Source organism: Bacillus sp. AL-1R (assembly GCF_052180195.1).
In the GTDB taxonomy this organism is placed as follows: Bacteria; Bacillota; Bacilli; order Bacillales; family Bacillaceae_G; genus Gottfriedia.
Window position 1 is genome coordinate 1,903,155 of sequence record NZ_CP197469.1, and the last position, 115,343, is coordinate 2,018,497.

105 protein-coding genes, 2 pseudogenes and 3 other annotated features (1 of these 110 only partly in view) are annotated in these 115,343 nt (G+C 32.7%); of the genes and pseudogenes, 91 read left to right on the forward strand and 16 right to left on the reverse strand.

From position 1 onward, the window contains the following. Positions 1-107 precede the first annotated feature (107 nt). The gene (locus ACSBO6_RS09000) at positions 108-530 is read left to right on the forward strand and encodes an acyl-CoA thioesterase (RefSeq protein WP_098847995.1); all 423 of its coding nucleotides are present in this window, start codon (positions 108-110) and stop codon (positions 528-530) included. 85 nt (positions 531-615) lie between these two features. On the opposite strand, the gene plsY is transcribed toward ACSBO6_RS09000, so the two are convergent. Then, positions 616-1,218: a glycerol-3-phosphate 1-O-acyltransferase PlsY gene (gene plsY, locus ACSBO6_RS09005; RefSeq protein ID WP_098847997.1), complete on the reverse strand. Its 603-nt coding sequence runs from the start codon at positions 1,216-1,218 to the stop codon at positions 616-618. Between the two features lie 169 nt (positions 1,219-1,387). Here plsY and ACSBO6_RS09010 point away from each other — a divergent pair, with 169 nt between their 5' ends. From ACSBO6_RS09010 to ACSBO6_RS09060, 11 genes are all read left to right on the forward strand, one after another. Continuing rightward, on the forward strand, positions 1,388-2,062 hold the full coding sequence (locus ACSBO6_RS09010; protein WP_098847999.1) for a response regulator transcription factor: 675 nt from the start codon (positions 1,388-1,390) through the stop codon (positions 2,060-2,062). Positions 2,063-2,065: 3 nt separating this feature from the next. Beyond that, complete coding sequence (locus ACSBO6_RS09015; RefSeq protein ID WP_098848001.1) at positions 2,066-3,856, forward strand: sensor histidine kinase; 1,791 nt, start codon at positions 2,066-2,068, stop codon at positions 3,854-3,856. Positions 3,857-3,937: 81 nt separating this feature from the next. Continuing rightward, positions 3,938-5,131, forward strand: a complete 1,194-nt coding sequence (locus tag ACSBO6_RS09020) for a S1C family serine protease (protein ID WP_098848003.1) — start codon at positions 3,938-3,940, stop codon at positions 5,129-5,131. A gap of 98 nt (positions 5,132-5,229) precedes the next feature. Then, positions 5,230-5,640 (forward strand): CoA-binding protein, encoded by a 411-nt coding sequence (locus ACSBO6_RS09025; protein WP_098848005.1) that lies wholly within the window; start codon positions 5,230-5,232, stop codon positions 5,638-5,640. Positions 5,641-6,169: 529 nt separating this feature from the next. Continuing rightward, positions 6,170-8,143 carry a DNA topoisomerase IV subunit B gene (gene parE, locus ACSBO6_RS09030; RefSeq protein ID WP_098848007.1) on the forward strand — a complete coding sequence of 658 codons (1,974 nt, stop codon included), beginning with the start codon at positions 6,170-6,172 and terminating at the stop codon, positions 8,141-8,143. Beyond that, the gene (parC, locus tag ACSBO6_RS09035; RefSeq protein WP_498844511.1) at positions 8,143-10,575 is read left to right on the forward strand and encodes a DNA topoisomerase IV subunit A; all 2,433 of its coding nucleotides are present in this window, start codon (positions 8,143-8,145) and stop codon (positions 10,573-10,575) included. Before parE ends, parC begins: the two co-directional genes overlap by 1 nt. A 317-nt stretch (positions 10,576-10,892) precedes the next feature. After that, positions 10,893-12,074, forward strand: a complete 1,182-nt coding sequence (locus ACSBO6_RS09040) for a branched-chain amino acid ABC transporter substrate-binding protein (protein ID WP_098848011.1) — start codon at positions 10,893-10,895, stop codon at positions 12,072-12,074. Between the two features lie 136 nt (positions 12,075-12,210). After that, positions 12,211-13,194: a branched-chain amino acid ABC transporter permease gene (locus ACSBO6_RS09045; RefSeq protein ID WP_098848013.1), complete on the forward strand. Its 984-nt coding sequence runs from the start codon at positions 12,211-12,213 to the stop codon at positions 13,192-13,194. A gap of 9 nt (positions 13,195-13,203) precedes the next feature. Then, complete coding sequence (locus tag ACSBO6_RS09050) at positions 13,204-14,472, forward strand: ABC transporter permease subunit (protein ID WP_098848015.1); 1,269 nt, start codon at positions 13,204-13,206, stop codon at positions 14,470-14,472. 15 nt (positions 14,473-14,487) lie between these two features. Further along, a complete protein-coding gene (locus ACSBO6_RS09055; RefSeq protein WP_098848017.1) occupies positions 14,488-15,258 on the forward strand; it encodes an ABC transporter ATP-binding protein in 771 nt (256 codons plus the stop codon). An 18-nt stretch (positions 15,259-15,276) separates the two neighbouring features. Then, a complete protein-coding gene (locus tag ACSBO6_RS09060; protein ID WP_098848019.1) occupies positions 15,277-15,984 on the forward strand; it encodes an ABC transporter ATP-binding protein in 708 nt (235 codons plus the stop codon). 142 nt (positions 15,985-16,126) lie between these two features. Here the strand turns inward: ACSBO6_RS09060 and ACSBO6_RS09065 are convergent, their stop codons facing one another. Next, entirely contained in the window at positions 16,127-16,555 is a 429-nt protein-coding gene (locus tag ACSBO6_RS09065; RefSeq protein WP_098848022.1) for a hypothetical protein, read from the reverse strand. A 211-nt stretch (positions 16,556-16,766) separates the two neighbouring features. Further along, positions 16,767-16,947: a binding site (T-box leader), on the forward strand. Between the two features lie 82 nt (positions 16,948-17,029). On the opposite strand from ACSBO6_RS09065, the gene ACSBO6_RS09070 reads away from it, so the two are divergent. The 6 genes from ACSBO6_RS09070 (at position 17,030) to ACSBO6_RS09095 (ending at position 24,905) form a co-directional block, all read left to right on the forward strand. Beyond that, on the forward strand, positions 17,030-18,415 hold the full coding sequence (locus ACSBO6_RS09070; RefSeq protein WP_098848024.1) for a glycine--tRNA ligase: 1,386 nt from the start codon (positions 17,030-17,032) through the stop codon (positions 18,413-18,415). 127 nt (positions 18,416-18,542) lie between these two features. Beyond that, positions 18,543-19,265 carry a Bax inhibitor-1/YccA family protein gene (locus tag ACSBO6_RS09075; protein WP_098848026.1) on the forward strand — a complete coding sequence of 241 codons (723 nt, stop codon included), beginning with the start codon at positions 18,543-18,545 and terminating at the stop codon, positions 19,263-19,265. A gap of 116 nt (positions 19,266-19,381) precedes the next feature. Then, positions 19,382-19,576, forward strand: a complete 195-nt coding sequence (locus tag ACSBO6_RS09080) for an NETI motif-containing protein (RefSeq protein WP_098848029.1) — start codon at positions 19,382-19,384, stop codon at positions 19,574-19,576. A gap of 62 nt (positions 19,577-19,638) precedes the next feature. After that, a complete protein-coding gene (locus ACSBO6_RS09085; protein WP_098848031.1) occupies positions 19,639-19,887 on the forward strand; it encodes a DNA alkylation repair protein in 249 nt (82 codons plus the stop codon). A 144-nt stretch (positions 19,888-20,031) separates the two neighbouring features. Beyond that, positions 20,032-20,277, forward strand: a binding site (T-box leader). A gap of 51 nt (positions 20,278-20,328) precedes the next feature. Then, complete coding sequence (gene ileS, locus ACSBO6_RS09090) at positions 20,329-23,424, forward strand: isoleucine--tRNA ligase (RefSeq protein WP_498844512.1); 3,096 nt, start codon at positions 20,329-20,331, stop codon at positions 23,422-23,424. Between the two features lie 818 nt (positions 23,425-24,242). Beyond that, entirely contained in the window at positions 24,243-24,905 is a 663-nt protein-coding gene (locus ACSBO6_RS09095) for a hypothetical protein (RefSeq protein ID WP_498844513.1), read from the forward strand. A 413-nt stretch (positions 24,906-25,318) separates the two neighbouring features. Here the strand turns inward: ACSBO6_RS09095 and ACSBO6_RS09100 are convergent, their stop codons facing one another. After that, entirely contained in the window at positions 25,319-25,921 is a 603-nt protein-coding gene (locus ACSBO6_RS09100; RefSeq protein WP_098848039.1) for a LysE/ArgO family amino acid transporter, read from the reverse strand. 98 nt (positions 25,922-26,019) lie between these two features. On the opposite strand from ACSBO6_RS09100, the gene ACSBO6_RS09105 reads away from it, so the two are divergent. After that, positions 26,020-27,441, forward strand: a complete 1,422-nt coding sequence (locus ACSBO6_RS09105) for an aminotransferase-like domain-containing protein (RefSeq protein WP_098848042.1) — start codon at positions 26,020-26,022, stop codon at positions 27,439-27,441. A 162-nt stretch (positions 27,442-27,603) separates the two neighbouring features. Here the strand turns inward: ACSBO6_RS09105 and ACSBO6_RS09110 are convergent, their stop codons facing one another. Continuing rightward, the gene (locus ACSBO6_RS09110; protein ID WP_098848045.1) at positions 27,604-28,809 is read right to left on the reverse strand and encodes a cytochrome P450; all 1,206 of its coding nucleotides are present in this window, start codon (positions 28,807-28,809) and stop codon (positions 27,604-27,606) included. Positions 28,810-29,069: 260 nt separating this feature from the next. On the opposite strand from ACSBO6_RS09110, the gene ACSBO6_RS09115 reads away from it, so the two are divergent. Both ACSBO6_RS09115 and ACSBO6_RS09120 read left to right on the forward strand, forming a co-directional pair. After that, positions 29,070-29,624, forward strand: coding sequence for a GNAT family N-acetyltransferase (locus ACSBO6_RS09115; RefSeq protein ID WP_098848048.1), 555 nt, complete (start codon positions 29,070-29,072; stop codon positions 29,622-29,624). Positions 29,625-29,682: 58 nt separating this feature from the next. Then, on the forward strand, positions 29,683-30,339 hold the full coding sequence (locus ACSBO6_RS09120) for an HAD family hydrolase (RefSeq protein WP_098848051.1): 657 nt from the start codon (positions 29,683-29,685) through the stop codon (positions 30,337-30,339). Positions 30,340-30,386: 47 nt separating this feature from the next. On the opposite strand, the gene ACSBO6_RS09125 is transcribed toward ACSBO6_RS09120, so the two are convergent. Further along, the gene (locus tag ACSBO6_RS09125) at positions 30,387-31,901 is read right to left on the reverse strand and encodes an MDR family MFS transporter (protein ID WP_498844514.1); all 1,515 of its coding nucleotides are present in this window, start codon (positions 31,899-31,901) and stop codon (positions 30,387-30,389) included. Between the two features lie 369 nt (positions 31,902-32,270). On the opposite strand from ACSBO6_RS09125, the gene ACSBO6_RS09130 reads away from it, so the two are divergent. From ACSBO6_RS09130 to ACSBO6_RS09140, 3 genes are all read left to right on the forward strand, one after another. Continuing rightward, positions 32,271-32,492, forward strand: coding sequence for an AbrB/MazE/SpoVT family DNA-binding domain-containing protein (locus tag ACSBO6_RS09130; RefSeq protein WP_098848056.1), 222 nt, complete (start codon positions 32,271-32,273; stop codon positions 32,490-32,492). Positions 32,493-32,569: 77 nt separating this feature from the next. Further along, positions 32,570-32,764: a DUF6199 family natural product biosynthesis protein gene (locus tag ACSBO6_RS09135; protein ID WP_098848058.1), complete on the forward strand. Its 195-nt coding sequence runs from the start codon at positions 32,570-32,572 to the stop codon at positions 32,762-32,764. Positions 32,765-33,007: 243 nt separating this feature from the next. Continuing rightward, positions 33,008-33,184: a hypothetical protein gene (locus tag ACSBO6_RS09140; protein WP_180233008.1), complete on the forward strand. Its 177-nt coding sequence runs from the start codon at positions 33,008-33,010 to the stop codon at positions 33,182-33,184. 178 nt (positions 33,185-33,362) lie between these two features. Here the strand turns inward: ACSBO6_RS09140 and ACSBO6_RS09145 are convergent, their stop codons facing one another. Both ACSBO6_RS09145 and ACSBO6_RS09150 read right to left on the reverse strand, forming a co-directional pair. After that, complete coding sequence (locus ACSBO6_RS09145; protein WP_098848060.1) at positions 33,363-33,530, reverse strand: DUF3934 domain-containing protein; 168 nt, start codon at positions 33,528-33,530, stop codon at positions 33,363-33,365. Positions 33,531-33,750: 220 nt separating this feature from the next. Beyond that, positions 33,751-34,671: a DMT family transporter gene (locus tag ACSBO6_RS09150; protein ID WP_498844515.1), complete on the reverse strand. Its 921-nt coding sequence runs from the start codon at positions 34,669-34,671 to the stop codon at positions 33,751-33,753. A 229-nt stretch (positions 34,672-34,900) separates the two neighbouring features. Between ACSBO6_RS09150 and ACSBO6_RS09155 the strand changes: the two genes are divergently transcribed. From ACSBO6_RS09155 to ACSBO6_RS09240, 18 genes and pseudogenes are all read left to right on the forward strand, one after another. Beyond that, entirely contained in the window at positions 34,901-35,383 is a 483-nt protein-coding gene (locus tag ACSBO6_RS09155; protein ID WP_098848063.1) for an Lrp/AsnC family transcriptional regulator, read from the forward strand. A gap of 91 nt (positions 35,384-35,474) precedes the next feature. Further along, a complete protein-coding gene (locus ACSBO6_RS09160; protein ID WP_098848065.1) occupies positions 35,475-35,795 on the forward strand; it encodes a helix-turn-helix domain-containing protein in 321 nt (106 codons plus the stop codon). Positions 35,796-36,093: 298 nt separating this feature from the next. Then, positions 36,094-37,359, forward strand: a complete 1,266-nt coding sequence (locus ACSBO6_RS09165; protein WP_498844516.1) for a S1C family serine protease — start codon at positions 36,094-36,096, stop codon at positions 37,357-37,359. Positions 37,360-37,691: 332 nt separating this feature from the next. Then, on the forward strand, positions 37,692-38,465 hold the full coding sequence (locus ACSBO6_RS09170) for an SDR family oxidoreductase (RefSeq protein ID WP_098848069.1): 774 nt from the start codon (positions 37,692-37,694) through the stop codon (positions 38,463-38,465). Positions 38,466-38,484: 19 nt separating this feature from the next. After that, positions 38,485-39,234, forward strand: a complete 750-nt coding sequence (locus ACSBO6_RS09175; protein WP_498844517.1) for a 2-phosphosulfolactate phosphatase — start codon at positions 38,485-38,487, stop codon at positions 39,232-39,234. Positions 39,235-39,297: 63 nt separating this feature from the next. Next, a complete protein-coding gene (locus ACSBO6_RS09180) occupies positions 39,298-40,536 on the forward strand; it encodes an acyl-CoA dehydrogenase (protein ID WP_098848073.1) in 1,239 nt (412 codons plus the stop codon). A gap of 92 nt (positions 40,537-40,628) precedes the next feature. Further along, positions 40,629-41,198 carry a TetR-type transcription factor C-terminal domain-containing protein gene (locus tag ACSBO6_RS09185; protein ID WP_498844518.1) on the forward strand — a complete coding sequence of 190 codons (570 nt, stop codon included), beginning with the start codon at positions 40,629-40,631 and terminating at the stop codon, positions 41,196-41,198. A gap of 79 nt (positions 41,199-41,277) precedes the next feature. Further along, entirely contained in the window at positions 41,278-41,679 is a 402-nt protein-coding gene (locus ACSBO6_RS09190) for an acyl-CoA thioesterase (RefSeq protein WP_498844519.1), read from the forward strand. Positions 41,680-41,710: 31 nt separating this feature from the next. Then, entirely contained in the window at positions 41,711-42,778 is a 1,068-nt protein-coding gene (locus ACSBO6_RS09195) for a phosphotransferase family protein (RefSeq protein WP_098848079.1), read from the forward strand. A gap of 54 nt (positions 42,779-42,832) precedes the next feature. Beyond that, positions 42,833-43,813 (forward strand): annotated as a pseudogene (locus ACSBO6_RS09200) (quinone oxidoreductase family protein). 51 nt (positions 43,814-43,864) lie between these two features. Then, positions 43,865-45,043, forward strand: a complete 1,179-nt coding sequence (locus ACSBO6_RS09205; protein ID WP_498844520.1) for an acyl-CoA dehydrogenase family protein — start codon at positions 43,865-43,867, stop codon at positions 45,041-45,043. A gap of 18 nt (positions 45,044-45,061) precedes the next feature. Next, complete coding sequence (fabG, locus tag ACSBO6_RS09210) at positions 45,062-45,820, forward strand: 3-oxoacyl-ACP reductase FabG (RefSeq protein ID WP_498844521.1); 759 nt, start codon at positions 45,062-45,064, stop codon at positions 45,818-45,820. A 17-nt stretch (positions 45,821-45,837) separates the two neighbouring features. Beyond that, entirely contained in the window at positions 45,838-46,287 is a 450-nt protein-coding gene (locus ACSBO6_RS09215; RefSeq protein WP_498844522.1) for a MaoC family dehydratase N-terminal domain-containing protein, read from the forward strand. Further along, entirely contained in the window at positions 46,284-46,688 is a 405-nt protein-coding gene (locus ACSBO6_RS09220) for a MaoC/PaaZ C-terminal domain-containing protein (protein WP_498844523.1), read from the forward strand. The genes ACSBO6_RS09215 and ACSBO6_RS09220 overlap by 4 nt, the downstream gene beginning before the upstream one ends. Before the next feature lie 135 nt (positions 46,689-46,823). Further along, positions 46,824-47,645 carry a hypothetical protein gene (locus tag ACSBO6_RS09225; RefSeq protein ID WP_498844524.1) on the forward strand — a complete coding sequence of 274 codons (822 nt, stop codon included), beginning with the start codon at positions 46,824-46,826 and terminating at the stop codon, positions 47,643-47,645. A gap of 354 nt (positions 47,646-47,999) precedes the next feature. After that, positions 48,000-49,064: an undecaprenyldiphospho-muramoylpentapeptide beta-N-acetylglucosaminyltransferase gene (gene murG, locus ACSBO6_RS09230; protein ID WP_098848092.1), complete on the forward strand. Its 1,065-nt coding sequence runs from the start codon at positions 48,000-48,002 to the stop codon at positions 49,062-49,064. Between the two features lie 101 nt (positions 49,065-49,165). After that, the gene (locus ACSBO6_RS09235; RefSeq protein WP_098848094.1) at positions 49,166-49,987 is read left to right on the forward strand and encodes a GNAT family N-acetyltransferase; all 822 of its coding nucleotides are present in this window, start codon (positions 49,166-49,168) and stop codon (positions 49,985-49,987) included. A gap of 96 nt (positions 49,988-50,083) precedes the next feature. Next, on the forward strand, positions 50,084-50,533 hold the full coding sequence (locus ACSBO6_RS09240; RefSeq protein WP_387365873.1) for a dCTP deaminase domain-containing protein: 450 nt from the start codon (positions 50,084-50,086) through the stop codon (positions 50,531-50,533). 50 nt (positions 50,534-50,583) lie between these two features. On the opposite strand, the gene ACSBO6_RS09245 is transcribed toward ACSBO6_RS09240, so the two are convergent. After that, positions 50,584-51,978 (reverse strand): peptide MFS transporter, encoded by a 1,395-nt coding sequence (locus ACSBO6_RS09245; protein ID WP_098848096.1) that lies wholly within the window; start codon positions 51,976-51,978, stop codon positions 50,584-50,586. A gap of 688 nt (positions 51,979-52,666) precedes the next feature. Here ACSBO6_RS09245 and rsgA point away from each other — a divergent pair. The 9 genes from rsgA to ACSBO6_RS09290 all read left to right on the forward strand — a co-directional run bounded on the left by rsgA (position 52,667) and on the right by ACSBO6_RS09290 (position 64,242). Next, entirely contained in the window at positions 52,667-53,713 is a 1,047-nt protein-coding gene (gene rsgA, locus ACSBO6_RS09250; RefSeq protein ID WP_498844525.1) for a ribosome small subunit-dependent GTPase A, read from the forward strand. A 337-nt stretch (positions 53,714-54,050) separates the two neighbouring features. Continuing rightward, complete coding sequence (gene liaF, locus ACSBO6_RS09255) at positions 54,051-54,788, forward strand: cell wall-active antibiotics response protein LiaF (RefSeq protein WP_498844526.1); 738 nt, start codon at positions 54,051-54,053, stop codon at positions 54,786-54,788. Then, complete coding sequence (locus ACSBO6_RS09260; RefSeq protein WP_098848101.1) at positions 54,785-55,801, forward strand: sensor histidine kinase; 1,017 nt, start codon at positions 54,785-54,787, stop codon at positions 55,799-55,801. The genes liaF and ACSBO6_RS09260 overlap by 4 nt, the downstream gene beginning before the upstream one ends. Positions 55,802-55,813: 12 nt before the next feature. After that, positions 55,814-56,452 (forward strand): response regulator transcription factor, encoded by a 639-nt coding sequence (locus ACSBO6_RS09265; RefSeq protein WP_056476946.1) that lies wholly within the window; start codon positions 55,814-55,816, stop codon positions 56,450-56,452. Between the two features lie 139 nt (positions 56,453-56,591). Continuing rightward, positions 56,592-59,789 (forward strand): DEAD/DEAH box helicase, encoded by a 3,198-nt coding sequence (locus tag ACSBO6_RS09270; protein ID WP_098848103.1) that lies wholly within the window; start codon positions 56,592-56,594, stop codon positions 59,787-59,789. Between the two features lie 153 nt (positions 59,790-59,942). Then, on the forward strand, positions 59,943-61,307 hold the full coding sequence (gene gabT, locus ACSBO6_RS09275) for a 4-aminobutyrate--2-oxoglutarate transaminase (protein WP_098848104.1): 1,365 nt from the start codon (positions 59,943-59,945) through the stop codon (positions 61,305-61,307). Position 61,308: 1 nt separating this feature from the next. Beyond that, complete coding sequence (locus ACSBO6_RS09280; RefSeq protein WP_098848105.1) at positions 61,309-62,742, forward strand: aldehyde dehydrogenase family protein; 1,434 nt, start codon at positions 61,309-61,311, stop codon at positions 62,740-62,742. A 154-nt stretch (positions 62,743-62,896) separates the two neighbouring features. Then, on the forward strand, positions 62,897-63,400 hold the full coding sequence (locus ACSBO6_RS09285; protein ID WP_098848107.1) for a GNAT family N-acetyltransferase: 504 nt from the start codon (positions 62,897-62,899) through the stop codon (positions 63,398-63,400). A gap of 143 nt (positions 63,401-63,543) precedes the next feature. Beyond that, a complete protein-coding gene (locus ACSBO6_RS09290) occupies positions 63,544-64,242 on the forward strand; it encodes a YoaK family protein (RefSeq protein WP_498844527.1) in 699 nt (232 codons plus the stop codon). A 61-nt stretch (positions 64,243-64,303) separates the two neighbouring features. Here ACSBO6_RS09290 and ACSBO6_RS09295 read toward each other — a convergent pair whose 3' ends face one another. Together ACSBO6_RS09295 and ACSBO6_RS09300 are read right to left on the reverse strand one after the other, a co-directional pair. Then, positions 64,304-65,008 (reverse strand): DUF554 domain-containing protein, encoded by a 705-nt coding sequence (locus tag ACSBO6_RS09295; RefSeq protein ID WP_098848110.1) that lies wholly within the window; start codon positions 65,006-65,008, stop codon positions 64,304-64,306. Positions 65,009-65,034: 26 nt separating this feature from the next. Continuing rightward, on the reverse strand, positions 65,035-66,009 hold the full coding sequence (locus ACSBO6_RS09300) for an NAD(P)H-quinone oxidoreductase (protein WP_098848112.1): 975 nt from the start codon (positions 66,007-66,009) through the stop codon (positions 65,035-65,037). Positions 66,010-66,219: 210 nt separating this feature from the next. Here ACSBO6_RS09300 and ACSBO6_RS09305 point away from each other — a divergent pair, with 210 nt between their 5' ends. From ACSBO6_RS09305 to ACSBO6_RS09315, 3 genes are read left to right on the forward strand one after another with little or no spacing between them, the layout of a single operon-like run. Further along, positions 66,220-66,786, forward strand: a complete 567-nt coding sequence (locus tag ACSBO6_RS09305) for an RNA polymerase sigma factor (protein WP_098848114.1) — start codon at positions 66,220-66,222, stop codon at positions 66,784-66,786. Next, positions 66,761-67,279: a hypothetical protein gene (locus ACSBO6_RS09310; RefSeq protein ID WP_498844528.1), complete on the forward strand. Its 519-nt coding sequence runs from the start codon at positions 66,761-66,763 to the stop codon at positions 67,277-67,279. The genes ACSBO6_RS09305 and ACSBO6_RS09310 overlap by 26 nt, the downstream gene beginning before the upstream one ends. A gap of 42 nt (positions 67,280-67,321) precedes the next feature. Beyond that, positions 67,322-67,789, forward strand: coding sequence for a hypothetical protein (locus ACSBO6_RS09315; protein ID WP_498844529.1), 468 nt, complete (start codon positions 67,322-67,324; stop codon positions 67,787-67,789). Positions 67,790-67,845: 56 nt separating this feature from the next. Here ACSBO6_RS09315 and ACSBO6_RS09320 read toward each other — a convergent pair whose 3' ends face one another. Then, positions 67,846-68,358, reverse strand: a complete 513-nt coding sequence (locus tag ACSBO6_RS09320) for a GNAT family N-acetyltransferase (RefSeq protein WP_098848120.1) — start codon at positions 68,356-68,358, stop codon at positions 67,846-67,848. A 389-nt stretch (positions 68,359-68,747) separates the two neighbouring features. Here ACSBO6_RS09320 and ACSBO6_RS09325 point away from each other — a divergent pair, with 389 nt between their 5' ends. From ACSBO6_RS09325 to ACSBO6_RS09400, 16 genes are all read left to right on the forward strand, one after another. Next, positions 68,748-69,578, forward strand: coding sequence for an alpha/beta hydrolase (locus ACSBO6_RS09325; RefSeq protein ID WP_098848122.1), 831 nt, complete (start codon positions 68,748-68,750; stop codon positions 69,576-69,578). A gap of 117 nt (positions 69,579-69,695) precedes the next feature. Beyond that, complete coding sequence (locus ACSBO6_RS09330) at positions 69,696-70,883, forward strand: ATP-grasp domain-containing protein (protein ID WP_098848124.1); 1,188 nt, start codon at positions 69,696-69,698, stop codon at positions 70,881-70,883. Positions 70,884-70,900: 17 nt separating this feature from the next. Further along, complete coding sequence (locus tag ACSBO6_RS09335; protein WP_098848126.1) at positions 70,901-71,641, forward strand: esterase family protein; 741 nt, start codon at positions 70,901-70,903, stop codon at positions 71,639-71,641. Between the two features lie 128 nt (positions 71,642-71,769). Beyond that, entirely contained in the window at positions 71,770-72,162 is a 393-nt protein-coding gene (locus ACSBO6_RS09340; protein WP_498844530.1) for a hypothetical protein, read from the forward strand. Between the two features lie 351 nt (positions 72,163-72,513). After that, a complete protein-coding gene (locus tag ACSBO6_RS09345; RefSeq protein ID WP_498844531.1) occupies positions 72,514-74,787 on the forward strand; it encodes an AAA domain-containing protein in 2,274 nt (757 codons plus the stop codon). A gap of 98 nt (positions 74,788-74,885) precedes the next feature. Beyond that, positions 74,886-76,061: an amino acid deaminase/aldolase gene (locus tag ACSBO6_RS09350; protein WP_098848133.1), complete on the forward strand. Its 1,176-nt coding sequence runs from the start codon at positions 74,886-74,888 to the stop codon at positions 76,059-76,061. Further along, positions 76,049-77,356, forward strand: a complete 1,308-nt coding sequence (locus ACSBO6_RS09355; protein WP_498844532.1) for a D-arabinono-1,4-lactone oxidase — start codon at positions 76,049-76,051, stop codon at positions 77,354-77,356. The genes ACSBO6_RS09350 and ACSBO6_RS09355 overlap by 13 nt, the downstream gene beginning before the upstream one ends. Before the next feature lie 271 nt (positions 77,357-77,627). Next, complete coding sequence (gene efeO, locus ACSBO6_RS09360) at positions 77,628-78,476, forward strand: iron uptake system protein EfeO (protein WP_098848137.1); 849 nt, start codon at positions 77,628-77,630, stop codon at positions 78,474-78,476. Position 78,477: 1 nt separating this feature from the next. Then, on the forward strand, positions 78,478-79,728 hold the full coding sequence (gene efeB, locus ACSBO6_RS09365; protein WP_498844533.1) for an iron uptake transporter deferrochelatase/peroxidase subunit: 1,251 nt from the start codon (positions 78,478-78,480) through the stop codon (positions 79,726-79,728). Positions 79,729-79,737: 9 nt separating this feature from the next. Continuing rightward, a complete protein-coding gene (locus tag ACSBO6_RS09370) occupies positions 79,738-81,450 on the forward strand; it encodes an FTR1 family iron permease (protein WP_498844534.1) in 1,713 nt (570 codons plus the stop codon). Positions 81,451-81,693: 243 nt separating this feature from the next. Beyond that, on the forward strand, positions 81,694-82,212 hold the full coding sequence (msrA, locus tag ACSBO6_RS09375; RefSeq protein ID WP_098848199.1) for a peptide-methionine (S)-S-oxide reductase MsrA: 519 nt from the start codon (positions 81,694-81,696) through the stop codon (positions 82,210-82,212). A 117-nt stretch (positions 82,213-82,329) separates the two neighbouring features. Then, positions 82,330-83,769, forward strand: coding sequence for an MDR family MFS transporter (locus tag ACSBO6_RS09380; protein ID WP_498844535.1), 1,440 nt, complete (start codon positions 82,330-82,332; stop codon positions 83,767-83,769). Between the two features lie 25 nt (positions 83,770-83,794). Continuing rightward, positions 83,795-84,730: an EamA family transporter RarD gene (gene rarD, locus ACSBO6_RS09385; protein WP_098848145.1), complete on the forward strand. Its 936-nt coding sequence runs from the start codon at positions 83,795-83,797 to the stop codon at positions 84,728-84,730. Between the two features lie 36 nt (positions 84,731-84,766). After that, positions 84,767-85,243: a Cys-tRNA(Pro) deacylase gene (gene ybaK / locus ACSBO6_RS09390; protein WP_098848147.1), complete on the forward strand. Its 477-nt coding sequence runs from the start codon at positions 84,767-84,769 to the stop codon at positions 85,241-85,243. Positions 85,244-85,265: 22 nt separating this feature from the next. Beyond that, positions 85,266-85,526 (forward strand): DUF1294 domain-containing protein, encoded by a 261-nt coding sequence (locus tag ACSBO6_RS09395; protein WP_098848149.1) that lies wholly within the window; start codon positions 85,266-85,268, stop codon positions 85,524-85,526. Between the two features lie 188 nt (positions 85,527-85,714). Beyond that, a complete protein-coding gene (locus ACSBO6_RS09400; RefSeq protein ID WP_286138472.1) occupies positions 85,715-86,056 on the forward strand; it encodes an SMI1/KNR4 family protein in 342 nt (113 codons plus the stop codon). A gap of 101 nt (positions 86,057-86,157) precedes the next feature. Here the strand turns inward: ACSBO6_RS09400 and ACSBO6_RS09405 are convergent, their stop codons facing one another. After that, on the reverse strand, positions 86,158-87,378 hold the full coding sequence (locus tag ACSBO6_RS09405; protein WP_498844536.1) for an MFS transporter: 1,221 nt from the start codon (positions 87,376-87,378) through the stop codon (positions 86,158-86,160). Between the two features lie 354 nt (positions 87,379-87,732). Here ACSBO6_RS09405 and ACSBO6_RS09410 point away from each other — a divergent pair, with 354 nt between their 5' ends. Further along, positions 87,733-88,227, forward strand: coding sequence for a GNAT family N-acetyltransferase (locus ACSBO6_RS09410; RefSeq protein ID WP_098848154.1), 495 nt, complete (start codon positions 87,733-87,735; stop codon positions 88,225-88,227). 78 nt (positions 88,228-88,305) lie between these two features. Here the strand turns inward: ACSBO6_RS09410 and ACSBO6_RS09415 are convergent, their stop codons facing one another. Then, positions 88,306-89,490: an alanyl-tRNA editing protein gene (locus ACSBO6_RS09415; RefSeq protein WP_498844537.1), complete on the reverse strand. Its 1,185-nt coding sequence runs from the start codon at positions 89,488-89,490 to the stop codon at positions 88,306-88,308. A gap of 248 nt (positions 89,491-89,738) precedes the next feature. On the opposite strand from ACSBO6_RS09415, the gene ACSBO6_RS09420 reads away from it, so the two are divergent. The 5 genes from ACSBO6_RS09420 to ACSBO6_RS09440 all read left to right on the forward strand — a co-directional run bounded on the left by ACSBO6_RS09420 (position 89,739) and on the right by ACSBO6_RS09440 (position 94,671). Continuing rightward, positions 89,739-91,286, forward strand: a complete 1,548-nt coding sequence (locus ACSBO6_RS09420) for an IS1182 family transposase (RefSeq protein ID WP_498843510.1) — start codon at positions 89,739-89,741, stop codon at positions 91,284-91,286. A 140-nt stretch (positions 91,287-91,426) separates the two neighbouring features. After that, on the forward strand, positions 91,427-91,687 hold the full coding sequence (locus tag ACSBO6_RS09425; protein ID WP_098429484.1) for an autorepressor SdpR family transcription factor: 261 nt from the start codon (positions 91,427-91,429) through the stop codon (positions 91,685-91,687). Between the two features lie 13 nt (positions 91,688-91,700). Continuing rightward, positions 91,701-92,339 carry an SdpI family protein gene (locus ACSBO6_RS09430; protein ID WP_098848158.1) on the forward strand — a complete coding sequence of 213 codons (639 nt, stop codon included), beginning with the start codon at positions 91,701-91,703 and terminating at the stop codon, positions 92,337-92,339. Positions 92,340-92,463: 124 nt separating this feature from the next. After that, positions 92,464-94,086, forward strand: coding sequence for an ABC-F family ATP-binding cassette domain-containing protein (locus ACSBO6_RS09435; protein ID WP_098848160.1), 1,623 nt, complete (start codon positions 92,464-92,466; stop codon positions 94,084-94,086). A 126-nt stretch (positions 94,087-94,212) separates the two neighbouring features. Then, on the forward strand, positions 94,213-94,671 hold the full coding sequence (locus tag ACSBO6_RS09440) for a YkvA family protein (protein ID WP_098848162.1): 459 nt from the start codon (positions 94,213-94,215) through the stop codon (positions 94,669-94,671). A 69-nt stretch (positions 94,672-94,740) separates the two neighbouring features. Here the strand turns inward: ACSBO6_RS09440 and ACSBO6_RS09445 are convergent, their stop codons facing one another. Further along, positions 94,741-95,217 carry a nucleoside deaminase gene (locus ACSBO6_RS09445; protein WP_098848164.1) on the reverse strand — a complete coding sequence of 159 codons (477 nt, stop codon included), beginning with the start codon at positions 95,215-95,217 and terminating at the stop codon, positions 94,741-94,743. Positions 95,218-95,612: 395 nt separating this feature from the next. Between ACSBO6_RS09445 and ACSBO6_RS09450 the strand changes: the two genes are divergently transcribed. Next, the gene (locus ACSBO6_RS09450; protein ID WP_498844538.1) at positions 95,613-96,785 is read left to right on the forward strand and encodes an alpha-hydroxy-acid oxidizing protein; all 1,173 of its coding nucleotides are present in this window, start codon (positions 95,613-95,615) and stop codon (positions 96,783-96,785) included. Between the two features lie 54 nt (positions 96,786-96,839). On the opposite strand, the gene brnQ is transcribed toward ACSBO6_RS09450, so the two are convergent. After that, on the reverse strand, positions 96,840-98,174 hold the full coding sequence (gene brnQ, locus ACSBO6_RS09455; RefSeq protein WP_498844539.1) for a branched-chain amino acid transport system II carrier protein: 1,335 nt from the start codon (positions 98,172-98,174) through the stop codon (positions 96,840-96,842). Positions 98,175-98,384: 210 nt separating this feature from the next. On the opposite strand from brnQ, the gene ACSBO6_RS09460 reads away from it, so the two are divergent. Beyond that, positions 98,385-99,137 carry an ABC transporter ATP-binding protein gene (locus ACSBO6_RS09460; protein WP_098848170.1) on the forward strand — a complete coding sequence of 251 codons (753 nt, stop codon included), beginning with the start codon at positions 98,385-98,387 and terminating at the stop codon, positions 99,135-99,137. Between the two features lies 1 nt (position 99,138). Next, positions 99,139-100,665 carry an ABC transporter permease/substrate-binding protein gene (locus ACSBO6_RS09465; protein ID WP_498844540.1) on the forward strand — a complete coding sequence of 509 codons (1,527 nt, stop codon included), beginning with the start codon at positions 99,139-99,141 and terminating at the stop codon, positions 100,663-100,665. Between the two features lie 168 nt (positions 100,666-100,833). On the opposite strand, the gene ACSBO6_RS09470 is transcribed toward ACSBO6_RS09465, so the two are convergent. Beyond that, on the reverse strand, positions 100,834-101,025 hold the full coding sequence (locus tag ACSBO6_RS09470) for a hypothetical protein (RefSeq protein WP_098848174.1): 192 nt from the start codon (positions 101,023-101,025) through the stop codon (positions 100,834-100,836). A 263-nt stretch (positions 101,026-101,288) separates the two neighbouring features. Here ACSBO6_RS09470 and ilvE point away from each other — a divergent pair, with 263 nt between their 5' ends. The 12 genes and pseudogenes from ilvE to ACSBO6_RS09530 form a co-directional block, all read left to right on the forward strand. Next, positions 101,289-102,179, forward strand: coding sequence for a branched-chain-amino-acid transaminase (ilvE, locus tag ACSBO6_RS09475; protein WP_098848176.1), 891 nt, complete (start codon positions 101,289-101,291; stop codon positions 102,177-102,179). Positions 102,180-102,185: 6 nt separating this feature from the next. Continuing rightward, the gene (gene ilvD, locus ACSBO6_RS09480) at positions 102,186-103,853 is read left to right on the forward strand and encodes a dihydroxy-acid dehydratase (protein WP_498844541.1); all 1,668 of its coding nucleotides are present in this window, start codon (positions 102,186-102,188) and stop codon (positions 103,851-103,853) included. After that, positions 103,852-104,088, forward strand: a binding site (T-box leader). It overlaps the preceding gene by 2 nt. 99 nt (positions 104,089-104,187) lie before the next feature. Further along, a complete protein-coding gene (ilvB, locus tag ACSBO6_RS09485; protein WP_286138480.1) occupies positions 104,188-105,876 on the forward strand; it encodes an acetolactate synthase large subunit in 1,689 nt (562 codons plus the stop codon). Then, positions 105,876-106,391 carry an acetolactate synthase small subunit gene (ilvN, locus tag ACSBO6_RS09490; RefSeq protein ID WP_498844542.1) on the forward strand — a complete coding sequence of 172 codons (516 nt, stop codon included), beginning with the start codon at positions 105,876-105,878 and terminating at the stop codon, positions 106,389-106,391. The genes ilvB and ilvN overlap by 1 nt, the downstream gene beginning before the upstream one ends. A gap of 39 nt (positions 106,392-106,430) precedes the next feature. Continuing rightward, positions 106,431-107,441 (forward strand): ketol-acid reductoisomerase, encoded by a 1,011-nt coding sequence (gene ilvC, locus ACSBO6_RS09495; protein WP_098848180.1) that lies wholly within the window; start codon positions 106,431-106,433, stop codon positions 107,439-107,441. Between the two features lie 3 nt (positions 107,442-107,444). Beyond that, positions 107,445-108,566 (forward strand): annotated as a pseudogene (locus ACSBO6_RS09500) (2-isopropylmalate synthase); the annotation flags it as partial. Between the two features lie 41 nt (positions 108,567-108,607). Further along, on the forward strand, positions 108,608-109,675 hold the full coding sequence (leuB, locus tag ACSBO6_RS09505; protein WP_098848182.1) for a 3-isopropylmalate dehydrogenase: 1,068 nt from the start codon (positions 108,608-108,610) through the stop codon (positions 109,673-109,675). After that, on the forward strand, positions 109,672-111,066 hold the full coding sequence (gene leuC, locus ACSBO6_RS09510; RefSeq protein WP_098848183.1) for a 3-isopropylmalate dehydratase large subunit: 1,395 nt from the start codon (positions 109,672-109,674) through the stop codon (positions 111,064-111,066). The genes leuB and leuC overlap by 4 nt, the downstream gene beginning before the upstream one ends. Further along, positions 111,044-111,619, forward strand: coding sequence for a 3-isopropylmalate dehydratase small subunit (leuD, locus tag ACSBO6_RS09515; protein ID WP_098848184.1), 576 nt, complete (start codon positions 111,044-111,046; stop codon positions 111,617-111,619). Before leuC ends, leuD begins: the two co-directional genes overlap by 23 nt. A gap of 206 nt (positions 111,620-111,825) precedes the next feature. Continuing rightward, positions 111,826-112,674 (forward strand): DegV family protein, encoded by an 849-nt coding sequence (locus ACSBO6_RS09520; RefSeq protein ID WP_498844543.1) that lies wholly within the window; start codon positions 111,826-111,828, stop codon positions 112,672-112,674. A gap of 562 nt (positions 112,675-113,236) precedes the next feature. Continuing rightward, a complete protein-coding gene (locus tag ACSBO6_RS09525) occupies positions 113,237-114,241 on the forward strand; it encodes a zinc-dependent alcohol dehydrogenase family protein (RefSeq protein ID WP_498844544.1) in 1,005 nt (334 codons plus the stop codon). Positions 114,242-114,428: 187 nt separating this feature from the next. Next, on the forward strand, positions 114,429-115,343 hold the 5' portion of the coding sequence (locus tag ACSBO6_RS09530) for an acyl-CoA dehydrogenase family protein (RefSeq protein ID WP_180233011.1). It continues 234 nt past the right edge of the window; the window shows 915 of its 1,149 coding nt (coding positions 1-915); the start codon lies at positions 114,429-114,431; the stop codon falls past the right edge of the window.

The following is a 115,343-nucleotide window of genomic DNA, read 5'->3' on the forward strand; positions in this document are numbered from 1 at the left end:
ACCATTAGATTACTATAAGAAAATTATAACATTTATGATAAGTTAAAAAATAGAACAATTATTAATTTTTTGGTAAAGTATTCTGTAGAAGAATATGAGGTGAAATTATGTTTATTTCAGAAAAATTAGTTGAAGTAAGATATGCAGAAACAGATGCAATGGGTGTTGTGTACCATGCAAACTATTTAGTATGGTTTGAAATTGGCCGTACTCAATTAATAAAAGATTTGGGGTTTAATTATGCAGAAATGGAATCACAAGGTGTCATATCTCCTGTGATTGATTTGAATGTTTCATATAAGAAAAGTTTACGTTATGGACAGACTGCTACCGTAAAAACAAAAATAAAATCACTTACACCACTTAAAGTAATCTACGAATATGAAATTACAAATGAAGAAGGCGATATTTGTTGTATAGGAAATTCGACACATGTCCTTGTTCATAAAGAAACATTTAGACCGATTAAATTTAAAAAAATGTTCCCTGACTGGTATGAGGCATATGAGAGGGCAATGGAGCAGGATTAAACGGGTAGAAAGAAGTACGACTAATGAAAATAAAAAATTAGCGATTGAAGATCATTTATCTTTCAATCGCTAATCTTTAGAGCATTTAAAATTTAACTTTTGGTTCTGTTTTCTCTTTAATTCTTTTTATATTAGGACGATGTTTATATACGACAAAGATTGTAAGTACAATTAAAATATAAGTTAAAATATACCCATTGTCTTTAATTAGTCCCGTGTATTCCATTATAAAAGCTAAAATTGTACCGATAAAAGCTGTTAACATTGATGAAAGTGAAACGTATTTTGTTGTTTTTAAGCTAATAGCGAAGATAATAATTAAGCATACAAAAAGTAGTGGAGATGCATATAATAAGATCCCTGCAGAGGTTGCTACCGCTTTACCACCTCTAAAACCGGCAAATATTGGATACATATGACCTACAACAGCAACTAGGCCGATAATTAAAGGATGTATTCCGTGATAATGGAATAATACTGGTAATGAAGCTGCTAGTGTTCCTTTTAAAATATCCCCTAGTGTTACAATAATACCTGCTTTTTTACCTAATGTGCGGAATGTATTTGTCGCACCAAGATTTCCACTACCGTGTTGACGGATATCTACTCCGTAAAATATTTTTCCAACTACTAAACCGAATGGTACAGATCCGATTAAATAGGCTAGTACAATAATGACCAAACTCATTTTCTAGCTCCTTTTCAAACAATAATAAATTAGTGCAGTATCATATAATTTTATCACAGTTTTAAGCGAATATGTAGATAGTTGCTTTAGAATATTCATTCAAACGAACAAGTAAAGGGACAATTTATTTAAGTTCTTATATCAATCAAATTAAATGGAAGGAAAAAATATGAACCCAACAGTTTTAATCATTGAAGATGAAAAAAGATTAAGAGAAATTGTCAGAGAGTATTTTGAAAATGATCAATTTACAGTCATTGAAGCAGAAGATGGAGAACAAGGCATAAAGAAATTTAATGAAAATCAAGTAGACTTAATTATTCTAGATTTAATGCTACCGAAATTAGATGGATGGGAAGTTTGTAAGCAAATTAGGGAGCAATCAAGTATTCCGATCATTATGACCACTGCTCGTTCGGAAGAAGAAGATCAATTACTTGGTTTTGATATTGGTACTGATGAATATGTGACAAAGCCATTTAGTCCTAAAGTACTTGTCGCAAAAGCAAAGAGTGTACTTAGAAGAACAGCTGATCTAAAAGAAGATGATAAAGAAACGAAGACGATTTGTGGAATTACGATCAATACCTCATCAAGGACAGCCTCGGTAAATAATGAGTTATTGCAACTTACAAATAAAGAGTTCGAGTTATTATGTTATTTAATTGATAATAAAGGCATCGTACTAACAAGAGATCAATTATTAAATCATATTTGGGGCTTTGATTATTTTGGTGATGGTCGAACCGTTGATACTCATATAAAAAAGCTTAGACATAAACTGAAAGACAAAGCAAAGCATATAGCAACAGTTATTAGAGTAGGCTATAAGTTTGAGGAGTAGAAAATGAAAAATAGTATAGTCCGTAAACTTTTTTTATCAATCACGTTATTATTAGTGATTTTTTTATTAATTGTGTTTGTCGGTCAATCAATCTTTATGCAATCTTTTTATACGAATAAGAAAGTTAATATTGTAACACAAGAGCTAACACAATTTGCAAAAGATTATAAAAAGGGTAAATTTAACGACAATCAGTTTCAACAAGAACTATCAAAACTATTTTTGAAATATAATACAACTTTAGCGGTTTTAGATAAAAGAGGGATCCTAAAGGCTGAGAATAATTTTGATTTAACCGTTCTTACGAATGAAGGGAAAAGGGTATATGTTCCTTTAAATAATCTATTATATTCGGATCAAATTGATCGTATTTTAGGACTCAATATTAAAGAAAATTCAAGGATTACAATCAGGGGCTATATTCAAGATGATTATTTTATTCCGCTTTATATAAAAACGAATATGGGTGTGTGGCAAGAGGAAAATCAACCTGCTAACGCTGTTCAATTATCTACTAAAAATAGTCTACAAGAAATGGTGAATATTGAAATTAAAGGGAAAGTTGTTAATTTACATTTACCAATTGCTAATCAATATACGTATTCAGCTCAAATGAATTCATTAATGGGAGCTATTACTGATTGGACAAAGAGTAATGAAGATTTTTCTACCTATACACAAGGAGATTTTCCTTTAATTTATCGTTACTTAGATAAAGTAAATGGATTAGAAAATAAAGTTTTTATATACCCAATTAGTACGAATAAAGGTTCAAAAGAAGTTATTTTTGCCATTACATCTTTACAACCAGTAAATGAAGCAATGTATGTGTTAAAAGATTTTTATATTTACGCATTTATTATTGCTTTATTATTAATCGTGATTGTTTCTTTTTACTATTCGAAATTGATTACGAAGCCGTTATTGAAAATGAACGCTGTAACAAATCAATTAGCAAAGTTAAATTTTAACGAGAAAATCGATATTCAATCAGATGATGAAATTGGACAATTATCAAAATCAATCAATTCATTATCCGAGAATTTAGCTTGTACAATCGAAAATTTACAGCAGGCAAATTTAAAATTAATGAAGGATATTGAAAAAGAAAAGCAGCTAGAACGAATAAGAAAAGAGTTTATAAGTGGTGTTTCACATGAGCTTAAAACTCCACTAAGTATTGTACAAAGTTACGCTGAAGGTTTAAAAGATGGATTAAATGTTGAAAAAAATGGTTATTATGCAGATGTAATTCTTGAAGAAGTTGATCGAATGAACGGTCTAGTGATCGATATGCTTGAACTATCCAAACTTCAATCGGGAACTTACACACTTAAAAATGAACCTTTCTTAATTGTGGATTGCATCGAAAATGTGATTATTCGCATGTTTGAAAATAGTCATAATCATTGTGATTTCAATTTTAATGTAGATGAAGATACGCTAGTAATAGGTGAAAAAAGAAAAATAGAACAAGTGCTCATTAACATCCTATCAAATGCAATCCATTATGGTAACAAAGATAGTGTCATAAAAATGAGTGTATTCGATGAAGAAGAATATGTAAATATCTCTATTTTTAATGAAGGAAATCCCATCCCTGCTGATAAAATTGATAAAATTTGGGATCGTTTCTATCGAATTGATGAATCGAGAAGTAGACATAATGGTGGAACAGGACTAGGTTTAGCAATCGTAAAAACAATCCTTAATTTACATCATTCAACTATAAAAGTTCATAATAAGGAAGATGGAGTTGAGTTTATTTTTAATTTGAAAAAATATTTAAATTAAATCAAAAAGTTCACAGCAAATACACACGAGTGGGTTAAATTAATATCAAATAAAGTTACCTACATATTGGAGGAATGAATTATGGGATATTATGATGAAACAGATTTACACGATGAAAATAATCATAAAAGACAAAAGAGAAGTAGACGTGGAGGGTATCCGCTCGTTACAGGTTTTATTGGAGCAATCATTGGAGCTGTAACGATTTCAATCGTATCCCCTGATGTTTTTAACTTAACAAATAAACCTGCAAACTTATCAAATGATACAAATACAGTACCAACACAAGTTATTAATGTATCAAGGGATGAGTTAACAACTACCATCCAAAATGCTCGCAAATTTGTAGTAGGGGTTAATAATTATCAATCTACAAACCCGTTTTCAATGGAAACTGAAGAAGCTGGATCTGGTTCTGGAGTTGTTTATAAAAAGGTAGGAAATAAAGCTTTAGTAGCTACAAATAACCACGTTGTTGCAGGTGCAAAGCAATTAAAAGTAAAAATGGCAGATGGTCAATTAATTGATGCGAAACTTGTAGGAACTGATGAATTATTAGATTTAGCTGTTGTAGCAATTGATGCAAAATATGTTACAAATATCGCTAAATTAGGTGATTCAGAAAAAATTAACGTTGGTGAAACTGCTATTGCCATTGGAAATCCACTTGGATTTTTAGAAAGTACTGTAACACAAGGAATTGTAAGTAGTAAAGCTCGTGAAATACCACAAGATATTGATGGAGACGGAGTTGCAGATTACCAAACCCAAGTAATTCAAACGGATGCTGCGATTAATCCTGGTAATAGTGGTGGTGCTTTAATCAATGCAAAAGGTGAAGTAATCGGAATTAATTCAAGCAAAATTTCCGAACAAGCAGTTGAAGGAATTGGATTTGCAATCCCAATGAATATTGCAAAACCAGCTTTAGATCAAATCGAAAAATTTGGTGAAGTGACTCGACCTGTAATCGGTGTAGGGTTAAAATCACTTGATGAAATACCACAATTTAATATTGAAGAAACATTAAAATTACCTCGCTCAGTGACAAAAGGTGTAGTTGTTACACATGTTGATCCAAATACTCCTGCTGCGAAAATTGGAATGAAACAATTAGACGTTATTGTTGCACTTGATGACAAACCTGTAAGTGACGTAATTTCTGTTAGAGAATACCTCTATTCGCATAAAAAGGTTGGAGATAAATTAAAGATTTCTTATTACCGTGATGGTAAATTAACGAATTCAACATTAACATTAGCTTCTAGTCAATGATTGACAGGAAGTTGACTTTGGAAATATGATAAAAGAATAATAAATAAGCGAAAAGTTAATCTTTTCGCTTATTTGCAAACAGAAAGGGTGATTAGTAAATGAGTAAATACCCATCAAGAGAAGAAATTGGCAAAATTTTAAAATCAAGTAAAGTAATTGCAGTTGTTGGTCTATCAGGTGACCCGTCTAAAACGTCTTACATGGTTAGTAAGGCAATGCAAGATGCGGGATATAAAATTATTCCAGTAAATCCAACAGTCGATACTGTATTAGGAGAAAAAGCAGTAGCAAGTTTAACAGATATAAATGAAAAAGTTGATATTGTAAATGTTTTTAGAAGACCTGAACATCTATTACCTGTCGCACAAGAGTTTCTTAAAATTGATTGCGATGTTTTCTTTGCGCAACTTGGTATTGAAAACGAAGAAGCATATCAATTGTTAAAAGAAAATGGTAAAACGGTCATTATGGATCGTTGTATTAAAGTAGAGCATGCTATGACAAGATAGACCGTTAAAAAAGCTCACTGGAACAGACTGGCGTACATACGCATTTTATTTTTTGCTTCGACTGGACCTAAGGTGCGCTATTACCGCTTATGTAAATTGGCCGCATTACAAGCCTGCCATTCATAGAACGACAAGCACCTATCAGTTTGAACATCAAATTTTGAAATTTGTTTTAAATCTGGCTCACTGTTAATCAGTGAGTTTTTTTAACGGAAGATCGACCTAGAGCGTGCCGAATAAATGTACGGACATACATCAAGAGTAATAGTGAATTAAAATATCAGTTTGTAGAATCTGTTAAATTGAATTTTGTTAATTTCATTTGTCAATTTTCAGCATTAATTCTTCATTTTCTTGATTCTAAAATCTAGTTTTTTATCGACTTGTCCTTTATTTTTTTTTATGTTCGACTTGTAAGTTAGGAAAAAAACCATTAACATGAACGATTAGAAGAAACATTTTATTTATAATATGATATAATGGAACAGATGTTCTTATGTAAGTTTTTAGTTAGAAAGGAGAAATGGTGTTGGCAAAGAATGAAACAACATATAACGAAGATGCGATACAGGTACTAGAAGGTTTAGAAGCTGTACGTAAACGACCTGGAATGTATATTGGCAGCACAGATAGTAGAGGTCTGCACCATTTAGTTTATGAAATCGTAGATAACTCTGTAGATGAAGCATTAGCTGGTCACGGGACTCAAATAGATGTGATTATTCATAAAGATAATAGCTTAAGCGTAAAAGACCATGGCCGTGGGATGCCTACTGGAATGCACAAAATGGGGAAACCAACTCCAGAAATTATTTTAACTGTATTACACGCAGGTGGTAAATTTGGACAAGGCGGCTATAAAACAAGTGGTGGTCTTCATGGTGTTGGTGCATCAGTAGTTAATGCTTTATCAGAATGGTTAACTGTTGAAATTCACCGTGAAGGATCTATTTACAAGCAACGTTTTGAAAATGGCGGTAAAGCAGTCACTTCTTTAGAAATCGTTGGTAAGACAAGACGAACTGGTACGACGATCCATTTTAAACCAGATCCAACTATTTTTAGCACTACAAATTTTAATTTTGATACTTTATGCGAAAGACTTAGAGAGTCAGCATTTTTATTAAAAGGCTTAAAAATTACAATCAAAGATGAACGACATGATACCTTCGAAGAGTTTTATTATGAAAACGGTATCGAAGCATTTGTATCGTATTTAAACGAAGAAAAAGAAGCATTACATCCTGTCGTATTCTTTGAAGGAATACAAAATAAAATAGAGGTTGAATTCTCGTTCCAATTTAATGACGGATATTCGGAAACAATGCTTTCTTTTGTAAACAATGTACGTACAAAAGATGGTGGTACGCATGAAGTTGGTGCAAAAACCGCTTTAACAAGAGCATTTAATGAATATGCAAGAAAAGTGAACCTCTTAAAAGAAAAAGATAAAAATCTAGATGGAGCGGATATTCGAGAAGGATTAGCAGCAATTGTATCTGTACGAATTCCTGAAGAATTGCTTCAATTTGAAGGACAAACGAAAGGTAAATTAGGGACTAGTGAAGCAAGATCAGCTGTTGACTCTGTTGTTTCAGACCAGTTAGCCTATTTCTTGGAAGAAAATCCAGACATTGCGACTTCATTAGTAAAGAAATCTATTAAGGCTTTTCAAGCTAGAGAAGCTGCAAGAAAAGCACGTGAAGAAGCAAGAAGTGGTAAAAAGAGAAAACGCTCAGAAACTTCGTTAAGCGGTAAGCTTACACCTGCACAGTCACGTAATCCACAAAAAAATGAATTATACCTTGTTGAGGGTGATTCAGCTGGTGGTAGTGCAAAACAAGGTCGTGATCGACGTTTCCAAGCAATTCTACCTTTACGTGGTAAGGTTATCAATACCGAGAAGGCAAAACTAGCAGACATCATGAAAAATGAAGAGATCAATACGATTATTCATGCGATTGGTGCTGGAGTTGGTAGTGACTTTGAAGTTGAAGATGTTAACTATGACAAAATTGTTATAATGACCGATGCTGATACTGATGGAGCGCATATTCAAGTACTTTTATTAACATTCTTTTACCGTTATATGAAGCCATTAGTAGAGGCTGGTAAAGTGTATATTGCCTTACCTCCTTTATTCAAAGTAAGTAAAGGTACCGGAAAAAAAGAAGTAATCGAATACGCATGGTCAGAAGTAGACCTACAAGATGCAATCAAAAAAGTTGGTAAAGGGTATATGATTCAACGTTACAAAGGTCTTGGTGAGATGAATGCTGACCAACTTTGGGAAACAACGATGGATCCCGAAACGAGAACGCTTATTCGTGTGAAAATTGATGATGCAGCAAGAGCTGATCGTCGTGTAACGACATTAATGGGTGATAAAGTTGAACCTAGACGTAAGTGGATTGAATCGAATGTAGTATTTGATTTAGACGAAGAGGATAAAATTTTAAACAATGAGCAAGTTGAAGTTGAATCAGAGGGGAGCGATATCTGATGCAATCATCGGAAAAATTATATAATATCCCTTTAGAAGATATAATTGGTGACCGCTTTGGTCGATATAGTAAGTATATTATTCAAGAACGTGCTTTACCTGACGCTCGTGACGGGTTAAAGCCAGTTCAACGTCGTATTTTATATTCAATGCATGTTGAAGGAAACACACAAGATAAGCCTTACCGTAAATCTGCAAAAACAGTCGGAAATGTAATAGGTAATTACCATCCACATGGTGATACTTCTGTTTATGATGCGATGGTACGACTAAGTCAAGATTGGAAATTAAGAAACGTATTAATTCAAATGCATGGTAATAACGGTAGTATCGATGGAGATCCTCCAGCAGCAATGCGTTATACGGAAGCTAGGTTATCAGCAATAGCAAGTGAATTATTGAGAGATATTGATAAAGAAACAGTTGATTTTGTGCCAAACTTTGATGATACGAGTATGGAGCCAGTTGTTTTACCATCAATGTTTCCAAATTTATTAGTTAACGGTAGCACTGGAATATCTGCAGGATATGCAACTGAAATACCTTCGCACCACCTTGGAGAAGTAATCGATGCAACGATTATGCGCATTGAAAATAAAAACTGTACAGTAGATGAATTAATGACTGTCATTCACGGTCCCGATTTTGCGACTGGAGGGATTATTCAAGGTAAAGATGGTATTAAAAAAGCTTATGAAACAGGAAAAGGAAAAATCATTATTCGAAGCCGTGTTCATACCGAGGATTTACGCGGTGGAAAGCAGGCATTAATCATTACTGAAATTCCTTCAGAAGTTAATAAAGCGAATTTAGTTAAGAAAATAGATGAGGTTCGTCTTGATCGAAAAGTTGATGGAATTACGGAAGTCCGTGATGAAACAGATCGTACTGGTCTACGTATTGTCATTGAACTAAAAAAAGATGCTAATAACGAAGCCATTTTAAATTACTTATATAAAAATACCGAGCTTCAAATTCCTTATAACTTTAATATGGTTGCGATTTATAATCGCACACCTAAACAGATGTCATTACCAGCTATTCTTGATGCGTATATCGAACATCAAAAAGAAGTCATAACAAATCGTACAAATTTTGATCTAAGAAAAGCAAAAGCTCGCGGTCATGTTGTAGAAGGTTTAATGAAGGCTTTATCTATTTTAGATGAAGTCATTACAACAATCCGTTCTGCAAATGATAAACGCGATGCAAAAGATAAGTTAATTGCTCAATTTGAGTTTACTGAACAACAAGCAGAAGCGATTGTTATGTTACAGTTATATCGTTTAACAAATACTGATATTACTGCATTACAAGCAGAAGCAGATGAGTTAGATAAAAAAATTAAACAGCTTGAAGCTATTCTAAATAGTGAAGCAAAATTAATGTCAGTTATAAAAACAGATTTAAAGAAAATTAAGTTAAAATATGCAGACGACAGACGTTCGACAATTCAAGAAGAGATCGAGGAAATTAAAATTTCTAGAGAAGATATAATCGCTCAAGAAGACGTAATTGTCACGGTTACGAGTGAAGGATACGTTAAACGAACTAGTCCAAGATCTTATTCAGCTTCGAATGGTAAAGATTACGGTATGAAAGAAGGCGACCGTTTAATTTATCAAATAGAAAGTACAACGACAGATACACTTATTTTATTTACGTCAAAAGGTAACTATTTATATTTACCAATTCATGAGATGCAGGATATTAGATGGAAAGATATGGGACAACATGTTGCTAATATTATTCCGATTGAACGAGACGAAGCAATTCTTTCAGCTACAGTCGTAAATAATTTTGAAGAAAATAAGGATTATATTTTATTTGTCACTAAAAATGGTGTTGTTAAACGGACAAGTATACAGCAATTAAAAGTACAACGATATTCAAAACCACTTGTCGGTATGTCAATTAAGGCTGATGATTCACTAATCTTTGCTGGTGTCACGTCAGAAACAGATCAAGTGTTATTAGCTACAAGTTTAGGCTACACATTGTTATTTAATATTGAAGAGATTAGTATTCAAGGCTTAAGAGCTGGTGGAGTTAAAGGAATTAACCTAAAGGAACATGATTTTGTAGTTTCTGCAGACACAATTAGTAATGAAGTGAAAGAAATATTCTGTGCAACACATCGAGGGGCCATAAAAAAAATGAGACTCGATACGATCCCTCAAAGTTCTAGAGGTACACGCGGTGTTAAAGTCCTTCGAGATTTAAAAAATAATCCTCATTTATTAATTGGGGTATACGCAATTAATGAAAATGATATGTTTGCTCTACTAAGTAAATCTGGACAATTTGAGACAGTTGACCCAACTGATTTAAGAAATAGTGATCAATATAGTAATGGATCCTTTGTTATGGATACAGATGATTCTGGTGAAATAAAGACAATCATTCGATATAAAAAAGAAGAAAATAGTTAAAAACAGACCTATTCCAAGTTTTTTGGAATAGGTTTTTTTGTCGGATTTGTCGAAAAATGTAAAATAATACTAGGAAAATATTATTTTAGGAGTATCCTAGTAAAATTGATTAAAATCCTTTAATTTTATATTTCGAAAATAAGGAAAAAAGGTTTTTGATAGTATTTTAATGGGAATAATTACCTAAAACAAAAGTAAATCGACAGAATTGTCGAAATTTTTTGAATCAAAAGAACTTGTCTAACGAAAAAATATAGCTTACTATTTTCTTAAGAATTTTAAATTTTCAAAAAATAGGTTATTAAGGGGGAGTACATATGGTTTTAAAGAAGGGATTTGCTATTTTGGCATCAGTATCACTAACTGCGGGTATTTTAGCAGGCTGTGGTAATAGTAGTTCAAAAGATGGGAACCAAGTCATTAAAATTGCAACAAATACACCATTATCTGGTAATAATGCAATTTTAGGTGAATCTATTAAACTTGGAGCTCAGCTTGCGTTAGAGGATCAAAAAGCAGAATTCAAAAAATTAGGCTTTGATTTAAAGATCGTGCCTTATGATGACCAAGGGGATCCAAAAAAAGGTGTAGCAAATGCTGAGCAATTAGCTGCAGACAATAAAATTCTTGGAGTTGTAGGACATTTAAACTCTGGAGTAGCAATTCCATCGTCAGTAAAGTATGAGAAAGACCATATCGTAATGGTATCGCCTTCAAATACTGCAAATGAAGTAACTGATCGTGGATTAGGAGTAGTTAACCGAATTTGTGCTCGTGATGACTTCCAAGGTCCTGCAGGTGCAAATTTCGCTGTAAATACATTAAAAGCTAAAAATATTTTTATCATTCAAGATAAAACACCTTACGGAACTGGTTTAGCAAATGAATTCAAAGCTGCGGCTGAGAAATTAGGCGCTAAAATTTTAGGTGAAGAAGGGATCTCAATTGGAGATAAAGACTTTAACGGTGTACTAAATAATGCGATTGCGAAAAAGCCTGATTTAGTATTCTTTGGTGGACTTTATGCTGAAGGTGGAATTTTATTAAAACAAGCTCGTGAAAAAGGATTAAACATCCCATTCATGGGTGGAGATGGAATGGACTCTTCAGGTTTAGTTGATATTGCTGGAGATGCTGTTAAAAACTTCTACTACACTTCAGTTGCTGGTGATACGTTAAAAACAGATAAAGGTAAAGCTTTTGCTGACGCTTATAAAGCTAAATTTAATAAAAACATTGAGTCGTTCTCATCTTACGGATATGACTCTGCTGGTGTGTTATTAGAAGGACTAAAAAATGCGATCAACGATAACAAAGGAAAAACTCCTACTCGTGAACAAGTTGAAAAAGCAGTTCGTGCAGTCCAAGATTATGATGGAGTAGTAACGAAGGTGGGCTTTGACAACAAAGGGGACAACAAATACGCAAAAGTATTTATTTATACGTTTAAAGAAGCTAAATATCCTGGTACTCAAGAAGGCGAAGTTACTAAACCATAATGTTAGAACTTTGCTAACCAGAAAAAGAAAAGAGTATCCCGTAAAAAACGAGATACTCTTTTTCTCTCAATAAGTTGAGAAAATTGTAAAATTTTGGAAGTTGAAGTAATAAATTATATATAGGAGGTCTAAATACATGAATGAAGTAATCCAAACACTACCTCAAGTTCTAATAGACGGTCTTGTTTTAGGAGCAGTATATGCAATCGTAGCACTTGGTTACACGATGGTTTATGGGATATTAGAACTAATCAATTTTGCGCATGGTGAAATATTCATGGCGGGTGCGTTTATAGGTACTGCGGTATTAATTACATTTACTGGTTTAGGTTTATTAAGTAGTTTACCTGCAATTATCGTGTTAGCAATCGTATTAATCATAGCTTCATTAGCTACTGGTTTCCTGGGAATGGGGATTGAAAGAGTTGCTTATCGTCCATTGCGAAAAGCACCAAAGTTAATTACATTAATTACAGCAATCGGTATTTCATTTTTACTTCAAGATATCGTACGTTTTATTGCTGAATTAAAAGAAGGAAATTACATTATTACTGGTCCATCACTATTTTCAGGACAACACCAAATTAAAACTAGCTCAATTCTTTCTTCGTTTGGAAATGCACAAATTAAATCAGCATCCATCATTATTTTAGTCGTTGCAGTTGTAATGATGATTTCATTAGATTACTTCATCAATAAAACAAAATGGGGTACAGCAATGCGTGCAGTTGCACAAGATCGTGAGACTGCATCACTAATGTCCGTAAACGTTAACAAAGTCATTTCTTTAACATTCTTTTTAGGTTCTGGATTAGGTGGTGCAACTGGCGTACTATTTGCATTACAGTACAACACAATTGATCCGTATATCGGCTTTATTTTAGGTCTAAAAGCATTTACAGCAGCGGTATTAGGTGGAATCGGAAATATCCGTGGTGCGATGCTTGGCGGTTTATTAATCGGTTTGATCGAAGTCTTTGCGGCAACAAATTTATCAACTTTAACACATGGCATCTTCCCATCAGAATATAAAGATGTTGTTGCATTTGGAATTTTAATTCTAGTTCTAATATTCAAGCCAGAAGGTTTATTAGGTAAACCTGTAGCTGAGAAAGTGTAGGTGAATTAGATGAAGAGCTTATTAAATGGGGTAAAACAATCAAATAAACTACAAGGAATTTTCTTAGGTGCTTATATTATTGTTACATCATTAGGATTATACCTATTGCAAGAATCAGTAACAGCATTTCTATTAATTCTATTCTCACTTTACTTATTATATAAAACGAATTTTCCAGTCAAATTAAAGTGGAGTATTGGGATACTAGTTTTAACAGTGATCATGCCGTATGTAGCATCACAAGGTACAGCACTTGAATCATATATGGGTGTAGCGACTTTAGTAGGAATCTATGTTGCAATGGCACTTGGATTAAACGTAGTAGTTGGGTTAGCAGGTTTATTAGATTTAGGTTTCGTAGCTTTCTTTGCAATCGGTTCATATACTTATGCAATCTTTTCTACAAAACAAGTAACGAATTTCTTACATTTTGACTTTCTTCCTTTTTCAGGAAACTCATTTTGGGCATTTATTATAATCGGTGGAATTATCGCTGCAATCGCAGGCGTATTATTAGGTATACCAGTACTTCGAGTAAAAGGTGATTATTTAGCAATTGTAACACTTGGATTTGGAGAAATTATTCGAATTGTATTTAATAACTTAGATAAACCAGTAAATATAACTGGAGGAGCACAAGGTATTTCTTCTATTTCGCCACCTACTTTATTTGGATTAGAGATTGTTAATTCAAGCCAATTTTATTATGTGGTACTAGTTGTATTGGCAATCGTCATTTTAGCTGTTACGAGATTACAAGATTCTAAGCTTGGTCGTTCTTGGCAGGCGGTTCGTGAAAATGAAATCGCTGCACAAGCATCAGGGATTCACTTAGTACGTACGAAATTAATTGCATTTGCAATCGGTGCATCGTTCTCAGGAATGATGGGGGTAGTATTCTCTGCAAAGCAAATGTTCATCGATCCGACAAGCTTTACATTACTTGAATCAATCACAATCTTAGTAATGGTTATTTTAGGCGGTATGGGCAGCGTTCCAGGTGTAATCCTTGGTGCAGCACTAGTAACTATCTTAAACCTACAAGTATTAACAGAAATTACAAATTATTTAAACCAATTAACTTTAGATGGCGTGATTAATTTACCACCTGCTTTATCGCCTGCTAAAATGCAACGTATGATTTTCGGGCTAATTTTAGTACTTGTAGCAATCTTCAGGCCAAAAGGATTATTGCCTGCTAAAAATAAGATTGTTCCAAAAGAAGATGTCGTAGATCAAACTATAGTCGAAGAAAAAACAAGCTCAGTTTCATTTTAGGAGGGAGGTTGTCAAATGTTAAAAACAACGAATTTAACGAAAAGTTTTGGCGGTCTAACAGCTGTTAATAATGTAAATATTGAAATTAAAGAAGGCTCAATTACAGCCGTAATTGGACCAAATGGTGCAGGAAAGACAACATTTTTTAATATGATCACAGGTGTATATACGCCTACTAGTGGTGAAATATTGTTAGGAAATGAGAGCTTAGTCGGATTAAAGCCACATTCAGTTAATAAAAAAGGCATTGCGCGTACATTCCAAAATATTCGTTTATTTAGTAGTATGACTGCTTTAGAAAACGTCATGGTAGGAATGCATCAGCATTTAAAATATGGTGTTTTTTCAACAATTTTCCATTTACCTAAATTTAAAAAAGCAGAAAAATCGGCAATGAAAGAGGCATATAAATGGTTAGAATACGTAGGATTGGCTGATGTTTATAATGAAGAAGCATCAAGTCTATCTTACGGTGCACAAAGACGACTCGAAATAGCTCGCGCATTAGCATCTAGGCCAAGAATCTTACTTTTAGATGAACCAGCAGCAGGGATGAATCCGAAAGAAACGAAAGAATTGACTGATTTAATTTATCAAATGAGAGATGACCTTAACTTAACAATCGTCTTAATCGAGCATGATATGAAACTTGTTATGGAAATATCGGAATATTTATTTGTACTTGATCATGGCGAAAAAATTGCAGAAGGAAAACCTCTCGAAATTCGTAATAATCAAAAAGTAATTGAAGCCTATTTAGGAAAAAGTGCAGTGACTACTGCATAGTGAAAGGAGTACAAAAAGATGACACTATTACAATTAAAAGATATTAACTCTTTTTACGGTGGTATACAAGCACTGAAAAATATAAACATTGAAGTAAATGAGGGTGAAATAGTAACATTAATTGGTAGTAACGGTGCAGGAAAATCTACTACTCTAAAAACGATTTGTGGTCAAGTTAAACCAAAATCTGGAACGCTTATTTATAAAGGTGAAGAATTAATAAAGTTACAATCTCATGAAATTGCCTTAAAAGGAATTGCTCATGTACCGGAAGGAAGAAGAATCTTTTCTAAATTAACTGTAAAAGAAAATTTAGAGATGGGTGCTTTCTCAGTTAAAGATAAAAAACTAATCGCTGCTCGTATGGAAATGGTATTTGATTATTTTCCAAGACTAAAAGAGCGGATCAGCCAAAAAGGCGGTACGATGAGTGGAGGAGAACAACAAATGCTAGCAATTGGTCGAGGACTGATGATGGGGCCATCATTGCTAATGCTTGATGAACCATCAATGGGTCTTGCTCCAATTATCGTTGAACAAATATTTGAAATCATTGAGCAATTAAACAAACAAGGAATGACCATCTTATTAGTTGAACAAAACGCCTACCAAGCATTACAAATTGCTCACCGTGGCTATGTCATTCAAACTGGTGAGATTCAAATGGTTGGTGAAGGTAAAGCATTAATGAATAATGAAGAAGTGAAAAAAGCATATTTAGCATAATAAACAATGTAACGTAAAAAAGAGGATGTTTCATTGGTCAGGTTTTACTGACTTGTGAACATCCTTTTTTGATGTAAATGAATTTGAACTTACAAATAATAAAAAGAGGGAACACCTTGGCTCCCTCATTAATACAAATTTATTATTTATTAGAAATAAATTCTGAAACTTTTAATTGTTCTTCACTTGACGCATTGTTAATTGAAGATTGAAGTGATTCCTCTAGTAAACTACGATTCTTGTAAAAATCTTCATGTTTACTATTATAATAGTACTTCACTGCTTCTAAATCTGAGAAAAACTCTTTTCCAAGCTTTAGAAGAAATGTTACTGGAAGTCCTTCGATCACTACTGTATTTACATTTTCAGAAATTTCATTTACCGTACTGTTTGAAGTTGAAATCATTTCCTCGTTTAATTCTTTAACAAGTAATTGTTCGAACCCTTTTATTTTATTGTTTCTTTTTTTAATGATTCGCTTTTTGTTTGTCTTTAATAAACGAATGGAATGATGTTTATCAAGCAATACTGCTGAACGTTTCTTTTTCTTTAAAAAAATGCTGCTACTCAAAACTAGCACTCCCTTCTGATAGTATAGTATATAAATAAAACAACTTTTCTATCATACCAAGTAATGCTCATACTGTAAAGGTTTTATCTTTACATGTTATATTTCCAAAAAAAATTCAAAAAATTCACCGTTTTTTTCTATCAAAATTGTTCATAATAATATTTGACTTAATCATAGTCACTTTGTTAAAATAACTACATATTATTTATTACATATAACGTTGACGGAAAGAAGTACCTAAAGATTATTTTGTAAAAGCGAGTTGAGGATGGTGTGAGCTCAATCAAAACCTTTAGCGAAAGGCATTCCTGAGTTAATTTTTAAAGTGGACAATTTTTTTAATTGTCAACTAGGGTGGAACCGCGGGTGCATATACAGCTCTCGTCCCTAGGCAGAAAATGCCTAAGGATGAGAGCTTTTTTATTTCATTCTTGCATTTTCTAAAAAACAATTTGAAAATTGGAGGCAAATGAAATGTCAGAAAAATCGATGGATGTAGTAGTAAGTCATGCTAAACACAGAGGATTTGTATTCCCAGGTTCTGAAATTTACGGTGGTTTAGCAAATACGTGGGATTATGGTCCACTAGGTGTTGAATTAAAAAATAATGTGAAAAAAGCTTGGTGGAAAAAGTTTGTACAACAAAGTCCATATAATGTTGGATTAGATGCTGCAATCTTAATGAATCCACGTACATGGGAAGCTTCAGGTCATATTGGTAACTTTAATGATCCAATGATCGATTGCAAAAATTGTAAAGCTCGTCATCGTGCAGATAAATTAATCGAAAATGCACTTGAAGAAAAAGGAATGGAAATTGTCGTTGATGGTCTTCCATTTTCAGAAATGGCTAAATTAATTGAGGAGCATAATATAGCTTGCCCTGATTGTGGTAGCCATGATTTTACAGATATTCGTCAATTCAACTTAATGTTTAAAACATTCCAAGGTGTTACTGAATCAAGTACGAATGAAATTTTCTTACGCCCTGAGACAGCTCAAGGTATTTTCGTAAACTTCAAAAATGTTCAACGTACAATGAGAAAGAAAGTTCCATTTGGGATCGCTCAAATCGGTAAAAGCTTCCGTAACGAAATTACTCCAGGAAATTTCACGTTCCGTACTCGTGAATTTGAACAAATGGAGCTTGAATTCTTCTGTAAACCAGGTGAAGAGCTAGAGTGGTATTCTTATTGGAAAGAAACAGCTAATAAATGGCTTTTAGCTTTAGGCATGAAAGAAGAAAACCTTCGTTTACGTGAACATAGTGAAGATGAATTATCACATTATAGTAATGCAACAACAGACTTTGAATATAAATTCCCATTTGGTTGGGGCGAATTATGGGGTATTGCGTCTCGTACAGATTATGATTTAAAACAACATATGGAATATTCAACTGAAGATTTCACATATCATGATCCAATTACAAATGAAAAATACGTTCCATATTGTATCGAGCCATCATTAGGTGCAGATCGTGTGACGTTAGCATTTTTAATTGATGCTTATGAAGAAGAGGCATTAGAAGATGGTACATCTCGTACAGTCATGCGTCTACATCCTGCTTTAGCACCATATAAAGCAGCAATTTTACCATTATCTAAAAAATTATCAGAAAATGCACAAGAAGTATTTGCTTCTTTAGCAGAAGATTTCAATGTTGATTTCGATGAAACTGGTTCAATCGGTAAACGTTATAGACGTCAAGATGAAATCGGTACTCCTTTCTGTATTACTTATGACTTCGAATCAATTGAAGATGGTAAAGTAACAGTTCGTGATCGTGACACAATGGAGCAAACTCGTGTTGCAATAAGTGAATTACAATCATTTTTATCAAATAAAATTAAATTTTAATTTAGTTTTTTGAATGAAGGTGTCCTTTTGGACATCTTTTTTCATATATTTTACTAAAGCTTGTTTAAAGTTTAAGAATTTTACTAAAAATGGTAAAATAAAGGTATAAAATAAAGGAGGAGTTTAAATGAGGAGTTCGAATCCTATCTTAAATTCTGAACGATTATCGAAATCAAGGCATTCTACTAAAGCGATGACGATTGGTGGGACAATTGGTAAAACGATCATCGCATTAATCTTACTAATCGCAACAGCGGGATACTCATTTTATCTAACGGCAACTGGAACACTTAATTCTAAAGTGTTTATAGGATGTTTGATCGTTGCACTCATTCTTGGATTAGTAACATCTTTTTCACCTAGAATTGCGCCGATTACTACACCTATTTATGCAGCAGTTGAAGGGATTTTAATTGGAAATATTTCAGCTGTTTATGAAGCAACATATGGAATGATTGTCCTACAAGCGGTTCTATTAACAATTGCAATTATTGCAGGAACATTAATTTGTTATGCTACTGGACTAGTTAAAGTAACGCACCGTTTTAGATCAATCGTTTTAGGCTTAACAATTGGTGTATTTTTATTTTATTTACTTACGATGGTCCTACAACTATTCCATGTTCCAATTCCATTTATTCATCAATCGGGTCCAATCGGAATATTTGTTAGTTTGGCAATACTAGTAATTGCTTCATTAAATCTATTTTTGGATTTTGAATTAATTACAACAAGTGTTAGACAAGGTGCACCAAAAGAATTCGAATGGTATTGTGCTTTTGGTTTATTAGTAACAGTCATTTGGGTTTATATTGAAGCACTACGATTCCTTTCGAGGCTTCGCGATTAACTAATTTTAGTCAGTTTGACCTTACTCTCAAATGAAAGTAAGGTTTTTTACTATATTTTGATTTTTAATTTGATCATAATTCAATAGAATGACAAAAGTAGAAAGTAGGGAAATAGATGAGTAAGAAAAAATTTGAAGTCTTTGAAAATGAAACAATTAATGATTGCTTAGAGAGAATGCAAAGAGAAGGCTATACACCAGTTAAAAGAATGGAAGTACCAATATTTTCAGAGCAAATGGTTAATGGTAAGGTAGAAATTGAACCAACTGGAAGAAAGATTGTATTTGAAGGTAGATTAAATACGAATTGATATGAATAAATAGAATAATTTAATGGAATAGTAACCTTATATGAATAAAATGAGGTGAAAAAATGCATAAATTAGCATGTCCACGCTGTAAAACAAACAAAAGTAGATTTTATTTAATTGAACAAAACCCAAAAGCAGTTAAATTAAATGCTCAAAGCGGAGATGTTGAAATAGAAGAATATGTTTCAAGTGGGCTAGATCCATTTTTTGTTCCGTATAAAGGTCCAGACTATTTAGTTCAATGTGGAACTTGTGGTTTAATTGATCAAAGTGTTATGTTTGAAAAAACAGCAGATTCATTGAAATTTTAAATTAAGGTGCCTATACATTCAGGTACCAAAGGAAAAAAAGTAGATGATATCCACAAAGAGGCCATCTAAATAAAAAATAAATTTAAGAAAACTTTGACTTTTTAGTAGTCGATGGATATAATAATTAACAATTAAAGCACACAAATGAATTCAATGACGAGAAAAGTAATTTTTGTTACTGTTCTACAGAGAGCCGGGGCAGCTGAAATCCGGTGAATAGTACTTAAATGAAGATCCTCTCCGAGAAGTCAAACTGAAAATATAAGTAGGTTTGAACGGGTGTCTACCGTTAAAAGGAACGCGTATGATTGTACGTGACTAGAGTGCTATTGAAGAACGGACTGTTTTCAATAGAATTAGGGTGGTATCGCGGTTAAACCCGTCCCTTATGATAGGGGCGGGTTTTTGTGTGCTTTAAAAAAATAAGAGAGGCGATATCATATGAAAAAAGAAAACAAGAAAGAATCTGTTCAAAATCGTGAAAAAAGGATTAGTAAACTTTGGTCTAAAGAAAATACATTTATGAAATCAGTTGAACAAAGGGAACATAATCAATCATTTGTTTTTTATGAAGGCCCCCCAACTGCAAATGGCTTACCTCATGTTGGTCATGCATTAGGACGTACGATCAAAGATGTGGTAGCTAGATATAAAACAATGGCTGGTTACCAAGTTGTTCGCAAAGCTGGTTGGGATACTCATGGATTACCAGTTGAACTCGGCGTTGAAAAGATGTTAGGTATTTCAGGTAAGGCAGAAATTGAACGTTATGGTGTAAAAGCTTTTCTTGAAAAATGTAAGGAAAGTGTTTTTACTTATGAAAAACAATGGCGTGACTTTACTGAGCAATTAGGTTATTGGGTGGATATGGATGATCCATATGTAACATTAGATAATTCTTATATCGAAAGTGTATGGAATATCCTTGGGACAATTCATGAAAAAGGTTTATTAGTAAAAGGTCATCGTGTTTCACCTTATTGCCCTAGTTGTCAAACATCACTTAGCTCACATGAGGTAGCTCAAGGATATAAAGACGTAAAGGATTTGTCTGCAACTGTTAAGTTTAAATTGCAAAATGAAGATAATGTCTATTTCCTTGGATGGACGACAACTCCTTGGACACTTCCAGCAAATGTAGCGTTAGCTGTGAATCCAACAATGGAATATGTTCGTGCTAAAAAAGGTGAGGAAGTATATATTCTTGCGAAGGCTTTAGTAGAAAAAGTATTAAAGGCTGATTACGTCATTTTATCAGAATTTCTTGGGGCCGATCTAATCGGAATTAGTTATTTACCACCATTTCATTTCGTAAAAGTTGAAGTTGGACATAAAGTGGTGAAAGCAGATTTTGTAACTGAAGGTAGCGGTACTGGAATCGTTCATATCGCACCTGCATACGGTGAAGATGATTATAAGGTTGTACAAGAAAATGGGTTATCTTTTGTCAATGTAGTGAATGAAAAGGGACAATATACTGATGAAGTACCTGGTTTTCAAGGGCGTTTTGTTAAAGAGTGTGATGTAGATATAGTAAGGTATTTAGCCGAAAACGAATTATTATTTAGTAAAGAAAAATATGAGCACAGCTATCCGCATTGTTGGCGCTGTGATTCACCATTACTTTATTATGCGAATGAAAGTTGGTTTATCAAAACGACTGTTTTAAAGGATGAGTTTATTAAAAATAATGAAGAAGTTACATGGCATCCTGAACATATAAAACACGGTAGATTTGGTAATTTTTTAGAACAAATGGTAGATTGGAATATTAGCCGTAAAAGATATTGGGGCACTCCATTAAATGTTTGGGAATGTGATTTGTGTCATCATCAATTAGCGCCAAAGAGTATAAATGAGTTATGTAGCCATTCAGTTGAAGAAATTGATGATTCAATTGAACTGCATAAACCTTTCGTTGATGAAGTCATTCTTAATTGTCCAAATTGTAAAGGGCATATGAAAAGAACACCTGAAGTAATTGACGTTTGGTTTGATAGTGGTTCGATGCCATTTGCCCAGTATCATTATCCTTTTGAAAATAAAGAAAAATTTGAACAACAATTCCCTGCGGATGTTGTCATTGAAGGGATTGATCAAACGAGAGGCTGGTTCTACAGTTTACTTGCGGTATCTACTTTATTTACTGGGAAAGTACCATATAAACGAGTATTATCACTAGGTCATGTATTAGATGAAAATGGTCAAAAAATGTCTAAAAGTAAAGGTAATGCACTTGATCCAGTAGAATTAATCGAAAAATATGGTGCAGATTCATTACGATGGGCTTTATTAGTAGACAGTGCGCCATGGAACCCGAAGCGTTTTTCTGAAAGAGTTGTTCAAGAAGCGAAATCGAAACTCATCGATACATTCGACAATGTATATAGTTTTTACAGTTTATATGCAAATTTAGATGGATTTAATGCAAATACACAATATGAGTATGAATCAAGTACATTGGATAAATGGATCATTTCACGTTTGCATAGCACAATAAAAAATGTATCTAAAAATTTAGAGGATTATCAATTTACAAATGCTGCAAGAGACATCGCTAAATTAGTAGATGAAGTAAGCAATTGGTATGTAAGAAGATCAAGAGAAAGATTCTGGTCAAATGGAATGGATAAAGAGAAGGCAGCGGCTTACTATACTCTGTTTGAAGTTTTAACAAAATTTAGTCAATTATTAGCTCCGTTTACGCCATTCTTAGCGGAAGATGTATTTTTTAATTTAACAAAACAAAGCGTCCACTTATCTGACTTTCCAGTTTGCGATGAAACACTAATCGACGCTCAACTTGAAAAGGAAATGGATGCAGTTCTAAAAGTAGTCGAACTTGGAAGAAGCATCCGAAATGCCAATTCATTAAAGATTAAACAGCCTTTAGGTAGTTTAACATTTGTTAGTAACAATGAGGAGATCGATTGGGATTTATATAAAGATATTGTATTAGATGAGTTAAACGTTAAAAAATTCCAACAAGTAAACAACGAAAATGAGTTTTCGATCTTAAAATTGAAATTGGATTTTAAAAAATCAGGAGCAAAATTTGGAAAGCTTTCAAATTTAATCAATAAATCACTACAAACATTAACAAATGAAGAAGCAAAAAAAGTAATTGAGAGCGGATATGTTACTTTATTAATTGAAACAGGAGAAACGGTTAAAGTCGACGCCCAAGATACTTTAGTTGAAAAAAGCGCAAAAGAAGGTTTTGCATCAGCGACAAATGGTGAATATACAGTAACACTCGACACCTTACTAACAGAAGAGCTTATCCACGAAGGTACGGTAAGAGAACTAATTAGATCGATTCAAGAATACCGTAAAGAATTAAACCTACCAATAAATATGCGTGTAGACATTGGAATAACAGCAAGGACAGAGTTTATTGAAATCATTGAAAAGTTTAAAGGAATGCTTGAGGAAAACTTATTAATGAGAAAACTAGTTGTAAAGAATCATGTGAACGGAAAAGAAATTAAACTTGGTGACTATCAAGCTGAAATTGAATTAGTTGCTTCTAATTGAATAGTTTAAAGAAAATGACAGACTAATAATGATTATAGTCTGTCATTTTTCTTATTAAATGACGTTAGCAAGGGATCTTATTTTTTTAATTAATGATTTAAAGCTTTCTTAATATAACTGTTGAAATAAAGTAGAATGATGAAAGGAGGATCAAATGATTTCTAAACAGAAGTGTTGATGGATAGTTGGAATGCGGATTTTCATTTGCAGTATGCGAAATTAAATTTTGTAATCCTACTGAAAATAGAAAGTTAAAAACGGTGGACTCTATGATCTCTCAAAACTACTTTCTTTGTCCAATTCAGTAAATATACTATCTGGTGGATTGATAAAGTGAAGAACTTCCTCGTTGCTACATTTGTACAGTCGAAAAATCTTTCTCAAGCATTCATAGCCACTTTGCGTATCTTATATAAACTCCCTCCTTTATTAGAAGATATTTCAGTAAAATTATAAATGAAAGTGAAAAAGACTAGGTAGGAACAATTTGTCCCTTTAGTTTTTTTAGATAATGAATTAGACTTTAATTACTTTATATTCATAGTACTTTAAATCATAATCCTAGGCTTACAAACAATGATAAAATTGTTACAGCGGCAATATTAGTGGTATTGTCCCGCATGAAGATATTGAAGAAGACATCGTTACTTTTGTAGATTTTGTGAATTTTTTAACATGTGTCTATAATGATAATGGAACAGATTTGGAAGGATTGTTGGTTGGATATAAAGAAATAAAATCTTCATTTTTTAGATTAATAGATTCAAAAGTATTAGATACTAACAACCAAGCCATACAAATGAAAGGAATCATATCTAATGAAAAAAATAACTAAAGTTTTTTTATTACTATTTTTAATTGTTTTTTTCTTATATATGTATAAAGCGATCACTACGCCTAAACCAATTGGTTACTATGCTGGGGAGGATGAGAAAAAACTGTCTTATAACGGAGTAAATTATTTGTACATTACTTCCGAAGTTAATGAGCAAATAGGTAATAAATTAGGAATAATTGTTAATGAATATAACTACCAAAAAAAGTGGATTAACTTCGATCTATATAATTTGTTTTCAGTGAAAGATGAGGCATACAGACTAAGCGAATATGGAGAAAAAGACTATTTAGTTATTAAATCAAATCCAATCATGGAAAGCATTACAAGTCTTTATGTTAGTGTAGAACAAAAAAGTTTACCTATACAGTTTATCCCTAAATTAACTTTTGCTGAAGAGAACAAATTACCTATTCTAACTAATGATTACTTTTTAGTAGGCTCTATTAGAGATGAAAATCTAATTGGAAATAAATTAGCTGCAGTTGAAATAGAAAATAAAAGTATGAATATTTTGTCTATCAAAGAAAGTGTGAAAGATGAATGGATAGCCTTAAAAAATGGTGATAAATATGATGTTTATTCAAAGAAAAGAGATTTGCTAACGAGTATTCCTACTAAACTATATTTGGAGTTGGAAATATAGGTGTATAATATCTATGATTTGATATGACACCAATTTTACTCCAATAGGGGAATGGTACAATGGGTGTTCAGAATCCGGCTGCAAAGTTTGGCAGCTAAAAATTTTCCGGGAGGTGTAATACAATGGCTAAAGTAGCTCGTGCTCTTTCAACTTATATTAGGGGCTTTTTTATTTTGTCCAAAAAAGGAGGTGATTAAAGAAAAAATCAAAAACGGTGATGAATTTTACTCCATTTTGTAAGAATTGAAGAAACTTACTAACATAATCTATTAACAATTATTTATCAATTGCTGTAAAAAGGTTCAAACAATTATCAATAGCAAGGAATAATTGATGAAGGGACATATGTCTAAATTGGTGATAGAACATATGTAGAGGATAATCATCATTCAATTATCCCCCCCTTATGTACATTAAATTAATCCAATTAAAAGATAAATAGCAGTTCCCCAAATAAACAAGGCGGAGCATTTGTTGAATATGTTCATTAAGCCTCCTGTATTGTCTACCTTCTTCATGACTGAGCCTGCGAATGTTAATCCAAAAAACCAAATCCAAGATACTATAATACATGCGATCGTAAAGTAAACTTGTTCCCATCCGACATATTTTAATGCACTTGTTCCAATTACTCCTACAGTATCTAAGATTGCATGGGGATTTAATAAGGAAACTGATAATGCAAAAATGATTTGTTGCCTACTAGGTAATGCACTGTTCGATTCAATTGCTGCTGGTTTAGACATCCAAATAACATACCCCATGTAAACTAAAAACAAAATACCAGCAATCATCAGACTAATTTTTAGCCATTCAAATTGTAGTACGATTGTGGAAAGTCCAAAAACAGCTAAAAGAATTAAAAAAGTATCACAGATCGAAGCAGTAAGAGTCGCAGGAAGCGCTCGAATTAGTTTGGGCTGTGTGGCACCTTGTGAAAATACAAATACATTTTGTACCCCTAAAGGTAAAATAAGTCCGAATGCTAGGACTAGACCATGAATAATGGCTTCCATCTAATCAACTCCCTTTCAATTACTATCTTACTATGATAAAACTAAAAGAAAACAACCAATTGGATGGTTTTATATCCACCCAATTTAGGGGGAGTTAGATGAAATGGAAACTAAATCGTGATTCTCATTTGACACTTCAAGACCAAATTGTAGATTGGATAAAATCTCGTATTGAACGAGGTGATTGGTCTGTTGGCACAAAGATTCCATCACAGCGGCATCTAGCATCGCAATTTGATGTGAACCGCAGTACTGTACAACTTGCACTTGATGAATTAAGGGCAGATGGTTTGATCGAATCAAAAATGGGTTCAGGGGTATTTGTAGCAAATAATTCTTGGAATGTATTATTGAAAAAATATCAACCAAATTGGCACAGACATATTGAATCAAGTATTCATAAACCAAACTTCCATACGATTCAACTCATAAATGAATATGAGCAGATGGATCATATCATACGGCTTGGTACAGGTGAATTATCACCAGATTTACTACCAACTAAACAAATAGAAGATTCGTTAAGAAAGATTTCACTTGATTCCAAAGCAATTGGCTATTCATCTCCGCAAGGGAGTGAAAAGCTCCGAAAAATTTTATGTAATTATTTAAAAAAACGTGGTATTGAATCAACACCAGAGAACATTTTAATTGTTTCGGGTGCACTTCAAGCACTTCAATTGATTGCTGTTGGATTATTAGAAGAGGGATCCATTTTATTCCATGAACCCTTTTCGTATTTAAATTCAGTACATCCCTTTCAATCTAATGGAATGCAAATGATTTCAATTTCAAGGGAATGTCAATTAAAAGATAATTTACGGGCGCATAAAGGAAGGAGGCAATCTTTATTCTACTGCGTTCCAACACTTAACAATCCAACAGGTTATAATTGGTCATTGGAAGAAAAGCAATATCTTTTTAATACATGCAAGGAGCTACAAATTCCGATTATTGAAGATGATGTGTATCATGAATTGCTTTTTGAATCAACTCTACCAGCTATAAAATCGTTTGATAAATCAGGACAAGTTCTTTATATAGGGAGTGTTTCAAAAACACTTAGTCCAGGATTAAGAATTGGTTGGGTTGTTGCACCTTCACCTGTAATTGAACGATTAGCTGATATAAAAATGCAAACAGATTATGGTTCAAGTGCCTTTTCACAAGAAATCGTATCTCACTGGATCTCAAGCGGTCTATACGAAAAGCATCTTATAAACCTCCGAGAACAATTACAAAGAAGAGCACTATTCGTAGAAGAAATTTTAGAAAAGAAATACACAAAAATAGCTTCATGGAAAAAGTCTGAAGGTGGTTTCTACATATGGCTCAAGTTTCATAAACCGATTGTAAATAAGTCTTTCTTTTTAAAATTACTTAAAGAAAATATATTGATTAATCCAGGGTATATTTACGAACCAAGAGATTTATACCATATTCGTCTTTCGTATGCCTATGCATCATTGGAAGAGTTAAAAAAGGGGTTAACTATTTTACTACAAATAAGTCAACTGTAATTATTTAGAGGTAGATATGTTTTGTATCTGGAAGTGTTGATAATAAAAAACGATTTCAAACTATGAGAAAGAGCACCGAGATCTCGATGCTCTTTTTTGTTATGCTGTTACTCAAATTAATAAAAAATTTTCTCTTTGAAACTAGCTGAATTTGATCGAACTTTACTGAACACTTGCCTGAATCTTTAAGCTTTCAAACCCACGAAATGCAACATTTTTACGTCGAGTCGGTTCTTCAATTAAAACTGGATTAACTAAATGTTTAATCAGTTTTTCAATTGCAATTTGCCCTTCTAGTCTAGCAAGAGGGGCACCTAAGCAAAAATGTGGACCAGATGAAAATGATAAATGTTTAATAATTTTTCGAGTGATATCAAATGTTTCAGGATTATTAGTGACTGCTGGATCGTAGTTGGCTCCACCTAATGAAACCATAAAGTAATCACCTTTTTTGATCGAATTTCCAAAGAATTTAAAGTCTTCTCTAGCCCATCTCGAAGTAAAAATAACAGGTGATTCATATCTTAATATTTCTTCAATAGCTGAAGGAATTAATGTTAAATCATTTTTTAATAGCTCCAATGCTTCAGGATGTTTTAATAATAAATAATATCCATTCGTGATTAAATTAACAGTAGTTTCATGGCCAGCTATTAGTAAAAGAAGACAACTTGCGATCATTTCATCTTCACTTAATTTATCTCCAGATTCCTCTGCTACGATTAAATGGCTGATTAAATCCTCTTTAGGTTCAATTCTTCTTTTAGATATAAGATTTCTGAAATAATTAGAAGCATCAAGAATATCCTTTGACACTAATTCTAAATCCTTCATAGTCGTATTAAAATCTATAAATTTTATAAATGCTTCTGACCAATTGCGAAATAAATCGCGATCTTCTTTAGGAACACCTAAAAGGTCCGTTATGACAAAGACAGGTAGTAAATATGAGAAATCACTTATGAGTTCGTGGGTAAATTTTCCCTTCATATTTGCGATAATATGATCAGCAATTTCATTTACCGTAACCCGTAAATTTTCAACCATTCTTGGAGAAAAAGCTTTGTTCACAAGATTTCTTAGTCTTGTATGATCAGGAGCATCTCGAAATAACATCATTTTTCGATTTATTGCAATTGCGGGCATAACACTTTCAGGTATTTGTTCAGGTGGAGCGACTTTTGTTTCTTCTTTTATAAAACGGGGGTCTTTTAGCATGACTTCTGCTTCTCTATAGCCTGTTACTAGCCAACCGGTTCTTTGAAATAGCTCTGTGTAAAGCACAGGACTAATTTTTCTTGCGGTACTAAAAAATGAGTATGGGTCTTTGTAAAAATGCTGTGGATTCATTTTTAACTGATTATTCATGTAACTGTTCTCCCTTATAAATGAAATGAGTCTATTTATTTCTATTTCTGTGAAAAAGGATTATTACCAAATTTTGGATGGTATAAAAAAAGAATACTTATCCACTGAATGATTTTCATGAGGAATTAGGTATAAATGAATAATAAATAAATCAAATGAAAATTAAGAAGATTAAATCATGATTTATGGTAAAATAAGGTACTTCAAGTATACAAACTAGGTTTATGAGATTATTCGACGTGTAAGAAAGGGGTAATTTGATGGACTTTCCAATTTTAGAAACAGAAAGATTATCATTAATGCAAATTACACAAAAAAATGTTGATGAGGTTTTTTCCATTTTTTCAAATAAAGAGTTAATGAAATTCTATGGTATGGACCCCTTTACTGAAAAAGATCAAGCTGTTAAAATGATCGATTCATTTCAAACTAGATTTGAAAATCAACAAGGAATGCGTTTTGGAATAGTAGAAAAAGAATCCAAAAAATTAATCGGAACAATTGGATTAAATAATTTAGTTTTACATGCTAGAAGAACGGAAATTGGTTATGATTTATTACCTGAATATTGGAGAAAGGGATATATGTCAGAAGCAATTAAGGAAATTACATCATATTGCTTTAATCAACTAGGATTATATCGAATTGGAGCTATTATTTTTCCAGATAATACAGCTTCATCGACATTAGTTGAGAAGTTACGGTTTCGAAAAGAAGGATTACTTAGAGGCTATTTAGTTCAAGGAGACCAGTCATATGATTTAAACGTATTTTCACTTATTAAACCTGATTGGGAAAAATTAAACGAACAATAATAAATTGAAATATTCATAATATAGTAAAATAGTCCAATGAAGGAAAGGGAGAAATAGAATGATTAAAGCTGTAATTTTTGATTTTGATGGTCTAATTGTCGATACTGAGTCTGTTTGGTTCGAAGCATATAAGGAAGTACTACAACGATATGAAGTGGGGTTAACTTTTCAAAAGTTTTCAGAAGTTGTAGGAACAAGTGATGAAATTTTATTCGATTTTATTAATTCAAATTTAAAAGAACCAATTGAAAAAGAACTGATCGAAGAAATGGCTAAAGAGTTAGTTGATGAGAAACTACTCGAGCCTGCACTTCGAGAAAGTGTAGAAGATTATTTAGTTTCAGCAAAAAATGCAGGATTAAAAATAGCGCTGGCTTCTAGCTCATCAAGAGAATGGGTAGAGGGCTTCTTAAAAAAATTAAATATTTACGAATACTTCTCAGTCATTAAGACGAAAGATGATGTGAAGAATGTAAAACCAGACCCGGAGTTATATTTAAAAGCAATTGAGGCAATTGGTGTTCAAGCTAAAGAAGCTATCGCATTTGAAGATTCGTTGAATGGATTAATCGCTGCAACAAAAGCAGGATTACACTGTGTAATCGTTCCGAATCAAGTTACATCACATTTAGAGTTTGAGAATCATAGTTTAAGATTATCATCTATGGCAGAAAAATCTTTAGAAGATGTAATTAAGCATATAATAAACAAGTAATATAAATTAAAAAACCATTCCACAAAAAGACGGAATGGTTTTTTTCGTTAAATAGAATTTACTTCCTTTACTTCACTTGCTTCATCTTTCTTTATTAAAATTTCCTTTTTCAGACCCCAACAAATTAAAAATGTTAAGATGGCAAGCACAAAAGATACCCAATATAAATCTTGGAATGCATGTGTAAAGACTGTTTTTACTTTTTCAAGTAAGTTAGGATCAAGATTAGGTGGAATCATACCATTTTCTACATTTTTTAATTGTAGTAATTGATCCATCGTAAGACTTCCAGCTAATGACTTCATCCCTGATGTAATTTTCGTAGCTAATAGAGAACCAAATAAACTAAAGCCAATTGTCATACCAATGGATTGAAATAACATAACGGAAGATTGAGCAATCCCAACATTATCCTTTTCAACTGATTCTTGAACAATTAATGCATTGTTAAATAATGCACCAAATCCAAGGCCAAGAATGATGAAATAAATAACGAATGTAAAAATTGATGTGTGAGCAGAAATATTTGTAAGTAAATAGAAACCGACTATTGGAATGATAAATGAAATACCGTAAATATTTCGATAAGGGAATTTATTCATTACTCGACCAGCAATTATACTTGCACCCATTGCTCCAACCATAATTGGTAAATTTAAATAACCAGATTCAGTAGGTGTTAAACCGAGTACATTTTGCGAGAAGAATGGGAAAGATGAAAGTGACCCCATGATCGCAAGTACAAATACAAATACTAGTGCCGAAATGACAACGAAATTTCTATTTTTAAATAAGTGCAATGGGATAATAGGTTCTTTTGCTTTTGACTCTACAAAAATAAATAAACCTAGTAAAATAGTTCCTAAAATTAGTAAACCAATCATTTTAGGATCACTCCATGCATACCCTTCTGTTTGATGAAGTACAGGAGTCAGCAGATAACTTATTAACATAGTAACTAGTAAAATCCCACCAAACCAATCTATATGAATCTTTTTGTCTACTTTCGTTTCATTTAATCCTATTGCTAATAAAATTGCAGCTAAAACTCCAACTGGAATATTGACTAAGAAGATCCAGTGCCATGAAATATGCTGTACAAAATAACCTCCGATAAGCGGTCCAAGTAGTTGAGGTATAAACATGACAGCTCCGAAAATACCTTGAAGCTTAGCACGTTGTTCAACAGGGAAACTATCTCCAAAAATGACCATCGCAAGCGGCATTAACCCACCTGCACCAATCCCTTGAATCCCACGACCGATTAAAAGAACTTCCATAGATTGGGCTGTACCACTAATAATCGATCCAGCCATAAATAATCCCATACTAAATAAATATATTTTTTTCCTACCATATAAATCCGCGAGCTTGCCGAGTATTGCCATAAAGGAGGTCATCGAAAGCATATAAACCCCACCGACCCAGCCGTAAAGCGCTAAACCACCCAAATCCCTAATAATTGTTGGCATAGCTGTTGCAACGACCGTCTCGTCTAGCTCTGAGAAGATGACTCCAATCATTAGTCCTATTAATATAAGAGTCTTGTTATTTTCTTTCATCCTTAACCTCCCTAGGAACTTTCATGTATTATTCAATTGATTCATTGAATACGAGAAAAGAAGAACATTATAGACGAAAACCAAACTACAAGTAAATCCATTTTTTCTACTACCTTAATTTATTCTTTACTTCGTTTAAAAATCCTTTAGGTAGTATCGATCTTATTTGTAGTTGTTTGAAAAGCGGGTGATGCGTGGAAAACTTTAGAATATGGTCCACTTTTAAACCCTGCTCTTCAACCTTAAAAAAGTTTAAAAGCGGATTAAAGGTGAAAAAATACCTATTCGAATTTTAATAGGAAATGGTAAAATATAGTAAATAACATAAGGCATTTAAATTACATAATTACAAAAAGGTAGGTGGGATTCATGGAAAGAAAGATAGTGAAAATTGGAAACTCATTAGGTATAATTCTTCCTGCTACAATCATTAAGGAACTGGGTGTTTCACAAAAGGATACTGTTGAGCTTGAATATAATTCGGAATTAAAAACTCTTACTATAAGTAGTAGTAACTCAGTAGCACCCAATTACTTTGAGCAAGAAATTAAGAGTACTGTAGAAAATTATCTTAAAGAAAAAGGATTATAAAGTTTTGATAAGTGTATAAGAGTAATAGAATATTTAATGCGGAACAACTTCAAAAACTATTTTGGAGGGTATCTTATATGTTTATAGGAATATTACTTATTTTATTTGGATTTTTTCTAATAGTGGCACCTGAAGCATTTTGGGTTGTTACAGAAAGTTGGAAATCCGATGGTGCAACAGAACCATCTTCTTTTTATAAATGGAGTACACGATTTGGAGGAACAATGTGCGTTTTAGTTGGTGCTACTAGTATCATCGCGCCAATGTTATAATCTAAATTCATGTGTGAAGTTATTCGATACCTTTTTTATACATAAAAAGGATAAAAATAGCAGTTGAGATGAATTCCATATGGGAATTAGTCTGTCACTTACTTTTCTATGAAAAGAGTACTTTATAAAGGAATATTACTATTTTGAAATTCCTTTTTTATTGAATGAACGCTTGCGACTGTTTAATGAAGGATTTAAGATAATGAAAATATTGTAGATTGAGTTTGAAAAGGAGAGCGTAAAATGAATCATATGAGTCTAATCATTACGTTAGCACAATTAATAATTCTATTTGCAGTAGTGTATATCTTGATTAAGATTGTTAAAAAAATAAGCTTATTTGCAACAAAAAATTTGTTTGTTTCAAATAAAAAAATTGAAGAATTAGAGCAAAGAATAAGTAATTTAGAGAAAAAATAGATCAATAGGGAATTATAAAAGGGTCCTAAGGTTTACTCAAATGGACAACCTTTTTTAGAGCCAAAAATAAAAAAACCTTATTCTAAAAAAGAAAAAGGTTACTATTTAACGTGGTTCGTGGTAAAGAAAATGGTTATAGCCCAAATAAAATGAAGATAAAAATAACTATTAATTATGATTAAACATTTGAATTATTATTAGTTGTTTTGGAACTGCCATTTTTTTTAGTACCTTTGCTAACATATGGCTTCGCGTTTTTTGCTTTCTTTGCACTCGCTTGCCACCTATTCCAACCCTTCTTATCTGTACCTCTACCTGTACCGCCTTTAGCTTTAGCTTTACTCATATAAACACCTCATACTTATTATACACTAAGTATCATACAGTTTTTAGCGTTTGTTTTAGTAGAAGGGAAAAGTCTGTTCTGAGTATAAAATATTAAACGAAAGAATGTTGTTAAATCAACATTCTTTCGTTTTGTTTTTTTAAATTTCATGGCTGAAATCTACCTTTTGGACGGCCTTTTATTTAATATTTGTTCATTTAACTAAAGCAAGTTTGACTCTTTAAGCTGGAGCCTTTATTGTTTCTCTTTTCATTTGATTGTTTTTCATTCCATTTGTTTTAAAGTAAGTGAATAAGAAACTACCTAATATAACGATTATGCTGCCAATTCCTTGAACCCATGTCATTTTTTCATTTAATATGAAAAACGCTAAAATAGCTGTGAATATTGGATTGAAATTTAGGAAAATACCTGCTGAAGTTGCTCCGACTTTTTGGACCCCAATATTCCAAAAGAGCATACATAAGACTGTTGAAATAATCCCCGTATATAAAATTGAGAAGATAAATGAGCCATTTATATTTACAAATGTAAAATTTGAGAGATTAAAAGGTATGATTGCAACAAGCCCAAATATTCCTGAGTATAGTGTAGACAGCATAGGTGATACAAGTTTCGTTGCCCATCTACTACATACTGAATAGATTCCCCATATGCATACGGCAATGACCATCCATAAATCACCTATATTAAACTTCATTGAAAATAATAGATTCATATCTCCTTTTGAAAGCACAAGAATTACCCCAAAGAAGGAAATAATCATCGAGAAAATTTGTAAAAAGTTCATTCTTTCTTTTAAAAATAAAGATGAAAATAACGCAATGGAGATTGTATTTAAGGTTGAAATTAATCCAACATTCGTTGCAGATGTCTTTTCTAATGCCATAAATTGAAAAAGATTAAAAAGGACAACACCTGTTACTCCCATCACGATTAATGGAAGAATAGCTTTTGGCGGAGGTAAAATTTTCTTTTCTTTCCACCATACGATTGGTAATAATATGATAACTGCGATTCCCCATCTTAGAGTAGTCAACGTCATTGGAGAAGCATGACCAACAAGTGATTTTCCAACGACAAAATTTCCTCCCCATAAAAAACTTGTTAATAATAACAACAGTATATATAAGATTGGCATATCTAAACCCCCTAATCACTGTTCATTTAAGGTGAAAAAAGACTATACACAGTGATTTCTTACTATTTTTAAAATAGTTTAACACAATTGTATGTTTTACCGTATAATATTTTGTATATTAGAATAAATACGAAATAAAATTAATTAATGGTATCGTTTTATGGAATATAATTCACTTTATATGTTGAATCCAAAGCGTTTTCCGAATTATTGAAAGGGAGTAGTTAAAGTGGAATTTCAAGGAAATAAAGTATTAGATGAAGTAGATCTTAAAATTTTAGATAAGTTACAAAAACAAAGCCAAATAAGCAATACAGAACTAGCTAGACATGTGAACTTGTCACCACCAGCTACACATGCGAGAGTTAAACGATTAGAAAATGAAGGCTATATCGATCGTCAAGTGGCAATCTTAAATCAAGAAAAGCTAGGATTTGACTTACTTTGTTTTATTTTTATCAATACAAATATCCATCAAGCTGAACAATTAGAAGTGTTAGAGAAAGAATTAAAATCCATGCCTGAAGTATTAGAGTGCCACTTATTAACAGGAGAGTACGACTATTTATTAAAAGTAGCGAACAGGGAACGGAAGGAATTAGAGAACTTTATTCGTAAACTTAATCAGCTTGGAATTACAAGAATTCAAACAAGTTTAGCTTTAAGAGAAATTAAATATTCTACTGTTTTGCCAATTTGTGAAGAAGAATAATAGTTTGTATCGATGATTGTGATTTAGAGAAAAATTTTTGAAAAAAGGTTAATGTGTACCTATGTTGAATTAAACTAACAGAGGTGATCATATGAAAAATTATGTAATAGCTATATCGATATTTCTTTTAGGAATATGCATTGTGATTGGAAGTTGGATGATTTCTAGAGGGTTGAAAACAGAAGTTTCAGCCAAGCAAGCTGTACAACATCAATTATTAACTCAGTCGGAATTAGTTGAATATCTAGGATTAAGTAAGGAAGAAATTCAAAAACTAACAGAGTTATCTAATGGAGACGGTAGTTATACGAGTGAACTCCCTCACATAAAAATTGGATATGAATTTTACTATCCTAAATCAGCAATCGATAAATGGTTATTAAATGTGCAAGTAACAACAATTCCTAATTAATGTATGTTGAATAGAGATGAAGTTATTGCTGAAGTAACTTGGAATTAACATTCAATATTCCGTGCAATAATAGAAGAGTATAAGCTGCTTATCTGCGGCTTTTTTTATTGCATTAAAGATAAAGTTAAAGAATATATATAATAAAATCGAGTTTATTTAAAGATTGAACTTAATAGTTAAAGAAATGATTTATGTGCCAATATTTAAAAGGGCTGTTTTTTTTATGTCATTTTTTTGCTTTGTATGTACTCTCGATTGGGAGATAAACGTAAGCAAAACAAATGAAAGGGTGTTTGGAATGAAAAAAAAGGCATTCGTGACCATTCCACTTTGTATTGTATTGGCGATCTTAATTGCTACATCGTTTGTGCTCATTTCAACGAAACCATCTACCCCTTACATACTCAAACCTCAACAATTAGCTGAAACGACAAAGCCTGCGGTTGTTCGAATTGTTGATTATGCGATTGTAAAGTGGACGATTACTTTAGAGGATGAACGCGTAACGAGGGTGTTGAAGAAATGGGATTATAAGACCGAACTTGACGGTTTTGGGTCAGGGGCTATTATTAATTCGGACGGTTATATCGTAACAAACGCTCATGTTCTCATTTATTCTCATCAATTGAGCGATCATGATATTGTTTCTGAGGCATTTTCAGTTCTTGTGGATGATGTTGCAATGGAAAATAATTGGACACACAAATCGACAGATGCGTACTTAAAAAAGTATATTAGTTACGAAATCTTACAAAAAGGCGTCGATGTATACTTACCAACTGTAGATGATCCTATAAGCGCGGTCGTCAAAAGTTATCAGCAGCCTACCGATCATGGAAAAGATGTAGCTCTTTTAAAAATCGATGGTTCTAACTACCCTACGATTCCACTTGGAAATAGTGATTCTATTCAAGATCAAGACAATATTTGGGTGATTGGCTACCCGGCTGCGGCAGATTCTAGATTGCTTTCCATGCATAGTTATGTTATTCCGACGATGAATAAGGGGCAAATCTCAGCTATATCAAAAACAACATTAACTGGTAGTCCGGTCCTTCAAATCAATGCAGCATCTACCCATGGAAATAGTGGCGGACCCATCATCAATAATAAAGGACAATTGATTGGCTTACTCACATTCCGAGGAAATACGGTAAATGATCAAGAAGTGCAAGGATTTCATTTTGCGGTACCTGTGAACACTTTGAAAAAAGTTGTAAGTAAAGCAGACGTTAAAGATACAAATGGCCAAACTGATAAATTATTCAAAGAAGGGTTAACTTTCTACTGGGCCGGCTATTACAAAAATGCACTGTCAAAATTCGAAGCAGTCCAACAAATCTATCCGAACCACCCAGAAGTAAAACGATACATCTATGAATCTAAACAAAAAGTTGGTTTAAGCAAAACACTTTGGGCTGAACACAAAACAAGTTTTTATATACAAGATGTTATCGCCAGTTTACTAATCCTCATTCTTCTTCTTTACACTTTCACGTTTAATAGTGAAAATAAATCAAATACCTCATCTAAAACACCATCACCTGATAATGGATCCGATTAAACTAAAAGATTATAAAACATGAAATTGAATAAAGTGCTTCATAATGAATGAAACGGCTCCAATTTGTTTTTCATGGGTTGCAATTGGCATGAATGAGTTGGATAAAAGATAATACTAAAAACCAATTGTAGAGCTACAAACAAATGGAGCCGTATAGTAATGGTTATGAGTCTTGATGAAAAGTAACATTAAAAGCTAAATAACACTTAATATTGAAAATTCAGAATTTTTCTTGTATTATCTAATTAGCTAACATACCGACTGGTTAGTATGTAGTTTTGAGCTATAATAGGGGGCTTTTGAAATTTATACTAATTTTAGGAGGAAATAAAATGCACGTTAAAGAGTTATTTGATTTAACCGGGAAAGTAGCAATTATAACTGGTGGTGGACGAGGTCTTGGTGAACAAATTGCGAAAGGATTTGCTGAAGCGGGAGCAAATGTTGTACTTTGTTCTCGAAATGTAGAAGCATGCCAGGAAATCAGTGAAGAATTGAAAAATCTAGGTGTAGAATCTTTCGCGTTGAAGTGTGATGTTACAAACAAAGAGGATGTGCAAAGAGTAGTTAATGAAACAAAAGAGAAATTTGGCCGAATTGATATATTAGTAAACAATAGTGGTGCTTCTTGGGGAGCACCAGCTGAAGAGATGCCATTAGAGGCATGGAATAAAGTAATGAATGTGAATGTAACTGGTACGTTTTTAATGTCTCAAGCAGTAGGGAAAATCATGTTAGCACAAAAATCCGGAAAAATCATCAATATTGCATCAATTGCTGGTTTAGTAGGGACGAATCCAAACGTAATGAATGCAGTTGGTTATAGTGCAAGTAAAGGTGCAGTGATCAGTTTTACAAAAGATTTAGCTGCGAAATGGGGTCCGAGTGGTATTTATGTTAATGCATTAGCTCCTGGATTTTTTCCGACAAAAATGTCTAAAGATGTTATTTCCCACGGAACGGATCAAATAATAGAATCGATACCGCTTAAGAAATTTGGAAATGAAAACGAGTTAAAAGGTGCGGCATTATTTTTAGCAGCGCCGGCTTCAAATTATGTGACTGGGTCTGTTCTAGTTGTCGATGGTGGAACATCAATCGTTTAATCAAAAAGGAGTTTTGTAAATGGGTAAACTTCATCTTTTGATGAAAAAAGAAGAAATAGATGTTCAAAAATTAAACGATGAAAAAATAGTAGTCGTTTTTGATGTATTACTTGCTACTTCAACAATTACAGCTGCATTAGCGTTTGACGCTAAAGAGGTCATACCTGTTATGAATCGACAAGAGGCAGTTCTTTTCACAAATAAAAATTTGGATAAAGAATATTTATTAATAGGGGAATATGAAGGAAATACAATTGAAGGTTTTCGATCTCCTAATCCATTAACTTTAAAGAAAGTTGTTTCAAATCAGTCAATTGTCTTATCAACAACGAATGGAACAGTAGCGTTAAAAAATTCTCAAAATGCAAAGAGAGTATACGCCGCATCAATTTTAAATGCATGCGCAGTTGCAAATCACTTAAGACAAAACTACAAAGAAGAGTCTGTTATTTTAGTCTGTTCAGGGTCGTCAGGACATTTTAATATGGAAGACTTTTATGGTGCAGGTTATTTTATTGAGTGCTTAGTAAATGAATCATGTCTTTTCGATTTATCTGAAGCAGCTAAATCTGCACATTATTTTTACTTAGGATTGAAAGAAAAATGTAATGAGATTTTAGCGGAATCGAATGTTGGTAAAATGTTATTCCGTTATGGATTTGAAGAGGAATTAAAATTTGTTTGTAGTAAAAGTATGTTTAATGTTGTACCAATATTTGTAGATGGTAAAAGCGTAGTGAATGTCAATCTTTCAAAGGAAACTATTTAAATAGTGTACTATTAAACTCTTAAACTTGATTGATAAAAAACAGGGTGTGAAAGGGATGATTGAATGGATTTTTTCTATTCGCAAAAAAGTAAAGAGCTTCAATTAAAATTAACGAAATTTATGGAAAACTATATTTATCCTAATGAACGGATATACGAGCAACAGTTAAATGCACAAGAAACTAGGTGGTGTAATATACCTCCGATTATGGAAGAATTAAAACAAAAAGCAAAACAAGCGGGTTTATGGAATTTATTTTTATCTGAAAGTGACTTAGGAGCAGGGTTAACGAATTTAGAATATGCTCCATTATGCGAAATTATGGGACGATCTTTGATTGGACCAGAAGTGTTTAATTGTAGTGCACCAGATACAGGGAATATGGAAGTTTTAGAGAGATATGGTACGAAAGAGCAAAAAGAAAAATGGTTAGAACCACTTTTAAATGGTGAAATTCGTTCTTGCTTTTCAATGACCGAACCTGAGGTCGCTTCTTCTGATGCGACAAATATTGAAGCGAGTATCAAAAAAGATGGTGATTATTATATTATTAATGGTCGAAAATGGTGGTCATCAGGAGCCGGTGATCCTAGATGCAAAATTGCAATATTTATGGGCAAAACGAATCCGGACGCACCTAAATATGAACAGCAATCTATGATTCTAGTCCCTTTAAATACACCTGGTGTAAAAATCGAGCGGGTATTACCTGTTTTCGGTTATGATCATGCACCGCATGGACATGCAGAAATTACATTTACAAATGTAAAAGTTCCTGCAAGCAATATTTTATGGGGAGAAGGAAAAGGGTTTGCGATTGCACAAGGTAGACTAGGTCCAGGTCGCATCCACCATTGTATGAGATTGATCGGTGCTGCCGAACGGGCACTCGAAGAAATGTGTAAGCGTGTTCAAACGCGAGAAACATTTGGTAAGCCGATTGCAAATCAAGGCGTAGTTCAAGATTGGATTGCTAATTCAAGAATCGAAATTGAGCAAGCTAGATTACTAACCTTAAAAGCTGCATATATGATGGATACTGTTGGTAATAAAGAAGCGAAAGCAGAAATTGCAATGATAAAAGTCGTCGCGCCATCAATGGCTTTAAGAGTAATTGATCGAGCTATTCAAGCCTTTGGTGCTGCTGGTGTTTCTGATGATTATACATTAGCTGCTCAATGGGCAAATGCCAGAACGCTAAGATTAGCTGATGGTCCTGATGAAGTACATCGAGCACAATTAGCCAGATTAGAATTAAAAAAACATGCTGTAGAAAAAAACTTCTCATCAATAAAAAGTTAATTTAAATGAAATGATAGATTGAGGTTATGATCAAAACATCCCTTGTATCATGATATAATTCTACTTAATTTTTAAGATTGCGAGGATTTCTTATGAAACAAAAAATAAAAGCACATTCTATACAGCTATTTGATAAAAAAGGATTTACGAGTACATCCATTCAAGATATCGTCGAATCAATCGGTGTTACAAAAGGGACTTTTTATTATTATTATACAAGCAAAGAACAGCTTCTTATGGAAATTCACCTTCAATTTATTGAGGAATTATTAAATGAACAGGAAGAAGTTATTAATGATTCAAGGAAAAGCTTTTCAGATAAGCTATTTGAAGTGATTTATTTAAGCTTAATGGACATCAAAAAGCAAGGTCCAAGCGCCAAAGTATTTTATCGTGAAATGAGACATTTAAGTCCTGAAAGCTTAACAGAAATTAAGGCAAAAAGAGATGTATACAGATTTAATATTGAGAAACTTCTTTATGAAGGAATTAAAAATGGTGATGTAAGATCAGATTTAGACGTACCAATTGTTTCATTCGGTATTTTAGGTGTTATGAACTGGAGCTATGAATGGTATAACGCTGAAGGGGAAAAAAATGCACTTGAAATAGCGAAGTCATTCCAAGAAATGATCTTAAAAGGGATTAAAGTAGAGGAGTAATTATTTGTCTCCTTTTCCTTTACATACCGACTAGTTAGTATTGAAAAATACAAAATAATCGATAAAGGTAGGTTGATTTATGGAAAAATTCACCGTTACACCTAGATTTTGTGAAACCGATGCATTAGGACATATAAACAATACTAGTTACTTTATCTATTTAGAAGAAGCGCGAATTAAATTCTTCCAATCTCTTGGTTATTCAATGAATTTAGATGATTGGAAGTTTATTCTAGCATCTACAAAATGCGATTTTGTGAATCAAGGTCACTTTAATCAAAAAATGACAGTCTCTACTTATATTTCAAAAATTGGAAATAAAAGCTTTCATCTCGAACATGAAATTTGTTGTGAAGAGACAAATCAATTAATCGCAACCGGTAATGCGATCATCGTATTTTTTAATTTCAAAGAGCAGCGTAGTGAAGTACTTCCTGAGTTATTTAGAGAGCAGTTAGAAAGACATTTAGTTGTAAAATAAACTGAATTTTCTAATAGGAAGAAGGGCTAATATGGCTGAAAAATTAGAATTAGAAACGATACAAGTTCGTAAAGGTGAAGAGTTAAATCTTCAAGTTTTACATAGATTTTTAGCAAAAAACATTGAAGGTCTTCCAGATGGAGAATTAGAAATCCGCCAGTTCTCAGCTGGTCATTCAAACTTAACCTATTTACTAAAAATTGGTGAATGGGAAGTTGTGTTAAGAAGGCCGCCACTCGGTCCAGTTGCTCCAAAAGCACACGATATGAAAAGAGAATTTCGTATTTTATCAGAAATTCATCCTCACTTTTCGGCTGCACCTAAACCAATTTTATATTCAGAAAATGAACTAATTGTAGGTAGTCCATTTTTCATCATGGAAAGAAAAAATGGTGAAGTATTTGATTCTTCATTTCCTCCATATTTAAATGTAACAATTGAAGATTGTAAAAGATTATCTACTGTAATGGTAACTAAGCTGGTAGAATTACACTCCATTGATTATACAAAAACAAAACTCCTAGAAATAACGAAACCTGAAAATTTTATGGAAAGACAAGTAAACGGTTGGATTGGACGGTATAACAGGGCAAAGACTAGTGAAATTGCCGAGGTTGATCAGCTAATGCGTTGGTTAATCAATCATGTTCCAATAAATCATCAGTCATCAATCATACATTATGATTTTAAATTGAATAATTCGATGTTTAGTCTCGATTTAAAAGAAATGATTGGACTATTTGATTGGGAAATGGCAACAATTGGTGATCCATTAGCTGATTTAGGTGTAGCTTTATGCTATTGGATTCAAAATGATGATCCTGATTTATTAAAATTTGGCTTAGGTAAGCCACCTGTTACGATTCAAGAAGGATTTATGACAAGAAATCAATTTATTGAGGCATATGCAAAGAAAAGTGGGAGAGATTTATCAAACATTCATTACTATATGGCTTTCGCCTATTTTAAATTAGCGGTAATCGTTCAACAAATCTTCTATCGATTTAAAGCTGGACAAACAAATGATCAGCGTTTTGCAAAGTTTGACCAATTTGCTGAAAATCTGATTAGAATTGCCAATCATGTAGCAGTTAAATAGATTCATATGAAAGAGATTTTTATTCGTAAATAAAAAACTGAAAGGAAGTTAATAATGCAATCAATTCAATTTAAGCAATTTGGTGGTCCTGAAGTATTAGAAGAGGTAGAACTCGAAAGACCAGTACCTAAGGGGAATGAAGTATTAATTGAAGTATATGCAGCAGGTGTCAATTATGCTGATACTGCACGAAGAGAAAATCAGTATATAGTCAAAACTACTTTACCATATATACCTGGTGCTGAAGTTGCTGGAGTTGTTGTGTGAATTGGAGATGAGGTTACTTCAGTTAAAATTGGTGATCGAGTTGTTTCAATGTTGGAATGTGGTGGTTACTCACAGTTTGCATTGACGAATGAGCGGTCGATTATTCATTTACCAAACGAAATGGATTTTAAAATAGCTGCCGCACTACCTGTCCAAGGATTAAGCGCGTATCATATTTTAAAAACGATGGGCATGTTAGAACCAGGTGAAACCGTTTTAGTTCATGCAGCAGCAGGTGGGCTTGGTACATTAGCGGTGCAATTAGCAAAGCTTTTTGGAGCCGGTAAAGTAATCGCTACAGCAAGTACAGGCAAAAAATTACAACTAGCAAAAGAGATGGGAGCCGATGTATTAATCAATTATACAGAAGTAGGCTGGGAACAAAAAGTACTAGAAGCTACAAATGGAAAAGGTGTAGATGTTGCCTTAGAGATGGCAGGTGGCGATGTTTTTTATAAAACGTTAGATTGTTTAGCTTATTTCGGAAGATTAGTTATTTATGGTGTAGCAAGTGGTGAGCAAAGTAAGTTTTACCCATCTTCATTAATGGCAAAAAATCAATCAGTAATTGGTTTTTTCTTACCGCCTCTTTTGAGAAAAAAGGCATTAATTAAACAAAGCTTAGAAGAGTTATTTACTTATTTAGCTGAAGGAAAATTAAAAATCACGATTGGCGAGGTATTTCCATTAAGTGAAGCTGCCAATGTCCATACGTTATTGCAATCAAGGAAAACTGTTGGAAAAGTGATTTTAGAGCCTAGAAAGTAATGAATTTTTGATATGATAAACGGTGATTCAGATGAAACGGGGGAAATTTAAATGCATTTACGCCTGACTGACGAACAAAAAATGATTCAAAAAACAATTCGAAAATTTGTTGAAAAAGAATTAATCCCTTTAGAAAATGAAGTACTTAGAAATGAGCGTGAAGGTAGACCAAGCTTAGATCCTAAAGTTGAAAAGGAACTTCAATTAAAAGCAAAAAAAGCTGGTTTCTGGGGCATTAATACACCTACTGAATATGGTGGTGCAGATTTAGGCCAAATGATGTTAGCAATTATTTATATGGAAATTTCAAAAACATTCGTTCCTTTTAAATTTGGTGGTTACGCGGATAATATTTTATTTTATTGTAACGAAGAACAGAAAAAGAAATACCTGATTCCTACAATAAATGGTGAGAAAAAATCATGCTTTGCGATGACGGAACCTAATGCGGGCTCTGATACTCAAAACATTAAAATGACCGCTGTAAAGGATGGGGATGAATGGGTATTAAATGGTGAGAAAACATTTATTACAGGCGGAAACGAAGCGGATTTTGTAATGGTCATTGCCATTACGGATAGAGAAAGACATCAAAAAACTGGTGGAAGAGAGGGTGTAACTTGTTTTATAGTCGACCGGGAAATGGGTTGGAAATCTGAATTTATCCATACGATGGGCGAATGGGGACCAGCTGGTTTAGTATTTGATAATGTCCGTGTGCCAAAAGAGAATATTTTAGGAGAATTAAATGGTGGCTATAATTTAGGACTTGAATGGATTGGATTTGCAAGATGGATTGTAGGGGCTACGGCAGTTGGAGCAGCTGAACGCTTATTACAAATGGCCATTGACTATTCAAAAGAAAGAGAAACATTTGGAAAACCAATTGCCCAACGACAAGCTATACAATGGCAAATAGCGGATTCTGCTGTTGAAATAGAAGCAGCCAAATGGCTCGTGTTAAATGCAGCATATACACTCGATCAAGGAGAGGACAATAGGCATTTAGCATCAATGGCGAAATTATATGGTTCGAATATGGGAAATCGAGTTGTTGACCGCGTACTTCAAATTCATGGTGGAATCGGTTATACAAAAGAACTACCAATTGAAAGATGGTACCGTGAAGCAAGATTGTGGAGAATTTACGATGGAACTGATGAAATCCAACGTTTAATCATCTCACGTAATTTACTAAAAGGGCATGTTAAATTAGGTCAATACATTTAAAAGATGGGAGAGAAGAATATGTCAGGAAGATTTGAAGGTCGAGTAGCCTTTGTAACAGGCGGTAGTCGAGGAATCGGAAAAGGAATCGTAGAATTATTTGCAAAAGAAGGTGCAAAAGTAGCCATTATTGATGTGAATGAAGAAGCACTATCACAAACTGCTTCAGAATTTAAAGAGTATGAAATATATACTAGAGTTGCAAACGTTACTAATTCTAATGAAGTTGAAACTGCTATGAAAGAAGTACATGATACATTTGGTTCAATAGATATTGTTGTCAATAATGCAGGTGTTATTCGCGATAATTTATTATTTAAAATGACAGACTCAGATTGGGATACAGTTATGGATGTACACTTGAAAGGTTCATTTAATGTCGTACGTGCTGCACAAGGTTATATGGTTAAACAAAAATATGGAAGAATCATTAATATTTCATCAACATCAGCACTTGGAAACCGTGGACAATCAAACTATGCAACTGCAAAGGCTGGTTTACAAGGTTTAACGAAAACCCTTGCAATTGAACTAGGTAAATACGGAATCACATCTAACGCTGTGGCACCAGGGTTTATCGAAACTGAAATGACAAAAGAAACAGCAAAACGAATTGGTATTACGTTTGAACAACTTGTTGAGGCAAGTTTAAGCCAAATCCCAGCCGGAAGAACAGGTAAACCAGAGGATATAGCAAATGCAGTGGCTTTCTTTGCAGATGAGAAGTCTTCCTATGTAAATGGGCAAGTTTTATATGTTGCTGGTGGACCTAAAGCATAAAAAAAGAGGTGAATTCAATGTTTAAATCGTTTATTGGAAAACGCTCTAAATCCGTAAAAAATACTGTAGAACGTGGTGCTGTGAAAAAATTTGCTGAAGCAATTGGAGATTTACATCCAATTTATGTTGATGAAGAATACGGAAAACAATCTAGATATGGACAAAATATTGCTCCGACTACTTTTCCAAGAGTATTTGACTATGGGAAAATCGAAAATTTCAACTTACCGAATGTTGGATTAATTCATGGTGAGCAAACATTTGAATATAAAAGGCCACTTTTCGTAGGTGAAACCATTAATTGTTACACAGAAATTAAGGACTATTATGAAAAACGTGGTGGACATGGCTTTATGGGATTTCTAGTACTGTCTGATAACGGTGAAGATCAAGCAGGTAATATAATATTTACTACTAAATCAGTTGTGATCATAACTGAAGAGGTTAGGAAGGTGCTAACGGTATGACGGTAATATTAGATTTACAAGCTGGAGACTCGTTGAAACCAGTTGTTCTTGACCCAGTATCTCGGATTGATTTAATAAAATACGCAGGAGCATCAGGTGATTATAATCCAATTCATACCATTGATGAGGAAGCAAAGAAAGCTGGTTTACCTGGAATAATTGCACATGGCATGTGGACTATGGGGAATTTAGCAAAGCTTTTTTCAGATTATTTAGAAGTCGGATTTATTGAACATTACTCGATTAGATTTAAGAATATGGTATTTCTAAATGATGTCATTACATTAAATTCAACTCTTCATAAAATTGATGAAAACAATCTACATTTTAAAGTAAATGCAAAGAATCAAAACGATGTAACAGTGATAACTGGTAAAATTTTATTTAAATTATATGAATGAGACTAAATCGAATTGGGACTTCTAAAAGGAGTCCCTTTTGTATTTTACAACTTCATAATGTTAATTTTACATTAAATAGGATTTGGATAAAGAGGATTTACACATAATATTAAAAAAAGAAATAGGTGAGGAAAAATGGATCTTTCATTTGATAAATTATTAGAGCAGTTTGATTTGAAAAAAAATGAACATCAAAAAAATATGCATAAGGTCAACAAAAGAATAGATGAAATAGAGTCCCATATGGAAGAAATTAAAAAGCAATTACATAGTTTTGACCATCAAATTGTTAATATAGAAAAAGAATTAAAAACTACACTATCAATGATTAAAAGTGAAAATGAAACAAGCTCACTTCAAAATAAAGATAATGGACATCACCATAAAAACGAGAATAAAGAACATCAAAAGCAAAACAGACATCAAAAGCAGCACATAGGTCATGAACACCAACAAGATCATCTTAATTGGGCTGAAAATTTAATCCATAATGTGGAGGAATTTTCAGCAAGTATATTCGAACCTAACCATAAAGGTGATAAAGAGCATCATACGCACAAAGAGCATCAACATCAAGATGAACAGCAAGAACACGGTCATGTCGAGGAAAAACAGCATAACTCAAGAGTAGCTAATAGGAAAAAGTTTAATAATCAAACTTCAGATCTAAATCAGTATACTGCAAGTACATTGGACGAAAGTCAATCTAGCGGCATAGTAAATGAATTAACTAGCATGAATCAAAAAAATTATTCAGAAATATCATCTGTTTTTTCAAATCATAAGGAAGAACAACATCAAAATTACAATCATACAAACGTCACTAATGAAAAGAAAACATCTGAACAATTATTAGAAACGGATTTTTCTGATTTATCAATAGATGACTGGGAGGACACTACTACTAACTTATCGATGTCTGAATGGTTTGAAATTGATCCTACTGATAAGAGATAAATTCGGTTGATTATTTTAATTGTTATTTTTTCAATACATGAACTAGATCAGCATTGAAATCAGTCATGTTTTGAAGCATATAAAATGCATTACTTCTAAAAAGTGAAGTAATGCATTTTTTCTTTTTGAAGGAAATACATTTTGATTTGGTGAATTTATCAAGATAATACTTTAACTTACTATGCATTTTTTAGCTACAAAGATTCATAAAGATATACAATTGAGAATAACAGTAGTTCATAATAGTGTGGGCAATTTGAAAATTTGAGTTGAATAAGTTGACCGTAGTATTGGTTTTGTTTAAAATTTGTGATTAAGTTAATAGTATGAAAACGAACAAAGATAGGAGTTAATATGTCAAAGAAAACAATTGTATTTACAGGTGGCGGCTCCGCAGGGCATGTAACACCGAATATAGCCATTATAAATGAGTTAAATAAAAATGATTGGGATATCCATTATATTGGGTCTAAAAAAGGAATTGAGAAGGAATTAATTAATAAAATTGAATTACCTTATTACGGCATTTCAAGCGGAAAATTAAGACGATATATAGATTTTGAAAATATTATTGATATGTTTCGAGTTATAAAAGGGTGTGTTGATGCTAGAAAAGTATTAAAAAAAATTAAGCCAAGTTTAGTTTTTTCAAAGGGTGGCTTTGTTTCTGTACCGGTAATCATTGCAGCAAGCACATTGAAAATTCCAATTTTTATACATGAAAGTGATATGACACCAGGACTTGCAAATAAAATTTCACAGCGATTTGCTACGAAAATTTTTACTTCATTTGAAGAGGCTAAAAATTATTTTCCAAAAAATAAAACAACAGTAATTGGTTCGCCAATTAGAAGGGAACTATTAAATGGCTCAAGACAAAAGGGCTTAGAATTCCTTAATTTTAAAAGCTATATACCAATATTAACAATTATGGGTGGAAGTTTAGGAGCAAAGAAAATCAATGAGACTGTTAGACAATCATTACAGGATCTCACTAAAAAGTATCAAATTGTCCATTTATGTGGTAAAGGTAATGTTGATGAAAGTTTAACAAATATTCAAGGATATAAGCAATTTGAATATGTTCATGACGAACTAGCAGACGTATTGGCCGCATCTCAAATGATTATTACAAGAGGTGGCTCAAATGCAATATTTGAATTTTTAGCGCTACATAAGCCGATGTTAATCATCCCTCTTACGAAGAACCAAAGTAGGGGAGATCAAATAGTAAATGCAAATTCTTTTAAAGAAAAAGGCTTTGCATTAATGTTAGAAGAAGAAGATTTAACGGACAAAACACTTCAAGCATCAATTGAACAACTTCAAACTAAAAAAGACTTTTTCATTACCAATATGAAATCATCAAATCAAAATAATGCACTTGATGTACTTCTTGAGGAAATTAATAGAAATTGATTCAATGAAAGCATTCTTCTAAATAAAGGAAGTAATGCTTTTTTGTTGAATAAATCTAAAGGGACTAAGCGTAATATTGAAATAAGAAGGTGGAAAATTTGATGACAGACAAACAATTTAACGAAATAACCGTCTTGCAAGATACATGCGAAAAATTTGATGAAATAACTTTAAAGCTAAACTGGGAAATGTTAAGAAATCGAAAAAATGATGTAAATGAAGATTTTTTTCATTATGAAGAAGATCAATTAGTTGGATTTTTAGCGACTTACTACTTTGGAGAAAAAGTTGAAATCTGTGGTATGGTTCACCCAAATTTTCGCCGAAAAGGTATTTTTTCCAGTTTGTTAAATGAAGCACTAAATTCATTATCTTCAGTCAAGACTATTTTATTAAATGCCCCTAAAGCTTCAGCATCAGCGAAAGAGTTTATTCGACATCAAAAAAATTGTTCCTATTCATTTTCTGAATATCAAATGGTTTGGAAAAACCAAGAGGTAAAAGAATATACACCAATCGTTAAATTTAAGAAAGCAGAGCTAGTCGATTTCGCATTTATTTCAAATTTAGATGTTGTATGTTTTGGATTTGAAAATAGTGATGCACAGAAGTACAATCAACGCATTTTAAATGAACCAAATCGTCATATTTATATAATAGAAGTAAATAATGAAAAAATTGGTAAAATGAGCTTGCTTCGTGAAAATAATGAAAGTTGGATATTTGGCTTTGCAATACTTCCAGAATACCAAGGGAAGGGATATGGAAAAAATGCTTTACTCCAAATCATTCAAAAAGAACACGAGATTGGAAATGAAATTCATTTAGAAGTTGCTCTAGAAAACAGCAACGCGAAGAAATTATATATCGATTGTGGATTTAGACAATATAACACTCAAGATTATTATAAGATGAACAAATAATTAGTAAGAGGCTGTCTTTTTTTTTAGACAGCCTCTCTCATTACGAAAATATCTATGTTACACTAGGAATGGATTAAATGGTAAAGGGTGAAAGATTTGGAAAAAATAAGAGGTTTTGAAGTAGCAAAAGGATTTGAAAATTGTGGGGTGAATCTTCCGAAAAGAGCAACGACTCATGCTGCTGGTTATGATATTGAAAGTATTGAAGAGACAATTATTAATCCAAACGAGATCAAACTTGTTGGTACAGGATTAAAAGCGTATATGCAAAAAGACGAATTTTTAGCATTATTTGTACGTTCTTCTACTCCGCTTAAGAAAGGTTTAATGAAAGGAAATGGGGTAGGGGTAATTGATTCAGACTATTACAGCAACCCTTCAAACGATGGCCATATCATGATGCAGTTAATCAACGTATCAAAGGAGCCTGTAATCATTCAAAAAGGTGAAAGAATTGGACAAGCTGTTTTCCAAAAGTTCTTATTAGCTGATGATGATTTCGCAGGGGAAGAAAGAGTAAGTGGGTTTGGTAGTACTGGTAAATAAAAATGTAGAAAAAGAAAAGAACTCGAGTAGACTCGAGTTCTTTTTTGTAATTAGTCTAACATTCTTGCAAGTTTTGGTGATATAGCAAGTAAGATTAATCCTACTACGATTGCTGCTCCACCTACTGCTAAGAATACTTGTAACATTCCAAGTGTTGTTGTAAAAGCAGCTAATTGACCGCCAACTAAGTTTGCAATGAAACTTGATGATAACCATACACCCATTAATAATGAAGCAAGTTTAGCTGGTGCATAACGAGATACTGCTGATAAACCAACTGGTGAAAGTACTAATTCAGCAATTGTATGGAAGAAATATGTCATAACCATGAATAACATATTTGCTTTTACAGTAATATGATTTGGATCAGAACCTGTTTTTAAAACTGCCATAATTGTGAATGCGAAACCAACACCTAATAGGATAAGACCCATTGCCATTTTCGCAGGAACACTAATGTCTTTACCACTTTTTGCCATTTTAATCCAGATCATCGAAACAACTGGAGCGAAAAGCATAATGAATAATGGATTTACAGACTGGAACCAAGCAGAAGGTACATTGAAACTTCCAACTTGAAGATCTAAGAAACGTTGAGTATAAAGCGTTAATGATGAACCAGCTTGTTCAAATCCAGCCCAGAAAAATACTACGAATGCAGCTAAGATAAAGATAACAGTCGTACGTTGTTTTTCCTTTTTAGTAAGAGGTACATCCTTAACAGAAGCGCTGTTACCCTCTTTCACAACTTTAGCGTTAGGTTTTGTACCTAAATCACCAAGATATTTTGAAGCTAATAAGTTGAAAATGATTTGACCAATAATCATACCGATTGCAGCTGCTAAGAAACCATAACGGTAACCGTATAAAGCATCGCCAGCAGCATTTTTTGACATAAATAAAGTTTGAGCTAAATAACCAGTAACAAGTGGAGCAAAGAATGCACCTAAGTTGATCCCCATGTAGAAGATAGTGAATGCACCATCACGACGTGGGTCATTATCTTCATAAAGTTCACCAACAATTGTAGAAATGTTTGGCTTGAAGAAACCATTACCGATAATCATTAAAATTAAACCAAGGTATAAACCAGTTGAAGAATGAATACCGAATAATGCGATATTACCAGCTGCCATTATAATACCACCAAGTGTTATGGCAGAACGCTTTGCAAGGAAATTATCTGTAATCCAACCACCAATGATTGGAGTGAAATATACAAGACCAGTAAATAATCCATAAAGTTGTAGTGCCCAAGCATCTTTAAATCCAAGACCACCTTGAACTACTGAAGTAGTCAAGTAAAGAACTAAAAGTGCACGCATTCCATAATAACTAAAGCGCTCCCAAGCCTCTGTTGCAAATAGTAAGTAAAGGCCAGGTGGGTGTTTCGTTTTTTGATTTTGCTCGTTTGATGAAACGTTTTGTTTTGCTGCTACGCTCATTCAAATTCCTCCCTCATAATTGCTATTCTGTGTAATTTTCTGTATGAATATTTATTGTCGCCAATTCATATACTATTCTGTCAATTTATTGTAAAAAATAATTTCCGAATTCAACAAATTTCGACAATTTAAGTTAAAAAAAATTTCTAACTATTTCCAACAGAACAATGCTACTAATTTTATTATCTAGATTCGTCCGAAATAACTTAGGACCAATTTACTATCTTAGTATAACACACAATAGCGTATTTGTGTAAAGTTTTTTATATTGTCAGACAAATCTCGCAATACTGATTTTTCGCATTAAACTAGTATTTTTAGACTTTGTCGATTGACCTGTATTAGTACAGCCTGAATAAAAAGACCTATATCTAAATAATAATAAGTTTTTGAAATATTTCAAGGGTTTTTATTATTTTTTACTTTAATATTATAAAAGTTTAATTAAACAAAAAAATGGGAATTGTCAAAATATGTCGAAATAAAAAAAGAATGTTTCGTCCTTTTTTAATATTCAATTAATTCATATGGACGATTTTCTAAAATTTGGATATACTAAAAGTACTATATACGAAACGGAGTGATGATTATGGGAATGTTAATGAATTTAGTTCAGATGAAGGTAAAAAGTCGAGGACAAAAAATGGAGTGATTCTTCATTATTGTCCTTATATAATTGGAGGACAAAATGAATTTAAAACAATTAGGTTGGAACGAAGCGTTCGGAGAAAAGGATCAAAATACTGTAGTTGCAAGAGTAATATCTGAACAAAGACAAATTTATAAATTGCATGATGGAGAAAATGAACTAACTGGTGAAGTTTCTGGGAAATTTCAATTCCAGGCAAAAGTAAAAAGTGATTATCCATCCGTTGGAGATTGGGTTGTTATTGAACTGTTAAAAAGTGAGAACAAAGCAATTATTCAAAAGGTATTGCCGAGAATAAGTCAATTTTCAAGGCAATCTGCAGGAGAAAAAACTGAAGAACAAATAGTAGCTGCTAATATCGATTACGTGTTTTTAGTAATGGCATTAAATAACGATTTTAATATAAGAAGATTAGAACGATATTTACTTGTTGCATATGATAGTGGGGCAAATCCCATTATTATTTTAACTAAAAAGGATTTATGCACTGACCTATCTTCCAAAATTGCAGCTGTTGAAGAGATTGCATTTGGTGTACCTATTTATTCTGTGAATAGTACAAATGGAGAAGGTATTGAAGAACTGAAACAGCTTATAACATCCGGGAAGACTGTTTCCTTACTAGGTTCTTCAGGTGTTGGTAAATCTACATTATTAAACGCATTAATCGGTGAAGTAATACAAATAACTGGGGACGTACGTGAAGGTGACGATCGTGGGAAACATACAACAACGCACCGTGAATTATTTTTCCTACCATCTGGCGGAATGGTCATCGATACACCAGGTATGCGAGAATTACAACTTTGGGGTGGAGAAGAGCATATTAACTCGACATTTACAGATGTCGAACAATTAGCTAAATCATGTAAATTCTCAGACTGTACACATGAAACCGAACCAGGATGTGCAGTCAATCAAGCTATCGAAAACGGCGAGTTAGATCACCAAAGGCTCACAAGCTATCGTAAATTAATGAGAGAACTAGCGTATGCAGAACGGAAACAAGATGCATCTCTAGCTAGACAGGAAAGAGATAAGTGGAAAAAAATTAGTAAAATGATGAATACTAAGTCTTATAAATAAGAGAGAAGAGTTTTAATACTCTTCTTTTTCTTTTTGAAATTTAGTGATTTATATGGGGTGCATGAGGAAATATAAATTCAAGAAGAAGCTTATTAAATGGCTATTATAAGGCTCTTAAGTATGTAAATAGAAAAAAATCACAATTAACTTACTCACAACTAGTATAAGATCAGTTACATATTTCTTTAAAAAATCTCAGTCTTAAGACCGAGATAAGACAATACTTAAGTTTGTATCAAAACGAACAAAAAATAGATAAACTACATAGTAGAATAGTTAATAACAAAAGCTTTCGATTGCTATTAACAAGCTAGTTTAGTGAATAGAGGAGAGCTATATGAAGCGATTTAGACGATTGTCTAGCAATGAATTAACTGGATTATTATTCATAATTGCAGGCATAGGATTATTATTCGATCTATTTATGAATCCTTTTGCAATAATCGCAGCTGGGGTAGGTATTTATTTATTTCAGTATGGGGCAAAAAAACGTAAAGTTTACCCTTCTACCTCTGCGAATATCGCGTTTTTTGGAGGAATCATTTTATTTATCAGTAATGTATTTCAATTGAAATCCATCTTAGGTGTATTATCATTTATTGTGATTTATGTTGGTTATTTAATATTTGTTAATTCGAAATTTAATGCAAAAGTCATTATACCTAACATAGTTGAAACAACGAATACAGGTGTCTTTGAAACAAATTCACTCATTTCAAATCGATTTTTAACAAATATCCATTTAAAGAATGATTCATTTGAATTAGAAGATGTAGATCATTATTTTGGTATTGGTGATGTCATAATTGACCTTTCAGAGTCATTTATTCCTGAAGGAGAGACAGTGCTGGTTTTAAATGGAATCATTGGTAATATAACTTTATATGTGCCGTATGATTTAGAAGTCTCGATCCAACATTCAACTTTATTTGGTAAAATTAATATCCTTAAAAATAAATTGAACGGGTTTAACAAAAATTGTAAGTTCACTTCTAATGATTATAAAGAAGCTTCTAGAAAGTTAAAAATTGTCACTTCTTTAGCAATCGGAAACATTGAGGTGACAAACAAATGAAAATTGACAAAGGTATTTTTTTATCAATCTGTCTTGCCGCATTTACATCAAGTATTTTGATCTGTGGAGTTGTTTATTATTTCATCGATCAGACTTTCTTTGATAAATTGGTTTTGTATAAAATTGGAAATTTTCCGTTGCTATTCATCCTATTTGTAGCAATCATAATCATATCAATTGTTTATAGTACGGCTGTTTTAAGCACGATTCGTCATAATGAAAAAGCTTTATTGGAAGGGATCGTGAAGGCAGAAAATGGAATTTACCATAAAGAATCAGAGCACTCAATTCGATCAATTGATAACGAAATTGAATTACAACTACAAAAAATATCTAAACAAATTGAAGGTTCAAGAAAGACTGTTCAAAAATTAGTAGATGAAAAGAAGTTAATTGAATCTCAAACAATGGAAGATGTTGTAACAAAAGAGCGTCATAGACTAGCAAGGGAATTACATGATTCAGTGAGCCAACAGTTATTTGCGATTTCGATGATGATTTCTGCAATTAATGAACTTGGTGAAACTACGTTTAAAGAACAATTACAATATATTGAAAAAATGGCGATTAATGCTCAATCAGAAATGCGTGCACTTTTATTACATTTAAGACCAGTTCAGTTAGAAGGGAAAAGCTTAAAAGAGGGTGTTGAAAAGTTACTAACTGAATTAACAAATCGCCAAGCTCTTCAATTAAAGTGGAAAATCGATGATATTTCACTTTCAAAAGGAGTAGAAGATCATTTATTTAGGATTATACAAGAAGCATTATCAAATACTTTAAGGCATGCAAATGCAAAAACTTTTGAAATACGAATTAGAAAAATTGAAGATTTTGTATTAGTTCGAATGATTGATGATGGCATTGGTTTTGATGTCGAGAACCGAAAAACTGGTTCGTATGGATTGCAATCAATAAGTGAACGTTCATCTGAAATTGGTGGAACGGCAAAAATAGTAAGTATACCAAAAAGAGGAACACAGATTGAAGTAAAAGTTCCAGTAATTGAATAGAGGTGGGAAATTTTGATTAAAGTCGTATTAGTTGATGATCATGAAATGGTGAGAATGGGTGTTTCTACATATTTAAGTACTCAATCTGATATTGAAGTGGTTGGTCAAGCAAGTAATGGAAAAGAAGGCGTTGAACTTGTATTAGAAAAACGCCCAGATATTGTATTAATGGACTTAATTATGGAAGTAATGGATGGAATTGAAGCGACGAAACAAATTATTTCAAAATGGCCAGAAGCAAAAATCATTATTGTTACAAGCTTCATTGATGATGAGAATGTTTATCCGGCAATTGATGCAGGTGCAATTAGTTATATGTTAAAAACTTCTAGAGCTAGTGATATCGCAAATGCAATACGAACGACACATAAAGGTGGATCAGTTTTAGAACCAGTTGTTACTGGGAAAATGATGAATAGAATGAGAAAATCTACTCAACGCGAATTACATGATGATTTAACGGCTAGAGAACAAGAAGTGCTTCATTTAATGACTGAAGGTAAATCAAATCAGGAAATCGCCGATACTTTGTTTGTTTCATTAAAAACGGTAAAAACCCATGTAAGTAATATATTAACGAAATTAGAAGTGGTCGATCGAACCCAGGCTGTTATCTATGCATTTAGACATGGAATTGTAGAACAAAAATAAATATATTCACAAAAAGAAGTCGAAAATGGCTTCTTTTTTCTATTTTTATAAGAAGATTTGATTCAATATTTTAGATAAATAATTAATTAATGGTAATATAATTATATTCGTTTTATTTATTTTGGAAGGAGCAGTTAGATTGAAGATAAAATTAAATCACAAAATCATAAAAGAACGCTGCGGTACAGTCTCCTTCAAAAGAGGTGACTCTTTTTATCGCGCAAATAAAGTACAAATCGAAAAATATACTATTGATCATTGTACAGCTACAGTTATAGGAAATGAAGATTTTACCGTTAAAGTAATAAAAGAAGAGAATGGTGATTATTATTGTCAGTGCACTTGTCCTAAACTAGCTTCAATTAAAACGGATTGTCAGCATATAGCTGCAGTTTTAATTTCGATTTTTGAACAGCAGAAAAATGAGGGGAATCTCAATGAAATTAATGTTCTTATAGAAGATTCCGATACAAATAAGTCAAATGGTATTTTAGAACTTTTTCAAGATAAAACGATTCGTAAAAGCGGACAATTAAACCATTTTGACGATCGGCAACTAATTGATTTCGAGTTTATTTGCGAAGTCGTTGAAATAGGTAAAGGGCAAAAAATTCTTGGAATTGCCATGGCATATGAAAAAAAGAAAATTGAAAATCTACGCAACTTTTTAAAGGATGTTAAAGAAGGGAAATCAAGTGAAATTTCGGCTGATCGTATATTTGACCCTAATTTACACTGTGTACAAAATGGAGTTAATCGTATATGGGAACTTTTAATAAAATTGTTAGATGATGAAAAAATGTTTAATGGATCTTTAACTAAGAAAAAAGAATATATGTTCATTTCACCGATCATTTGGAGCCAATTCATTAATTTAGTTAAAGATTTGGAAAACGTCAAAATAATTGAAAATGGAATACTATTTAATGGAATTTCATTTACCGAAGATAAATTACCATTGGAATTTGAAATAGAGCAATTAGAAGGTCAATATTTTTTAACTGTCAATGGAATCGAGCAATTAACAATAATAGAAGCTTATTCAACAGTCTTGTATCGCGGGAAAATATATCAACTAAAAGTAGAAGAATTTAATCGACTTGTTGAATTAAAACAAATTGTTAAATATACCGCACATGAAAAAATAAATATTCCAACAGATCAAATCCACCTTTACGTTGAGAAAGTAATTCCAGGGCTTATCAAACTAGGTAAGGTGCATTTACCTACAAAATTATCAAACCAGTACTCAGAAACCCCGTTAAGAGCAAAGCTATATTTAGATCGTATAAAAAATAAATTACTTGCAGGGCTCGAATTTCATTATGATCGCATCGTGATTAATCCGCTAGATAAAAGAGAAATTCAACCTAGTAAAACGTTAATTAGAGATGAAGAAAAAGAATTAGAAATACTACAATTAATGGAAGATAGTTCTTTTTCAAAAACAGAAGGTGGCTATTTCCTACAAAATGAAGAACTTGAATACGAGTTTTTAAGAAATAGATTACCGAAACTTGAAAAACTTACTGAAATTTATGCTACGAGTGCAGTTCGAAATAGAATTTTTAAAGAAAGTAAGAAACCACAAATACGCGTTAATTTAAAAAGAGAACGAACGAATTGGTTGGAATTTAAGTTTGAATTAGACATTCCAGAAAAACAAATCAAAGAAGTATTATTAGCACTTAAAGAGAAACGGAAATATTATCGGTTACAAGATGGTACTTTGTACTCGTTTGAAACGAAAGAATTACAAGAGATAAGACGATTTTTAAATGCAGTACCTGAACAAGAGTTTGATTATGAAAGTGTATTAAACTTACCGATAAAAAATAGTCTATATTTTTTAGATTCAGCGGAAGATACTAGTTTATTTAAAATTGAAGATCGTTTGCAGCATTTTTATGATAGTTTAATCAATCCAAATGAATTAATAGAAGAAGTTCCTAAATCCTTAATAAATTGGTTAAGAGACTACCAAATTTTTGGGTATAAATGGATGAAGAATTTAGCTAAATTCGGTTTTGGAGGAATTTTAGCTGATGATATGGGATTAGGTAAAACAATTCAAAGTTTAACGTATATTCAATCCGTATTAAACGAAATCCGTACATTAAATACACCGATCCTAATTGTTTGTCCCAGTGCATTAACGTATAACTGGTTAAGCGAGATATTCAAATTTGTACCGGAAATTCAAGCACTTGTCATAGATGGAAATAAAAATGAGAGGTTAAAAATACAAAAAGAACTAGTCAACATCGATGTTTTAATTACTTCTTATTCGTTGTTAAGAAATGATATAAAGTGGTACGAAAAGCAAAAGTTTCATACAGTATTTTTTGATGAGGCACAGAATTTTAAAAATCCTTTTACTCAAACAGCTAAAGTTGTTAAAAAGCTAAATGCCAAGCAACGGTTTGCTTTAACAGGTACACCAATTGAAAATTCACTCGAAGAACTTTGGGCAATTTATCATGTAGTTTTTCCTGAATTATTTGGGGGATTAAAAGATTTTAGTAATTTAACTAGGAAAACAATTTCTAAAAGAGTTCGACCTTTCTTATTAAGAAGATTAAAAGAAGATGTACTTAAGGAACTTCCTGAGAAAATCGAATCGAAGGAATCTGTAGAGTTGTTACCGGAACAAAAAAAATTATATGCAGCATATTTAGCAAAACTACGACACGATACATTAAAGCATTTAGCTGTAGATAAACTTACTTTAGGTAAAAATCATATTAAAATTTTAGCCGGTTTAACACGTTTAAGACAAATTTGTTGCCATCCTGCACTCTTTATAGATGGTTACGAAGGTAGTTCAGCCAAGTTTGAACAACTATTTCAACTTATTGAGGCATCAAAAATAGCCGGTAGGAGAGTTTTAATATTCTCTCAATTTACGAAAATGTTAGATTTAATCGGCAGAGAACTATCAATAATGGGAGAGCCATTTTTTTATCTAGATGGGCAAACTCCGGCAGAAGAACGATTATCAATATGCAATCGATTTAATGCTGGGGAACATAACTTTTTCCTAATTTCATTAAAGGCAGGAGGAGTAGGACTCAATTTAACTGGTGCTGATACTGTTATTCTTTATGATAATTGGTGGAATCCTGCGGTTGAAAATCAAGCAATGGACCGAGCATACCGTTTTGGTCAAATGAATGATGTTCAAGTGATCAAACTAGTCGCTAAAGGAACAATCGAAGATAAAATGAATGAACTACAAGAGAAGAAAAAACAATTAATAGGAGAAATTATCGAAACGAATGGAAAAGCTTCGTATAATTTAACAGAAGAAGACATTCGCGAATTATTAATGTTATAAAATAAAATGCCACTTTCCAGAGTGGCTTTTCCCTTTTTGATAATTATATTTCATTCTTAAATGTTTGAAAGCGAGTATATTAGTAATGAAGCTAATAATTTACTAAATTCATAGATTTTAAATGAAATTATATTGATGAGAGGGAGAGTTAGCATGAGCAATAATCGCAAATTTGTTAATGTCTCAGCAGGTGTTCCAGGGCCAAAGGGAAAAGAACTCATTGAATTACGGAATGAGTTTGTGCCAAATGGTGTTGGAAATAATACGCCTGTTTTTGTAGAAAAAGCAAACGGTACAATCGTTGAGGATGTTGATGGAAATAAATTTTTAGATTTTGCTGGAGCAATTGGTACTTTAAATGTCGGACATACGCCAAAGAATGTAGTACAAGCGATTAAAAATCAGTCGGAGCGATTAATCCACTCTTGCTTTCATGTAGGAATGTATAAGCCATATATTGATTTAGCTAAAAAATTAACTGAAATAACGCCTGGCGATTTTGCGAAAAAAACAATTCTATTAAATAGTGGTGCTGAAGCAGTTGAAAATGCCGTTAAAATTGCGAGGAAGTACACTGGTCGTTCAGGAATTATTTCGTTTACACGAGGATTTCATGGTCGAACATTATTAGGAATGTCTTTAACAAGTAAAGTAAAACCATATAAATATAAAATGGGACCATTTGCTCCGGCTACATATAAAGCTAAATTCCCTTATTTATCAAATAGACCAAAAGAGTTATCTGAAGAAGAATATATTAATTTTTGTATTTCTCAATTTAAGGATTTTCTGTTAACAGATGTGTCACCAGAAGAAGTGGCTGCGGTTATTATGGAGCCTGTACAAGGAGAAGGAGGATTTATTGTTCCACCAAAGAAATTTGTAAAAGAAATCTATACTATTTGTAAGTCACATGGAATTTTGTTTATAGCGGATGAAATTCAAACAGGATTTGGGCGAACGGGTGAATTGTTTGCATCAACGATTTTTGAAATTGAACCAGATTTAATCACGATGTCAAAATCAATTGCAGCAGGTGTACCAATTAGTGCAGTGACTGGTTGTTCAAAAATAATGGATGCGGCATCACCTGGTGAATTAGGTGGAACTTATGGCGGAAGTCCTTTAGGTTGTGTAGCAGCGCTTGAGGTGATTGAAAAAATTGAAAGTGAAAAATTATGGATTCGAGCTAGATCGATTGGAGAAAAAATTAGATCATTTTTTGATCAGTTGAAGAATGATTTTCCAATTATTTATGATGTTAGGGGACTAGGAGCGATGGTAGGAATCGAATTTATAGATCCTAATTCTGGTCAACCAGCAAAAGAGTTTGTTGCAGCATTAACAAAAAAATGTTGTGAAAATGGAGTCATTATTCTTAGCGCAGGTGTTCATAGTAATGTTCTTCGTTTCTTAACACCTTTAATTATTTCTGACGATGAATTAAATGAAGGATTAGATATTATAAAACAATCAATAGATCAAGTTGCTAGTCAGCTTGTAACAGAGGTGAAGTAGAATGAAAAAGCAATTTTATATAGATGGAACTTGGGTGGAAGGGGTTAAATATGAAAAACTTGTTGCCCCTCATTCTGGTGAAGTTTTAGCCGAAATACCAGTCGCAACGATCGAGAATTTAGAAGAAGCAATTAGATCGGCAAATAACGCGAAAACTAAAATGGAAAGCTTGAGCTCATATGAGAGAAGTATCATTCTAGAGCAATTAGTTGACCAGTTTAAACAAAATCGTTCAAAACTTGCTGAGATTTTAGCATTAGAAGCATCCAAACCACTAAAAGCTGCTTTAGGTGAAATTGATCGAACGATTGCAACTTATAAAATAGCCGCTGAAGAAGCAAAAAGAATATACGGTGAAACAATCCCTCTTGATGCAGTAGCAGGTGGTGAAGGTCGAGTCACATATACTGTCAGAGAGCCAGTTGGAGTTATTGGTGCAATTACCCCGTTTAATTTTCCATTTAATTTAGTCGCACATAAAGTTGGTCCAGCAATTGCTGCAGGAAATACAATTGTTTTAAAACCTGCTAGTCAAACTCCGCTTTCTGCTATTGCATTAGCTGAAATGATCGATAAAACGGATTTACCTAAAGGTGCGTTTAACCTAATTACTGGAAAGGGATCCGAAATCGGTGATGCGTTAGTAAAACATTCTGACGTGAAAGCAATCACATTTACCGGTAGTCCTGAAGTCGGCATCGCATTAAAAAACAAGGCAGGATTAAAAAAAGTAACATTAGAATTAGGATCAAACTCAGCGTTAATCATAGATGAAGGGGTCCAGCTAACTGATGAATTGATTAATCGTTGTGTATGGGGAGCCTTTATTTATAACGGCCAAGTATGTATTTCTTTACAAAGAATTTTTGTACACCAAACACTATATAATGAATTCCTATTGAAGATGAAACATGCTACTGAACTTTTAAATATAGGTTCTCCTTTAGAACTTCAAACAGATATTAGTGCCCTGATTTCTAAAAAAGATGTTGCTAGAATAGATGAATGGGTAAAGCAATCAATTAAAGATGGAGCCGATCTAGTAACGGGTGGCGATCGTATAGATGAACGAATTTATAAACCAACAATTTTGGCAAACGTAAAGAATAGCAGTGATGTATCTTGTAAGGAAATTTTTGGCCCGGTTGTAGTCATAGGTTCATATGAACAATTTGATGAAGCAATAACAGAAGTAAACAATAGTCGATTTGGATTACAAGCTGGTGTCTATACAAACAACTTACAAAGAGCACTATATGCAACGAAGAAATTACATGTAGGAGGCGTACTTGTAAATGATGTTCCTACATTTAGAGTCGATTTAATGCCTTATGGTGGCGTAAAAGAAAGTGGTTATGGAAGAGAAGGCATAAAATATGCAATACAAGAGATGACTGAATTAAAACTTGTCTCTATTAAACTTTCAGACTGTTGAAAAGTGATTGCAATCGTTTGTTTTTAAAATGAAAGAACTGATCGTGAATGAATATGATCAGTTCTTTTTTTATTCATAAACTTCAGAATAATATGTTATATTTAGATGAAGTAAATTGATTTAAGGCTTTTTTAGCTTCGAAGGGAGATTAAATATGGAAATTCGAAAATTAACAATTGAAGATTTACCTGATTTTATTCGATTAAGAAGTGAAGGATTAACATTATCACCAGAAGCATTCGGAGAAAGTTTAGCTGAATATGAGAGAAAATCATTCGAACAGCATAAAAATAATTTTCCTAAAACGTTTGATAATTTTATTATAGGTGCATTTGACAAAGGCGTACTTGTTGGGGTTTGTGGCTTCTTCCAAAAAAGATCTGAAAAAATGAAGCATAAAGGAGCAATTTGGGGAATGTATGTTACACCAAATTACCGAGGAAAAGGTGTAGGGAAAAAAGTTTTAAGCCAAGCCATTCAAGATGCAATGGAGATTGAAGAAATTTTACAAATTGAACTGGCAGTCATTTCATCAAATCAATCTGCAAAAAGACTTTATAAAACTGTAGGCTTCGAAAGCTTTGGTACAGAAAAAAGAGCATTATTTGTAAATGGTGAATTTTACGATGAGGATCATATGGTTAAGATTATTAAATAAGAAGAAGTAGATGATCAAAGGTATGGTTTGGTCGTCTTTTTTTTGCTTTTTTCATTGTATTTGTTGGATTTTTGTTCACATTTTTATACATAATAAGTGTGTTATGATTGAGCTAACTTAGTAATAGAAGTAGGAGAACTAGTTTGAAATCTAAACAAAAAATCATTCCATCATTATCTTCAAATTCAGTTTATCTAGGATTATTATTAGCTTTAGTAGGTCGATTTTTAGACGGGTATACTTTTATCAGTAGAGATGGTGTATTTGCCAATGCACAAACAGGAAATCTTGTTCTTTTGGCAATCAATCTATCATTTGGGAAATGGAAAAACTCTGTGGATTATATTCTACCTATTCTAGCCTTTATTTTAGGTGTATTAGTTGCAGAATCCGTTAAACATCCACGGTTAAGAGAACTATTATACAGTTATAGACGTTCAATTCTCTTATTAGAATGTTGTGTATTGTTGATCGTAGGATTATTACCTAGTAGTGTGCCTAATTTAGTTGTAACAGTTTGCATCTCCTTTGTGTCATCATTACAAATTTCAACTTTTACCCATTTAGATAAATGGACATACAATTCAACGATGACAACTGGTAATATTAGAATTGCTTCACAAGCAGCATATACAGCCTTTGTAAATCATGACAAAGAAGCAAAAACTAAATTTAAAGAGTTTTTTGTTATTATCCTTTCCTTTTCATTTGGCGCATTATTTGGAAGTCTTTCCACTAAATATATTGGGAATCAAGCTGTTTGGATTGCTGCAGTAGTATTAATTATAGCGTTAATCTTATATCACAAAGACAAAGGTTATTTTAGAAAGAAATTTCATTAATTAGATTAAAAAATGAGCCCAGTAAAAGGGCTCATTTTAGTTTGTAGAAAATACATAAATCTTATTTGAAAAACTGTATGAAACAAACAATAATAAGTGCAAATAAAATAGACGGTAACATATTTCCGATTTTAATTTTAATTAAACCTAATGAATTTAAACCAAGAGCAATTAATAAAATTCCTCCTGTACCTGAAATTTCAGCAATAATTGAATTTAATAAATGCTGGGTAACAAGATTCGGTACAAATGAGGCAAAGATGGCAATGAATCCTTGATAGATTAAAACTGGGACAGCGGAGAGTAACACGCCAATACCAAGCGTTGAAGTTAAAATAATTGATAAAAATCCGTCCATCATTGATTTTGTATATAAGATTTCATGATTATGACGAAGTCCGCTATCTAATGCCCCAAGTATAGCCATCGCTCCAACACAGAATAATAAAGTCGATGTAACAAATCCTTTCGAAATTGAACCTTCGTTTTTAGAATGAAATTTACTTTCGATGAATAGACCTAATTGATCTAATTTACTTTCGAGATCTAACCATTCTCCTACAACTGCACCTAGCGATAAGCTAAAAACGACGATTAGAACTTGATTTGTTTTCATAGCTAAAGTAAATCCTATGACGATAATTACGAGAGAAATTGACTGAGTTACTAGGTTTTTCATTCGATCTGGAATTCTTTTAATAAACAAGCCTAGTAAAGAGCCAAAAATAATAGCGATCGCATTAACAATTGAACCGAATAGTACCATGATTATCCCCTTTGACTTCTATATAATTAATCTATTTTTAAAACTATTTTTCCGATATTTAAATTGTTCTCCATTCGACTATGAGCTTCATTCACTTCATGCCAACTATACACTGAATCGATAATCGGTTTTATTTTCTGATTCGTAAAAAGTGGTAAGACATCTTTCTTGAACTGATTCGTTAAATAGATTTTTTGCTCAAGTGTTTGTGAACGCAAAGTACTACCTATAATGGAAATTCTCTTTGTCAATAATGGTAATAGATTCATATCGTTCACTTTAACCCCACCCATTGTACCAATCAAAATGAGCCTACCATTTGTATTTAGTGATTGTAAGTTTTGATGGAAATAGGATGCACCAATAAAATCTAAAATGACGTCTACACCTACTTCATTAGTAACTTTTCCGACCACAGATTTAAAATCTTCTTGTTTATAGTTAATCACATAATTTGCACCTAAATCAGTACAAGCTGCAAGTTTCATGTCACTCCCAGCAGTCACGATTGAACTTGCACCAAATTCCCTTGCAAGCTGAATTGCAGCGGTCCCAACACCACTAGCCCCTGCATGAATTAAAACAGTTTCATTTTCTTTTAATCTACCTAATTCAAATAAATTTAAGTAAGCTGTCAAAAACACTTCAGGTATAGCGGCAGCCTCTTCGAACGAAAAATGATCTGGAATTGAAATGGCTAAATCTGAAGGAATGGAAACATACTCCGCATAACCTCCGCCTGGCAATAAGCTACAAACACGATCTCCGATTTCCCAATTTGTAACATTAGCACCAACTTGTTCGACAACCCCGGCCATCTCTAAACCTAAAATCGGGGAAGCTCCTTTAGGTACAGGGTACTTACCATGTTTTTGAAGTAAGTCAGCTCGATTAATAGCCGTAGCATGAACTTTAACAAGTAGTTCATTCTCACCTAAAAGAGGCATTTGATATTCGTCAATAAATAAATGCTTTGATTCATCAATTTGAACTGCCTTCATTCTAAAAAACCTACCTTTAATTAAGTTAATTCTTATCATACTATATAACTAATCGAATGAATATTTTAAAAACTTGGAATCGTAAAATTGCATCTGTTTTTAACACTATTCCTACACTTTTTTAGTCATTTTAGATAAAAATTTTAAAAAAACCGAACTATAATCTGTTTTTAAGTGTATATAGGGTGAGTGGTGAAAGGAGGAGAACTAGTGCCTGAAAGAATTGACAAAGATTGTTTAGAAGAATTATTTAATAATCACTCGTCATTTGTGTATCGGACTGCTTACTTTTTAACAAAATCAAACGTACTGGCAGATGATATTACACAAGAGACGTTCATTCGAATGATAAAAAAATTCCATCTATTTGATCAGACAAAACCAATTGAACCTTGGATTTATCGAATAACCGTAAATATCACACGAAATATGTTACGTAAACAAAAAATTAAGAAACTTTTCGGCTTTCATTATAATGTTTTAGCCGAAAAAAACGTTGAACAATCAATTTTACAAAATGAAATGGAAGATCATCTATGGAAAGAAATAAACTTATTACCGAATAAGAGCAGGGAAGTGATTGTACTTCATTATTATTTAGAACTTAAATTAGAAGAAGTGGCGGACTCACTAAATATTCCGATTGGTACATGTAAATCAAGACTTAATTACGCACTAACAAAATTAAGAAATCGTTTATCGAAAAACGAATTGTTTAAAGTAGAACAAAAACGAAAAGGGAGAGAACTTGATGGTGGAAAACAATCCTATTTCTGAGATTAAACAAACTCTTCAGAAGAAATTAGATCAACAAAATCCTTCCGTCACATTTGATCAAATATGGAATAAAGCTAATTCCAAATGGTGGGATAATCGAATTCGAAAATCGTTCGTCTCACTTGGGATTTTATTGTTGTTAGCAATTACCATTTTTATGAACTCACCTATGAAAAAGGATCGAATAGAAAACATAGGTAATACAAACGAATCTACAAGTATTTCTGCAGATGCTAGTATTGGATTATTAATAGTAAATGGGGCGGAGTATCGGTTTGAAGGAATTTTACATAATAAGGAAGTTAAACTGAAAGACCAAATTGGGGAAGTTCAAGAAGTTGTTAATAATCATACGATTCCAAAAGTCAATTTTTCCTCTAATATGTTAAAGGTTGGCAATAAAATTTATTTATCGAGTAAGGACTCTAAAGTCATGATTGTAAAACAAGAGGACGGTACCTTCTTAAAGTTTGTAAAAACTGAAAAAGAGTGACTATTAATTAAAATCTAAACCAAAAAAGAGGGAGTGGCCATTATGTCAAAATTGTTAAGTGTTGCGATAATTTTTTTCTTTCTCATTTTTACTGGATGTTCAGCAAATAATGGTTTAAAAGGTAATAAACCTCCAAAAACAATGGTACAAGTAGAGAATCAAACTTATGATACAAAGTTAGGTTCTTATTGTTGGATTACGAAAGGAAAAGGTGAATGTGCTGATACAGCAGGACCGGTCAATCTATTAGAGGGGAAAAAGCCGATTGAAGTAAAACCAGGAGAAACCATTAAAATTAATATGAAATATACTCCGAAACCAAATGAAATCCACTTAACTCAAATCAATAATAATAAAGAAAGTGAAATATTATTAGTGAAGAATCAATTTTCAGCACCTATTAATAAAGGAGTATATTATTATTCATATGGAGTTTGGTGGGTGGATAAAAAAGATAAGCACTTATCACATGGCGATGCCTTTTATGCTTTTGCTTTAGAGATAAAATAGAACGATTTAGAGGGGGTATGTTTTGATCAAAAACATACCCCTAATAGACTACTAAATTATTCTTCTGTAGGATTCTTTGGTCCACCAAGTTCTAATTGATAAAAGGACAAGTCAAGCCATCTATTAAATTTATAGCCTGCTTTTTTAATTGTGCCTGAATAGACAAATCCTAAGTTTTTATGCATAGCAATACTTTTTTCATTATCTGCATCAATTCCAGCAATTAAAGTCATGTACTCTCTTTCTTTGGCAATGGAGATTAATTCTTTCATTAATGAAGTGGCAATCCCCTTTTTTCTGTAGTTACTATTTACATAAACTGAATGCTCAATCGAATATTTATAAGCCGGCCACGCTCTAAAAGGACCGAATGTAGCAAATCCAACGACTTTTTGGTCAAGTTCGAAGACTAGTATCGGAAATCCTTCATTCATCTTTTGTTCAAACCAATTTTGTCTGCCCTCAAGTGTTTGAGGTTTATATGTATAAACAGCAGTTGTATTAAGTACGGCATCGTTATAGATCTCTAAAATATCTGTTAAATCATGTTGAGTAGCTTCTCTGATCATTTCTTCTTACCCCCATTTTAATCTGTTAACTCTATTTAATTCAGAAATTTTTATCTAAACCTTAAAATTGAACGGTTTGTTCATCATCTAAATTCCCAATCTTGTTCAAAATGCTAATTTTATAACCTTATTTCCTTAGTAAACTATCTCTCGTGTGAAAAAGAGGATATTCATTTATCTATTATTCTCTATATCATTTTTTAACATGATTGTGCAAGAAGGAATCTAATCTATTTTCGTTGAATTAATTACAAAATAATTTTTCAGGCAATAAGGTATCTGCTGAAAAACAATTTTTTAGGCATTTCGTGTGATTTATATTAATCAATCACTTATTCATTAAGAAGTTGTATTTTTCAAGTAAGTTCAAAGGAGCGAGGAAGTTAAAAATGAATCAATCCTATTTTTATTTAAAAATAGAAACACATCAATTACAAATGTCTTATAAAAATGAAAAACGTCGCGTGCGTGTTTTATTGCCGAAAAATTATGAAGAAGACAAGGATCAACATTATCCAGTTGTTTATATGCATGATGGTCAAAATATTTTCTATAGTAGTGAATCTTATAGCGGGTATTCATGGAAAGTGATTCCAGCAATTAAACGAAATCCTGATTTACCGAAGATGATCGTTGTTGGGATTGATAACGGTGGACAAGATCGAATTAATGAATATACGCCTTGGAAAATTACAGAAAGCCCACTTCCTGAAGATTATGAATTAGGTGGGAAAGGCGCGGAGTTTGCTAATTTTGTGATGACAGTCGTTAAGCCGTTTATCGATAAACAATATCGAACGAAATCGGATAAATACCATACAGCGGTGATTGGTAGTTCACTTGGTGGGAATATTTCGGCATTTATGGGTGTTGAATATAAAAATCAAATTGGTTGTTTAGGTATTTTTTCTTTAGCAAATTGGATTACAAGTAAAGCATTTGATCAATTTATTGCAAGTAGAGAATTGGATCCCGAACAACGAGTGTATATTCAAGTTGGTACCCAAGAAGGCGATGATACTGATCGACAATTCATGTATGGAAATATGAAGCAAGCTTATATCGATTGCTCGCTTAAATATTATAAACAACTGATAAAAGGTTCTATTCCTATTGATCACATTTGTTTAAATATTTTTGCAGATGAAGTACATGATGAAAAAGCTTGGGCAAAACACTTACCAGAATGTTTACGCTTCTTAAGTGAGAATTGGTCTTGAATGAATCCCTAAAATGATATTTGACTTACATACTTATTACATTATTTAAAGAGAATTACATTAATTTTAATGTGAAATAAATATTAAATTTTTTGATAGTAAGAAAGGAGCATATTTATGAATTATATTTTGATCTCTCCATATTATCCAGAGAATTTCCAGGCATTTGCTTATCGCTTAAAAGCCGCAGGGGTTAATGTATTAGGTATTGGTGAAGAGCCATATGACCAATTAGGTCCGAAATTACAAAATGCATTAACAGAATATTATCGAGTGAATAATTTAGAAGATCTAGATGAAGTGAAACGGGCTGTTGCATTTTTATTTTATAAACATGGTCCGATTGATCGCATTGAATCGAATAATGAATACTGGTTAGAACTTGATGCCAAACTACGTGAGCAATTTAATGTATACGGTAATAAACCAAGTGATTTGAAAAAAGTTAAATATAAATCTGAAATGAAAAAACTGTTTAAAAAAGCAGGTGTGCCAGTTGTAGAGGGAAAAGTTGTTAAAACTAAAAATGATTTAACGAAAGCCATTAATGAATTAGGACTGCCTGTTATTGCTAAACCGGATAATGGTGTTGGAACAGCTGCAACCTTTAAATTATGCTCCAAAGAAGCTGTACTTCATTTTGAAGAAGTATGGGATGAGACACATGTGTATTTCATTGAACCATATGTGGAAGGAGGAACGCTTTGTACATTTGATGGTTTAATTGATCAGAAAGGGAATATTGTTTTCCAAACAAGTTTTACATATAATGTACCAACTCTAGAACTTGTAAAAGGTCAGTTGGACTTAGCTTATATTATTCAAAAAGAGATTGATCCAAAGCTCGAAAATTATGGTAAATCAATTGTAAAAGCTTTTGGGATGAAAGAACGCTTTTTCCATATTGAATTTTTTAAATTAGAAGATGGGGATTATGTTGCACTTGAATATAATAATCGCTTAGCTGGCGGTTATACGATTGATATGTACAATTTCGCGTACTCCATTGATTTATTTGCTCAGTATGCCTCAATTGTGACAGGAGGAGAATTTAAGGAACCCGATGTTAAAAACGAGTTTTGTGTTGGTATAACCCAGCGTGATGCGTATGAGTATAACCATGATACGAATGCAATTTATGAACGATTTGGTGGGCAAGTGAAGTTTGAAAAGCGTATTCCAGATGCGTTTGCTGAACTACAAGGAAATCAATTTTATGCGATTAATGCAGATTCTCAAGAAGAAGTCGATGAAATCATACGTTTTGTACATGAACGAAAAAATTGCAGCATTGTAAACGTATAAAGATAGGAGATTTATCTATGAATATAGAACATTTAAGCCATTGGAGTGGGGAATTAGGACGAGAAATGCAGTTGAACAGATATGGACACAGTGGCATGCCAATCCTAGTTTTTCCTTCCTCTGGGGGGACGCATTTTGAATACTATAATTTTGGAATGATTGATGTGTGCCGTGACTTTATTGAATCGGGCAAAGTTCAGTTTTTTACACTGTCTACGATCGATAGCGAAAGTTGGCTACACGACTCAAAATCGGTACATGATCGAGCATTAGCTCATGAAGCATATGACCGATATGTCATTTCAGAAGCTATTCCTTTTATTAAACATAAAACAGGTTGGTTTGATTCAATGATGACAACTGGCTGTAGTATGGGGGCCTATCATGCATTGAACTTTTTCCTAAGGCATCCGGATGTTTTCCAAACAACCGTTGCACTAAGCGGTGTTTACGATGTGCGTTTCTTTTTTGGGGATTACGGAAATGATCCTCTTGTATACCAAAATTCACCAAGTGATTACATATGGAATCAAAATGACGGTTGGTTTATTGATCGATACCGTTCAGCAGATATCATAATTTGCACCGGGCTAGGTGATTGGGAACAAGAAGGACTGCCTTCATACTTTACATTAAAAAAGGCTTTTAAAGAAAAACAAATTGAAGCTTGGTTTGATGAGTGGGGTGAGGATGTTTCGCATGATTGGGTGTGGTGGCGAAAACAAATGCCGTATTATTTAGGAGAATTATTTAAATAAAAAATTATGAAAACATTAGTGATGTAGTATTGGTATTGTTTTTGACATTAATTTTAAATTAAAATTAACAATATGTGGAAATAAACACTTTATACTATTTAAAACTACCTTACAAGGAGGTATTGATCATGAAAAATTTGTTTGATGAAACGTATTCCTCAAATGAAAATCAGAGAACAAGTAGAAATATTTGGTATGGGGATGCTGATCTAACTGTTAATAGTGATTATGGAAAAATCATGAATCTTAATGAAGATTTCATGGTTACGATGTGCGAAATAATAAAAAATGACTTATCTAAAAATGCAGAAAATAAGCCTACTGAAACGAACTGGTATTTTTATGGAAGTGGTGTAACTCAGGAAGATATTGGAGATAACATACGTCCGACAATTATGGTACGTGAGAGATCTGGTGAATTTATCACAAATTTTAATATCAGTGACCATGATTTTGCTCTAAATATTGATGGAATTCTGCTGTTTAAGGCTGATTTTGAAAAACGCTTAGCTAAGGTCTAAGGTCTAAGATATCTGAGGTTTAATACGACTGAAGAAAATATTTTTATATTTACATACTATTATAGGGGAATGATTTCAAAATGAAATTATTCTCCTTTTTTATCTGTGTAGAGTCATAGGTACAGAATGTGAATATTACTGAAAAAATCAACTATATTTTATTAGATTGGGTGTAATCATTTAATAAACTATTTGAACTGGTGTATGATAAGTAAATCACTAAAAATGTTTAAACTTTCTATTATAGTTAAGTGTGTGTTAAGTGGATTTGAAAAATTAAAAAGTAACGCACTAACGCTGACTAAAAAGAGATGTTTAACGATCAATTTCAAAGTTAATAAGGTGAAATAAATGATTGTAAATACACTAAACGACGTAAAAAAGTTAATAACAGAATGGCAAACTGCAATTGAAGCCGAACGAAATTATTTAAAATTTCATGGTGGGAGAAGTTACACGCTTTCAAAAGGGACGCCGCTATATCAAATTGGACAAAGTACGGTTATTTTGTTTACGATTTATGCAGAAATTTTTGTCCCAGAAGGAACACCGGTTCGAATAAAAATAGAAAATCAAGAGTATCAAGGTGAATTATTGTCATTTAAAGGCTCTCAAGTTGAAATTAAAATAAATGAAAAAATTACTTCGACGATTCCATTTGCTGAACTTTTTAATGAACCATGGGAGCTTTTAGATCAATTAATTGAAAGACTTGAGGAAATAAAAGATTATCGCAGTAAACAAAGTAGAATTATGAAGCTGATGAATGCTGATTCTACTGCTAAACATTTAAGTAAAATGAAGAAAGATTATTCAACAAAGCAGGAACTAATTTATCGTTCGTTTTATAATGCGACAACATATATATGGGGACCACCAGGTACTGGTAAGTCTTATAATTTAACAAATATTATTTTAAAACATTATGAAAAAAAGAAGTCAGTTTTAGTAATTGCTCATTCTAATGCTGCAGTCGATGTATTAATGAAAAATGTGATTCATGAATTAGAACAAAAAGATAAATGGAAAAGTGGAGAGGTTGTCCGCTATGGTTATACAAAAGATGAAGTGTTATTACAACATGAAGATGTCCTTTCTTCAAAGCTTGTTGAAGTAAGTGGAAGTATAAATCAATATGAGTTGGAAAATTTAGATGAACGAAAACACTCGATGCTAAGGAAGGCCAGAAGAGGTGCAGCATCAAAAAAAGAATTAGATGATTTGAGTAAAATTCAAAATAAGTTAAATAAAATACGTGGAGAAGTTCGTGAAAAAGAAAAAGAATTGATTGATCAAGCAAAAGTGATTGGAACAACTATTTCTAAATGTACAATTGATCCTTTAATCTATTTACGCCAATTTGATTTAGTGATTGTGGATGAAATCAGTATGGCATATACACCACAAATCGCCTTTGCTTCAACATTAGGAAAACGAATTGTAGTTTGTGGAGACTTTAAACAATTACCGCCAATTGCATCATGCTTTCATAATGAATATGTTAAAAAATGGCTACAAGAAGATTTGTTTCATCATACAGGAATTGTCCAAAAAATTGAAAATGGAAAACCATTAATTAATTTAGTTTTACTGAATCAACAAAGGAGAATGCATCCGGCCATCTCTGGATTTACAAATAATGAAATTTATCATTCGTTAGTGTTTGACCATCCATCTGTTAAAAAAAGACAGGAAATCGCAAAACATAGACCATTTCCAATGCAAGCAAATAGTTTAATAAATTCGCAATTTCTAAAATGCTATGCCCTAAAAGATTCAAATACGAATTCTAGATATAATTTAGGGTCTGCGATTATTGCCATTCAATGTATTCTTTCAAGTATAGTAGATGGGGTCAAGTCAATTGGAATTGTTACGCCATATAGAGCACAAGCAAAATTACTTACGGCACTCCATAAAGAAATAATCGGGAAAACAAAATATCGAGAATTACCAATACAAATCGCAACAGTTCACCGATTTCAAGGAGCGGAGTGTGACGTAATCATTTTTGATTCAGTTGATACGAAACCACAATATTCTCCTGGGTTGCTGCTTACAGATCAGAACAGTGAAAGATTAATTAATGTTGCTTTAACTAGAGCTCGAGGCAAATTTATTCATATTGCAGATATTCCATTTATAAAAAGTAAAACTAATTCAAAAAAGACGATTAATAAGCTAATTCATTTTCAAATAGATAATGAATACAAAGTAAGTATGGAAGAGTTTGAAAAGTTTTTTTCAAAGAGTATTTCAAAGAGATTAAAACTGTTTTCAAATGATTCAAGCGATCTGAAAAATGAATTAGTAAATGACCTGAAAAATGCTAAGAAAAAAATAATTGTTTCCATGCCAAATTTATCTGAGATGTCATTGGCTATTCGAAAACTGATCAATGAAGTTGAGATACCGATTCTCTTTATAAGTGAGTCTCATTATGAAAATCAAAAAAATAGAAGTTTTATAAAAAAAGATCAAGTTCAACCTTTTATTATGATAGATAATGAAGTTTTATGGTATGGAATTCCTTTGTCAAAAGTAAGTTTAAATCAATCAAGCAAATCTGCTAGATTGAATTGTCCGTTAACATGTCAAATATTAAAAGGCTTTATCGATTATTAAAAGTTACATAGAAACTATTCTATGTAGCTTTTTTTATTCTGATTAAATAATTTTCTGCATAAAATTAATAATAAAATGCTATCGGGATAGGTGAATAAATGGTCGATCGATCGGTATTTTCCAAATTGTCTATGCCATGTGCTTTTTTAGATTGGGATGCTTTTGTTCAAAATGTGGATGATATTGCAACTAAATCAAACGGTAAGAAAATACGGATTGCTACAAAATCCATTCGTAGTGTACAAGTTTTAAAATATATTTTAGAGAGCAACGATTGTTATGAGGGGCTAATGTGTTATAACCCTAATGAAGCAGATTTTCTTGCTGAAAATGGTTTTGATAATTTATTAATTGGTTATCCAACAGTTGATGTAATCGGATTAAATAAAATTGCATCACAAATAAAAAAGGGTAAAAAAATCATTTGTATGGTAGATCAGACTGAACAGATTAGTATGATTGAAAGGATCGCCGTAAAAAATGAGGTTGTTATTCCACTTTGTATCGATGTAGACATGAGTACTTCATATTTAGGATTTCATTTTGGGGTAAGAAGGTCACCGATTAAAGAAACTAGAGATTTAGTACCTCTATTAACAAAAATATTGCAATCATTGAATGTGCGCTTAGTAGGAATTATGGGATATGAAGCGCAAATTGCAGGTGTTGGTGATGATGCCAAAAATAAGGTTTTGAAAAATAAAATAATCCAGTTTTTAAAGAAAAAATCACTTGGGGAAATAGCGAAAAAAAGAAGAGAAATTGTGAAATACATTGAAAAAGATGGTTATCACCTTGAATTTGTAAATGGTGGAGGTACTGGAAGTCTCCACTCGACGACAAAAGAGAAAGTGGTTACTGAAGTGACAGTAGGATCAGGATTTTATGCTCCTACATTATTTGATGATTACAGGAATTTTCAATATCAACCAGCAATTGGCTTTGCTTTACCAATCATTCGAAAACCATCGGATAAGATTTTTACATGCACAAGTGGAGGGTTTATTGCTTCGGGTGCTGTAGGAAAAGAAAAATTACCAACTCCATTTTCTCCAGATCATTGTACTTTATTGCCACTAGAAGGTGCTGGTGAAGTTCAAACCCCAGTTTTTTATTCAGGCCATGAAGATTTAAAAATAGGAGATGCAATTTTATTTAGACCAAGTAAGTCTGGTGAGATTGCTGAACGTTTTTCTCATTTATATGTAGTAAGTAAAAATAAAATCATCGACCGGTTCACTACATACAGAGGAGATAGGGGGTGCTTCCTATGAAAAGTATGTTATGGAAAAACTGGTCTGGAAGTGTAAAATTCAGTCCGAATCAAGTAGTGTATCCATCATCGATTGAAGAAGTTGTTAACCTCGTAAAAAAAGCTAACTTGGAAAATAAAAAAATAAGAGTAGTTGGTTCAAGTCACTCATTTACCCCACTAATTTCAACTAACGACTATTTAATATCACTAGACAATTTACAAGGAATTATTTCAATTAACAAAGAGGAACAAATTGCCGAAGTATGGGCTGGAACTAAGCTTGAGCAATTAGGGAATGAATTATATGAAGCAGGTTATTCACAAGAAAATTTAGGGGATATTAATGTTCAATCGATTGCAGGTGCATTTTTAACAGGGACACATGGAACAGGGATTAATTACGGAATATTATCTACACAAATTGAAGAGATGACTGTAGTATTACCAACAGGTGATATATTAGTTTGTTCAAAGTCAAAAAATACAGATATTTATAGGGCACTTGGCGTTTCGCTAGGATTACTAGGGATCGTTGTTAAATTTAAAATTAGAATAAAGCCTGCTAAAACATATCGTTATTTGAGTCATAAAATAGCAATGGATGAATTATATAGCAAACTATCAATTTTGAAGAAGGAAAATGAACATTTTGAGTTTTACTTATTTCCGTATTCGAACAATGTTCAAATAAAGGTAATGAATGAAACTAGAACGAAAAAGCATTCATTTAAATTTGAGAAATGGAAAGTAGCAACGATTGAAAATAAAGCATTTTGGTTATTTAGTGAGTTTAGTAGAAACTATCCAAAAAGTAGTTCTCAAATTAGTAAAATTTGTGGTAGTAGTGTTCCAAATACAAAGATGGTTGGACCTAGTCATGAATTGTTTTCAACAACTCGACATGTGAAATTTAACGAGATGGAATATAGCATTCCAGCTCAATATATGAATGATGCAACGTTAGAAATTCAAGAAGAAATTAAAAATAAACGATTTAATGTGCATTTCCCAATCGAATGTCGATTCGTTAAAGGTGATCATTTTTTAATAAGTCCTGCCTCGATGAGAGCATCAGCATATATCGCAATCCATATGTATAAAGGAATGCCTCATCAAGAGTATTTTAATAGAATAGAGGAAATTCTTCAAAGCTATAACGGTAGACCTCATTGGGGGAAAATGCATTCAATGAATATAGAAAAATTAAATCATTCATATCCTTCATTATCAAACTTTCTTGCTATTCGACGTCAATTAGATCAGAATAATATATTTGTGAATGCTTACTTAGCGAAATTATTTAAAATTGAATAATGCTGGTTATATTCTGTTGATTAGTTAACTGTAATAACATAATTATATAAGAATTAATCTTAAAAAGTACGAACATCAATTGAACTTAATCGTAAATTTTGATTCGTAACTTTGTATATGACTCTACAACGTAAAATGACTGAACAAGCTTCAGTCATTTTTTTATGAAAATCTAATTGAAAATATTTATCAATTGTATTATGATAGGTATTGAAAATAGTTATCAATAAGAAATACATATAATTAATTTAGATTTTTCGGGGGTATTTTCATGAAAAAGCAAACTACTATGATCGCAATTTCTCTTGCTACAAGTTTAATGATGGCAGGATGTGCACAAAAAAGTGAAGAAGCAAGTAACGTAAAAAAGGAATCAAAAGTAGAAGCAAAAATAAATTTAGATTCAGAGATTAATAATTATAGAGATTTCGTTGTTTCTCAAACGGAAGAGTTCGTAGCAAATACTCAGAAGTTTGTTGATGCAATCAATGCAGGAAACATGGCAGAAGCAAAACGTCTATATCCAATTAGTCGTTCTTATTTCGAGAGAATTGAACCAGTAGCAGAATCATTCGGTGATTTAGATCCAAAGATTGATGCACGTGAAGGTGATGTACCTGCAAATGAATGGACTGGTTTCCATAAAATTGAGCAAGTTCTTTGGACTCAAAATACAACAAAAGGTTTAGAAAAATATACAGAACAACTTATGAAGGATGCTAACTACTTAAGAGCAAAAGTAGAAACAGCTGAAATTGATCCTGTATTATTTGTAACTGGTCCTGTGGAATTATTAAATGAAGTTTCATCTTCAAAAGTAACAGGTGAAGAAGAGCGATATTCTCATACTGATTTGGCTGATTTTGCAGCAAACGTGGAAGGTTCAGAAAAAATCGTTCAATTATTATCTGATAAATTAAAAGCAAAAGATGCTGAATTAGCTTCTACAATTGAAACTAGATTTAATGAATTAATTACAACTTTAAATACTTATAAAAAAGGTGATCAGTATGTTGATTACAAACAGTTAAAAGAAGATGAAGTAAAAAAATTAGCTCAACAAGTAGATGCATTAGCAGAACCGATTTCACAAGTTGGGTCAACTTTAGGGGTTAAATAATATGAAAAAATTAGAAACAAATAAAGTTTCTAGAAGAGATGCATTAAAACTTATTGGAGTTGGTGGTGCTGGTATCCTTATTGGTGCTACTGGAATTGAAGCAGCTACTGAAAAAGTAACTAATTTCTTTTCACCAGCTAAAGCGGATGAAAGAGAGATTCTTCCGTTTTATGGTAAGAACCAGCAAGGAATTACAACTCCTGCTCAAGATTTTATATATTTGGCGTCTTTTAAACTAGAAACTACTTCAAAAGCAGATGTCAAAACAATGTTTAAAAAATGGACTGAAGCGGCGGCTTTAATGAGTGAAGGAAAGGAACTAGGTGATTCTGAATATCCTTCTTCACCACCAATTGATACGGGTGAAGCAACTGATTTACAACCAATGAAGCTTACGTTTACATTTGGTGTTGGCCCTTCATTTTTTGACCGATTATCCATTCAATCAAGTAGACCACCTGGGTTAAAAGATTTACCTCATTTCACTGGTGATGATTTAAGAGAGGAATGGAACGGTGGAGACATCGTAGTTCAGGTTTGTGCAAACGATCAACAAGTTGCCTTTCATGGTGTAAGAAACTTGATTCGTCTTGGCCGTGGAACGGTTAGTATAAAATGGATGCAGCATGGCTTCCAACGCTCATCTGGAGCGGATCCATCTGGTAGCACGCCAAGAAACCTCATGGGCTTTAAGGACGGTACTGCAAATCCAGATACAAAAGATGAAAAAGAAATGAATACACATGTTTGGGTACAAAATGGCGATGGTCCAGCTTGGCTAACTGGTGGTTCATATCTAGTTGCAAGACGTATTCGTATCCGTGTTGAGGAATGGGATCGAAGTTCATTACAAGATCAGGAACAAACATTTGGACGTCATAGAGCAACTGGTGCACCAATTGGCGAAAAAGATGAATTTGCTAAACTAGATTTAAAGAAAACAGATGATAATGGGAAATTACTGATTCCTGCAGATTCACATGTTGCCTTAGCAAGAGGTAAAGGAAAAATTAAAATTTTAAGAAGATCTTATTCATACACAGACGGACTTGATATTCAAACAGGAAAATTAGATGCAGGGTTACTATTTGTTAGTTTCCAAAGAGACCTAGAAAAACAATTTATTCCCATGCAAGATAAATTAGCGAAAATGGATTTATTAAACGAATACATCGAACATAATGGTAGTGCAGTTTTTGCATGCTTCCCAGGGGTTAAGAACGGAAGCTATATTGGTGAAGGATTACTTTAGGTGAATTGTATGAATAAAAATATATTTTTAATAGCTAGTTTACTATTTTTAAGTTTAATAATTAGTCCGTTTCATAAAACATTTGCTGAAACTGATCTTCAAGAACAAGTACTTTCGCATATTGGTAACTCATTAACAGAAGTTAAAAATGGTGAAAAAGAGAAAGTTAAAACAGATTTAGTAGCGATTAAAGATTTAATTAAAAATGAGAAAAAAACTTCAAAATTAAATAAACTAGTTGACCAAGCGATTAAAGATATTGATCAAAATGATCTTGCTGCAGTAAAAGATGATATTCGAGCAGTAGCTTTTGAAACTGAAAAGTGGATTGAAAAGACGAATGATAAAAAAGATCTATCTCAAATTAATCTTACTAAACTAGTATCTCATTTAAATAATATTAAAACTTTATCAAATGAATCGAATTGGGCAAAAGCGCAATCAGAATATAAGCTTTTTGAAATCGAATGGTCTAAAGTTGAAAATGATATAAGAAGAGCTAACAGTGGTTTTTATGGTTCAATTGAAGCAAATATGATTACTTCGAGGTCAACATTGTTTACTGATAATCCTTCAACTACTAAAGTAAATGATTCTTTTACTAAATTAATTGATGTAATGAATAATCCAAGTAGTGACTCAACGAAAGAAGTGAGTATAGAGAAAGCTATAAAACTACTCAATCAAACAATCAATTCTGTCGAATCAAATGATATAGAAAAGGCACAGGCTACATTTAATGATTTTATACAAGATTGGCCTTATGTTGAAGTAATCGTTCAATCAAATTCAATGGAATTATATAAAAAGATTGAAAATGATACTTCCATTGCATTAACTAGGTTAACAGAAAAGCCTAAATCTGCTTCAACGTTGAAAACATTAAAACAGATTCAACAGAATTTAAATTTAGCTACGAAGAAAACATCTTATACGATGTTTGATGCCGGGACTATTGTATTCCGTGAAGGTTTAGAAGCTTTAATTATTATTTCAGCTTTACTAGCGTTAGTGTCAAAAGGTAAACAAGAGTCAGCACGTAAGTGGATTTTTGTTGGTGGTGCTTTTGGTATTTTAGCTAGTTTAGTAGCTGGTTTATTATTCAAGTTTTTATTATCAAGTATCTCAGCTGGAATTAGTAATCAATTAATTGAAGGAATTTCTGGTCTGATTGCGGTTGTTTTCATGTTAACAGTTGGGTTATGGCTACATAAACAATCTCGTCAACAAGAATATGGTAGTAAGATGAAGGAAAAAGCAAAAGCTGCAATTGCGGGCGGAGGAATCCTTTCATTAAGCTTACTTTCATTTTTTGCAGTATTTAGAGAAGGTGCCGAAACGGTCGTATTTTATATTGGTATGAGTACTTCAATTACAACAAAAGAATTGCTTACTGGTTTTGCAGGTGGAATCATTTTACTTGTTATAATTGGAATGTTCATCTTAAAAGGAAGTAAATTTATTCCGTTAAAGCCGTTTTTTACAATTGCAAGTTTATGTATTTATTACTTGACGTTTAAATTCATCGGTCAAAGCATACATGCATTACAAGGAATTGGCTATTTGCCTGATCATATGAGTACTATTTTGCCAACTATACCTAAATTAGGGATTTATCCTTCCCTAGAAAGTATCATCCCACAACTAATTTTAGTATTATTTGTCATTTGGTTGTTTGTTGGTACTAGGATTAAAAACAATAATAAATCAATTGCTGCTTAAAAACAGTTTAGGAAAACAGACATAATTGTCGTTCAATAAGACAATTACTGTCTGTTTTTTATCGTCTTTTCGCTTAGTAAAAGTCTAATCCGGGAGCAGGAATCCATTTTATTAAAAATTGGTAAATTATGAGCTAAAATATTTAAAAATCCGTTTAAAAGAGATAAGATAAGATTATAGAAATATATGGGTTTAACATAAAAATATTATGTAAACTAGGTAATGTAAGGAGGATTTAAATTGATACAAAAAGCTACATTTGCAGGTGGTTGTTTTTGGTGTATGGTAACACCGTTTGAAGATTTACCTGGTATACATGGTATTGTTTCAGGTTATATGGGTGGAGATTTAGAAAATCCTACGTATGAACAAGTAAAAAAGGGGACTACTGGACATTATGAAGTAGTTCAAATTACGTTTGATGATGAATTATTTTCATACAAAAAACTATTAGAATTATTTTGGCCGCAAATTGATCCAACAGATCCAGACGGTCAATTCCAAGATAGAGGTTCACAATATCGAGCTGCAATCTTTGTTCATAATGATTCACAACTGAAGGAAGCAATGGAATCAAAAGAAAAATTAATTGAAAGTAATATTTTTAAGAAACCGATTGTAACCGAAATATTAGAAGCAACTACTTTTTATGAGGCTGAAGAATATCACCAAGACTATCATAAAAAAAATCCAAAACATTATAAAGAAGACCGAGCGATGTCTGGGAGAGACGAATTTATTGAACTAAATTGGAAGAAGTAGGCAAGAAAAGCAATAGAAGCTCCATTAGAGCTTCTATTATTTTTAATGGAGGATAAGAATAGTTATCTTTTCTAAAAAAAGTCAATACGTAGATCTGCTCTCGAATGGAGGTAAACTGTGGAAACAAATCGAAGACTAGTGACAATCGGGTTGTTGGTAGCTGTTACATTGTCTGCGATTGAAGGGACGATTATTACAACTGCCACACCTACCATTACTACAGAATTATCTGGTGTTAAGTTGATGAGTTGGATTTTTGCAGCTTATATGTTGGCAATGACTGTAACGACACCAATTTATGGGAAGCTATCGGATTTATATGGTCGCAAAAACTTATTAATGTTTGGCATTATTTTATTTATTTTAGGTTCAGTTTTATGTGGTTTTTCACAAAATATGGGTCAATTAATTTTATTTCGTACCATTCAAGGGCTAGGAGCTGGAGCTGCATTACCTTTAACGATGACGGTAATAAGTGATCTATATCCATACCAAGAAAGGGCTAAAGTGCAAGGCTATATAAGTGCCGTATGGGCAGTTTCAAGCGTAATTGGTCCTTTAGTTGGAGGTTTTTTTGTAGACTTCATTTCTTGGCGTTTTATCTTTTTTATTAATTTTCCATTCGGAATTCTCTCTGTTATTCTATTTTGGAAATATTATCATCAAAAAATTGACCGCAAAAATACAATTTCAATTGATTATTTAGGATCCATTCTATTTATATTAAGTACTTTATCTGCATTATATGCTTTAGTAGTAGGTGGAGAGCAACATAACTGGACTTCTCCAAATTTATTATTTCTTTTTGCATTTGCAATCATTTTGTTTGGGTTATTTCTTTTTGTTGAAACAAGAGCAAAGGAACCATTATTACCACTTTCATTATTCAAAATCCGTCATTTAGTTGTTACATATGCAGCAATGTTTATTGCACATGCACTTCTAATATCGATTGAGGTGTATTTACCAGTTTATAATCAAAGTGTGTTTGGATTAAGTGCGACACAATCAGGTTTAATGTTAATTCCTTTATCATTCGCTTGGACATTAGGCTCTTTTTTATCTGGTCGTCTCATTAAGAAAATGAAAGCAAAAAATATGATTCTATTAGGCGCATTCTTATGTATTATCGGTGCATTTGGGATGAATTTTTTCCATGATTCAACATTACTAATTTATCCATTTAATGCATTTTTAGGTCTTGGCTTCGGATTATCTTTTCCAATTTATATGATCCTAATTTCATCAGCTGTAGAGATGAACCAACGGGGTATTGCAATTGCTGCAAATTCCTTTTTAAATACTTTTTCGCAAACAATTACAGTTGCTGTGTTAGGAACCATTTTTACAATTAAGGTATCTGAAGTATTGAATGGTCAAAAATTAGTTCTAAGTGCTCATAATCAAGTCAATCATCTTTCAACAGTAAAAGCTGTAACTACCGGTTTTGAAATCATCACTTTATTTATGGCAGTATTTAGTATAATTACGTTTATTTTCGTCTTATTTTTACCTTCTGAACAATCTGAAGAAAAAAAGGTTGATATAGCACACTAATATAGAAAAAGAAAGCTGGGAGAGAATGAATAACACACTTAAAGGGATTTTATACGGTGTTCTTGCATATGTAGTATGGGGTGTCTTACCGATATATTGGAAACTAATTCAAGATATTTCTCCTTTTGAAATATTAACACATCGTATTATCTGGTCTTTTGTTACGTTAATACTTTTCATTCTTCTTTCAAAAAAATTAAAGCAATTTAATATTACTTGGAAGCAAGTTGTAGGTAATAAAAAAGTATTCGTTTCAATGATTGCTATTTCACTATTAATTAGTTCTAATTGGCTAATTTATATTTGGGCGGTCAATTCAAATCATATTCTTGATGCAAGTTTAGGCTATTATATTAATCCATTAGTTAGTATTATACTTGGTGTAATTGTATTGAAAGAGTCATTGTCAATTTGGCAAATCGTTTCAGTTTGTTTAGCAACAATAGGTGTAGGCTATTTAACAATCATGTCAGGTACATTACCAATCGTAGCAATCCTATTATCTTTAACATTTGCCTTTTATGGATTATTAAAAAAGATTTTAAAGATTGATTCTTTTTTAAGTCTTACAATAGAGACGTTATTAATTTTTCCAGTCGCCTTACTATATTTTGCTTTTCTAGCTTATAAAGGCCAAGCAGGTCTTGTACAAAGTGCACCAATTGAGCAATTATTAATAGTAGGTGCAGGGTTAGTAACAATTATACCTTTATTATTTTTCGGTAAAGCAGCACAATTAATTCCGTATACATATGTTGGATTTTTGCAATTTATATCACCAACAATTAGTTTATTAATAGGGGTTTTATTATACGATGAAAGTTTCTCAAAGAAAGATTTTATTTCATTTTCATTTATATGGTTAGCTTGTGTCGTGTTTGCTGTTTCAACTACACCGTTTATGAAATCCATTGAACAAAAACTTAAAAATCGAAATAAGAAGCAATCAATATCTGCTTAAAATAATCTTAATTTTGTAGCTTTGAAAGGAGTAAAAATGGCTGTAAGTAAAACAAATGCAATGAGAATGTTAGATTCAAAAAAAATTAACTATACAACTTTAAATTATGAATCAAATGATGGAAAGATTGATGGTGTTTCCGTAGCAAATAAAATAAATAAAGATCCTGAATTAGTCTATAAAACACTAGTATCAATCAGTCAATCCAAGGCGATTTATGTATTTGTCATACCAGTTGAAAAAGAATTAGATTTGAAATTAGCCGCAAAAGCTGCTGGAGAGAAGAAAGTTGAATTATTACCAGTAAAAGACCTTTTAGCAAGTACAGGATATGTAAGAGGTGGTTGTTCACCAATCGGAATGAAAAAACAATACCCTACTTTTATCGAAGAATCTGTAAATAATTTAGAAGAGATTATTGTTAGCGGTGGAAAAATAGGTATACAACTTCAATTGAATGCAAAAGATTTAATACAAACAACTCGTAGTAAAATAGCAAAAATTTCAAAATAAACGAGTGTTATGAGGGATCCAAATGGTAGGGTATTTTCTATTTTATTTAGTAATCGTTAACATTGTTTCATTCGCAATTATGGGAATCGATAAGTCACGTGCAAAAAGAAAAGCTTGGAGAATTCCTGAACGTATATTATTTCTATTCGCAATTATCGGTGGAACGATTGGTTCTATTTTAGGAATGTATTATTTTAAACATAAAACAAAGCATCCAAAATTTGTTTTTGGTTATTGGATCATCCTATTTATCCAATTTGTTATCTATTTTTTCTTCCTATAATTTTATAGGATAGACTTTCCTTAATTGTATAAAATATTTTTATGACAAATTAAGGAGGCGAAAGAAATGGGACGTGGAAATGGTGGAAGAAAAAATAACGCCGGTCAAAGACAACCAAACTACGAAGATAAATCAAATTTATCTGAATCAAAAAAAGCACAAAAGTAAAAAAGTTAGCCTGTGATCATTTGGTTGATACAGGCTTTCTTATTGGAAATGGGGAATATAAAATGCAAAACGAATGGTTTTCAAGAATAAAAGGAATAGGCATCGATGAAGTCTCAAATGAAAATATGACAATCTATTTTATTAAAGAAGACGAATTAAATGAAGCTAAAAAGGACTTAAGTAAAAAAATACAATGGCCAGAAAATTGGTTAATAATTGGTTTTGATGACGAAACGGATGATGTGATCTTTATCAATGAGGAAACAGGGGAAGTATGTACAGCCTATGAATTTGAACGAAAATGGGAAGTCGTTACACTGTATTCAAGTTTGAATGAATTTTTAGCTGCATATGGATATTGATTAACAAGGGTGTTCCATTCTTATATGGGATCTCTTTTTTGTTTGTAGTTAAGTAAATAGTAATGAAAAAGAGGCTCCTCTTTTGAGACAGCCTCTTTTCATTACATTGATAAATTTTCAGGTTTTTTAACTATTTCATTCGATTTTTTGTCTTTATACAATAATCTAGCAATAATTAAGAGAGAAACCGTTCCAAAAATTAACACCATATATTGTAACCCAATTGTATCTAAAAATAGTCCTGTACTTAAAAGGACAACTTGAAATGTTACTCTGTCATACATACTTCTAAATGAGAAAAGTCGACCATGGTATGATTTGTCGATTGAAGTTTGGAAAACAGTAGAACAAACAGGAAAGAAGCAACCAACTGAAAATCCGAAAATTGCAAATGAGATTAGCGTCATCCAATGATGGTCTGCAAAGAAAAGTGACAGCTGAGCAAGAGCTACTAAAAAAGTTGAAAAGTATAATAATTGCTTATTCGTATACTTTTTTGTTAAGTGTTTAATGACAAATGCTCCTATCATGAACGAGATACCTTCACTTGTATAAATAAGACCTTTTACTGCAGGATCATGCTGAATATCACTTATTTCGATTACCATTAAATTAAATCCACCTAAAAAAAGTACTGGCACCAAGTTTAAGATAAATAAATTTAAGATTGTCGGGTTATTTCTTATCAGTGCGAATATTTCAGTAAATCCTTTATCAGCTTTCGCTTTTTTAGTTTTTTCTACATTCATTGATTTATTGGTTGGTTCTTCAATTCGTAAAAAGAACGTCATTAAAAATAAAAATGCATATGCCAACATACTCATTCCATATACATTCGTTAGACTTGTAGATACAACTAAAATACCGCCTATTGAAGTTCCAGCAATTCTTGATATTGTTGAAATATTCATATGAATCCCATTTAACGTTAATAACTGATCGTTTTTTACAATCATTGGAATAACAGCTTGAAGTGCTGGAAAGTAAAATGCAGCAGAAATTTGCAACATTACTAAAAATAAGACCATAAAAATTATACTTTCGTATTGTATTGCAAAAAACATTAGAATTACACTTAAAGTTCGGCCTAAACCACTAATTAATAAAATCTTTTTCTTTGAATATTGATCAATTAATCTTCCAGCCAAAGGACCAACAAAAACTCCTGCTAATAAACCGAAAAAAAGAATTAACGATTTAAAGAAATCAGAAGGTACATGTTTTTGCATAAATTCCAAGTTTCCGATAATTCCGAACCATAGACCTATACCGGCTCCAAATTCACCGAACAACACGATCCAAACGTTTCGGTTTTTCCACATAAAAATTTCTCCCCATTTACCCATAATATAATTCGACAAAATCTATTATCTCATCAATAGAAAGAAAAGACTATGTAAAATAGAAATAAAAGTAGAAAAAGTAGAGTATAGGCTTTGATTAATTGAGGATATTAAGTGCTTGTTTTGCTAAATAGCATGGAAGACGAACAAAAAGGATTCATATTCTAATAATAGAATTAAATAAATATACTTTTAGATTTAGCCTGAAAGTAAAACTAATATGAAAAGGATAAAAGAGATGAGTTTCATATCAGAGAAGACAACAGTGATTTATAAAGAAATGGTTAAATTGAAAACAGTCATATCTAAATATTTTATAGGCGGTGTAAATTTATGAACAGTAGTCCAATTGTGAAAGAATACTCTAATGTTTTTCAAGCTCAAGTAGTAGATTTGATTCTTGATATACAGCAGCGGGAATACAATATTAAGATCACCAAGGATGACCAGCCTGATTTGTTTACGATAGAAGAATTTTATCAGAATGGAAAAGGGAACTTTTGGGTGGCTCTTTATGGCGAAAAGGTAGTTGGTACGATCAGTCTTTTAGACATAGGGAATCAACAAGTTGCGTTGAGAAAGATGTTTGTAGACAAAGAATTCAGAGGTGAAAAATATAAAACTGCAAGTCTTTTATTAAATCATGCTATTAATTGGGCGAAAGAAAAATCAATAAAGGCAATTTATCTTGGAACCACTCCTCAATTTCTAGCAGCTCATCGATTTTATGAAAAAAATGGATTTACAAGTGTAGAAGTGAACGATTTACCTGAAAATTTTCCAGTGATGAAGGTCGATAAAAAATTTTATAAGTATTCGATTGTATAAAAATAAATGAATACAAAAATAAGAAAAGAACAACTGGACCCCAAGCAGTCCGTGTGTTGTTCTTTTAATTTTGTAGATTTACGCATTTAACTGACTAAGAAGAATATGTTTTAAAGTATTTTCAGCTTTGTTTAATTGGATTGAAGTTTCAAAAGTAGCTTGTGCTTGCCCTGCACCGCCGCCTCCTTTTCCTTCAACTTGTTTTAGTAAATTTTTAATTAGTTCTCCGCAATGCAGATCATTTTTTAGCTGATTAATAAGCAATAATTTTTGCTCTTTTACACTTGAAAAAACTAGTAATGAAGGTTTTTTTGCTTGAATAGCTTTCGCCAGTAACTGTAAGTCTTTAACCGATTCTTCTTCAAAAGTTTTAAAAATGATATCATTCGTTGCATTTAATAGTAATTCGTTAGAAATTGAGTTAAAGATCGTTTCTTTCATTTTCTCGATCTCTTTTTGCGCTTCTTTTAATTCATACATCGTCGTTTCGACTTTATCTTTAACCTGATCAGTATGTGTATTAAATAATTGATTAATATTTGATAATGTTTTACTAGTCTTTTGAATTTCTTCTAGTGCTCTATAGCCACATTTAAAATGAAGTCGAGTAGTTTGTCTTACTTTTTCAGTTTTTATTAATTTTATGAATCCTATTTCACCCGTTTGTTTTACATGCGTACCACAACAAGCAGATAAATCTGTATGTAAAATCTCAACAATTCGTATGTTGTCTTCAACTTTTGGTAATTTGCGTAGTTGAAGCACATTTAATTCTTCTTTGTCTACGAAGTATGTTTTAATTTCAATATTAGCAAGAATCTTCTCATATACTGCTCGCTCAATTTTATTTAATTGTTCAGCTGAAAGAGAAGGTGTATCTAAGTCAATCGTAACTGTCTCTTTTCCTAGATGAAAACTTACTGTAGGAATATCATATAGTTCAATAATTGTTGCCGAAAGTAAATGCTGGCCACTATGATGCTGCATATGATCAATTCTTCGATCCCAATTAATTTCACATCTTGCATCAAGTGTCTCCGGTCTTTTATTTAAGACATGGATTACTTCTTCATCCTCTTCTATTAAATCAATAATTTCAATTCCATTAATCGTACCGAAATCAGATGGCTGCCCACCACCTTCAGGATAAAATGCAGAATCTTCAAGTTTGATATGAAACAAAGAATCAACTTCTTTAATGTCTGTAATTTTAGTAAACCATTTTTTTAAAGAGGGGTGTTCAAAATATAGTTTATTTGCCATGATATTACCTCTAATCTTTTAATTTCATTTAGTTGATGTTTATTTAAATTATATAGAAAGGACATAAAAACTTAAAATAAATTATTTTAATCTTAGCATAATTGACAATTAGACAAATACATTGAGGATGTCCCAAAAATATAAACTTTTTGGGGCATCCCTTTTTTGAGCATAAAAAAATAAGAAAATCGTTCTTTTTGGTATAATTGAGTCACCACAACCAACAACCTGAAAGGAACGATTTTCTTATGTATAAACAGTATAACATGAATCAACTAACTCTTCCAATGGACATTGAGGTATTAATTCCTACTAATCACCTTGCCCGTTTAATTGACACTGCGGTCGATAAAATGGATCCTACTATTTTTTCTTCTTTTCACACAGGTGGTGGCCGTCCGCCCTATCATCCAAAAATGATGTTAAAAGTTATCCTTTATGCTTATTCAAACCGTATGTATTCCTCTAGACAAATTGCGAAACAACTGAAAGAGAATATTGTTTTTATGTGGCTTTCGGGCGAACAACAACCTGATTTCCGTACAATTAACCGTTTTCGAAGCGATCGAATGAAAGACGTAATTTATGAAACGTTCTTTTCAATTGTCGATCTTCTTCGAGCAGAGGGTCTTGTAAAACTTGAGGACTATTTTCTTGATGGTACCAAAATTGAGGCAAATGCCAATAAATACACTTTCGTTTGGCGTAAATCCACGGAAAAATATGATCAAAAACTCGATGAAAAATTCCAACAGATTGTGTTAGGAATTGAAAAAGTGATCCAAGAAGATGAAGATTTAGAACAAGAAACAGACATTGAAGCGAAATTAGAGGAATCACCAATTACGTCCGAAAAAATCGCTGATACCGTGAAAAAGTTAGAGAAAAGACTAGAAAAAGATCCTAAAAATAAGGCGATAAAGAAAGCAAAGCGTCAGTTGGAGAAAGATTTACTACCAAGAAAACTAAAATATGAGAAACAAAAGGCAACATTTCAAAATCGTAACAGTTATTCCAAGACCGATCCCGATGCAACTTTTATGCGAATGAAAGAAGATCATATGAAAAATGGTCAGTTAAAAGCAGGATATAATGTACAAATTGGAACGGAAAATCAATTTATTGTTGGCTTTAGTCTTCACCAACGCGCAGGTGATCCAGGCTGCCTCATCCCTCATTTAGATCTATTGGAAAAGTACAATCGTCCAAAACCAAATTCGATCATTGCCGACTCTGGTTATGGGAGTGAAGAAAATTACGCTCATTGTGAGGAAAAAGAAATAGAGGCTTTTATTAAATACAACACATTCGATAAGGAACAAACTAAGGCATGGAAAAAACAAATTGGTCGTGCTGAAAATATGACTTATGATGAGGAATTAGATGAATGGATTTGTGTAAATGATAAACGACTAGTTTTCCAATATGAAAGTAAAAAGAAAACAGATAACGGTTATGAATCCATTAAACGAACGTATCAATGCGTAGAATGCCCTAACTGCCCGTTCCAAAGCACCTGTGCCAAAGGAAAAGAAATGAAAACGATCCAAGTCTCCATCAAAAATCAGATCCAACGAAAAGACATACGGAAAAGACTATCGACTGAAGAAGGGGATCAAAAATATCGAAAAAGAAAAATTGATGTAGAACCTGTCTTTGGCCAAATAAAACATAATCAAGGGTATAAACGATTTACAATGAAAGGCCTGTCCAAAAATACCACGGACTGGGGTCTAATTTGTGTTGCCCATAATCTAAAAAAATGGGAATCCACTTCCAAAAAACTGAAAAAATAACAAAATAATAAAAGGAAATTCCTCTCCTAAAATCTCCAATTTTATAAAAAACCCTCAAAAAATGATGAAATGAAAAAAACTGCCTCAAAATGTCGTCATTCAATGACCTTTTGAGACAGCTTCTCTTAGAGGTGTAAAATTTGAACGAATTATTTAAAGCATTATCGGATCCAACTCGGAGGAAAATTTTAGATTTATTAAAAGAGAAGGATTTAACTGCTGGAGAAATTTCAGAACAATTCGATATGTCAAAACCAAGTATTTCGCAGCATCTTAAAATATTAAAGTCTGCTCAGTTAATTCAAGATGAAAAGAAGGGTCAATTTATTATTTATTCCCTAAATATGACGGTTTTCCAAGAAATTATTAGTTGGGCATATAGTTTTAAAGAAAAAAATTGAGAGGTGATTTAACTTGAAAAAGCATATCATTGCAATTTTACTATTTATTTGTTCGCTTGTATTATGGATTATTAACTTCCATGATTTACCAAGCCAACTACCAGTTCACTGGGATTTTTCAGGTCATGTTAATAATTACGATTCAAAAATGCAAACGTTTATCGAGCTCCATGTGATCATGCTTTTGGTTTATTTATTACCAATTGTTACTCCGAAGATCGATCCAAGAAAAGAGAATTATAAGTTATTCCAAAGAAGTTTATACTTTATGTCTACAGGGATTCTATTTATTTTCTTTTTAATTAATATGAGTGTTTTATTTTATGGATTAGGTTATAACGTTCATATCGGTTCAATGAGTTTTCTCTTTATTGGTCTTTTGTTTATGTTTCTTGGTAATTATCTGCCTCATGTTCGTTCGAATTATTTTATTGGCGTCCGTACACCATGGACATTAAGTAATGAAACTGTTTGGAAAAAAACACATCGCGTTAGTGGTAGATTATTTATGATTGTTGGTTTATGTTTTTTATTGCTATATTTTATTCCAGTGAGTAATAAAGGAATCATTGTCATTCCATTGATTATATTTTTAGTTGGATTCACAACTATTTACTCATATATTGCCTTTAAAAAGGAAATGAAAAACTAAATTAAGCTATTTATTTACAAAATTTGGTGATTGTTTATGAATTTATTTTAGAAAAAATTTAATTTCCTAATAAAGTATGGTATTGTAAAGAGTAGAGCAAAAGAGTTGGAGGAATAAAATTAAAATGATTACAGTAAGCAATGTAAGTTTGCGTTTTGCGGACAGAAAATTATTTGATGATGTTAATATAAAATTTACACCAGGGAACTGTTACGGTTTAATTGGTGCTAATGGTGCGGGTAAATCTACTTTTCTTAAAATTTTATCTGGTGATATCGAGCCTTCTACTGGTGATGTTATTGTAACGCCAGGTGAACGCCTTGCAGTATTAAAACAAAACCAGTTTGAATATGAAGAGTTTGAAGTGCTTCAAACTGTTATTATGGGTCATACTCGTCTTTATGAAGTAATGAAAGAAAAAGATGCAATTTATATGAAGGAAGATTTCACTGAAGAAGATGGTATGAAAGCTGCAGAACTTGAAGGTGAGTTTGCAGAGTTAAATGGTTGGGAAGCAGAATCAGAAGCTGCGATTTTATTAAAAGGTCTTGGTATTACAGAAGACTTACATTATAAAAAAATGGCTGAATTACAAGCTGGTGAGAAAGTAAAAGTTTTACTTGCTCAAGCATTATTTGGTCAACCTGATATTCTTTTACTAGATGAGCCTACGAATAACTTGGATCTTAAAGCTGTTCAATGGTTAGAAAACTTCTTAATTAACTTTGAAAACACAGTTATTGTTGTATCACATGACCGTCACTTCTTAAATCAAGTATGTACACATATGGCTGATTTAGATTTTGGTAAAATTCAACTTTATGTTGGTAATTATGATTTCTGGTATGAGTCAAGTCAATTAGCTCAAAAATTAATGGCTGACGCTAATAAGAAAAAAGAAGAGAAAATTAAAGAATTACAAGGATTTATCGCTCGATTTAGCTCAAATGCATCAAAAGCAAAACAAGCTACTTCACGTAAAAAACTTTTAGATAAAATTACGCTAGATGATATTAGACCATCTTCTCGTCGTTATCCTTTCGTTGGATTTACGCCAGAGAGGGAAGTTGGTAATGATTTATTAACTGTAGAAGGAATTTCAAAAACAATCGATGGTGAAAAAGTACTAGATAATGTACGTTTTACTGTAAATAAAGGCGATAAAATTGCGTTTGTTGGTAAAAATGACGTTGCAATTACAACTTTATTTAAAATTTTAATGGGTGAGATGGAGCCAGATACTGGTTCATTTAAATGGGGTGTAACAACTTCTCAAGCATTTTTCCCTAAAGATAACTCTGAGTTCTTTGAAAATAGTGATATGAACTTAATCGAATGGTTACGTCAGTTTTCTCCACAAGATGAGTCTGAAAGCTTCTTACGTGGTTTCTTAGGACGTATGCTATTCTCTGGTGAAGAAGTAATGAAAAAAGCTTCTGTTTTATCTGGGGGAGAAAAAGTTCGTTGTATGCTTTCAAAAATGATGTTAAGTGGAGCAAACGTTTTAGTATTAGATGATCCTACTAACCACTTAGACTTAGAGTCAATTACAGCATTAAATAATGGTTTAATTGCCTTCAAAGGTACAGCATTATTTACATCTCATGACCATCAGTTCATTCAAACAATTGCAAACCGTATCATTGAAGTAACACCGAACGGTTTAGTTGATAAAGAGTGCACTTATGATGAGTTCTTAGAGAATAAGGATTTACAAAAGCAAGTAGAAGAGTTATATAATAAGTAAATTTCTCCTTTCACATTTTAGTGAAGCTCTGAGAAATAATCGAAACCACTAATCAAATGATTAGTGGTTTTTCGTACTTTCATCTTGTTTTCATTTTTGCTAAACTATAAAAAAGGAGGAGAACTAATGACTGAGTCAAATGAAAATAAGTTTTATAAAAAATATTTAAAGAAAGCCTCTTCCTATTTAGGAAATAAAGAAAAATCAACAATTTTATTGAAAAAAGCAGCCAAGTTGGCACCAGATAAAAAGGGTGCGCTAGGTGAAGCTTGGGAAAAAGTAAATTTATTTATTGATCTATTTAAATCATATATGAATGGCAGTTATAGAGATATTTCCACCAAATCAATTTTGACAGTGATTGGGGCATTACTTTATTTTGTCAGTCCAATCGATGCAGTACCGGATTTTATCGTCGGATTAGGTTTTTTAGATGACGCTACGATTTTAGCTTATACATTTAAACAAATTAATAAAGATATTGAAAAGTATAAAATTTGGAAAGAAAATAATAACGTAAAAGATGATTCTTCAAATTTAGTGGTAATTGAAGAGTCAAAGCAAGACCATGAGCTAAAAGATTAATATTTGTAAAAGAAAATGTTAAAAAGGTTGCCCATTATTTTATTAATGAGCAACCTTTTTTTATTTCGATTAGTAATGTACATGACTTTTATCTTTTGACCAAACGATGAAAGGGTTTTCAATATCTTTGACATTAATCATTATTTGTTCACTAGGGATCGTTCGATCTTCATATGGAAGTGAAAGTTCCTCATAAATATGTGCATCATCAAATCCAATTTTTGCAGCATCATCTTTTGTGAAAAAATAATATATTTTTGAAATTCTAGACCAATAGGCAGCACTTAGACACATCGGGCAAGGTTCACAACTCGTATATAAGACAGCATCTTTTAATAGATATGTACCTAAATTTTGACATGCGTTTCGAATCGCTTGGACCTCTGCATGAGCGGTTGGATCATTTAAAGTTGTGACTCCATTTACGCCAGCACCAATTACCTTTCCACCTTGGACAATAACTGCTCCAAATGGTCCACCATTCTTATTTAATAAGTTTTCGTAAGCAAGCCTTACACTTAATTTAATCCAATCAGAGTGCTTCAAACATAACACCACCTTTATAGTAATAAGGGCGAAAAGTATTTATTATCTATCTAATCTCTTAAATTAATATAAAGAAGTTTTAATCAAATTCGTTAATCAAATTAAGATTATTTAAATAAACCATTATATAAAAAGGGTATCTTACTTATTTGTACACTCTATTAGCGTATTTAAGAACTTATTTAAGTGATCTATCTGAAATAAATTCATTACTTATAAGAAAAATAAAAATAGAATCATATCATTCAAACAAAATTTTAAATAAGTATTGAATAAGATTAGGAATTTCATAAATATTCAAAATGTCGAATGATTTATAAAGAAAAATAAAGGAATTATTTGAACGAAATTAGAATATTTAAACGGTTACTAATTTTTTTTAGGATGTGTTTCGAATGAAGAATTTCGGAAATAATATTCAATTGCAAGTGTATAGTAGTGGAAAAAAAAGTGAGATTCCTGTTAGATTTGAAGACTTAGAAAAGTTAGCACAAGATCAGTTAGAGGAAGGGCCATTTTATTATATAGCAGGGGGCGCGGGTAGCGAGCGCTCGATGAATGAAAATCGATTAGCATTTGATAAGTGGAAAATTGTACCGCGAATGTTACGTAATGTGGCTGAGCGTGATATCAGTATTAATTTATTTGGTAAAACATATAATTCGCCAATTTTATTTGCTCCAATCGGTGTCCAGTCGATTGCGCATCCAGAAGGGGAACTTGAAGCTGCTAGAGCAGCAGCAGAATTGAATATTCCATACATTACTAGTACTGCATCAACTTACTCATTAGAAAAGGTTGCAACTGTTCTAGGTGATTCACCTAAATGGTATCAACTATATTGTAGTAGCGATATGGAAATAGCAGCAAGTATGATGAAACGTGCAGAAGCAAATGGCTACGAGGCGATTGTTATTACGCTTGATACCTCAATTATGGGGTGGAGAGAAAAAGATATTGAAAATGCCTATTTACCATTTTTACAAGGGCAAGGTATTGGTAATTACTTAGAGGATCCTGTATTTCGCTCACGATTAAATAAATCACCTGAAGAAGATCCGCAGTCAGCCATTCTATTATGGACAAGACTTTTTGGTAACCCTGCGTTAACATGGACTGATTTAGCATTTTTGCGAAGTCAAACTAAGTTACCAATTTTATTAAAAGGAATTTTACATAAGGACGATGCGATGCTTGCACTTGAATATGGTATGGACGGCATTGTCGTTTCGAATCATGGTGGAAGACAAGTTGATGGAACAATTAGTACTTTAGATGCATTAGAGACTATTTGTAGTGAATTAAAAGGTAGATTACCAATTTTAATGGATAGTGGCATTAGAAGGGGATCAGATGTATATAAAGCTTTAGCAATCGGTGCTGATGCAGTATTAATTGGTCGACCGTATATGTATGGCCTAGCGCTAGCGGGTAAAAATGGGGTAAGTCAAGTAATGAAAAATATTTTAGCTGATTTTGATTTAACGATGGCTTTATCCGGACAAAAAAGTATCAGCGAATTAAATCCATCATTGTTAGTAAAAGAAAAACTTAGTACGCATTTTTAACAAAAAAAAGAGCGTCCTCAGGAAGTGCTTATGCTGATGATCGCTCTTTATTATTTATGCTGCGTTCTTTACTTCAGTATATTCTTTAACGAAAAACTTCTCCGTAACACACCCAATTACAAAACCGATAAAACCAGGTAGGATCCAACCGAATCCTTTACTTTGCATTGGAATAATCGATAATAATTCGTTTAGTCCGTTATTTAGTAATGATGAATTGATAATCTCGATTAAGCTATAAATTCCAACAAACAATATTGTTACGAAATAAACAGGTCTACCTTTAAATGGTAATTGATCGTGTAATAGTGCTAGTACAATCAGTGCAATTGCCACTGGATATAAAAGACCTAATATTGGAACGGATACTTTTAATATTTGTGTAAGTCCTAGATTTGCTACGAAGCCACTAATGAAACATAATAAGATTGCCCATTTTTTATAAGATAATTTTGGGAAAATACTATTAAAATATTGAGAACATGATGTAATTAAACCAATACATACACTTAAACATGCAAGTGTAAAAATAAGTCCTAAAACAATCGTTCCACCATTACCAAATAATTGCTTCATGACAATCGTTAAGACGATTGCTCCATTGTCAATTTGTCCTGGAATCGATGCCGATGCACCTAAGTAGCCAATTATAAAGTAAGTCATCGATAATAATAATGCACAAATTAAACCGAATATAATTAAATACTTAATTTGTAATTTTTGATTTGTAACATTTAATCTTTTAAAAATATTGATGAAAACAATTCCGTAGATTAATGCACAAATCCCATCCATTGTTTGATAGCCATCTAGTATTCCTTGTGAGAGAGGATTAGATTTGTATGTTAAGGAAGCATCCTTAAAACTAGCTAGGTCTGTAAACATTGCTTTAATAAAAACAATTAAAATTAAGATTAGTAAAGCAGGAGTTAGTATTTTACCGAATCTGTCAACTAATTTTGAAGGTGATTTAGCAAACCAATAAACGATACTAAAAAACACAATCGTATAAACGAATAGTCCTAAAGGCGAAACAGCCAAACCTTCAGACAGAAATGGTTTAACACCCATTTCATATGCTAGACTACTAGCTCGCGGAATAGCAAGGCCAGGTCCAATTGACAGGTAAATGGCCATCGGGAAGAGGAGTGCAAAAATAGGATGTACTCTTTTTACAAGCGTATCAAAATTACCGGATTTCGCGATCGCAATAAAAGCTAAAATCGCAATACCCGCATCCGAAATAATAAATCCAATAATTGCTTGCCATACATTTTCTCCGGCTGTTTGTCCAATGTATGCTGGGAAAATTAGATTACCAGCACCAAATAACATGGAAAACAACATAAATCCAATAAACAGTATTTCTTTTTTTGTTAAAGTATTCAAATAATTCACCTCAACCATAGTTACTTTTAAAAATGATTTTCTCATTCTAACAAAGATTTACTCTATTTACTACAAAATCTATTAAAATTCTTAAAATTTTAACAAATAATGAAAAAAATTTTCTTTTTTCCCATTTTTTATTACTTAAAGCATAAGAAAACTTGTCCTCTAACTATATATACTTATAGGCTTTTTTAAGGGAGGACTAGAATGATCCAATTTCAAAATATCTCTTTTAGGTATTCAAGTGGAAAAAGTGCCGTTTCTGATTTATCTTTTACAATTCAAACAGGTGAGTGTTTTGTGTTAATTGGTCCTAGTGGCTGTGGAAAAACAACAACTATTAAATTAATAAATAGATTAATTAAACCAACTGACGGTGAAATTTTTTATCGTGATAAAAACATTAAGGATTATGATGAACATAGCTTGAGGAGAGAGTTTGGATATGTACTTCAACAAATTGCACTATTTCCCCATTTGAATGTTGAAGAAAATATTTCAATTGTGCCAGAATTAAAAAAATGGAATAAAGCACAAATAAAAGAGCGCACTCGAGAATTATTAGAATTAGTAAACTTAAGTCCTATAGAGTTTTGTAAAAGACCGGTCTTTGAGTTATCTGGTGGTCAACAGCAGCGGGTAGGTGTAGCAAGGGCTTTAGCAGGGAATCCAGATCTATTATTAATGGACGAACCATTCAGTGCATTAGATCCGATTACTAGATTACAATTACAAAAGGAACTTAAACAATTAAAAACAAAGATTAATAAAACGATTCTTTTTGTTACTCATGATTTAGACGAAGCATTTTATTTAGGAGACAGAATCGGGATCATGCACGATGGTGAGTTAGTTCAAGTAGGTACGAAGGATGAAATTTTAAATACTCCAGTCAATCCTTTTGTTGAACAATTTATTGACAATTATCGTGGTAAAGCTGTTGTAAAGGAGTGGGTTTAAAATGTTTCTCACATCATTTACAACGACGCTTGGAAATAGAAAAGAACAGTTATTAACGGCTTTGTTAGAGCATATTCAAATTTCAGTGTTTGCACTAATTATTGCAATAATGTTAGCCGTCCCAATTGGCATTTATTTAACGAAAAAGAAAGTGCTCTCTGAATTTGTGATAGGAACTACAGCAGTTATTCAAACGATACCCTCATTGGCGCTGTTAGGGATATTAATACCATTAGTGGGGATTGGAAAGATTCCAGCAGTAATTGCGTTAAGTGTATATGCATTATTGCCGATCTTACGAAATACATATACCGGAATTAAGGAAATTGATCCAATTTTATTAGAGGCTGCAACTGGGTTAGGAATGAACGGTAGACAAAGACTTTTTAAGGTTGAATTACCATTAGCATTACCAGTTATAATGGCAGGAATCCGAACTGCGATGGTTATAATTGTTGGAACTGCAACAATTGCTGCTTTAATAGGAGCTGGTGGATTAGGTAGTTTAATATTATTAGGTATTGATCGTAACGATATGAATTTAATCATCATCGGAGCAATACCATCAGCACTTTTAGCCATTATGTTTGATTTTATTTTAAGATTAATAGAGAAGAAGAGTTTTAAAAGTTTTTCATTAAGAATTATTACTGCTAGTTTTATTTTATTAGCATTATTATTTTCTCCATTAACGATTAAGTCTTGGAATAAAACGGAATTAGTAATTGCTGGGAAATTAGGTGCTGAACCAGAAATAATAATGAATATGTATAAATTAATGATTGAGGATGAAACAAATCTAAACGTTGAAGTCAAGCCAAACTTTGGTAAAACAACATTTGTGTTTAATGCATTAAAAAAAGGTGATATTGATATTTATCCAGAATATACAGGTACCGTCGTTTCGACATTTTTGAAAGAAAAGGCTGTTAGTAGTGATGCAAATGCAGTATATGAACAAGCTGCAGAAGGTTTAGCAAAAAAGTATAATTTGAGTTATTTAAAACCTATGAAATTTAACGACACATATGCATTAGCTGTTCCAGAGCACATTTCAAAACAATTTGGAATCGATTCAATTTCAGACACAACTAGAGTGGCAAATCAGTTAAAAGCAGGTTTCACTTTAGAGTTTACAGATCGTGAAGACGGATATTTAGGATTGCAAAAATTATATGGACTAAAGTTTCAACATTTAAAAACGATGGAGCCAAAATTGAGATATGACGCAATCCAATCGGGGGATCTCTCGATTATTGATGCCTATTCAACTGATAGTGAGCTCCAAAGTTATCACATGAAAGTATTAGTTGATGATAAAAATTTATTCCCACCATATCAATGTGCACCACTTTTGCGAGAAGAAACACTTAAAAAACATCCCGAAGTTGAAATAATATTAAATAAATTACAAAATAAAATAACGAATGATGAAATGCGTGAAATGAATTACAAAGTTAATGCTGGTGGAAAATCTGCCGAAAGTGTAGCTAGAGAATTTTTGAAGGAAGAGGGTTTGCTAAAATAAACGAAATGGACTGTCTTATTGATCAGGTGAACTGCTCTAAGCGGCACTTGCTGTTCTATCAAAGTAAATAGTGTCGATCTTTTATTTAGTAGTAAGCGAAAAAAAAGAGGGTTGCCTAAAAACTAAGGCTACCCTCTTTTTGTTATCATACGATAAGAACTTTAGTGTTTAATCATTATAGGCTCCAGTTAACATCTCACTTACAAACGCATCATTTTCCCATTCTTCATAAGAGAAGTCTACTGAATACCCTTGATCGGATTTTTCGTCGTCTTTAATCTGAATGTCAAAATGATTACTCATTACTTTCAACACTTCATTGATTTCGTTAACAGTCCCATTAATTTGTAAAGTAGCCATTTTTTACTCGCCTCCGATTTTAATTTACAGAAAATTCTGTATAAATTAACCATATGATAATCCTTTTAAAAACATTTTTCAAGAGTAAAATTTTGTCGAAAAATTATTTTGAAAAAATGTAAAGGTTTTCATTGTTGATTTACCAATATTTATACGATTTTTGAATAAATTATGAATTTTAAATTTTCTAAAAACTTGTTGATTTATTTTGTAGATTGGAATAAAGTAAGTACAAATATTTTAACTCTTGAGGAGGATTAACCGTGACAGAGCAACAGATTTTTTTAAATGGTGAATTCGTTCAAAAACAAGATGCAAAAGTTTCTGTATATGATCATGGATATCTATATGGAGATGGAGTATTCGAAGGGATTCGCGTTTATGATGGCAATGTATTTCGTTTAAAAGAACATCTTATTCGATTATATGAATCAGCAAAATCAATTTTATTAACAATTCCTTATTCTTTAGAAGAGTTAACACAAATTGTAGTTGATACTGTAAATCGAAATAGTTTACATAGTGGTTATATTCGACTCGTCGTCTCAAGAGGTGAAGGCAATCTTGGGTTAGATCCAACTTCTTGTCCAAGAGCAAATGTAGTTGTCATTGCTGAACAACTTGCTCTGTTTCCACAAGAACTATACGAAAATGGTATGGAAATTGTAACAGTAGCAACAAGAAGAAATCGAAGTGATGTATTAAATCCACAAATTAAGTCTTTAAATTACTTAAATAACATATTAGTAAAAATTGAAGCGAAACTAGCTGGTGTTCAAGAAGCACTAATGCTAAATGATCAAGGCTTTGTAGCTGAAGGTTCAGGAGATAATGTCTTTTTAGTAAAAGGGAATAAGTTAATTACTCCACCAAGTTCAGCAGGTGCATTAGAAGGAATTACGCGTAATGCAATTATGGAACTAGGTGAAACTTTAGGTTATGAAGTTGAGGAAAAATTGTTCACTAGACATGATGTTTATGTTGCCGATGAAGTTTTCTTAACAGGAACAGCAGCTGAAGTAATTGGCGTATCTAAGGTAGATGGACGTGTGATCGGTGATGGAAAACCGGGCCCACATACCCAAAGATTATTAAAAGCATTTCGTCAATTAGTAGTAGAAGATGGAGAAAAAATTTACGTAAAACAAGGGTGATAAATTGTGCGAAGTGACATGATCAAAAAAGGAATCGACCGAGCGCCACATCGGAGCTTATTATTAGCGGCAGGTGTTAAAGAGGAAGATTTTAATAAACCATTTATAGCGATTTGTAATTCATATATTGATATTGTTCCAGGTCATATTCATTTAAGGGAAATGGCTGATGTTGTAAAACAAGCAATTCGAGATGCTGGTGGAGTTCCATTTGAGTTTAATACGATTGGTGTCGATGATGGAATTGCAATGGGACATATCGGAATGAGGTACTCTTTACCAAGTAGGGAAATCATTGCCGATGCAGCCGAAACTGTTATTAATGCACATTGGTTTGATGGCGTATTTTATATGCCAAACTGCGATAAAATCACACCTGGAATGCTAATGGCAGCTGTTCGTACAAATGTACCAGCAGTTTTTGTATCAGGTGGGCCAATGGCAGGAGGTCTATCTAAAGATGGAAAGGCTCTATCTCTTGTTTCAGTATTTGAAGGTGTAGGTGCTTTTAAATCAGGAAAAATGAGTGTAGAAGAATTACTCGATATTGAAAAGTCAGCATGTCCTACATGTGGATCATGTTCTGGGATGTTCACAGCAAATTCAATGAATTGCATTATGGAAATGCTTGGTGTAGCACTACCGTATAACGGGACTATACTTGCAACTAGTAAAGAGAGACATCAATTAATCCGTGATGCAGCAATTCATCTAATGGATTGTATTGAAAATGATATAAAGCCAAGGGACATTATTACAAAAGAGGCAATTGATGATGCATTTGCACTAGATATGGCAATGGGTGGATCTACAAATACTGTTTTACACTTAATGGCTATCGCAAATGAAGCAGGAGTTGATTACGACTTAAAAGATATAAATGATGTAGCTAGAAGAGTACCTTATTTATCTAAAATTAGTCCCGCCTCACACTATTCAATGCATGATGTTCATTTAGCAGGTGGTGTACCAGCAATAATTAAAGAGCTAACTACTATTCCTGGAGCCATTAATAGTGACCGCATTACAATTACGGGAAAAACTTTATTCGAGAATGTGCAAGAAGCTACAATCTCCAATAGTGAAGTGATTCGTAAAAAAGAAAATCCTTATTCACATACAGGCGGATTATCAATCTTACATGGGAATTTAGCCCCAGACGGAGCAGTTATTAAAGTAGGTGCTGTTGATCCTTCAATCCAAACATTTATTGGTGAAGCAATTTGTTTTGACTCACATGATGAAGCGGTTGAAGCAATTGACAAAGGTCTCGTTAAAGAAGGGCATGTCGTTGTCATTCGATATGAGGGTCCAAAAGGTGGGCCTGGAATGCCTGAAATGCTAGCACCAACTTCTTCAATTGTCGGAAGAGGTTTAGGAACAAAAGTTGCGTTAATTACAGATGGTCGTTTTTCGGGTGCTACAAGAGGAATTGCTATCGGACATATTTCTCCAGAAGCGGCTGAAGGTGGACCAATTGCATATATTGAAGACGGCGATGAAATCATCATCGATCTTTTATCAAGAAGTATCACATTATCAGTATCAAACGAAACATTAGAATTTCGTAAAAATACAAATATATTACATGAACCAAAAGTTAAAACGGGTTATTTAGCAAGATATGCCAAGTTAGTAACATCTGCTAATACAGGCGGAATATTAAAAATATGAAAAAGCATTGAAAGAGAAAAGTAGTTATGAAAAGGATCTTCAGAGAGTCGGTGGCTGGTGTGAACCGATGACCTTGATTAATGAAACTCACTCTTGAGTGTCAAGCTGAATTAATTTGTAATGTAGGCTTGAACGTTGGTCACGTTATAACCAGATTTTGGTTAGCCAAAATCCCAAAGTTAGGTTATTAACCTAAGAAGAAGGGTGGTACCGCGAAAAGTCTTTCGCCCCTTCAGCATCTGCTGAAGTGTGGAGTTATGGCTTTTTTTATTGCGAATAAATGGGTAAATCTTATCCGAAAATGGAGGGAAAAGTAGAAATGAGTCATCATTCGATGAGAACTCTGTCAAAAGAATTGTCAGGTGCAAATTTACTAATTGATGCTTTGAAAAATGAAAATGTTGAAATGATTTTTGGTTACCCTGGAGGGGCAGTATTACCATTATATGATGCACTTTATGATGCTGATATCCCTCACATACTTGCAAGACATGAACAAGGGGCGATCCACGCTGCAGAAGGATATGCACGAGTGACTGGTCGTCCAGGAGTTGTCATTGCAACAAGTGGACCAGGTGCAACAAATGTAGTCACTGGTTTAGCAGATGCAATGATGGATTCATTACCACTAGTTGTTTTCACTGGTCAGGTTGCTACAAATGTAATCGGAACGGATGCCTTTCAAGAAGCAGATGTGATTGGAATTACAATGCCAGTAACAAAACATAACTACCAAGTGCGTAATGTTGAAGATGTCCCACAAATCGTAAAAGAAGCATTCCATATTGCTTCAACAGGCCGCCCAGGTCCAGTCGTTATTGATCTACCAAAAAATATGATGGTTGAAAAAGGAGTGAAAAAAGACGAAGTAGAAGTTCAATTACCGGGTTATCAACCGACTTATGAACCAAATTATATTCAAATAACAAAATTAATAGAAGCGATTGAAAAAGCTAAAAAACCAGTCGTTCTAGCTGGCGCAGGTATATTACATGCAAAAGCAGCTGATGAGTTTACCGAATTTATCAAAAAGTACAATATCCCAGTTGTCAATACGCTATTAGGACTAGGTGGTTTTCCAGCAAATGAGGAATTATTCCTTGGAATGGGTGGTATGCACGGAACTTATACAGCAAATATGGCAATGTATGAAAGTGATTTACTAATTAACATTGGAGCAAGATTTGATGATAGGCTGACGGGTAATTTAGCACACTTTGCTAAAAATGCGATTGTAGCACATATCGATATAGATCCTGCCGAAATTAACAAAGTTATTCCGACAAATATTCCAATCGTTGGATGTGCTAAAGAAGTTCTAAAAGTTCTATTAAAACAAAAAGTAGATAAACAAAATCATAGTGAATGGTTAGAACTACTTAAAAGTCGTAAAGAGTCGTTTCCACTGCAGTATGAACCGAGTAGAGAAGTCATTAAACCACAAACTGTCTTAACTATACTCCATTCGATTACAAAAGGGAAAGCGACGATTTCCACAGATGTAGGTCAACATCAAATGTGGGCGGCACAGTATTATCCTTTTGACGAGCCACATAAATGGATTACATCAGGTGGACTTGGAACGATGGGATTTGGATTACCTGCTGCTATTGGTGCACAATTTGCAAAGCCTGATGAATTAGTTGTCGCCATCGTAGGTGATGCCGGATTCCAAATGACATTGCAGGAATTGAGCATGATCAAAGAACATAATTTACAAGTTAAAATTTTAATTTTAAATAACGCAGCATTAGGAATGGTAAGACAGTGGCAATCCGCATTTTATAATGACCGCTTCTCTAGTTCTCTATTAGACTGCCAGCCTAGTTTCACGAAACTTGCTGAAGCTTACGGTATTAAAGGGATTACAATATCCGATCCAAATTTAGTTGAAAGTCAATTAAGAGAAGCAATTGAATTTGACGGACCAGTTTTAATTGATTGTCGAGTTCATCAAGCTGAAATCGTTACGCCAATGGTTCCTCCTGGTAAAGGAATACATCAAATGGAAGGGGTGAAATAATGAAGCGAGTCATTACATCAACTGTACTAAATAACAGTGGCGTACTTAACCGAATTACAGGAGTGATTTCAAGAAGACGTTTTAATATCGAAAGTATTTCTGTAGGACATACTGAACAAAATCATATTTCAAGAATTACGTTTGTCGTACATGTAGAGGATTTACAACAGGTTGAACAATTAATTAAACAACTTCATAAGCAAATTGATGTGATAAAAGTAGCAGATATAACAGAAGAGTCAGTTATTGCTAGAGAACTAGCCTTAATAAAGGTAAGTACAAATGCAACGACAAGAAATGAAATTTATAGTCTAATTGAACCATTTAGAGCCTCGGTTATTGATGTAAGTCGTGATCAGATTGTCGTTCAAGTAACTGGTACTCCTGATAAGGTAGAGGCTTTGATTGAATTATTAAGACCTTTCGAACTAAAAGAAATAGCTCGAACAGGTGTAACCGCATTTACTAGATCCACTAAACATAAGGAGCATGCTCAAAAGCTACTCTCTTATTAAATAAAAATATAAAACTAAAAAAATTGGAGGAATTTGAAAATGGCTAAAGTATATTATGGTACAGATGTGAAGGAAAATGTATTAGTAGGGAAAACGATTGCAGTAATTGGTTATGGATCACAAGGTCACGCACATGCATTAAATTTACATGATAATGGTCATAAAGTAGTTGTTGGTTGTCGTCCTGGTAAATCATGGGATGCTGCAGCAAAAGACGGACTACAAGTAACGACGGTTGCAGAGGCTTCTAAAGCAGCAGATGTCGTAATGATTTTATTACCAGATGAGCATCAACCAACTGTATATAAAAATGAAATTGAACCGTATCTAGAAAGTGGTAATGCGCTTGCGTTTGCACACGGATTTAATGTTCATTTTAACCAAATTGTTCCTCCTGCTAATGTTGATGTATTTTTAGTAGCTCCAAAAGGTCCAGGACATCTTGTTCGACGTACTTTTGTCGATGGTGCAGCGGTTCCAGCATTATTTGCTGTTTATCAAGATGTAACAGGTGAAGCAAAAAATGTAGCACTTTCTTACGCTGATGGAATTGGTGCTACTAGAGCGGGTGTTCTTGAAACATCATTTAAAGAGGAAACTGAAACAGATCTATTCGGAGAACAAGCGGTATTATGTGGTGGTGTAACTTCTTTAGTAAAATCAGGATTTGAAACATTAGTAGAAGCAGGTTATCAGCCAGAAGTAGCATACTTTGAGTGTTTACATGAGTTGAAGCTAATTGTTGATTTAATGTACGAAGGCGGTATGAGCTATATGAGATACTCAATTTCTGATACAGCTCAATGGGGTGATTTCGTATCCGGTCCTAGAGTAGTTGCAAATGAATCAAAATTAGCGATGAAAGATATTTTAGCAGAAATTCAAGATGGAACGTTTGCTAAAGGCTGGATCAACGAAAATAAAAATGGTCGTCCAGTATTTAATGAAATTAATGAAAGTGAAAAACAACATCAGCTAGAAGAGGTTGGAGAAAAACTACGTGCAATGATGCCATTTATCCAAAGAAAAGAAAAGGTCGAGGTGAAGTAAAAAATGAGTAAAATTCAGTTTCTTGATACAACATTACGTGATGGCGAACAATCTCCTGGGGTTAATTTAAATCGATTAGAAAAGCTCGAAATTGCAAAACAACTAGAAGCTTTAGGTGTTGATATCATTGAGGCTGGTTTTGCTGCTTCCTCAGAAGGTGACTTTTTAGGAGTTCAAGAGATTGCGAGACAGATTCGTTCTGTCTCCGTCTCTAGCCTTTCTAGAGCAAAAGATTCAGATATTAAAACAGCATGGGATGCATTAAAAAATGCTGCTGAACCGAGACTTCATATATTTCTAGCTACAAGTGACATTCATATGAAATATAAATTAAACATGACTAGATTAGAAGTTTTAGAAACTGCTAAACATTGTGTCCAGCTTGCAAAATCCTTTTTTCCAAAAGTCCAAATATCAGCTGAGGATGCATGTCGTACGGATCGAGCATTCCTTGCCGAATTCGCAGAGACCGCCATTAAAGCTGGTGCGGATGTGATTAATATTCCAGATACTGTTGGTTACACAAGTCCTTCAGAATATTTCGATCTATTTAAATATTTACAAGAAAATGTACCGTCTTATCATAAAGCTATTTTTTCTTGTCACTGTCATGATGACCTAGGGATGGCAGTAGCGAATTCTTTAGCTGCTATACAGGCTGGAGCAACTCAAGTTGAATGTACTGTAAATGGAATTGGGGAAAGAGCAGGAAATGCAGCCCTAGAAGAAATAGCTGTTGCACTACATATTAGGGAAGATGTTTACCGGAAAAATACTAATTTACGATTACAAGAAATTACTAAGACAAGTAAACTTGTTAGTCGTCTTACAGGTATGGTTGTCCAGAAGAATAAAGCAATTGTTGGTACAAATGCTTTTGCTCATGAATCAGGTATTCATCAAGATGGTGTACTAAAAGAGCCAACAACATATGAAATTATACCCCCATCATTAATTGGGCTTTCTACAAATTCATTAGTATTAGGGAAACATTCAGGGCGACATGCTTTTACTGACAAATTAAAAGAACTTGGATTCAACTTTTCAACTGAAATTATTAACAAAGCGTTTATTCAATTTAAAACTTTGACTGATTCTAAGAAAGAAATTACAGATGCAGATTTATTAAACATTATTAGTAAATGGAGCAAAAAGGAGGTTCTAAAATGAAATTAAAGATCGCATGTCTTCCAGGAGACGGAATCGGACCTGAAATTATGAGTTCAGCTGTACAGGTTTTAGAACAGATTGCACAATCTTATCAACATGATTTTACTTTTTCAACAAATTTATTCGGAGGTCACGCGATCGATGAAACAGGCACTTCATTACCGAAAGAAACATTAGATAATTGTTTAAATTCAGATGCCGTATTATTGGCAGCAGTAGGTGGACCAAAATGGGATCAAGGTGTTGAACGACCAGAAAGTGGCTTATTAAGATTAAGAAAATCACTTAATTTATACGCAAATATCCGACCAGTCGATGTTTACGATGAACTTGTCAATCATTCACCTTTAAAATCTGAGCAAGTAAGAAATGTAAGCTTTGTCGTCGTTCGAGAATTAACAGGAGGAATCTATTTTTCCGAACCTCGTTTCCATAATGAAAATGAAGCAACGGATACTCTTTCCTATACTAGAGAAGAAATAGAACGCATTGTAAAGTATGGATTTGAGTTAGCAAAAACTAGAAAAGGTAAACTTACATCAGTTGATAAAGCAAATGTATTAGAATCTAGTAAACTTTGGCGAAAAATAGTAAATGAATTAAGTTCAAATTATCCAGAAGTAGAAGTTGAACATATTCTTGTTGATGCAGCTGCGATGGAGTTAATTCGAAACCCTAGAAGATTTGATGTAATCGTTACTGAAAATTTATTTGGGGATATTTTAAGCGATGAAGCTTCGATGATTACTGGTTCTTTAGGAATGCTCCCTTCTGCAAGTAGATCTGGCAAAGGCCCATCATTATATGAACCAATTCACGGTTCAGCACCAGATATCGCTGGACAAAATAAGGCAAATCCAATTGCAATATTAAGATCAGTGGCGATGATGCTTCGAGATTTTAACTTAGTTGATGAAGCAAACTCGATTGAAAACGCGATTGTAAATGCAATAAATAATGGCTATTTAACTGGTGACCTAGGTGGAAAAAATTCAACGAGTGAATTTACAGAACAAGTTGTAAAAGAATTACAATTTCAAACAGTAGGAGGTACGGTTCGATGAAGCAAACATTGTTTGATAAACTTTGGCAAAATCATGTTGTAACTGGTGAAGAAGGTAAACCACAACTTTTGTATATCGATCTACACTTAGTCCATGAGGTAACTTCTCCGCAAGCTTTCGAAGGATTGAGATTATCTAATCGTAAAGTAAGAAGACCAGAATTAACTTTTGCGACAATGGATCATAATGTACCAACAAAAAATCAATTAGTGATTACGGACTTAATTGCTAAACAACAAATGGATACGTTAAGAAATAATTGTCAGGAGTTCAATATTCCTTTAGCAGATATTACAGATGAGGACCAAGGCATTGTCCACGTAATTGGACCAGAACTAGGGTTAACTCAGCCGGGAAAAACAATTGTTTGTGGAGATAGTCATACATCTACTCACGGTGCATTTGGTGCTTTAGCATTTGGAATTGGAACAAGTGAAGTTGAACATGTTTTAGCAACTCAAACTTTATGGCAAGTTAAGCCGAAATCAATGGGTGTGAAACTTGATGGTAAACTTCCAAAAGGTGTATATGCTAAAGATATCATTCTTCATTTACTAGCAACTTATGGTGTTTCAATGGGAACTGGATATGTCATTGAGTTTTATGGTGAAGCAATTACAAATATGTCAATGGAAGAGCGTATGACTTTATGTAATATGGCAATTGAGGGAGGAGCAAAAGCTGGATTAGTTGCTCCTGATCAAAAAACGTTCGAGTATTTAAAAGGTCGGAAATATACAGTTAACTCATATGATGAAAAATTAGTAGAATGGAAGAAATTATATACAGAAGAGGGAGCGACATTTGATAAAACAATCGAAGTGGATGTAGCAACCCTTGCACCTTATGTAACTTGGGGAACAAATCCTGGAATGGGCGTAAGAATTGATGAAGCCCTTCCAAAAGCCAAGGATGAGAACTACGAACGAGCTTATGAATATATGGGACTAAAGCCGGAAATCACACCTAAAGAGATTCCAGTTCAGCATGTTTTCATCGGTTCTTGTACTAATTCTAGATTGTCAGATTTAGAGGAAGCGGCAAATTATCTTAAAGGAAAGAAAGTTAAATCGGATGTACGTGCATTAGTTGTTCCTGGGTCAAAAAAGGTTCGAAATGCAGCGATGGCAAAAGGACTACATAAAGTCTTTATCGAAGCAGGATTTGAATGGAGGGAAGCTGGTTGTTCGATGTGTCTGGCAATGAATCCAGACCAAGTACCAGCTGGAGAACATTGTGCATCTACTTCAAACCGAAACTTTGAAGGAAGACAAGGAAAAGGAGCAAGAACACATTTAGTAAGTCCAGTAATGGCAGCGGCTGCTGCAGTACATGGTCATTTTATTGATATTCGAAAGGAGCAAGCAAATGAAACCGTTACGTACGCATAAAGGCACAACCGTATCAATTATGTTAGATAATATCGACACAGACCAAATTATTCCAAAACAATATTTAAAACGAATCGAACGAACTGGCTTTGGAGAATTTTTATTCGATGAATGGCGATATCATGATGATCGCTCACCTAATCAATCTTTTTCATTAAATAATGAAGATCGAAAAAATGCTTCAATCCTAGTAAGTGGAAATAATTTTGGTTGTGGTTCATCTAGAGAACACGCACCTTGGGCGTTAAATGATTATGGATTTACAATTATAATTGCTGGCAGCTTCGCAGATATTTTCTATAATAACTGTATAAAAAATGGCATGCTTCCAATTGTATTAAATGATGAGATTCGCACAAAATTATCTACATTAAGTGGGAATCAAGAAATTGAAGTAGATTTGGAAAAACAAGTCGTAAAAACCATATTTGGGGACTTTGAATTCTCAATCGATCCTGTTTGGAAAGAAAAACTAATGAATGGTTTAGATGATATTGCGATTACGATGAAATATGAAAATGAAATTGAAAAATATGAAAAATTACACGCATAACTAAAAAAAAGAAGTGTCTTATAAGTTAGCTTACTTATGAGATACTTCTTTTTTGTTGCAAGCATGACGATTAGCATAAATAGTTATAGGTGCTCCATTTTATATTTGTCGATTAAATTAACTTAAATGAATAAAATATTTGAATATTTTGATTATTATTTAATAAGATTAAAAATACATTATTAAACTAGAGAGAGGTGATAAAATTGAACCTAAAAATAATTGTAGATAGCTCTTCTGATCTTCCGTTAGAACTATTGAAAAAAAACGATATTTCTGTCATTCCATTAAGAGTCTATGACCAGTTAGAAAAAGAGTATCTAGATGGGGTTAACTTACAATCAAATGAGTTAATGCAAAGAATGAAAAATGGAGAAAACTTTACTTCTTCTTTACCTTCTTACGATGCAATTTATCAAACTTTGGTCTCGTGTAGTGCAGAACAAAATTGTGTCTATCTTACTTGTTCTGGTGACTTATCTGGTACGTATAATTTTGCACAATTAGTAAAACTAGATATTTTAGAAAACAACCCACATGCCTCAATTCATATCATTGATACTAGATCAGTTTCACTTGGAATTGGTGTATTAGTTATGGAGCTAATAGAAGGTGTAAATAAAAATGAACCATTTGAAAATTTAATGATACGATTAAATCAAAATATTAATAAAATCCAACATATTTTTACGTTAGAAGATCTTCAATATTTAATACGAGGCGGTCGTGTCGGTAAGTTTGGTGGATTTTTAGGTGGTATGCTAAATATAAATCCGATAATGGAAGTAAACGAAGGGAAATTTAAACCACTTGAAAAAGTACGAGGTCGAAAAAAAGCATTGAATCGAATGTTAGAACTAATAAAGAGTCGAAAAGATGAACTTAGTAGAAATGTTGGAGTTGTATATGGAGTAAAAGATGAAAATACAGAACAATTTATTGAACAATTAAAGGATCTAATTGGTAATGATCAGATAATAGAAAACTCAGTTGGTTCAGCAGTCGGCGTCCACACAGGCCCTAGTGCAATAGGAATCTTTTTTCTAGCTAAATAAGAAAGTTCATTTCGACTCTCATAGTGGTGAGAGTTTTTTTGTTCCGTAAAACTTTTAAATAAAAAATATATAAATATAATAAAATGGTAGTTTAATAGGAAATGAGAACACATTGTTGTTGACTAAAAATAGACGTGTTTATGGATGGTAAAACAGTTTTTGACAAAAATAAGTGTAAAAATAGTAAGGAATTTGTCTTAATTAACTATTAAATTCTAGTTATTTATAATCAGATAGATTATTCCTGTGGAAATTAATTTTAGTAAGATAGAAGTCTAAGTTACCGTTATTTCAATAAGTAAGAAGCGGGTTGAAAAGCGACTCTCATTAAGGAATTTTGATAGAGTTTAGTTCGAAACCTAATACCAAAATCTATTTTTCTATCCTACTTTCTTATGCTTCTAATCTATCTATCATAAAAATCAAAACCAACTTCATACTAAAACAAAAAATACAATTAAACATTTTAGTAAACACCAATTAACTTTTTTTGGTAAAATAAATTTGAGCAAAGATCAATTACTTACATATTAAATAGAAATAATGAATAGGAGTGGTGGTGTTGAAAGCTTTTATTTTAAGGGACACAAAAGGGCCAGAGTCATTAAAATTGGAAAATGTTGAGATCGGTGCTGTTTTACCGAATGAAGTAGTCATTAAATTAAAAGCAGCTTCCTTAAACCGACGTGATTTTTTTATAACTCATGGTATGTATCCAGGGATGAAATTAGATGCAATTTTGGGATCAGACGGTGCTGGAGTGGTTGAGGCTATTGGAGAAGAGGTACAAGGTTTTTCTGTAGGTGATGAAGTAATCATGAACCCAAGTTTAAACTGGGGCGACCGTGACGATATCAATTCTGATGAATTCACTGTACTAGGAATGCCATCTAATGGTACATTTGCTGAATTTATTAAAATACCAGTTGAAAATGTTTATAAAAAGCCTGAGTATTTGTCATGGGAAGAGGCTGCAGCAATTCCATTAGCTGCACTTACTGCATATAGAGCGTTAATGACACGTGGTCAATTACAAAAGAATGATACAGTATTAATTCCAGGTATCGGTAGTGGGGTAGCATTATATGCATTGCAAATTGCTGTAGCGTTCGGGTCAAAAGTACTAGTTACGTCTAGTAGCAATGAAAAAATTGAAAAAGCAATTGAAATGGGAGCGACTGCTGGTTTTAATTACCGAGAAAAAGATTGGTATAAAAAACTTCGTAAAGAATTTGGATTTGTAAATCTTACAATTGATGGAGTTGGTGGGGAATCATTTAATCGATTAATTGATTTGACAGCTCAAGGTGGAAGAATCGTATCATTTGGTGCGACAAATGGACCAGTTCCTCAAACTGTTTTGCCAAAAGTATTCTTTAAAAATATGGACATTAGAGGGACAACGATGGGAAGTCCAAGAGAGTTTGAACAAATGTTAGCATTTTTTGAAGAACATAAAATTAAACCAATACTAGATCAATCATATGAATTCTTGGATGTCATTAGCGCATTACAACATATGGGTGAAGGAACTAATTTTGGCAAAATTACAATCAAAATAGGTTAATTTGTCTTGTTTTTTGAAGTTTGGCTTCATTCAAAAGAACTGAATAGCTCAGTTCTTTTTTTTTTACACCTTGATAAATTACAATTAACATCATATGATTATTACAAATGTAATATTTAAAAAATTTAGTATTTTGAGTATTGTAAGCGTTTTATCGAAGTGATTAATTATTTTGGGGGGGCTTATTATGAAACATTCATACTTAACTAGAGAACATGAAATCTTCCGCACGGCTCTTAGAAAGTTTTTACAAAAAGAAGCTGTACCATTTTATGAAGAGTGGGAACAAAATAAAATGATCCCTAGGGAATTCTGGGATAAATTAGGTAATGAAGGATTTTTGTGTCCTTATGTTGACGAAAAATATGGTGGATTAGGTGTAGATTTTGGCTATTCGGTCATTATTATAGAGGAGCTTGAGAAAGTTGGTTCAAGTTTAGTTGGCGTAGCATTACACAATGATATTGTAGTTCCTTATTTGACTGCTTATGCAAATGAAGAGCAGAAAATGGAATGGTTGCCTAAATGTATTTCAGGTGAATATATTAGTGCAGTTGCTATGACTGAACCAGGTGCTGGATCAGATTTAGCAAATATTAAAACAACTGCGGTTAAAGATGGAGATTACTACATCGTTAATGGTGAGAAAACGTTTATTACGAATGGTATTCATTCAGACTTAATCATCATTGCAGTTAAAACTGATACAACAATTCGACCTGCTCATAAAGGAATAAGCTTACTTGTTGTAGAAAAAGATACAGTTGGGTTTTCTAGAGGAAAGAAATTGAATAAAGTAGGACTTCATAGCCAAGATACGGCTGAATTAATTTTCCAAGATGCTAAAGTACCTGTAAAGAATTTATTAGGTGAAGAAGGAAAAGGCTTCTATTACTTAATGGAAAAATTACAGCAAGAAAGATTAGTAGTTGCCCTAGAAGCATTAGTTTCAGCTGAAGAAATGCTGAAAGTGACTACTGAGTATGTGAAAAATAGAAAAGCATTCGGAAAATCAATAGCAGGCTTCCAAAACACTCAATTTAAACTTGTAGAATTAGCTACTGAAATCGAAATTGGCCGTACTTTCATTGAGGATTTAATT

Bases quoted from the DNA above. Each gene is read 5' to 3' on its own strand.
- ACSBO6_RS09110 (WP_098848045.1), bottom strand. From the start codon at position 28,809: ATGAATAATCAGTTAAAAATGAATCCACAGCATTTTTACAAAGACCCA.
- leuB (WP_098848182.1), top strand. From the start codon at position 108,608: ATGAAATTAAAGATCGCATGTCTTCCAGGAGACGGAATCGGACCTGAA.
- ACSBO6_RS09060 (WP_098848019.1), top strand. From the start codon at position 15,277: ATGACACTATTACAATTAAAAGATATTAACTCTTTTTACGGTGGTATA.
- ACSBO6_RS09205 (WP_498844520.1), top strand. From the start codon at position 43,865: ATGCATTTACGCCTGACTGACGAACAAAAAATGATTCAAAAAACAATT.
- ACSBO6_RS09015 (WP_098848001.1), top strand. From the start codon at position 2,066: ATGAAAAATAGTATAGTCCGTAAACTTTTTTTATCAATCACGTTATTA.
- fabG (WP_498844521.1), top strand. From the start codon at position 45,062: ATGTCAGGAAGATTTGAAGGTCGAGTAGCCTTTGTAACAGGCGGTAGT.
- ACSBO6_RS09040 (WP_098848011.1), top strand. From the start codon at position 10,893: ATGGTTTTAAAGAAGGGATTTGCTATTTTGGCATCAGTATCACTAACT.
- ACSBO6_RS09135 (WP_098848058.1), top strand. From the start codon at position 32,570: ATGTTTATAGGAATATTACTTATTTTATTTGGATTTTTTCTAATAGTG.
- ACSBO6_RS09220 (WP_498844523.1), top strand. From the start codon at position 46,284: ATGACGGTAATATTAGATTTACAAGCTGGAGACTCGTTGAAACCAGTT.
- ACSBO6_RS09180 (WP_098848073.1), top strand. From the start codon at position 39,298: ATGGATTTTTTCTATTCGCAAAAAAGTAAAGAGCTTCAATTAAAATTA.
- ACSBO6_RS09125 (WP_498844514.1), bottom strand. From the start codon at position 31,901: ATGAAAGAAAATAACAAGACTCTTATATTAATAGGACTAATGATTGGA.
- ACSBO6_RS09315 (WP_498844529.1), top strand. From the start codon at position 67,322: ATGTCAAAATTGTTAAGTGTTGCGATAATTTTTTTCTTTCTCATTTTT.
- ACSBO6_RS09325 (WP_098848122.1), top strand. From the start codon at position 68,748: ATGAATCAATCCTATTTTTATTTAAAAATAGAAACACATCAATTACAA.
- ACSBO6_RS09170 (WP_098848069.1), top strand. From the start codon at position 37,692: ATGCACGTTAAAGAGTTATTTGATTTAACCGGGAAAGTAGCAATTATA.
- ACSBO6_RS09340 (WP_498844530.1), top strand. From the start codon at position 71,770: ATGAAAAATTTGTTTGATGAAACGTATTCCTCAAATGAAAATCAGAGA.
- leuD (WP_098848184.1), top strand. From the start codon at position 111,044: ATGAAACCGTTACGTACGCATAAAGGCACAACCGTATCAATTATGTTA.
- parC (WP_498844511.1), top strand. From the start codon at position 8,143: ATGCAATCATCGGAAAAATTATATAATATCCCTTTAGAAGATATAATT.
- ACSBO6_RS09345 (WP_498844531.1), top strand. From the start codon at position 72,514: ATGATTGTAAATACACTAAACGACGTAAAAAAGTTAATAACAGAATGG.
- ACSBO6_RS09115 (WP_098848048.1), top strand. From the start codon at position 29,070: ATGGACTTTCCAATTTTAGAAACAGAAAGATTATCATTAATGCAAATT.
- ACSBO6_RS09130 (WP_098848056.1), top strand. From the start codon at position 32,271: ATGGAAAGAAAGATAGTGAAAATTGGAAACTCATTAGGTATAATTCTT.
- ACSBO6_RS09075 (WP_098848026.1), top strand. From the start codon at position 18,543: ATGAGGAGTTCGAATCCTATCTTAAATTCTGAACGATTATCGAAATCA.
- liaF (WP_498844526.1), top strand. From the start codon at position 54,051: ATGAAGCGATTTAGACGATTGTCTAGCAATGAATTAACTGGATTATTA.
- efeO (WP_098848137.1), top strand. From the start codon at position 77,628: ATGAAAAAGCAAACTACTATGATCGCAATTTCTCTTGCTACAAGTTTA.
- ACSBO6_RS09415 (WP_498844537.1), bottom strand. From the start codon at position 89,490: ATGGCAAATAAACTATATTTTGAACACCCCTCTTTAAAAAAATGGTTT.
- efeB (WP_498844533.1), top strand. From the start codon at position 78,478: ATGAAAAAATTAGAAACAAATAAAGTTTCTAGAAGAGATGCATTAAAA.
- ACSBO6_RS09370 (WP_498844534.1), top strand. From the start codon at position 79,738: ATGAATAAAAATATATTTTTAATAGCTAGTTTACTATTTTTAAGTTTA.
- ACSBO6_RS09010 (WP_098847999.1), top strand. From the start codon at position 1,388: ATGAACCCAACAGTTTTAATCATTGAAGATGAAAAAAGATTAAGAGAA.
- murG (WP_098848092.1), top strand. From the start codon at position 48,000: ATGTCAAAGAAAACAATTGTATTTACAGGTGGCGGCTCCGCAGGGCAT.
- ACSBO6_RS09260 (WP_098848101.1), top strand. From the start codon at position 54,785: ATGAAAATTGACAAAGGTATTTTTTTATCAATCTGTCTTGCCGCATTT.
- ACSBO6_RS09410 (WP_098848154.1), top strand. From the start codon at position 87,733: ATGAACAGTAGTCCAATTGTGAAAGAATACTCTAATGTTTTTCAAGCT.
- ybaK (WP_098848147.1), top strand. From the start codon at position 84,767: ATGGCTGTAAGTAAAACAAATGCAATGAGAATGTTAGATTCAAAAAAA.
- ACSBO6_RS09080 (WP_098848029.1), top strand. From the start codon at position 19,382: ATGAGTAAGAAAAAATTTGAAGTCTTTGAAAATGAAACAATTAATGAT.
- ACSBO6_RS09055 (WP_098848017.1), top strand. From the start codon at position 14,488: ATGTTAAAAACAACGAATTTAACGAAAAGTTTTGGCGGTCTAACAGCT.
- ACSBO6_RS09320 (WP_098848120.1), bottom strand. From the start codon at position 68,358: ATGATCAGAGAAGCTACTCAACATGATTTAACAGATATTTTAGAGATC.
- ilvC (WP_098848180.1), top strand. From the start codon at position 106,431: ATGGCTAAAGTATATTATGGTACAGATGTGAAGGAAAATGTATTAGTA.
- ACSBO6_RS09160 (WP_098848065.1), top strand. From the start codon at position 35,475: ATGAAAAATTATGTAATAGCTATATCGATATTTCTTTTAGGAATATGC.
- ACSBO6_RS09280 (WP_098848105.1), top strand. From the start codon at position 61,309: ATGAAAAAGCAATTTTATATAGATGGAACTTGGGTGGAAGGGGTTAAA.
- ACSBO6_RS09020 (WP_098848003.1), top strand. From the start codon at position 3,938: ATGGGATATTATGATGAAACAGATTTACACGATGAAAATAATCATAAA.
- ACSBO6_RS09140 (WP_180233008.1), top strand. From the start codon at position 33,008: ATGAATCATATGAGTCTAATCATTACGTTAGCACAATTAATAATTCTA.
- ACSBO6_RS09000 (WP_098847995.1), top strand. From the start codon at position 108: ATGTTTATTTCAGAAAAATTAGTTGAAGTAAGATATGCAGAAACAGAT.
- ACSBO6_RS09195 (WP_098848079.1), top strand. From the start codon at position 41,711: ATGGCTGAAAAATTAGAATTAGAAACGATACAAGTTCGTAAAGGTGAA.
- ACSBO6_RS09165 (WP_498844516.1), top strand. From the start codon at position 36,094: ATGAAAAAAAAGGCATTCGTGACCATTCCACTTTGTATTGTATTGGCG.
- ACSBO6_RS09085 (WP_098848031.1), top strand. From the start codon at position 19,639: ATGCATAAATTAGCATGTCCACGCTGTAAAACAAACAAAAGTAGATTT.
- ACSBO6_RS09145 (WP_098848060.1), bottom strand. From the start codon at position 33,530: ATGAGTAAAGCTAAAGCTAAAGGCGGTACAGGTAGAGGTACAGATAAG.
- ACSBO6_RS09450 (WP_498844538.1), top strand. From the start codon at position 95,613: ATGAAGAATTTCGGAAATAATATTCAATTGCAAGTGTATAGTAGTGGA.
- leuC (WP_098848183.1), top strand. From the start codon at position 109,672: ATGAAGCAAACATTGTTTGATAAACTTTGGCAAAATCATGTTGTAACT.
- ACSBO6_RS09395 (WP_098848149.1), top strand. From the start codon at position 85,266: ATGGTAGGGTATTTTCTATTTTATTTAGTAATCGTTAACATTGTTTCA.
- ACSBO6_RS09045 (WP_098848013.1), top strand. From the start codon at position 12,211: ATGAATGAAGTAATCCAAACACTACCTCAAGTTCTAATAGACGGTCTT.
- ilvN (WP_498844542.1), top strand. From the start codon at position 105,876: ATGAAGCGAGTCATTACATCAACTGTACTAAATAACAGTGGCGTACTT.
- ACSBO6_RS09460 (WP_098848170.1), top strand. From the start codon at position 98,385: ATGATCCAATTTCAAAATATCTCTTTTAGGTATTCAAGTGGAAAAAGT.
- ACSBO6_RS09350 (WP_098848133.1), top strand. From the start codon at position 74,886: ATGGTCGATCGATCGGTATTTTCCAAATTGTCTATGCCATGTGCTTTT.
- ACSBO6_RS09440 (WP_098848162.1), top strand. From the start codon at position 94,213: ATGACTGAGTCAAATGAAAATAAGTTTTATAAAAAATATTTAAAGAAA.
- ACSBO6_RS09420 (WP_498843510.1), top strand. From the start codon at position 89,739: ATGTATAAACAGTATAACATGAATCAACTAACTCTTCCAATGGACATT.
- ACSBO6_RS09105 (WP_098848042.1), top strand. From the start codon at position 26,020: ATGAAATGGAAACTAAATCGTGATTCTCATTTGACACTTCAAGACCAA.
- plsY (WP_098847997.1), bottom strand. From the start codon at position 1,218: ATGAGTTTGGTCATTATTGTACTAGCCTATTTAATCGGATCTGTACCA.
- ACSBO6_RS09190 (WP_498844519.1), top strand. From the start codon at position 41,278: ATGGAAAAATTCACCGTTACACCTAGATTTTGTGAAACCGATGCATTA.
- ACSBO6_RS09465 (WP_498844540.1), top strand. From the start codon at position 99,139: ATGTTTCTCACATCATTTACAACGACGCTTGGAAATAGAAAAGAACAG.
- ACSBO6_RS09050 (WP_098848015.1), top strand. From the start codon at position 13,204: ATGAAGAGCTTATTAAATGGGGTAAAACAATCAAATAAACTACAAGGA.
- ACSBO6_RS09330 (WP_098848124.1), top strand. From the start codon at position 69,696: ATGAATTATATTTTGATCTCTCCATATTATCCAGAGAATTTCCAGGCA.
- ACSBO6_RS09310 (WP_498844528.1), top strand. From the start codon at position 66,761: ATGGTGGAAAACAATCCTATTTCTGAGATTAAACAAACTCTTCAGAAG.
- ACSBO6_RS09215 (WP_498844522.1), top strand. From the start codon at position 45,838: ATGTTTAAATCGTTTATTGGAAAACGCTCTAAATCCGTAAAAAATACT.
- ACSBO6_RS09435 (WP_098848160.1), top strand. From the start codon at position 92,464: ATGATTACAGTAAGCAATGTAAGTTTGCGTTTTGCGGACAGAAAATTA.
- ACSBO6_RS09120 (WP_098848051.1), top strand. From the start codon at position 29,683: ATGATTAAAGCTGTAATTTTTGATTTTGATGGTCTAATTGTCGATACT.
- ACSBO6_RS09150 (WP_498844515.1), bottom strand. From the start codon at position 34,671: ATGCCAATCTTATATATACTGTTGTTATTATTAACAAGTTTTTTATGG.
- ACSBO6_RS09470 (WP_098848174.1), bottom strand. From the start codon at position 101,025: ATGGCTACTTTACAAATTAATGGGACTGTTAACGAAATCAATGAAGTG.
- ACSBO6_RS09405 (WP_498844536.1), bottom strand. From the start codon at position 87,378: ATGTGGAAAAACCGAAACGTTTGGATCGTGTTGTTCGGTGAATTTGGA.
- ACSBO6_RS09175 (WP_498844517.1), top strand. From the start codon at position 38,485: ATGGGTAAACTTCATCTTTTGATGAAAAAAGAAGAAATAGATGTTCAA.
- ACSBO6_RS09185 (WP_498844518.1), top strand. From the start codon at position 40,629: ATGAAACAAAAAATAAAAGCACATTCTATACAGCTATTTGATAAAAAA.
- rsgA (WP_498844525.1), top strand. From the start codon at position 52,667: ATGAATTTAAAACAATTAGGTTGGAACGAAGCGTTCGGAGAAAAGGAT.
- ilvB (WP_286138480.1), top strand. From the start codon at position 104,188: ATGAGAACTCTGTCAAAAGAATTGTCAGGTGCAAATTTACTAATTGAT.
- gabT (WP_098848104.1), top strand. From the start codon at position 59,943: ATGAGCAATAATCGCAAATTTGTTAATGTCTCAGCAGGTGTTCCAGGG.
- ileS (WP_498844512.1), top strand. From the start codon at position 20,329: ATGAAAAAAGAAAACAAGAAAGAATCTGTTCAAAATCGTGAAAAAAGG.
- ACSBO6_RS09285 (WP_098848107.1), top strand. From the start codon at position 62,897: ATGGAAATTCGAAAATTAACAATTGAAGATTTACCTGATTTTATTCGA.
- ACSBO6_RS09300 (WP_098848112.1), bottom strand. From the start codon at position 66,009: ATGAAGGCAGTTCAAATTGATGAATCAAAGCATTTATTTATTGACGAA.
- ACSBO6_RS09245 (WP_098848096.1), bottom strand. From the start codon at position 51,978: ATGAGCGTAGCAGCAAAACAAAACGTTTCATCAAACGAGCAAAATCAA.
- ACSBO6_RS09225 (WP_498844524.1), top strand. From the start codon at position 46,824: ATGGATCTTTCATTTGATAAATTATTAGAGCAGTTTGATTTGAAAAAA.
- ACSBO6_RS09295 (WP_098848110.1), bottom strand. From the start codon at position 65,008: ATGGTACTATTCGGTTCAATTGTTAATGCGATCGCTATTATTTTTGGC.
- ACSBO6_RS09070 (WP_098848024.1), top strand. From the start codon at position 17,030: ATGTCAGAAAAATCGATGGATGTAGTAGTAAGTCATGCTAAACACAGA.
- ACSBO6_RS09100 (WP_098848039.1), bottom strand. From the start codon at position 25,921: ATGGAAGCCATTATTCATGGTCTAGTCCTAGCATTCGGACTTATTTTA.
- ACSBO6_RS09095 (WP_498844513.1), top strand. From the start codon at position 24,243: ATGAAAAAAATAACTAAAGTTTTTTTATTACTATTTTTAATTGTTTTT.
- rarD (WP_098848145.1), top strand. From the start codon at position 83,795: ATGAATAACACACTTAAAGGGATTTTATACGGTGTTCTTGCATATGTA.
- ACSBO6_RS09025 (WP_098848005.1), top strand. From the start codon at position 5,230: ATGAGTAAATACCCATCAAGAGAAGAAATTGGCAAAATTTTAAAATCA.
- ACSBO6_RS09235 (WP_098848094.1), top strand. From the start codon at position 49,166: ATGACAGACAAACAATTTAACGAAATAACCGTCTTGCAAGATACATGC.
- ACSBO6_RS09335 (WP_098848126.1), top strand. From the start codon at position 70,901: ATGAATATAGAACATTTAAGCCATTGGAGTGGGGAATTAGGACGAGAA.